96 protein-coding genes and 3 pseudogenes (1 of these 99 running past the window's edge) are annotated in these 115343 nt (G+C 72.3%); 43 read left to right on the top strand and 56 right to left on the bottom strand.

Annotated features, from left to right (window positions below; genetic code table 11):
- Nucleotides 1–458, bottom strand: partial view of a UDP-galactopyranose mutase gene (gene glf / locus ACA514_RS32780; protein ID WP_375045147.1) — the start only. 712 nt of this gene lie to the left of the window's left edge; 458 of the gene's 1170 nt are visible here — the first part of the coding sequence; the start codon lies at nt 456–458; its stop codon lies beyond the left edge, outside the window.
- A 134-nt stretch (nt 459–592) separates the two neighbouring features.
- Between glf and ACA514_RS32775 the strand changes: the two genes are divergently transcribed.
- The 4 genes from ACA514_RS32775 to ACA514_RS32760 are packed head-to-tail and all read left to right on the top strand — an operon-like array spanning nt 593 to nt 5715.
- Nucleotides 593–1891, top strand: a complete 1299-nt coding sequence (locus ACA514_RS32775; RefSeq protein WP_375045146.1) for a hypothetical protein — start codon at nt 593–595, stop codon at nt 1889–1891.
- 2 nt (nt 1892–1893) lie between these two features.
- Nucleotides 1894–3090, top strand: a complete 1197-nt coding sequence (locus tag ACA514_RS32770) for a hypothetical protein (RefSeq protein WP_375045145.1) — start codon at nt 1894–1896, stop codon at nt 3088–3090.
- A complete protein-coding gene (locus tag ACA514_RS32765; protein ID WP_375045144.1) occupies nt 3087–4058 on the top strand; it encodes a glycosyltransferase in 972 nt (323 codons plus the stop codon). The genes ACA514_RS32770 and ACA514_RS32765 overlap by 4 nt, the downstream gene beginning before the upstream one ends.
- On the top strand, nt 4036–5715 hold the full coding sequence (locus ACA514_RS32760) for a glycosyltransferase family 39 protein (RefSeq protein WP_375045143.1): 1680 nt from the start codon (nt 4036–4038) through the stop codon (nt 5713–5715). The genes ACA514_RS32765 and ACA514_RS32760 overlap by 23 nt, the downstream gene beginning before the upstream one ends.
- Here ACA514_RS32760 and ACA514_RS32755 read toward each other — a convergent pair.
- Nucleotides 5712–7133 carry a family 43 glycosylhydrolase gene (locus tag ACA514_RS32755; RefSeq protein WP_375045142.1) on the bottom strand — a complete coding sequence of 474 codons (1422 nt, stop codon included), beginning with the start codon at nt 7131–7133 and terminating at the stop codon, nt 5712–5714. The two genes, ACA514_RS32760 and ACA514_RS32755, sit on opposite strands and share 4 nt — an antisense overlap.
- A 244-nt stretch (nt 7134–7377) precedes the next feature.
- Between ACA514_RS32755 and ACA514_RS32750 the strand changes: the two genes are divergently transcribed.
- The 3 genes from ACA514_RS32750 to ACA514_RS32740 all read left to right on the top strand — a co-directional run bounded on the left by ACA514_RS32750 (nt 7378) and on the right by ACA514_RS32740 (nt 13619).
- A complete protein-coding gene (locus ACA514_RS32750) occupies nt 7378–8931 on the top strand; it encodes a sulfatase (RefSeq protein ID WP_375045141.1) in 1554 nt (517 codons plus the stop codon).
- 55 nt (nt 8932–8986) lie between these two features.
- Nucleotides 8987–10114 carry an alpha/beta hydrolase gene (locus tag ACA514_RS32745; protein WP_375045140.1) on the top strand — a complete coding sequence of 376 codons (1128 nt, stop codon included), beginning with the start codon at nt 8987–8989 and terminating at the stop codon, nt 10112–10114.
- A gap of 112 nt (nt 10115–10226) precedes the next feature.
- The gene (locus ACA514_RS32740) at nt 10227–13619 is read left to right on the top strand and encodes a hypothetical protein (protein ID WP_375045139.1); all 3393 of its coding nucleotides are present in this window, start codon (nt 10227–10229) and stop codon (nt 13617–13619) included.
- Between the two features lie 58 nt (nt 13620–13677).
- On the opposite strand, the gene ACA514_RS32735 is transcribed toward ACA514_RS32740, so the two are convergent.
- Both ACA514_RS32735 and ACA514_RS32730 read right to left on the bottom strand, forming a co-directional pair.
- Entirely contained in the window at nt 13678–14772 is a 1095-nt protein-coding gene (locus tag ACA514_RS32735; RefSeq protein ID WP_375045138.1) for a glycosyltransferase, read from the bottom strand.
- A 282-nt stretch (nt 14773–15054) separates the two neighbouring features.
- Complete coding sequence (locus ACA514_RS32730) at nt 15055–16488, bottom strand: LCP family protein (protein WP_375045137.1); 1434 nt, start codon at nt 16486–16488, stop codon at nt 15055–15057.
- A gap of 138 nt (nt 16489–16626) precedes the next feature.
- Here ACA514_RS32730 and ACA514_RS32725 point away from each other — a divergent pair, with 138 nt between their 5' ends.
- From ACA514_RS32725 to ACA514_RS32710, 4 genes are all read left to right on the top strand, one after another.
- Complete coding sequence (locus ACA514_RS32725; protein WP_375045136.1) at nt 16627–17571, top strand: DUF6177 family protein; 945 nt, start codon at nt 16627–16629, stop codon at nt 17569–17571.
- Between the two features lie 117 nt (nt 17572–17688).
- The gene (locus ACA514_RS32720; protein WP_375045135.1) at nt 17689–18411 is read left to right on the top strand and encodes a VC0807 family protein; all 723 of its coding nucleotides are present in this window, start codon (nt 17689–17691) and stop codon (nt 18409–18411) included.
- A gap of 44 nt (nt 18412–18455) precedes the next feature.
- Nucleotides 18456–19454, top strand: a complete 999-nt coding sequence (locus ACA514_RS32715; RefSeq protein WP_375045134.1) for a hypothetical protein — start codon at nt 18456–18458, stop codon at nt 19452–19454.
- A gap of 33 nt (nt 19455–19487) precedes the next feature.
- On the top strand, nt 19488–20915 hold the full coding sequence (locus tag ACA514_RS32710) for a DUF1266 domain-containing protein (protein WP_375045133.1): 1428 nt from the start codon (nt 19488–19490) through the stop codon (nt 20913–20915).
- A 46-nt stretch (nt 20916–20961) separates the two neighbouring features.
- Here the strand turns inward: ACA514_RS32710 and ACA514_RS32705 are convergent, their stop codons facing one another.
- The gene (locus ACA514_RS32705) at nt 20962–21441 is read right to left on the bottom strand and encodes a hypothetical protein (protein ID WP_375045132.1); all 480 of its coding nucleotides are present in this window, start codon (nt 21439–21441) and stop codon (nt 20962–20964) included.
- Complete coding sequence (locus tag ACA514_RS32700) at nt 21438–23168, bottom strand: CpaE family protein (RefSeq protein WP_375045131.1); 1731 nt, start codon at nt 23166–23168, stop codon at nt 21438–21440. The genes ACA514_RS32705 and ACA514_RS32700 overlap by 4 nt, the downstream gene beginning before the upstream one ends.
- Before the next feature lie 311 nt (nt 23169–23479).
- Between ACA514_RS32700 and ACA514_RS32695 the strand changes: the two genes are divergently transcribed.
- The 10 genes from ACA514_RS32695 (at nt 23480) to ACA514_RS32650 (ending at nt 41538) form a co-directional block, all read left to right on the top strand.
- Entirely contained in the window at nt 23480–24247 is a 768-nt protein-coding gene (locus tag ACA514_RS32695; RefSeq protein ID WP_375045130.1) for a hypothetical protein, read from the top strand.
- A gap of 235 nt (nt 24248–24482) precedes the next feature.
- Nucleotides 24483–24890 (top strand): YbaB/EbfC family nucleoid-associated protein, encoded by a 408-nt coding sequence (locus tag ACA514_RS32690; RefSeq protein ID WP_375045129.1) that lies wholly within the window; start codon nt 24483–24485, stop codon nt 24888–24890.
- Nucleotides 24887–25189 (top strand): WXG100 family type VII secretion target, encoded by a 303-nt coding sequence (locus ACA514_RS32685; RefSeq protein WP_375045128.1) that lies wholly within the window; start codon nt 24887–24889, stop codon nt 25187–25189. Before ACA514_RS32690 ends, ACA514_RS32685 begins: the two co-directional genes overlap by 4 nt.
- A gap of 8 nt (nt 25190–25197) precedes the next feature.
- Nucleotides 25198–36147 carry an ADP-ribosyltransferase gene (locus ACA514_RS32680; protein ID WP_375045127.1) on the top strand — a complete coding sequence of 3650 codons (10950 nt, stop codon included), beginning with the start codon at nt 25198–25200 and terminating at the stop codon, nt 36145–36147.
- Between the two features lie 21 nt (nt 36148–36168).
- Nucleotides 36169–36945: a hypothetical protein gene (locus tag ACA514_RS32675; protein ID WP_375045126.1), complete on the top strand. Its 777-nt coding sequence runs from the start codon at nt 36169–36171 to the stop codon at nt 36943–36945.
- A 61-nt stretch (nt 36946–37006) separates the two neighbouring features.
- Nucleotides 37007–38491 carry a glycohydrolase toxin TNT-related protein gene (locus tag ACA514_RS32670; protein ID WP_375045125.1) on the top strand — a complete coding sequence of 495 codons (1485 nt, stop codon included), beginning with the start codon at nt 37007–37009 and terminating at the stop codon, nt 38489–38491.
- A 28-nt stretch (nt 38492–38519) separates the two neighbouring features.
- On the top strand, nt 38520–39011 hold the full coding sequence (locus ACA514_RS32665; protein ID WP_375045124.1) for a hypothetical protein: 492 nt from the start codon (nt 38520–38522) through the stop codon (nt 39009–39011).
- A gap of 31 nt (nt 39012–39042) precedes the next feature.
- Nucleotides 39043–39852, top strand: coding sequence for a hypothetical protein (locus tag ACA514_RS32660; protein WP_375045123.1), 810 nt, complete (start codon nt 39043–39045; stop codon nt 39850–39852).
- A 7-nt stretch (nt 39853–39859) separates the two neighbouring features.
- Entirely contained in the window at nt 39860–41104 is a 1245-nt protein-coding gene (locus ACA514_RS32655) for a hypothetical protein (RefSeq protein ID WP_375045122.1), read from the top strand.
- Between the two features lie 20 nt (nt 41105–41124).
- Nucleotides 41125–41538 (top strand): hypothetical protein, encoded by a 414-nt coding sequence (locus tag ACA514_RS32650; RefSeq protein ID WP_375045121.1) that lies wholly within the window; start codon nt 41125–41127, stop codon nt 41536–41538.
- A 4-nt stretch (nt 41539–41542) separates the two neighbouring features.
- On the opposite strand, the gene ACA514_RS32645 is transcribed toward ACA514_RS32650, so the two are convergent.
- Both ACA514_RS32645 and ACA514_RS32640 read right to left on the bottom strand, forming a co-directional pair.
- Nucleotides 41543–42091 carry a hypothetical protein gene (locus ACA514_RS32645; RefSeq protein ID WP_375045194.1) on the bottom strand — a complete coding sequence of 183 codons (549 nt, stop codon included), beginning with the start codon at nt 42089–42091 and terminating at the stop codon, nt 41543–41545.
- 72 nt (nt 42092–42163) lie between these two features.
- Nucleotides 42164–42271: pseudogene (locus ACA514_RS32640) on the bottom strand (DUF2510 domain-containing protein); the annotation flags it as partial.
- A 307-nt stretch (nt 42272–42578) separates the two neighbouring features.
- Here ACA514_RS32640 and ACA514_RS32635 point away from each other — a divergent pair.
- The 5 genes from ACA514_RS32635 (at nt 42579) to ACA514_RS32615 (ending at nt 45051) form a co-directional block, all read left to right on the top strand.
- Nucleotides 42579–43139, top strand: a complete 561-nt coding sequence (locus tag ACA514_RS32635) for a YbaB/EbfC family nucleoid-associated protein (protein WP_375045120.1) — start codon at nt 42579–42581, stop codon at nt 43137–43139.
- 19 nt (nt 43140–43158) lie between these two features.
- Entirely contained in the window at nt 43159–43461 is a 303-nt protein-coding gene (locus ACA514_RS32630) for a hypothetical protein (RefSeq protein ID WP_375045119.1), read from the top strand.
- Nucleotides 43462–43464: 3 nt separating this feature from the next.
- Complete coding sequence (locus ACA514_RS32625; protein ID WP_375045118.1) at nt 43465–43773, top strand: hypothetical protein; 309 nt, start codon at nt 43465–43467, stop codon at nt 43771–43773.
- 16 nt (nt 43774–43789) lie between these two features.
- Entirely contained in the window at nt 43790–44488 is a 699-nt protein-coding gene (locus ACA514_RS32620) for a WXG100 family type VII secretion target (protein ID WP_375045117.1), read from the top strand.
- Between the two features lie 290 nt (nt 44489–44778).
- Nucleotides 44779–45051 carry a hypothetical protein gene (locus ACA514_RS32615; protein WP_375045116.1) on the top strand — a complete coding sequence of 91 codons (273 nt, stop codon included), beginning with the start codon at nt 44779–44781 and terminating at the stop codon, nt 45049–45051.
- Nucleotides 45052–45057: 6 nt separating this feature from the next.
- Here the strand turns inward: ACA514_RS32615 and ACA514_RS32610 are convergent.
- Nucleotides 45058–45423, bottom strand: a pseudogene (locus ACA514_RS32610) (transposase family protein); the annotation flags it as partial.
- A 185-nt stretch (nt 45424–45608) separates the two neighbouring features.
- Here ACA514_RS32610 and ACA514_RS32605 point away from each other — a divergent pair.
- Nucleotides 45609–46184 (top strand): GNAT family N-acetyltransferase, encoded by a 576-nt coding sequence (locus tag ACA514_RS32605; RefSeq protein WP_375045115.1) that lies wholly within the window; start codon nt 45609–45611, stop codon nt 46182–46184.
- Nucleotides 46185–46494: 310 nt separating this feature from the next.
- On the opposite strand, the gene ACA514_RS32600 is transcribed toward ACA514_RS32605, so the two are convergent.
- The gene (locus ACA514_RS32600; protein WP_375045114.1) at nt 46495–47478 is read right to left on the bottom strand and encodes an alpha/beta fold hydrolase; all 984 of its coding nucleotides are present in this window, start codon (nt 47476–47478) and stop codon (nt 46495–46497) included.
- A 219-nt stretch (nt 47479–47697) separates the two neighbouring features.
- On the opposite strand from ACA514_RS32600, the pseudogene ACA514_RS32595 reads away from it, so the two are divergent.
- Nucleotides 47698–47906 (top strand): annotated as a pseudogene (locus tag ACA514_RS32595) (dihydroxy-acid dehydratase); the annotation flags it as partial.
- Nucleotides 47907–48588: 682 nt separating this feature from the next.
- Here ACA514_RS32595 and ACA514_RS32590 read toward each other — a convergent pair.
- From ACA514_RS32590 to ACA514_RS32575, 4 genes are all read right to left on the bottom strand, one after another.
- A complete protein-coding gene (locus tag ACA514_RS32590) occupies nt 48589–49143 on the bottom strand; it encodes a hypothetical protein (RefSeq protein WP_375045113.1) in 555 nt (184 codons plus the stop codon).
- Between the two features lie 3 nt (nt 49144–49146).
- Nucleotides 49147–51192 (bottom strand): hypothetical protein, encoded by a 2046-nt coding sequence (locus tag ACA514_RS32585; RefSeq protein WP_375045112.1) that lies wholly within the window; start codon nt 51190–51192, stop codon nt 49147–49149.
- A 6-nt stretch (nt 51193–51198) separates the two neighbouring features.
- On the bottom strand, nt 51199–51519 hold the full coding sequence (locus tag ACA514_RS32580) for a hypothetical protein (protein ID WP_375045111.1): 321 nt from the start codon (nt 51517–51519) through the stop codon (nt 51199–51201).
- A gap of 873 nt (nt 51520–52392) precedes the next feature.
- Nucleotides 52393–53658 carry a PQQ-binding-like beta-propeller repeat protein gene (locus ACA514_RS32575; protein ID WP_375045110.1) on the bottom strand — a complete coding sequence of 422 codons (1266 nt, stop codon included), beginning with the start codon at nt 53656–53658 and terminating at the stop codon, nt 52393–52395.
- A gap of 653 nt (nt 53659–54311) precedes the next feature.
- On the opposite strand from ACA514_RS32575, the gene ACA514_RS32570 reads away from it, so the two are divergent.
- Complete coding sequence (locus ACA514_RS32570) at nt 54312–54863, top strand: hypothetical protein (protein WP_375045109.1); 552 nt, start codon at nt 54312–54314, stop codon at nt 54861–54863.
- Between the two features lie 135 nt (nt 54864–54998).
- Here the strand turns inward: ACA514_RS32570 and ACA514_RS32565 are convergent, their stop codons facing one another.
- From ACA514_RS32565 to eccD, 7 genes are all read right to left on the bottom strand, one after another.
- Nucleotides 54999–56402, bottom strand: coding sequence for a S8 family serine peptidase (locus ACA514_RS32565; RefSeq protein WP_375045108.1), 1404 nt, complete (start codon nt 56400–56402; stop codon nt 54999–55001).
- An 81-nt stretch (nt 56403–56483) separates the two neighbouring features.
- The gene (locus tag ACA514_RS32560; protein WP_375045107.1) at nt 56484–57674 is read right to left on the bottom strand and encodes a hypothetical protein; all 1191 of its coding nucleotides are present in this window, start codon (nt 57672–57674) and stop codon (nt 56484–56486) included.
- A 26-nt stretch (nt 57675–57700) separates the two neighbouring features.
- Entirely contained in the window at nt 57701–58282 is a 582-nt protein-coding gene (locus ACA514_RS32555) for a hypothetical protein (RefSeq protein ID WP_375045106.1), read from the bottom strand.
- A gap of 97 nt (nt 58283–58379) precedes the next feature.
- Nucleotides 58380–58673 carry a WXG100 family type VII secretion target gene (locus ACA514_RS32550; protein ID WP_375045105.1) on the bottom strand — a complete coding sequence of 98 codons (294 nt, stop codon included), beginning with the start codon at nt 58671–58673 and terminating at the stop codon, nt 58380–58382.
- A gap of 46 nt (nt 58674–58719) precedes the next feature.
- The gene (locus tag ACA514_RS32545; RefSeq protein WP_375045104.1) at nt 58720–59040 is read right to left on the bottom strand and encodes a WXG100 family type VII secretion target; all 321 of its coding nucleotides are present in this window, start codon (nt 59038–59040) and stop codon (nt 58720–58722) included.
- 217 nt (nt 59041–59257) lie between these two features.
- Complete coding sequence (gene eccB, locus ACA514_RS32540) at nt 59258–60706, bottom strand: type VII secretion protein EccB (RefSeq protein WP_375045103.1); 1449 nt, start codon at nt 60704–60706, stop codon at nt 59258–59260.
- Between the two features lie 7 nt (nt 60707–60713).
- Nucleotides 60714–62114, bottom strand: coding sequence for a type VII secretion integral membrane protein EccD (gene eccD, locus ACA514_RS32535; protein ID WP_375045102.1), 1401 nt, complete (start codon nt 62112–62114; stop codon nt 60714–60716).
- Between the two features lie 86 nt (nt 62115–62200).
- Here eccD and ACA514_RS32530 point away from each other — a divergent pair, with 86 nt between their 5' ends.
- Together ACA514_RS32530 and eccCa are read left to right on the top strand one after the other, a co-directional pair.
- Complete coding sequence (locus tag ACA514_RS32530) at nt 62201–63556, top strand: RNA-guided endonuclease InsQ/TnpB family protein (RefSeq protein WP_375045192.1); 1356 nt, start codon at nt 62201–62203, stop codon at nt 63554–63556.
- Between the two features lie 111 nt (nt 63557–63667).
- Nucleotides 63668–67648: a type VII secretion protein EccCa gene (gene eccCa, locus ACA514_RS32525; protein WP_375045101.1), complete on the top strand. Its 3981-nt coding sequence runs from the start codon at nt 63668–63670 to the stop codon at nt 67646–67648.
- 3 nt (nt 67649–67651) lie between these two features.
- Here the strand turns inward: eccCa and ACA514_RS32520 are convergent, their stop codons facing one another.
- On the bottom strand, nt 67652–68101 hold the full coding sequence (locus tag ACA514_RS32520) for a MerR family transcriptional regulator (protein ID WP_375045100.1): 450 nt from the start codon (nt 68099–68101) through the stop codon (nt 67652–67654).
- A gap of 28 nt (nt 68102–68129) precedes the next feature.
- On the opposite strand from ACA514_RS32520, the gene ACA514_RS32515 reads away from it, so the two are divergent.
- A complete protein-coding gene (locus ACA514_RS32515) occupies nt 68130–68849 on the top strand; it encodes a methyltransferase domain-containing protein (protein WP_375045099.1) in 720 nt (239 codons plus the stop codon).
- Between the two features lie 66 nt (nt 68850–68915).
- Here ACA514_RS32515 and ACA514_RS32510 read toward each other — a convergent pair whose 3' ends face one another.
- A complete protein-coding gene (locus ACA514_RS32510; RefSeq protein ID WP_375045098.1) occupies nt 68916–70445 on the bottom strand; it encodes an MFS transporter in 1530 nt (509 codons plus the stop codon).
- A 209-nt stretch (nt 70446–70654) separates the two neighbouring features.
- Between ACA514_RS32510 and sigJ the strand changes: the two genes are divergently transcribed.
- On the top strand, nt 70655–71590 hold the full coding sequence (gene sigJ / locus ACA514_RS32505) for an RNA polymerase sigma factor SigJ (RefSeq protein ID WP_375045097.1): 936 nt from the start codon (nt 70655–70657) through the stop codon (nt 71588–71590).
- A gap of 534 nt (nt 71591–72124) precedes the next feature.
- On the opposite strand, the gene ACA514_RS32500 is transcribed toward sigJ, so the two are convergent.
- From ACA514_RS32500 to ACA514_RS32470, 7 genes are all read right to left on the bottom strand, one after another.
- A complete protein-coding gene (locus ACA514_RS32500; protein WP_375045096.1) occupies nt 72125–73402 on the bottom strand; it encodes a DUF222 domain-containing protein in 1278 nt (425 codons plus the stop codon).
- Between the two features lie 651 nt (nt 73403–74053).
- The gene (locus ACA514_RS32495) at nt 74054–75352 is read right to left on the bottom strand and encodes a S8 family serine peptidase (protein WP_375045095.1); all 1299 of its coding nucleotides are present in this window, start codon (nt 75350–75352) and stop codon (nt 74054–74056) included.
- 54 nt (nt 75353–75406) lie between these two features.
- Nucleotides 75407–76291, bottom strand: a complete 885-nt coding sequence (locus ACA514_RS32490) for a hypothetical protein (protein WP_375045094.1) — start codon at nt 76289–76291, stop codon at nt 75407–75409.
- Between the two features lie 91 nt (nt 76292–76382).
- Nucleotides 76383–77372 (bottom strand): WXG100 family type VII secretion target, encoded by a 990-nt coding sequence (locus tag ACA514_RS32485; protein ID WP_375045093.1) that lies wholly within the window; start codon nt 77370–77372, stop codon nt 76383–76385.
- Entirely contained in the window at nt 77369–77683 is a 315-nt protein-coding gene (locus ACA514_RS32480; protein ID WP_375045092.1) for a type VII secretion target, read from the bottom strand. Before ACA514_RS32480 ends, ACA514_RS32485 begins: the two co-directional genes overlap by 4 nt.
- Nucleotides 77684–77730: 47 nt before the next feature.
- Complete coding sequence (locus ACA514_RS32475; RefSeq protein ID WP_375045091.1) at nt 77731–78132, bottom strand: YbaB/EbfC family nucleoid-associated protein; 402 nt, start codon at nt 78130–78132, stop codon at nt 77731–77733.
- A 108-nt stretch (nt 78133–78240) separates the two neighbouring features.
- On the bottom strand, nt 78241–78945 hold the full coding sequence (locus ACA514_RS32470) for a hypothetical protein (protein WP_375045090.1): 705 nt from the start codon (nt 78943–78945) through the stop codon (nt 78241–78243).
- Nucleotides 78946–78989: 44 nt separating this feature from the next.
- On the opposite strand from ACA514_RS32470, the gene ACA514_RS32465 reads away from it, so the two are divergent.
- From ACA514_RS32465 to ACA514_RS32455, 3 genes are read left to right on the top strand one after another with little or no spacing between them, the layout of a single operon-like run.
- A complete protein-coding gene (locus tag ACA514_RS32465; protein ID WP_375045089.1) occupies nt 78990–79757 on the top strand; it encodes a hypothetical protein in 768 nt (255 codons plus the stop codon).
- A complete protein-coding gene (locus tag ACA514_RS32460) occupies nt 79754–80353 on the top strand; it encodes a hypothetical protein (protein WP_375045088.1) in 600 nt (199 codons plus the stop codon). Before ACA514_RS32465 ends, ACA514_RS32460 begins: the two co-directional genes overlap by 4 nt.
- Nucleotides 80350–80964: a hypothetical protein gene (locus ACA514_RS32455; RefSeq protein WP_375045087.1), complete on the top strand. Its 615-nt coding sequence runs from the start codon at nt 80350–80352 to the stop codon at nt 80962–80964. The genes ACA514_RS32460 and ACA514_RS32455 overlap by 4 nt, the downstream gene beginning before the upstream one ends.
- Here the strand turns inward: ACA514_RS32455 and ACA514_RS32450 are convergent.
- The 10 genes from ACA514_RS32450 to ACA514_RS32405 all read right to left on the bottom strand — a co-directional run bounded on the left by ACA514_RS32450 (nt 80852) and on the right by ACA514_RS32405 (nt 87196).
- Complete coding sequence (locus ACA514_RS32450) at nt 80852–82153, bottom strand: hypothetical protein (RefSeq protein WP_375045086.1); 1302 nt, start codon at nt 82151–82153, stop codon at nt 80852–80854. The two genes, ACA514_RS32455 and ACA514_RS32450, sit on opposite strands and share 113 nt — an antisense overlap.
- 102 nt (nt 82154–82255) lie before the next feature.
- The gene (locus ACA514_RS32445) at nt 82256–82564 is read right to left on the bottom strand and encodes a DUF1416 domain-containing protein (RefSeq protein WP_375045085.1); all 309 of its coding nucleotides are present in this window, start codon (nt 82562–82564) and stop codon (nt 82256–82258) included.
- A gap of 64 nt (nt 82565–82628) precedes the next feature.
- Nucleotides 82629–83468 carry a sulfurtransferase gene (locus tag ACA514_RS32440; RefSeq protein ID WP_375045084.1) on the bottom strand — a complete coding sequence of 280 codons (840 nt, stop codon included), beginning with the start codon at nt 83466–83468 and terminating at the stop codon, nt 82629–82631.
- Complete coding sequence (locus ACA514_RS32435; RefSeq protein ID WP_375045083.1) at nt 83465–83902, bottom strand: DUF4395 domain-containing protein; 438 nt, start codon at nt 83900–83902, stop codon at nt 83465–83467. Before ACA514_RS32435 ends, ACA514_RS32440 begins: the two co-directional genes overlap by 4 nt.
- A gap of 81 nt (nt 83903–83983) precedes the next feature.
- Nucleotides 83984–84049, bottom strand: coding sequence for an Ms5788A family Cys-rich leader peptide (locus ACA514_RS32430; RefSeq protein WP_353070578.1), 66 nt, complete (start codon nt 84047–84049; stop codon nt 83984–83986).
- Between the two features lie 186 nt (nt 84050–84235).
- Nucleotides 84236–84673, bottom strand: coding sequence for a thioredoxin family protein (locus ACA514_RS32425; RefSeq protein WP_375045082.1), 438 nt, complete (start codon nt 84671–84673; stop codon nt 84236–84238).
- A 69-nt stretch (nt 84674–84742) separates the two neighbouring features.
- Nucleotides 84743–85549, bottom strand: coding sequence for an anti-sigma factor family protein (locus ACA514_RS32420; RefSeq protein ID WP_375045081.1), 807 nt, complete (start codon nt 85547–85549; stop codon nt 84743–84745).
- The gene (locus ACA514_RS32415; protein WP_375045080.1) at nt 85546–86061 is read right to left on the bottom strand and encodes a sigma-70 family RNA polymerase sigma factor; all 516 of its coding nucleotides are present in this window, start codon (nt 86059–86061) and stop codon (nt 85546–85548) included. The genes ACA514_RS32420 and ACA514_RS32415 overlap by 4 nt, the downstream gene beginning before the upstream one ends.
- Before the next feature lie 46 nt (nt 86062–86107).
- The gene (locus ACA514_RS32410; protein WP_375045079.1) at nt 86108–86815 is read right to left on the bottom strand and encodes a DUF2993 domain-containing protein; all 708 of its coding nucleotides are present in this window, start codon (nt 86813–86815) and stop codon (nt 86108–86110) included.
- A 120-nt stretch (nt 86816–86935) separates the two neighbouring features.
- Nucleotides 86936–87196 carry a MoaD/ThiS family protein gene (locus ACA514_RS32405; RefSeq protein ID WP_375045078.1) on the bottom strand — a complete coding sequence of 87 codons (261 nt, stop codon included), beginning with the start codon at nt 87194–87196 and terminating at the stop codon, nt 86936–86938.
- Between the two features lie 216 nt (nt 87197–87412).
- Between ACA514_RS32405 and ACA514_RS32400 the strand changes: the two genes are divergently transcribed.
- Nucleotides 87413–88129, top strand: a complete 717-nt coding sequence (locus tag ACA514_RS32400; protein WP_375045077.1) for a winged-helix domain-containing protein — start codon at nt 87413–87415, stop codon at nt 88127–88129.
- 173 nt (nt 88130–88302) lie between these two features.
- On the opposite strand, the gene ACA514_RS32395 is transcribed toward ACA514_RS32400, so the two are convergent.
- From ACA514_RS32395 to mshD, 8 genes are all read right to left on the bottom strand, one after another.
- Entirely contained in the window at nt 88303–89973 is a 1671-nt protein-coding gene (locus ACA514_RS32395; RefSeq protein ID WP_375045076.1) for a phospholipase C, read from the bottom strand.
- Nucleotides 89974–90015: 42 nt separating this feature from the next.
- On the bottom strand, nt 90016–91230 hold the full coding sequence (gene efeB / locus ACA514_RS32390) for an iron uptake transporter deferrochelatase/peroxidase subunit (protein WP_375045075.1): 1215 nt from the start codon (nt 91228–91230) through the stop codon (nt 90016–90018).
- Nucleotides 91227–92390 (bottom strand): EfeM/EfeO family lipoprotein, encoded by a 1164-nt coding sequence (locus ACA514_RS32385; protein ID WP_375045074.1) that lies wholly within the window; start codon nt 92388–92390, stop codon nt 91227–91229. The genes efeB and ACA514_RS32385 overlap by 4 nt, the downstream gene beginning before the upstream one ends.
- A 9-nt stretch (nt 92391–92399) precedes the next feature.
- Nucleotides 92400–93176 carry a phosphate ABC transporter ATP-binding protein PstB gene (gene pstB / locus ACA514_RS32380; protein ID WP_375045073.1) on the bottom strand — a complete coding sequence of 259 codons (777 nt, stop codon included), beginning with the start codon at nt 93174–93176 and terminating at the stop codon, nt 92400–92402.
- Nucleotides 93177–93198: 22 nt separating this feature from the next.
- A complete protein-coding gene (gene pstA / locus ACA514_RS32375; RefSeq protein ID WP_375045072.1) occupies nt 93199–94098 on the bottom strand; it encodes a phosphate ABC transporter permease PstA in 900 nt (299 codons plus the stop codon).
- Nucleotides 94095–95012, bottom strand: coding sequence for a phosphate ABC transporter permease subunit PstC (pstC, locus tag ACA514_RS32370; protein ID WP_375045191.1), 918 nt, complete (start codon nt 95010–95012; stop codon nt 94095–94097). The genes pstA and pstC overlap by 4 nt, the downstream gene beginning before the upstream one ends.
- 170 nt (nt 95013–95182) lie before the next feature.
- A complete protein-coding gene (gene pstS / locus ACA514_RS32365; RefSeq protein ID WP_375045071.1) occupies nt 95183–96295 on the bottom strand; it encodes a phosphate ABC transporter substrate-binding protein PstS in 1113 nt (370 codons plus the stop codon).
- Between the two features lie 300 nt (nt 96296–96595).
- A complete protein-coding gene (gene mshD, locus ACA514_RS32360) occupies nt 96596–97444 on the bottom strand; it encodes a mycothiol synthase (RefSeq protein ID WP_375045070.1) in 849 nt (282 codons plus the stop codon).
- Between the two features lie 97 nt (nt 97445–97541).
- Here mshD and ACA514_RS32355 point away from each other — a divergent pair, with 97 nt between their 5' ends.
- Nucleotides 97542–99221: a bifunctional metallophosphatase/5'-nucleotidase gene (locus ACA514_RS32355; RefSeq protein WP_375045069.1), complete on the top strand. Its 1680-nt coding sequence runs from the start codon at nt 97542–97544 to the stop codon at nt 99219–99221.
- A gap of 228 nt (nt 99222–99449) precedes the next feature.
- Here the strand turns inward: ACA514_RS32355 and ACA514_RS32350 are convergent, their stop codons facing one another.
- Both ACA514_RS32350 and ACA514_RS32345 read right to left on the bottom strand, forming a co-directional pair.
- Nucleotides 99450–100472, bottom strand: coding sequence for an anion permease (locus tag ACA514_RS32350; RefSeq protein ID WP_375045190.1), 1023 nt, complete (start codon nt 100470–100472; stop codon nt 99450–99452).
- A 134-nt stretch (nt 100473–100606) separates the two neighbouring features.
- Entirely contained in the window at nt 100607–101224 is a 618-nt protein-coding gene (locus ACA514_RS32345) for a DUF47 domain-containing protein (protein WP_151539314.1), read from the bottom strand.
- Nucleotides 101225–101441: 217 nt separating this feature from the next.
- Between ACA514_RS32345 and ACA514_RS32340 the strand changes: the two genes are divergently transcribed.
- Nucleotides 101442–101645, top strand: coding sequence for a heavy-metal-associated domain-containing protein (locus ACA514_RS32340; protein WP_375045068.1), 204 nt, complete (start codon nt 101442–101444; stop codon nt 101643–101645).
- A 132-nt stretch (nt 101646–101777) separates the two neighbouring features.
- Here the strand turns inward: ACA514_RS32340 and ACA514_RS32335 are convergent, their stop codons facing one another.
- The 3 genes from ACA514_RS32335 to ACA514_RS32325 form a co-directional block, all read right to left on the bottom strand.
- On the bottom strand, nt 101778–101963 hold the full coding sequence (locus tag ACA514_RS32335) for a hypothetical protein (RefSeq protein WP_375045067.1): 186 nt from the start codon (nt 101961–101963) through the stop codon (nt 101778–101780).
- 190 nt (nt 101964–102153) lie between these two features.
- Nucleotides 102154–106338, bottom strand: a complete 4185-nt coding sequence (locus tag ACA514_RS32330) for a hypothetical protein (protein ID WP_375045066.1) — start codon at nt 106336–106338, stop codon at nt 102154–102156.
- Nucleotides 106339–106480: 142 nt separating this feature from the next.
- Nucleotides 106481–107002, bottom strand: a complete 522-nt coding sequence (locus ACA514_RS32325) for a gamma carbonic anhydrase family protein (RefSeq protein WP_375045065.1) — start codon at nt 107000–107002, stop codon at nt 106481–106483.
- 265 nt (nt 107003–107267) lie between these two features.
- Between ACA514_RS32325 and ACA514_RS32320 the strand changes: the two genes are divergently transcribed.
- Nucleotides 107268–108272 carry a DivIVA domain-containing protein gene (locus ACA514_RS32320; protein WP_375045064.1) on the top strand — a complete coding sequence of 335 codons (1005 nt, stop codon included), beginning with the start codon at nt 107268–107270 and terminating at the stop codon, nt 108270–108272.
- Between the two features lie 126 nt (nt 108273–108398).
- Nucleotides 108399–108932: a peptide deformylase gene (gene def, locus ACA514_RS32315; protein ID WP_375045063.1), complete on the top strand. Its 534-nt coding sequence runs from the start codon at nt 108399–108401 to the stop codon at nt 108930–108932.
- 110 nt (nt 108933–109042) lie between these two features.
- On the opposite strand, the gene ACA514_RS32310 is transcribed toward def, so the two are convergent.
- The 3 genes from ACA514_RS32310 to ACA514_RS32300 form a co-directional block, all read right to left on the bottom strand.
- On the bottom strand, nt 109043–110755 hold the full coding sequence (locus ACA514_RS32310; RefSeq protein ID WP_375045062.1) for an ATP-binding protein: 1713 nt from the start codon (nt 110753–110755) through the stop codon (nt 109043–109045).
- A complete protein-coding gene (locus ACA514_RS32305; protein WP_375045189.1) occupies nt 110755–111486 on the bottom strand; it encodes a response regulator transcription factor in 732 nt (243 codons plus the stop codon). Before ACA514_RS32305 ends, ACA514_RS32310 begins: the two co-directional genes overlap by 1 nt.
- A gap of 95 nt (nt 111487–111581) precedes the next feature.
- Nucleotides 111582–112265, bottom strand: a complete 684-nt coding sequence (locus ACA514_RS32300) for a TetR/AcrR family transcriptional regulator (RefSeq protein WP_375045061.1) — start codon at nt 112263–112265, stop codon at nt 111582–111584.
- Between the two features lie 89 nt (nt 112266–112354).
- Here ACA514_RS32300 and ACA514_RS32295 point away from each other — a divergent pair, with 89 nt between their 5' ends.
- Together ACA514_RS32295 and ACA514_RS32290 are read left to right on the top strand one after the other, a co-directional pair.
- The gene (locus ACA514_RS32295) at nt 112355–113809 is read left to right on the top strand and encodes an MFS transporter (protein WP_375045060.1); all 1455 of its coding nucleotides are present in this window, start codon (nt 112355–112357) and stop codon (nt 113807–113809) included.
- A 216-nt stretch (nt 113810–114025) separates the two neighbouring features.
- A complete protein-coding gene (locus tag ACA514_RS32290; RefSeq protein ID WP_375045059.1) occupies nt 114026–115186 on the top strand; it encodes a S1C family serine protease in 1161 nt (386 codons plus the stop codon).
- Nucleotides 115187–115343: the final 157 nt, after the last annotated feature.

Here is a 115343-nt window from a genome sequence, read left to right as displayed (position 1 = left end):
CCGCGGATGAACGCCTCGTACAGCGGCCGGCCGATCAGCGAGATCGCCTTCTCCTCCAGGTTGGACGGCGCCGTCACCTCGGCGGCCTGCCCGGCGATCAGCGCCCGCGCCTCGTCGGGGGTGAAGGCGCGGCCGAAGTACTCGCAGATGGTGCCGAGGTTGATCGGCAGCGGGTAGACCCGCCCCTTGAAGGTCGAGTAGACCCGGTGCCGGTAGCCGGTGAAGGAGGTGAACCGGTTGACGTACTCCCACACCCGCCTGTTGGAGGTGTGGAAGAGGTGCGCGCCGTACCGGTGGACCTCGATGCCCGTCTCCGGCTCGTCCTCGCTGTAGGCGTTGCCCCCGATGTGGCCGCGGCGGTCGAGCACCAGGACGCGCAGGCCGAGGTCGGCCGCGCACCGTTCGGCGACGGTCAGTCCGAAGAACCCGGAACCGGCCACCACGAGATCTATGTTCACTGGACGGCGTCCATCCCCGTGTGGGAGAGCGGAAGACCCAGCTGCGCAGAAAGGCATCAGCCGGGCCAATGGTACGGAATGGGGCTAAGATACCCGGCGTTCGGTCGGCACTGAGGCAGGAACCAAGGAACGCGGTGGCATCCCCCACTCCCGAGAGCGCGGCGCAGAGCCCGCGCCCCGCGGTCTTCCTGCACGTGGGAGCGGCCAAGAGCGGGACGACGTACCTGCAGAACGTGCTGTGGCACAACCGCGACCGGCTGCGCAGGCACGGGTTCAGCTACCCCGGCGAGGACCCCGCCGCCCACGTCAGGGCGGCCTTCGACCTCCGCCGGACCTTCTTCCGCGACGCCTCCGACCCCTCGACGCGCGGCGCCTGGCACGAACTGGTCGCCGCGGCGCGCGACTGGCCGGGGACCACGATCATCTCGCAGGAGCTGTTCGCCCCCGCCCGGGTCCGCTACGTGCGGGAGGCCATGGCCGACCTCGCGTTCGCCGACGTCCACGTCGTCTTCACCGTGCGCGATCTCGGCCGGCAGATACCGGCGCACTGGCAGGAGGACGTCAAGAACCGGTTCACCACGTCGTTCGACGACTTCGTGGCCGCGCTGCGGCGCGCGGACTGGCGCAGCTTCGAGACCGCCCGGCTGTTCTGGGGGCTCCAGGACCCCGTCGCGGTGCTCGCCCGCTGGGGCGTGGAACTGCCCCCCGAGCGGGTCCACCTCGTCACGCTCCCCCCGCCCGGCGCCCCCCGCGACCTGCTGTGGCAGCGCTTCTGCACGGCCGTCGGCCTGTCCCCCTGGCGGTACGACCTGTCCGGCTCGTTCTCCAACCCCTCGCTCGGCCTGGCCGAGACGCTGTTCCTGCGGGACCTCAACGAGTCCCTCGACGAGCGCGTGGGATGGCACGTCTACAACGACCAGGTCAAGCTGTTCCTCGCGCAGCAGGTGCTGACCGCCAGGCGCTCCCCCACCAAGATCGCCCTGTCCGCCGACGACCTGATGTGGGCGACCGACCGCGCCATCGAGAGCGTCGAGGAACTGCGCGCGGCCGGCTACCACGTGGTGGGCGACCTCTACGACCTGGTCCCCACCGCCTCCTCCGGAAAGCGCGGCGCCCGCCCGTCCACCGGGCCGTCCGGGGCGGAGATGGCCGACGTCGGCACCGACGCGGTCACCGCGCTCCTGCAGCGCCTCCTGGAACTGGAGCAGAAGGGCGCGCAGGTGGACGGCTCGGGGGTGCGGGTCGCCGAGCGGATCGACCTGCTGCGCGCGGAGACCGCGGAGCTGTCCGAGCACACCGCCGCACTGGTCCGGCACGCGGCGCCGCTCTCCGCACGGGCCGCCGAACGCTACCCTGCCGTGCGCCAACTGCGCGGCGCCTACCGCCGGATCCAGCGGGGCGGCCGATCCGACGTCGAGACGAACACGGGGTGACCATGGGCGGGGACCGACCCGGCAAGACCGTCTACCTGCACGTCGGAGCGCCGACCGCCGGCACGGCGTTCCTCCACGACGCGCTGTGGGCCAACCGCCGGCGCCTCGGCGACGCCGGCGTCTGCTACCCCATCGCGGGCCCGATGGAGCACTTCGGCGCGGTCATGGACCTGCGCGAGATGAGCTGGGGCGGGCACCGCGACCCGGCCTGGGACGGCGCCTGGGACCGCATGGCGGAGCGCGTCCACGACTGGGACGGGCACACCGCGGTCTTCTCCCAGGGCCTGCTCGGCGGCGCGACCGAGCACCAGGCCAAGCGGGCCGTGGCGGCGCTCGAACCGGCCGAGGTGCACGTCGTGTTCGCCACCCGCGACCTGGGCTGGCAGCTGATCTTCGACTGGCAGGAGCAGATCAGGCACACGCACACGATCACCTTCGAACGGTTCGTCGACGACCTGGTCACCCTCGGCCCGGGGGCCCCGGAACCGTACGGGGAGATGTTCTGGGGGCTGCACGACGCCGTCCGGGTCCTGCGGACCTGGGAGTCGGTGGTGCCCAGGGAGCGCGTCCACGTCCTCACCCTGCCGCCGCCCGGGGAGCGCCCCGGCCTGCTGTGGGACCGCTTCAGCGCGCTGACCGGCATCGACGCCGGCAGCTGCGACGTCGGCGGGATCGCCGAGGAGGAGCCGCTGTCGGTGATCGAGGCGGAACTGCTCCGCCGGCTCAACGAGAAGATCGCCCCGGCGCTGGGCGGCGACTACGAGCGGCTCGTCCGGGACCACCTCATCGGGTACGGGCTCACCGAGGCGACCGACGACACCGGCCGCACCCGCATGGGACTGCCCGCACGGCACGCCGCCTGGGCCGCCGAGCGGACCCGCGAACTCGCCGGGTCGCTGCGCGCCTCCGGCTACCGGGTGGCCGGCGACCTGGACGAGCTGACCACCTCCCGGCACCCGGAGCAGGTCCTGCTGCCCGGCGACGTGCCCGACGAGCTGGTGGCGGCGGCGTCCGTCGGCGTCGCCGCCGCGCTGCTCCGGGAACTGGCCAGGGCGAACGAGCGCATCGGGCTCGCCCACCTGCAGGGCGAGCTCGCCGACGTCCGGGAGAACCTGGACCGCCTGGTGCAGGCGGCGGCCGCGGCGCCGCCCGCGCTGCAGCGGGCCGCCCGCCGCGCCACCGGCCGGCGCGGCCTGTGACCGGGAGTACGGCGGAAGGTACCGCCGCGTCCGTCACCGCCGTGGTCGTCACCTACAACCGGCGCGCCCTGCTGGAGGAGGCGCTGGCGGCGCTCGCCGCCCAGTCCCGTCCGCCGGACCGCGTCGTCGTCGTGGACAACGCCTCCTCGGACGGCACCGCGGAGATCGTGGCACGCGGCTTCCCGGACACCGACCTGCTGGTCCTGCCGCGCAACATCGGCGGAGCGGGCGGTTTCGGCGCGGGCATGGCGCACGCGCTGGAGGCCGGAACCGATCTGCTCTGGCTGCTGGACGACGACACCGTCCCCGAGCCGGCCGCGCTCGGCGAACTCCTCGCCGCCCGCGGCCGGGCGACGGGCCCGGACGGGCCGCCGGCCCTCGTGGCCAGCCGCGTCGTGTGGACCGACGGCCGCGACCACCCGATGAACACCCCGCGCGCCAAGCCCCGCACCCCGCCCGCGGAGCGGGAGATCGCGCGGGCGGCCGGCTGCGTCCCGGTCCGCTCCGCGTCCTTCGTCTCCGTCCTGGTGGACGCGGCGTCGGTGCGGGAGCGGGGGCTGCCCGTCGCCGACTACTTCCTGTGGAACGACGACTTCGAGTTCACCACCCGGCTGCTGCGCGGCCGCCGCGGCGTGCTGTGCCCGCGCAGCGTCGTCGTCCACAAGACCAAGGAGTTCGGCGGGGCGGACGCCGACCCGGGCGACCGCTTCTTCTACGAGGTGCGCAACAAGATCTGGCTGTTCAGCGGCAGCCCGGGGCTCGCACCGCCGGAACGCGTGCTGTACGCGGGGTCCACGCTCCGGCGCTGGACCCGGACCTTCGCCGGGTCCGGCGACCGGACCGTGCTGCGCCGCGCCATGCTGCGCGGCCTGCGCGACGGCCTGCTCACCCGTCCGAAGCCGACCGCCGACCTGCTGCGCGAGGTCGGAGTGGAGGTCCCATCCGATGACGAGCCTCGCCCTCGATAGCCCCGCGCGCGACGAGGCGGCGCGCCCCGAGCGGCGGCTCGCCCGGTGGGCGGTGCCGCTCGTCCCGGCGGCCGCCGCGCTCGCCCTCAGCCTGGTCTACATCGGCCGGCCCTCGTTCTGGCTGGACGAGGCGGCCACGCTCAGCGCGACGAGCCGCCCGGTCGGGCAGATGCTGCGCCTGTTCCACAACCTCGACCTCGTGCACGCCTTCTACTACCTGGCCATGAAGGTGTGGGTCGCGGTCTTCGGCGCCGGTGAGACGTCGCTGCGCCTGCCGAGCGCGCTGGCGACCGCGGTGGCGGCCGGGGGCGTCGCGCTGATCGGGCGGCGCTGCTCCGGGCCGATGGCCGGGCTGCTGGCCGGACTGGTGTACGCGGGATCCGTCCCCGTCGCGTCCTTCGCGCATGAGGCCCGCTCGTACGCGATGGTGACCGCGGTCGCCGTGCTGGCCACCTACCTGCTCGTCCGGGGCGTCCACCCGCGGGAGCGGCATCCGTGGCGCTGGTTCGCCGGGTACGGCCTCGCGATCCTGCTGCTCGGCCTCCTGCACCTCGACGGCGTCCTGCTGCTGCCGGCGCACGGTGCGACGCTCCTGCTGGCGCGCTCCAAGGCCCGCCGGTCGTGGTTGCGCTGGACGGTCTGCGGCGGCCTGGCCGGCGTCCTCCTCCTCCCGCTCGCGCTGGTCGCGCACACCCAGGCCGAGCAGGTCGCGTGGCTGCCCCGGCCGTCGTGGACGCTCGTCTGGCAGCTGGTGAAGTTCATGGTCGGCGGCCGGGACCTGCTCTGGCCGACCCTGGTGCCGGTGCTCGCCGGCGCCTTCGTCGGCCTCCGGACGCGCGGCGCGGACGCCGCGGAGGGCCCGGACGGCGCCGAAGGCCGGGACGGTGCCCGGCGCGGCACCGACGGGTCCGGCGTCCCGCTCACCGTCCTCACGCTGCCCTGGCTGGTCGTGCCGTCGGTCCTGCTGCTCCTCGCGTCGCTGGTGGCCGACCCCATGTTCATGTTCCGCTACGTCCTGTTCTCCGTGCCCGCCCTGTCACTGCTCATGGGCGCCGGGCTGGCCGCGCTCGCCGCCATCGGACGCCCGTGGGTGGGCGGCGCGCTACTCGCGGCCGCGGTCGCGGTGCTGACCGTCCCGTCCGTGCAGCCGCAGACAGCCCTGAGGCGGCACGACGCGAAGCTCGACGACGTGCGCACCGCAGCGGAGGTCGTGCGCCGCCATGCGCACCAGGGAGACCCGATCGTCTACCTCAACGGCGTCGTCCGCTGGGACGCGGGCGCCTATCCGGACGCCTTCGGCCGCCTGCGCGACATCGGGATGGCCGAGGACCCGGTGCGCGCGGGCAACTTCTCCGGCATCGACAAGGCCCCCTGGCAGTTGCGCGGCCCGCTCGTCCAGTCCGACCGGGTGTGGTTGATGCACACCAGGGCCAGCACCACGCACCCCGGACCGCTGGTGGTCCGGCGGCTGAAGATGATCGAGGCCACCGGCCCCTGGCGGATCGCGGGCAACTGGAGGTTCAAGGGCGGGCGGCTGGTCCTCTACGTGCGGACCGGTCCGTACCGGGCCCCGTCGAAGGCGCACCCGAAGGGGTCGCCCGCCACGCCGCAGCGGGCCCTGCCGAAACCGCGCCGCACCACCCCGGCGAAGCCCTAGCGGACCTCGAGGTAGTCGACCTGGCCCTGCCCGTCGACCCGCATCAGGCTGAGCGTGTTCCAGCCCGCGTTCAGCGGCGCCTCCACCGTGGCGGAGGCCCAGTCCGCGTCCCTGGTCCCGCGCAGCGTGAACGTCGCGCCCGCGAGGCCGTTCGCCGACAGCTCCAGATGGGAGTCCTCGCCGGACCGGTTGGCGTATCCGATCCGCACCGGGTAGCGCCCGCCGGCGGGCGCGAACACCGAGACGTCGAGGCGGCAGCCGCCGCGGTCGAACGGGCCGACGGCCGAGCCGCCCGACGCCTCCGGCCGCCGCAGCGCGGAGACGCAGCCGTTCAGCCGCCCCCGCTCGGCCTCGTACCGGACGGGCACTCCCCGCAGGACCGGCCGGGAACCGTCCCAGCCGAGCGCGGCCACGTACATGCCGCGGTCCACCGTCGACCCTCCGTGGTGCTTCAGGATCCCGTGGAACACCAGATGGTCGCCGGTCTCGTCGCTGAGGACGTCCGCGCTGCCCGGCCCCTCGACCGCCCCCCGGTACGCGCCGGTGGACTGCAGCGGCCACGGCGACTTCTGGTACGGGCCCCGGAGGGACGCCGCGACCGCGTAGCGGGTCTGGTAGTCGGACTTGAAGTACCAGCCGGCCGAGTAGAGCAGCACGTACTTGCCGCCGCGGCGCACCAGGTCGGGCGCCTCCACCAGCACGGGCTCGCTCTTGTCATGGCCGAGGAGGCGCGCGGCCGGCCCGTTCGCCCGCAGCCCGTCCGCGGTGAGCGGAACGAGGTAGATCGCCGCCGTCTTCCTGGCGTCGCTCTTGTAGAGCAGGTACCGCGTCCCGTCCGTCTCGATGTAGGAGGACGGGTCGATGGCGCCGCCGAGGTCGAGCGGGCACACCAGCGGCGGGCCGTCGACCGGGACGAACGGCCCGGCCGGCGAGATCGAGGTCGCGACGCCGATGCACTGGACGTCGCGGTCCCGGCGGGCGGCGGAGAAGTAGAGGACGTACATGCCCGACCCCTGCCGCGGAGGCACGACCTCGGGGGCCCAGGTCCGTCCCTCCTCCGCCCAGGACGGGAGCCGCGCGAGGCCGTCGCCGGGCGAGCGGGTCCACGGGCCGGCCGGCGAGGGCGCGGTCGCCACCGGCATCGTCGCGTCGCCGTTGTTGGTGCCGTAGGCGTAGTACCGGTCCGCCGCCTTGATCACCGTCGGGTCGGCGAACCATCCGTCGAGCACCGGCTCGACGGGCGAGTAGCCGGGCGGGGTGATCGGCGTCTGGGTGCCGGCGGGGGCGGGCGGCGGTGTCGACGCGCGCGGCGGCGGGGCGGACGAGCGGGTGGCTCCCGCTCCGGGCTGCGGCCCCGTCGCGCCCGGCAGGCATGAGGCGGCCATCACCACGACCAGCGCCACGACGGCGCTGATCATGGTTCCGCCCACCAGCGGCGCCGACAGCCCGCGCTCTCGCAGAACCCCGCCCTCCCTCGCCCGTCCTCCGCATGATGCCAACAAGGCGCATCGAACCGCGAACTGGCGCCAAGTGCACGAATCGCCACAGGGCTGGTTACCCTTGCAGGCCGGACCTCTGATCATCTATCGCGCGGCGCGGTGCCGTGGCACGGGCATCGCGACCGGGCGCGAGGCGCCCGCGCACCAGGAGGAAGGGCGGACAGTGACCCGACAACGGCGGCTCCGCCCGCGTGTGCGACCGGGCCGGGCGCGGCCGCGGGGACGCGCGGCGGCCGTCCTGCTGTGCCTCCTCGCCGTGCTCGTGGCGAGCGGTTGCAGCGATCGGGCCGCGCCCGGCGCCGTCAAGGGCAAGCGAACGGCCACGCCGGCCGCGGCGAAGAAGCCGAACATCATCTTCGTGCTCACCGACGACCTGTCGTGGAACCTCGTCGCGCACATGCCGCAGGTGCAGAAGATGCAGCGGGACGGCCTCACGTTCGACGGGTTCTACATGGCGGACTCGCTCTGCTGCACGTCCCGGGCGACCATCCTCACCGGGCGCTACCCGCACAACACCAAGGTCCGCACCAACTTCCCGCCCCTCGGCGGCTACCAGGTCTTCAAGCAGAACGGCGGGGAGCAGAACGCGTTCGGCCCCGCGCTGCAGAAGGCCGGGTACCGCACCGCGTTCCTCGGCAAGTACATGAACGGCTACCAGCCCGACGACAAGCAGGGCGGGGCTCAGCCGTACGTGCCGCCCGGGTGGAGCGAGTGGTACGTCGCCGGCAACGGCTACCCCGAGTACGGCTACAACCTGAACGAGAACGGCAGCCTCGTCTCCTACGGCCACCGGCCGCAGGACTACCTGACCGACGTCCTGGCGAACAAGGGCACCGACTTCGTGCGGCGGGCGGGCGGCTCCTCCCAGCCGTTCTTCATGGAGATCTCGACGTTCGCGCCGCACGGCCCGTTCGTCCCCGCGCCCCGGTACGCCAAGAGCTTCCCCCACCTCAAGGCGCCGCGGTCGCCGTCGTTCAACGAGAAGGACATCGGCGACAAGCCGTCCTGGCTGCGCAAGCACCCCAAGCTCGGCAAGGGCGCGATCGCCCGGATCGACGAGGGGTTCCGCGACCGGGTCCGGATGGTCCAGTCGGTGGACGACCTGCTCGGCCGGATCCGCGGCGAGCTGGCGACGCTCGGCATCGATCGCGACACCTACGTGGTCTTCGGCTCGGACAACGGGTTCCACATGGGCGAGCACCGGCTGGCCGGCGGCAAGATGACGGCTTTCGACGTCGACATCCACGTCCCGTACGTCGTCACCGGGCCGGGGGTCGGCGCGGGCCGCCGCGTCGGCGAGTTCGCGCAGAACACCGACCTCGCGCCGACGTTCCTCGACCTGGCGGGGCTGCCCGCCCCGGCCGGCACCGACGGCCGGTCGCTGGTCCCGTTCCTGCGCGGCGAGAAGCCGTCCGGCTGGCGGCAGGCGGCGCTGGTCGAGCACGTCAAACCCGCGCCCTCGGCGGACGACCCGGACCGGCAGGACTCCGCGCCCGGAGCGCCGACGACCTACAACGCGATCCGCACCGGCGACGCGCTCTACGTCGAGTACGCCGACGGCGAGCACGAGTACTACGACCTGAAGCACGATCCCCATGAGCTGCGCAACATCGCCGCGCAGTTGCCCGAGCAGCGGCAGCGGGAGCTGTCGAACCAGCTGTACGCGTTCGTGCACTGCTCCGGGCAGGGGTGCGCCGCCGCGGGGCAGACGGGGTGAGCGGAGCCGTCCGATCCACCGGGAAGTACGGCCCGACGAGGGGGGAGCACGTTCCATGCAGCTGACCAGCACGGCCTTCGTCGTCCTCGTCTGCCTGCTCGCCGTGGCGGCGCTGGCGGGGACGCTGTGGGCGCTGCCGAGGATCGGCGGCCGCGGGTTCGGCGCGCAGGCCGCCCGGGGCGGGCTGCTGGCCGGCTGCCAGCTGTTCATCACGCTCGCCCTCGTCACGGGGATGAACGCCTACTTCGTCTTCTACGCGAGTTGGAGCGACCTGTTCGGCCGGCTGGACGGGCCGGTCGCCGTGCAGAGCGGACTCAAGGCCGGCGGGGGCGCGTGGGCCGGCGGGCCGCTGCCGCGCACCGTCTCGCCGCTGTCGGTGAAGCAGGGCCTGCACGACCCGGCGCGCGACGGGCAGCTGGAGCAGACGACGATCCACGGCGCGCGCACGGGTCTGCAGGTGCAGGCCTTCGTGTACCTGCCGCCGCAGTACTTCCAGCCGCAGTTCAAGGACCGCAGGTTCCCGGTGGCGCTCGTCCTCGCCGGGTACCCGGGCGACCCGCGCGGCATCATCGAGCGGCAGGCGATGGTGAAGCTCGCCGCGAAGGACATGCGCGACGGAACGATCCAGCCGACGGTCTACGTCATCACCCGGACGATGGTCGCCCCGCCCCGCGACACCGAGTGCACCGACGTGCCGGGCGGGCCGCAGTCACTGGCGTTCTTCGCCCAGGACGTGCCGAAGGCGCTGAGCGCGACCTACCGGCTGGCGGCCGACGAGCGCGGCTGGGGCGTGATCGGCCAGTCGACCGGCGGCTACTGCGCCGTGAAACTGGCGATGATGCACTCGGACCGGTTCGTCGCGGGCGCCTCGCTCGGCGGCTACCTGCACGCGATCAAGGACGCGACCACCGGCGAGCTGTACGGCGGCAGCGCGGCCGTCCGCAACGACAACGACCTGTTGTGGCGGGCCCGGTACCTGCCGTCCCCGCCCGCCTCCGTCCTGCTGGCCGCCAGCAAGGTCGAGAAGGGGTACCGGCAGGCGCAGCAGTTCATCAAGCTGGCGAAGCCGCCGCTGCGGGTGGACACCCTGTTCCCCTCCGACGGCGGCCACAACTTCGGCACCTTCACCCGGCTGACGCCCGAGATCATGAGGTGGATGAACGGGCGGCTGACGGCCGGATGACGGCGGCCGGGGTCCGCAACACGGACCCTCGGCGCGAATGCGCCATTATCATCGCTCACGACGATCGGACACGCGGGCGACGTGTACGGGACCTGAGGCTGGGAGTGCGGGCGTGACTTCGACCGGAAAGCAGGATGGCGACCACGGTCCCGGTGAGGGCGGGGTCGAGCGTCCCGAAGCCGGGCGGCCCGGGCAGGCGCCTCCGCCTCCCCAGTGGCTGAACGAGCCCGGCGGGACCGGGCCGTCCGGTGCCGCGCCGCTGCTGCCGGATCCGGCCGAGCAGCCGCCGCCGTTCGGCGAGCCGCTGCCGGAGCCGCCGGACGACGAGTCCGACCGGACGATCAGCGACATCGACATCAGCGGCACCATGCGCACGCAGGTGTTCTCGCCGGGTGGCCAGGGCGGGCAGGCCGGCCAGGGCGGTCAGGGCACCGGTGCGGGCGGCGAGTCCGCGCGTCCGGCGCTGCCCCCGTTCCCCGGCGCGCCCGGCGCCGAGCCTCCCGGCGGCGCGTTGGGCGACCGGACCATCCTGGACGCCTCCGACTGGCTCGGGGGCGCCGGCGACGATGACGACGCGGACGTCACCCGCGTCGAGCGCCCCGCCGCCCACAGGCCCCAGGCACCGGCGCAGCCGCCCGTCCAGCCGCCCGCGCAGCCGCCCGCGCCGCAGCAGCAGCCCGCGCCGCAGCCCCCGGCGCCGTCCCCGCAGCCGCCCGCGCCGTTCCCCTTCGCCCAGGACATCCCCGGCACGCCACCGGGGCCGGCACCCGAACCGTTCCCCTTCGCCCAGGACATCCCGGGCACGCCGCCGGCGCCCGCGCCCGAGCCGTTCCCGTGGGCGCAGGAGATCCCCGGCAGCCCGCAGGCCGCGCTGCCGCCGACGCCGCAGGCCCCCGCCCAGCCCGCGCCGCCGCAGCCGGGCATGCAGCCTTCCGCGCCCGAGCCGTTCCCCTGGGCGCAGGAGATCCCGGGCGTGCCGTCGCCCGCACCGCCCGCGCCCGAACCGTTCCCGTACGCGCAGGAGATCCCGGACGGCCCGCCCGCGCCGGCCGCCCCGGAACCCTTCCCCTACGCGCAGGACATCCCGGGCGTGCCGTCGCCCGCGCTCCCCCAGCAGCCGAACGGCGTGCAGCCCATCGCGCCCCCGCCGGTGATCGACGAGCCGTGGCGCACGACCGCGCCGGGCGGCAAGCGCGACCGGACCCGCAGGAGCCTCAAGAAGCCGCTGCTCATCGGCGTCGCCGCGGTCGCCGCGGCGGCGCTGGTCGGCGGCGGCGTCGTGCTCGTGCCACGGCTGGTCGGCGGGAGCGACGACACGGACGCCGGCGACGGCGGCGCCAGGCTGGCGGGCGCGCTCTTCCCGGTGAACCACTCGACCCAGACCGACGGCCGCGACCAGCAGATCACCGGTGTCGCGGCCGTCGGGTCGACCGTCGTCGCGGTCGGCGGCGAGTCCGAGCCGGCGAGCGCGCGCGGCCTCTTCCTGGTCTCCGCCGACGGCGGACGCACGTTCAAGCCCGCCGCGCTCAAGGGCGCCGGCGGCGCGGTGCCCGCGCCGGGCGACGTGCCCGCCGCGGTCGGCGGCTCGTCGCACGGCTGGGTCGCCGTCGGCACCCGGGCCGACGGCGGCGCCGTCTGGACGAGCAGCGACGGGCGCACCTGGACCAGGCAGCCCGACCCCGTCGGGGACGTGTTCGGGCGGAACAGCCGCGTGCAGCGCATCGTCGGCACCGACTCCGGTTTCCTGGCCATAGGCGAGCGGAGCCAGAAGGGCGACTTCAGCGACGCGGTCCCGGTCGTCTGGCTGTCGGGTGACGGGCGCCGCTGGGAGGCCCGCTCGGGCGACCAGATCGGGCTCGACGTCGAGAACGCGAAGTTCTCGCCGGTCGAGGCGGCCGCCGGCGGCAAGGTGATCCTGCTCGAGGCGCTCATCACCCCCAAGGGCGGCAAGCAGGGCCCCTACCGCAAGGTCTGGCGTTCCGAGGACGACGGCCGGACGTGGGCGGTCTCGGAGGTGCCGGTGCCGAAGGGCAGCCGCGGCCTGGTGATCGGCGGCGGCCCGGCCGGCTTCGTCGCGGTGCGCGAGGTCAAGGCGTCCGGCGCGCCGGCCGGCCAGGCGTTCGTCTCCAAGGACGGCGGCACCTGGACCAAGGCCGGCACGCTGACCACGAGCGGCTACCGGCGGACCAGCCAGCTGCTGGTCGACGAGCGGGGCTACGCGGCCGTCGTCGTCCGCGGCCACGACGTGCTGGTGTCGCGGAGCGCGGACGGGCGGAGCTGGCAGGACGCGGGGACCTCGGAGACCAAGGCCGGGCGCAGGCTCACGGCGGCGGCGCTGGCCGGCGAGCAGACGGTGGTCGTCGGCAGCGAGCCCGGCGGCGGCGACGCCGACCCGCTGCTGAGCGTCTGGGACGCGCGCGGCACCGCGATCCCCGTCGATCTGACGAAGGTGCCCGGCGCCCTCCGGCCCGACCACACGGTGCAGGACGTCCGGGCGGCCGGCGGCCTCACCGTCGCCGTGGGCAGCGCGTCCGGCGACGCCGACGTCTGGACGTCCAAGGACGGCGCCTCCTGGCGGGAGGCGCAGGGGCTCGGGGCGGCGTTCACCCGGCCCGGACCGCAGCGTCTCACCGACGTGACCGACGGGAAGGCCGGCTGGCTGGCGGTCGGCTACGACCAGGCGTCGCCGCGCCGCCCGCTCGTCGTCACCTCGGCGGACGGGGCGGCCTGGCGGGCCGCCGACGCCGCCGCCCCGTTCGCCGCGAACAGGAACGGGGTGCCGGTCACGGCCGCCGCCGCGAGCGGCCCGGCCGGGTACGTGATCGTCGGCACGGAGGGCCCGTCGGCGGCGACCTGGTTCTCCGCGGACCTGAAGAACTGGGAGCGCGGCAAGAGCGCCGCCCCGAACGCCCTGGAAGGCCGGGCGGGGGCCGGCCACTGGATGCTGGACGTCGCCGCCGGATCCTCCGGCTACATCGCGGTCGGGGGCGGCCGCGGCGGCAGCGGCAACCATCCGAACGTGTGGACCTCGCCGGACGGCAAGCAGTGGACGCTGCAGGAGCTCCCGCTCCCCGGCGGCGTGCAGGAGGGGCACTTCACCCACGTGGCGGTCAAGGGCACCACGGTCGTCGCCACCGGGATCGCGGCGACCGGGAAGGGGCTGGGCTGGCTCGGTTACGTGTCGGCCGACTCGGGCCGGACCTGGCGGCCGCTGGCCGCGCCCGGCGGCGGGACGAACCTCACGGTGACGGCCCTCACGGCCACGCCGAAGGGCTTCGCCGCCACCGGGACGACCGGGGAGCCGGGCGCGACGGACGTGGTGTCGTGGACGTCGGCGGACGGCTCGTCGTGGAAGGCGGCGACCCCGTCCGGCGAGGGGCTCTCGGGCGAGGGCGACCAGCGGATCACCGGGCTGGGCGTGGCCGGGAACTCCCTGCTCGGCGTCGGTGACACCGTCGCCCAGAGCGGTGAGCAGCCCGTCCTGTGGAGCCGTCCCGTCCCGTAGGGGGCCGGGGCCCGCGCGGGCCCCGGTCTCGGCGTGCTCCCCGCCGGGGCGGCGCCGGTCAGCCTTCCCTCGGGTCGGCGGTCGTCGGGTCCTGCGCGCCGTAGGCGGGCCAGATGTCGTACCCCGTCTGGACGTCGTCGTCGGGACGGGCGTGCTTCGGCCGGTACGCCGGCCGGTCGGGGACCGTCATCGTCGGGTCGGGGCCGGACGCGACCGGGTCGCGGAGGGCCGCCGGCGCGTCGGGGACGGCCATGGTGGGCAGCCGGGCCGCGGCGTTCGCGGCGGCCGCCTGGGCGGCCTCGGCCGCCTTCGCCGCGTTGCGGCGGGCGCCGTACGGGGCGACGAGCATCCGGTAGAACGGGCGCCGGATCGGGGTGGGCACGAGGCGGTAGCCGCCCCGGACGATGACGTTGCGCAGGTACTGGCGCCGCGAGATGAAGCCCTCCGCGAGCATCTCGCGCTGCAGCCGCAGTTCCGACCGGAGCAGCTCGCGGCCGCCGCGGCGATGGTAGGCGCCGTCGCCGACGCGGTAGTAGACGAGGGGTTCGGCGACGTTCACCAGGCGGGCGCCGGCGGCGATCATCCGGACGAACAGCCAGTAGTCCTCCATCAGCGGCAGGTCGCCGTAGCCGCCGGCGGCGATGACGGCGCTGCGCCGGTAGACGACCGTCGGATGGTTGAACGGGTCGTGCAGCCGCGAGTAGCGGACGATGTCGCCGGGGTCGCTTGGCGGGATGCGGCGGCCGACGACGTCGCCGGTGTCGCGGCCGAACTCCAGCAGCCCCGCCCCGACCAGTTCCGCGCCCTGCCGCACCAGCGGGACCTGCAGCTCGAAGCGGTGCGGCATCGCGATGTCGTCGGCGTCCATCCGCGCGACGATGTCGTGCCGGGCGGCCTGCAGTCCCGCGTCCAGGGCCGGGCCGAGGCCCCGGTTGACCTCCAGGTGGACGAACGTCACCTCGACCGGGCTGGTCGCCGCGAGCTCCTTCAGCGCCACGGCGATCTCCGGCGGGACCGGGCCGTCCTGGACCAGCACCACCTGGTCGGGGCGGAGCGTCTGGTCGTCGACCGCGCTGCGGAAGGCGTCCCGGACGTACTCTTCCCGGTCACCGCCGTAGACGGTCATCAGAAGGGTGAAGGGTTCGGGCTGCATCGGTCCGTTTCCGGGTGGGGCCGTGGCGGCCGTCGGAGCGCGAGCCGCGGCGGGGGCGTGGCCCGGGAGCGGCTCCTCGGGGGTGCTGGGGTCGGGCGGGGCGGGTCGGTCTCAGGAGCGGTGACGGGGACGGGGGCGGGGCGCTGATCGGAAACGTCGCCCTTCATGTGACGCTTTAGTGTGGTTGATGGTTGCGCGCCGCCAAGATACCGGTGTGGTGGGACTGATGACGATGGAACGTGCCCGGCCCGGCCCTGGTGAGCCTGCTGCGGGGTGTCCGGTTCAGGCCTGGGCGCATACGTCGCGGTCGGCGCGGATCTCGCCGGCCACCTTCGGCACCGCCGCGCCGCCGCCGCTCAGCTTCGCGCCGTCCTTGCCGATGACCAGATAGACGTAGCCGGCCTTCGCTTTGGACCAGGCGGCCGACGGGTGGCCGGGGACCGCCAGCGCCGTCCGCGCGGCCTGCCTCTCCGCGCCCCTGCCGTAGAGGATCTTGGTCTTGGACGCCGACTTGACGGTGCCGACCTTGACGACCTTGAAGCCGCGCTCGGCGAGGGCGTCGGCGGTGCGCTGGGCGAGCCCGTGCTCGCCGGTGCCGTTGAAGACGCCGATCCTGACCTGGGCGGGCGGGACGGGCTGCACCTTCTGCTGTGCGGGCACCGGGGCCGGGGCGGGCTCGGGCGGGGTGTTGTCCTCGCGGACGGCCTGGAAGAGCGGCTCGGCGAGCTGCTGGTTGAACTGGACCCGGTTCTTGTCCTTCGGGTAGGCCATCGTCGGGACCGTGACGAACCGGACCTTGCCCGCGCTCATCCCGCGCAGGCCGCTCGCGAGCTTCTGCATCACCGACAGCGTCAGCTCGTCGTCGGCGTGGATCGACTTGGTGACGGCGGACAGGAAGTTGTAGGTCCGGCCCGGGTCGGTCAGCATCCCCTTGTCGGTGGCCTTCTTGACGACCGAGGCCATGAACGCCTGCTGCCGCTTGATCCGGTCGAGGTCGGAGCCGTCGCCCAGCACGTAGCGGGTGCGCACGTAGCCGAGCGCCTGGTCGCCGTGCACGGTCTGCTTGCCCGCCTTGAGGTGCAGTTCGGCCTTCGGGTCGTTGACGGGCTTGTCGACGCAGATGTCCACGCCGCCGAGGGCGTCCACGACCTGCTTGAAGCCGGAGAAGTCGACCTCGACGAAGTGGTCGATGTGGATCTTGGTGACCGCCTCGATGGTGCGCCAGGTGCAGGACGGGCCGGCGTTGGAGAACGCCGAGTTCAGCATGCCGAGGTAGGCGGGGATGGTGGTGCCGTTCTTGCGCTTGCAGCTCGGGACGTTGACCATCGAGTCGCGCGGGAAGCTGATGCCGATCGCGCCGGCGCCGCCGGGCGAGATGTGCAGCAGGATCGTGGTGTCGGAGCGCTCGCCCTGCTCGGTGCCGTACTGGGCGTTGGCGCCCTGCCGGCTGTCGGAGCCCATCATCAGGATGTTGATGGAGTCGTTGAGCTTGGCGGGCCGGTCCTTGCCGAGCTTGTCCCTGACGTTCTCGCGGTGGATCTGGCCGTCCAGCCGCCGCCAGAACCCGTACGCGGTGAGGCTGCCGCCGACCAGGACCACCGACATCGCGATCGAGACCCAGCCGAGCACGCGCCAGAGGCGCCCCCGCGGCGCCGGCGGTTCCGGCGGCGATGGGGCGCTGTAGTACACCGGCGCGGGTGGGGCGGCTCGCTGCATCCGTAACATTTCAGCACAGATTGGACAGCGGTCACCCCTGTCACGGGAAACTCGGCCGGTAGCGGCGGGCCAAGGGGCCGCGCGGCCCCCGCGGACCCGCTCTGGGCCCCGCGGCGAGGTGGCTAGACTCCGGTGAAGATGAGCATCGTAGACGCGCTGACCGACCAGGCCATGGTCGTGCTGCAGGACCGGCCGGTCGTCGCGCTGAGCGCCTGGCTGAACCGGGCCCTCGGCGAATGCGCCGCCACCGGCCGCACCCTGCAGCTGGTCACGCCGCTCGCCACCCGGCTGTCCCTGCCGCTGCGCAGCGCCGCGTCCGGCGCCGAGCTGCAGTGGATCGTCCACAACGACGACGGCTACTACGAGGGCCTGACCGGGCGCCCGATGAAGTGGGGCGGCGCCGCGTTCGTGCCGGTCCCGGAGGCCCGCGACTACGCGGCCGGGTTCACCACCCGCCCCGCCGCCCCGATCGGCTCGCAGCTCACCCTCGTCTACCGGATCCGGCACGGCGCCGACGGGCACCTCGGCGGTCCCGTCGAGCGGCTGCTGCAGCTGACCACCGGCAAGCTGCCCGCCGGGCTCGGCCCCGCCGAGCCGCTGGAGCACCCGTGGCGTCCCGACCGGCTCACCGAGTACGCCCGGGCCCGCTCCACCGCCCGGCTGCTCGTCGTCGGCGACGGCCCGCGCCCCGCGCACGCGATCTGCGACTTCACCGCGACCCAGGGCGGCGGCGTCGCCGAGGTCAGCACCGTCACCGTCGGCTACGGCCCGGAGGACCCGCCGCCGCTGCAGCACCTCGGGTCGCTGGTCGGCGCGCTCGCCGCCGACCAGCCCGTCGCGTCGCTGTTCGTGCAGCTCACCCCCGGCCGCGCCGACCTCACCACCGAGCCGCGCTGGACGGGCGCGCCCGCCCCCGTCGCGCTGGCCGTCGCGGGCGCCGTCGGCGGGCCGAACGGGATCCCCGGCCAGCAGGTCGGGCCGCCGCGCCAGCCGCTGACCATGTTCCCGCTGGGCGACGGCCGCTCCCAGGACGGCTGGCAGCGGCACAGCCTGCTGATGCAGCACCTCCAGTCGGCGTCGTAGCGTCCCGCCCGCCGCGGTGACATTTGTCCCGCCGAGCCGTGGACGGACGGATCTGCCGGGCCCGTCCGGTTCTCGCGAAGCTGGGACCACCGCAAGCGAGACGCCACGGAGGGCCCGATGAAGATCCAGCAGACGCACGCCGGCGAGCAGGCGCAGGCCGCCAGGGCGCTGGCGCCGCTCGCCGTGGACGTGGCCGTCCCGCTCGCCGTCTACTACCTCGCCCACCAGGGCTTCGGTCTGGACCTGGTGGCGTCGCTGGCGCTGAGCAGCGTGGTCCCGGCCGTGCGGACCGTGGGCGGCGCCGTCCGGAACCGGACGGTCAACGGGCTCGCCGGGCTGATGCTGGCGGTGAACGCGGCGGGCATCGCGCTCGGCTTCGTCGCCGGCGACCCGCGCCTGATGATCGCCAAGGACTCCGGGATCAGCAGCGTGATCGGGCTGTCGATCCTGGTGTCGGCGTTCGGGGCGAAGCCGCTGATGAGCGCGGGGCTGAAGCCGTTCCTCACCAGGGGCGACGCCGCCCGCGAGGCGGCGTGGGACCGGCTGCGCGCGGGCTCGGCGCGGTTCTGCGGGCTGGAGCGCCGCTTCAGCGCGCTGTGGGGCTGCGCGCTGCTCGCCGAGTGCGCCGCGCGGATCGTCGGCGCCTACACCGTCCCCGTCGAGACGATGGCCTGGCTCGGGACCGTCATGCTCGTCGCCGCCATCGGCATCGGCGCCGTGGTGGGCGGCGGCGCGTCCGAGCCGATGAAGGAGATGGTGGACGCCGAGGCGCGCGCGCCGCAGGAGCGCGAGACCGCGGCCCCGGCGGCCCCGGCGGCCCCGGCGGCCATCGCGGCCTGAGCGCCGGCGAAGACGAACCGAGCACCCGCAGAGAAGGCAAGGACATGCGCGCACGAGGCATCAACTACGACACCGGCTTCTTCCCCGGCGGCCGCGACAGCCGGCCCGGATTCGACCGGGCGGACGTCCGGCGCGACATGCGCGCCATCGCCGCCGACCTGCACTGCAACGCCGTCCGGATCAGCGGGGGCGACCCGGACCGGCTGAGCGCCGCCGCGGAGGAGGCGGCCGCCGCCGGGCTGGAGGTGTGGTTCGCGCCGTTCCCGTGCGAACTGGACACCGGCGAGATGGCGGCGCTGTTCGCCGAGTGCGCCGCGCGGGCCGAGCGCGTCCGGCGCGGCGGCGCGGAGGTCGTGCTGGTGATGGGCTGCGAGGTCAGCCTGTTCGCGAAGGGCTTCGTTCCCGGAGACGACGTGTACGCCCGGATCCAGGCGGTCATGTCCGGCGACCCGGAGGTGTACGCCGCGATGGGCGACGTCCCCGGCCGCGTCAACGCGTTCTTCGCCGACGCGGTCGCGGCCGCCCGGGAACGGTTCGGCGGCCGGATCACCTACGCGGCCGGCCCGTGGGAGGACCTCGACTGGGGACCGTTCGACCTCGTGTCCGTGGACGCCTACCGCGACGCCGGGAACGCGGCGCGCTACCGCGAGGAACTGCGCGGCCACTTCCGGCACGGCAAACCCGTCACGGTCACCGAGTTCGGCTGCTGCACCTACCGGGGCGCCGCCGACCGGGGCGGCACCGGATGGATGATCGTCGACCGGGGCGCCGAGCCGCCGCGGCTGACCGGCGACTACGTCCGCGACGAGCAGGAACAGGTCCGCTACCTGCGCGAACTGCTGGAGGTGTTCGAGGCCGAGGGCGTCGACGGCGCCTTCTGGTTCACCTACGCCGGCTTCGGGCTCCCGCACGACCCGGCCGACCCGGCCCGCGACCTCGACATGGCCTCCTACGGCGTCGTCGCGATGGCCCCGGACGGAACGCGGTGGCCCAAAGCGGCCTTCCACGCCCTCGCCGCCGCATACGCCGCACACAGCCGATGATCTACCCGTAACGGATGAGGTACGGTCCCCTTCATGGGAGCGGACGGCCAGCTCGGCGCGCTTGAGCGGGCCGTCGAGGGGACCCTCGCCGAGGGCGCCCTGGAGTTCGACGACGACGAGGCCGTGCTGCGGATCGAGGGCTCCCTCGTCCTGACCACCGGCTGGTTCCTGTCCTGCGCCGCCGCCGGCGTCGTCCTGCTGCTGTTCGGCGCCGTGCTGTCGCTGACCGGGCTGCGGGACGCCGCGACGTGGGCGCTCGCCCCCGGCGCCGTGATGGTCGCGCTCGTCCTGGCCTTCCTGCTGGCGCTGCGGTTCACCCCGCTGCCCGCGCTCTGGCCCGAGCTGGAGCTGCGCTTCACCGAGCAGGCGATGGTGCACCGGCGGACCCGCGTCCCCTTCGGCGACCTGCGCCCCGAGCACCTGGTGTGGAAGAACGGCCGGTTCTTCCGCCGGCTGTACGTCCGGCACCCGTCGCTGCGCAAGCAGCTCGCCGGGTTCTTCGAGAGCGAGGAGCGGCAGGCCGAGGAGTTCCAGCGCCGGCTCTGGGAGCTGATCTCCGCGCCGGACCTGCCCGGCGTCCTCACCCACGGCAGCGACCTCACCCCGGTGCAGCGCTGGATCATCGGCGCGGGCGCCCCGTACGGCGCGATCAACGGGTTCCGGCTGGACCGGCTCGGCGCCGCGCCCGGCGAGTCCGCGGCGGCGGCCGACCGGCGCACCGCGCAGGAGCTGCTGCGCGAACCGTGGGGCGCCTACGACCTGGAGCAGCTCCTCGCCGCGGTGAACTGGCTCGTCCAGGAAGGGCACCGCGCCGACTTCACCATGGACGCCGGGATCGCCGCCCGCCCGCGCGAGCTGCAGGAACGCTACGCCGCGCTGCTGCGCGAGGTGGACGGGCTCATCGCCGCCGACCGGCTGGAGCCGCCGTTCGTCGAGCGGCTGATCGAGCTGGTCCGCGTCCGGTACGGGGACGAGGGCGCCGCGTACGCCAAGCTCGTCCCGCCGCTGCTGCGCGACGAGCCGGGCGCGGACGCCAGCGAGGAGGGCGGCGAGCTGGCCCAGTTCCTGCACCGGCTGTTCAACGACCGCGACCACGCCGGCGAGGAGCTGCACCGGCTGGAGGTCCTCGCCGACCCGGGCCTGCGCGACAACGTCGGCCGGTTCCTGATCTGGGACTACGCGCGCGCGTTGATGCTGTACCGGTGGGGCCACATGGTGGGCTGGCTCACCGAGGAGTACTGCTGGGAGCGGATGCTGCCGCTCGCCCTGGACATCCAGCGCCGCTACACGTCCTGGCACGACATGGCCACCTGCTACCTGCAGGGCCGGCTGCTGTGGTCGGGCGGCGGCGGACGGGCGCAGGCGGAGTACGACCGGCTCGTCGAGCACCTGGCCGGGGAGCGGCGCAGCCCGTGGAACCTCGTGCCGTGGGACCTCGACCTGACCCGCGACTGGCCCTGACCCGCGGCTTCCCGCAGCGGCCGGTCAGCCGCCGGTCAGCCGCCGGTCAGCCGCCGATGACCCCGCCCTGGTAGGCGGCGCCGTCCGGCGCGTTCCGCGGGTCGCCGGGCACCTCGGCCGCCGCGCCGCCGTCCTCGCCGGACGCCCGCCAGCTCCGCGCCGGGGCGTCGCTCTCCCCGTCCGGGTACACCGTGCCGCCGAGCCAGTGCACCAGCGAGTCGGCGAACTTGCGGGCGACGCGCGGCGCGTCCGGCAGGTCGCTGACCGCGCGGATGTCCACCCACCAGACCGGCGCGACGACCCGGGCGGCGAACTCGGCGCCGAGCAGCCGGCCGATCTCGCCCTGCACCGACACCTGCACCGCGTCCTCGATCGCGACCAGCAGCCGGCCCTCGGCGTCGTACAGCAGGGTCGGCTCCGGCTCGCCGCCGCGCAGCTCCAGCGGCTCGCCCATCGCGATCATGCCGTCGGCGACCGCGTGCACGTCCGGGCGGCGGCGCACCAGCGCGACCAGGTCGCTGCTCATCGGGCAGCCCCCGCGCCGAGCGAGCGGGCGAACACCTCGTGCACCACCTGGATCCCCGCCATCCGCGCGGCGGCCGACACCCGGCCGAGGTCCAGCGAGCTGCCCGTCGCCAGATGCCGGTCGTAGGGCACCGCGACCACCGGCAGCCCCCACGCGGTGAGCATCTGGTGGGCGCGCTGCAGGTCGGCGCCGACCTGCGGGGCGTGCGACACCATCGCGATCACGGTGCGGCGCAGCACGTCCTGCTGGTCGTTGGCGACGAACCACTCCAGCGCGCCGCGCGCGCTCAGCGCCCCGTCGACGGTGCCCGGCGTCACCAGCACGAGGCCGTGCGAGCCCGCGATCACCCCGCGGTTGACCTCGGTGAGGATGCCCGCGCCGCAGTCGACGACCGTCGCCGCGACGTACCGGCTCACCGCGCTCAGCGCCGTCTCGAACGTCTCCAGCGTGAACTCGCCGGCGATCCGGCCGCCGCGCGTGGACGACAGCACCCACAGGCCGTCGGGGGTGCGGGTGAGGAACCGCGCCGCCTCCTCGAACGACTGCGGCTGCTGCCCGGCGAGGTCGAACAGCGACAGCTGCGAGCGGACGCCGAGCCGCAGCGGCAGCGAGCCCAGCTCGGCGTCGGCGTCGGCGGCCAGCACCCGGTCGGCGCGGTGCCGGGCCAGCTCGGTCGCGATCAGCGCGGCCATCGTCGTCTTGCCCGCGCCGCCGCGCACGCTCGCCACCGCGATCTGCCGGGAGCTCGGCACGGACCGCTGCATCATCTCGGTGAACGCGGCCAGCAGCCGGGCCTCGCGCGCACCGCCGCCGACCGCCTTCAGCACGCCGCGCCCGACCCGGCGGGCCAGCGCGTCGCCGTGCTGGTTCCTGCGGACCAGGTCGGTGGGCGGGATCTGCTGGCCGCCCGCGGGGCCGGGCGCGGCGGGCTGACCGGGCAGGCCCGGGTGGACGGGCGCACCGGGCTGGCCGGCCGCGGCCTGCTGCGCCGCGGCGGCCGACGGGTCGGGCCAGGCGGCCTGCTGCCCGGTCTGCTGCCCCTGCTGCTGCGCCGCCTGGTCACCGGCCGCCGGGATCGCGCCGAGGACCGGGTTGACCGCGGCCTCCCAGTCGAAGTCGGAGTGCACGAGCGGGTCGGCCTGCTGCTGCGGCTCGGCGGGGACGTCCGCCGCCTGCTGGGCCGCCAGCTGGGCGGCCTGTTGCGCCGCGGCCTGTTGCGCCGCCGCCTGCTGCTGGGCGGCCTGCTCCTGAAGGGCCTGCTCCTGAAGGGCCTGCTGCTGCGCCGCGTTCTGGGCCGCCTGCAGGGCCGCTTGCTGCGCCGCCTGTTGAGCCACTGCCTGCTGCTGGGCGATCTGCGGGTACGGGACCGGCTCGGGCGCCGGCGGTTCGGGGAGCAGCGGCGCCGGTTCGTCCTGGACGTCCTGCGACGCCTGCGCGACCTGCGGGAACGGCGGAGCCTCGGGGACGGGGGCCGGTGCCTCCGGTGTCGGCTGCGCGGCGGGCCGCTGCACCGGCCGCTCGGCCGGCGCGGTCGCGGCCTGGGCCGCCTGCGCCGCCTGCGGCGGGACGGACGCGGCGGGGGCCCGTTCCTGGGCAGGCTGGGGCGGCGCGTCGGCGCCCCACGACCCCTGTGCGGGGCCGGACGGCGTCGCGTCGAGGACCTGGAGCCCCCGCCGGGAAACGCCGATCTCGCGCAGTACCGCCTGTTGCCAGCTGGAGTCGGACACCTGCCTCCCCTCTCCCCGCCAAGCCTACGAGACACCCGTCGCCCCACGCACCGCCGCGGGCCCGGGGGCGGCGCCCGGACGGGTGCGGGGGCGCCGTGCACACCGGTCTCACCGGCACAGACGACCTCAGACCGGCGATCTGCCCTGAAATCACCATTACCTGCCCGCTACTCTTGCCGGACCTCAATCGGCACCCCGCCACGTACCATCCGCCCGGAGCGAGCATGAACCCCCCTGAATGGCCCGGCCAGCCCCCCGGCGGGTCCGGATTCCCCCCGGCCCCGCCCGGCCCGCCGATGCCCGGACCCCCGATGCCGGGTCCCCCGATGCCCGGCCCGCCGATGCCCGGTCCGCCCGGCGCCCCGATGGGCTTCCCGCCCCCGCCGCGGCGCAGCGGCGGCGGCGGCCCGCTCGTGCCGCTGCTGATCATCGGTGTGGTCGCGGTGCTCGCGGTCGTCGGCGTCGGCGCGTTCTTCCTGCTCAGCGGCGACGACAACGACGACCCGCCGATTGCCGTGCGGACGCCGGCCTACCCGACCCCGTCCTTCCGGACGTCCACCGCGCCGTCACCGCGGACGTCCATCGGCGGCGGCACCGGCGACCCGGCGAGCGTCCTGTCCCGGACGATCCGGACGGCGAAGGGCAACACCTTCACCCAGGCGGGCACCCGGAACGAGTCGTGCGCCACCCGCGCCAACGCCAAGCTGCTGGCCGCGCTGCGCACGCACCCGTGCATCGGGCTCATGCACTCGGCGGTCTACGCCAACCCGGGCCGGACCATCATCACGTCCGTGTCGATCATGACGCTGGCCAGCGACTCCGCGGCCGCCAGCGTGCGGGGCGTCACCGACCGGAGCGGCTGGCCGAAGCTGCTCACCCCGTCGGACGCCAGCGGGCTCCCGCAGCCGCGGGCGAACCCGGCGTACTGGACGCGCACCTGGTCGCAGGGCCGCAACGTGATCTACGCGCAGTCGTACTGGAAGAACGGCGGCCCGACCGGCGGGCGCACCGGCCAGGTCTTCGCGACCGCCGGCGAGCTCGGCGTCGAGGTCACCAACACGCTGCTGTTCTCCAACTGATGGAACGGCCGGGCTGATGGACCGTTCCCGCGCGGGAGCCGGACGGGCGGGAGGGCGGCGGACGGCAGGCCGCCCGTCCCGCCCCCGCGCGGTAACGCCTCCCCGGCCGACCGCGATCACCAGGGAACGGGTTGCGACATGAGCGAGGAAATCACCATAATGATCCCTCTCTGTGTGTCTGTGATCGTGCGCGGTCGCGGGCTCGTTCAGCTCCCGACGAACAGAGGGGTCCCCCGTGCGCGCTGAATGGCAGGCGCATATCGACGAACTCCTGCAGACCTACCAGGAGAAGCGCCGGCAGATCCAGGAGATGCAGTCCCGGCTCGAGACCGTCGAGGCGTCGGCCGAGGCCGCCGACGGCATGGTCCGCGTCAAGGTCGACCGGCAGGGCCGGCTGACCTCGCTGGAGTTCGACCCCCGGGTCTCCCGCAAGCTCGGCAGCGAGGAGCTCGCCGGCGCCGTCATGGAGGCGTCGAAGAAGGCGCAGGCGGACGTCGCCGACCAGTTGCGCGAGGCGATGCAGGGCCTCGCCCCCGAGGGCGGGTCCGGTCAGGGCGGCGGGTTCGACATCGCCAAGCTGCTGCCCGAACGGCCGGACGACATCGAGGCCGTCCGGCAGCGCCTCGGGATCCAGCCGCAATGACGTTCGACGGCTACGAGGTCGACACCGAGGCCCTCAAACGCGCCGGCGGCGGCTTCGACACCAACGCCAACACGCTGCAGCAGATCCTCACCACCCTCAACTCGGCGCTGCAGGCGGAGGGCAAGTGCTGGGGCGCCGACGAGACCGGCCAGAAGTTCGAAGAGGGCTACGCCGAGCCCAGCAAGAGCGTCCTTGAGGCCTTCCCCAAGCTCAAGACGGGGCTGAACGGCATCAAGAAGGGCGTCGACGAGATGGCCAAGGAATACAAGAAGGCCGAAGACGCCTCGAGGCTGAAGTGAGCTGATCCGTGGGTCTGGAAATCCCCGCCGAGGTCCAGTGGCTGTCGTGGATCGTCGGCTCCGACTGGCCCGAGGGCGACGAGACCGCGATGCGGCGCTGCGCGGACGCCTGGCGCCAGGCCGCCACCTCCATCAACGAGCTCGTCGGCGACGTCACCGGCACCGTGAACAACGTCCGCGGCACCCTGGACGCCGAGGCGGCCGAGAAGTTCCAGAAGAACCTCGACCAGTGGACGACGACCGACCCGCGGCTGCTCCCCAGCATGGCCGAGGCCTGCGGCAAGCTCGCCGACGTGCTCGACAACGGCGCGCTGGACATCGAGTACGCCAAGTACATGTTCATCGCGCTGCTGATCGTCACGGCGATCGAGATCGCGATGCTGATCGCGGCGGCGTTCGAGACGTTCGGCGCGTCCACCGCGGGAATCCCGGTGGCGGAGGCCGCCGCCCAGACCTCCTCTCGGCTGATCTTCAAAGAGCTGATGGAGAAGCTGACCGAGAAGCTCGGCGAGAAGCTGCTCGGCTCCATCCTCAAGGGCGCCGCGTTCGGGGCGCTGCAGGGCGGCGGGCTCGACCTGCTCGTCCAGGGCGTCCAGATCGCCGAGGGCAACCGCAAGGGCGTCGACTGGGGCAAGACCGCCGGCGCCACCTTCGACGGCGCGATCGGCGGCGCCATCTCCGGCGGCATCGCGCACGGCGCCGGCAAGATCCCCGGGGTCGGGGACGCCGCCGCCACCCCGCTCGGCAACATGTTCAAGGGCGCGGCGCGCGAGGGCGTGTCCGAGGCCATCAGCGGCGTGGCCGGCACGGTCGCCACGTCGGCGATCCACGGCGACCCGCTGACCTGGGACGCCGTCGCCAAGGGCGCCACGTCCGGCGCCTTCGGCGGCGCGGTCGGCGGCGGGAAGAGCGGCCTGCACGACTTCGACGTCCCGACGCCGGGCGTCGATCCCGCCACGAACGTGACCCCGCCGACGACGACGCACGCGCCCTCGGTCGGCGACGGCGGCGGCTCCGGCGGTTCCGACGGCGGCGGCTCCGGCGGTTCGTCGGGCGGCGGCTCGGACGGCGGCTCCGGCGGAGGCTCGGGCGGCGGCGGTGGTGGCACGCATGCGACCGGCGGCGGAGGCGGCGGCTCCTACGGAGGCGGCTCCGGCGGCGGTGGAGGATCCCACGGAGGCGGCTCGGGCGGCGGCGGTTCCGACGGCGGCGGAGGCGGCGGTGGGAACCGCATCTCCACCCTGCTCGGCGACACCGGCGGTGGTGGAGGCGGCGGTGGCTCGAACCACGGCGCCACCCTCGCATCGGCGGCCCCGGAAGGCGGCGGCGGAGGCGGCGGCTCGTCCTCCACGGGCGGCGGCTCGTCCAGCGGCGGCGGCCTCGGCTCCAACCCCGCGGCCTACGGCGGCGGAGCCCCCTCCGGCGCGGACGGCGGCGCCCCGGCTCCGTCCTCGTCGAGCGGCGCCCCGAGCGGCGCCGTCCCCATGGGCGGCGGCACGGCCCCCGGCGGCGCGCCCGCAGCAGGCGGCGGCGCCCCCGCGGCCGCAGCCCCGACCGGCGGCTCCGGCCCCGCGGGCACCGGCGGCTCGACCGGCTCAGGCAGCGGCACCGGCGGCTCGGGCAGTTCGACCGGCTCGGGCAGCGGCACCGGCAGCTCCGGCGGCGCCCCGGGCGCTCGCCCCGGCGCGGGCGGCGCCACCCCCGGCGGCACGCCGCCCCCCTCGGCGGGCGGCAGCCCGTCCACCGGGCCCGGCTCGTCCGGCGGCGGTCCCGGCCGTGTCCGCGAGGGCGAGCACGCCCCCTCCCCCGGCGGCAGCACCGACCCCACGTCCCGCCCCGAAACGCCTACCTCGCCCGGCGGCGACGAGCACACCCCAGCACCGACCAGCAGCGGCGACCCGGCGCCCCGCACCGAAACGCCCACCTCGCCCGGTGACGGCACCACACCCGGCGGCGACGAGCACACCGCAACGCCGACCAGCAGCGGCGATCCGGCCGCCCACACCGAAACGCCGCTGCACGAAGGCGGCACGCCGCCCGCCACAGGCGAGCACGCACCGACGCCCGGCGGCGAACAAACACCGTCCACGGGCGGGCACGACACCGCGCCAACCCGCGACCACAACACGCCTCCCGCGAGCGAGAGCCCCGTACCGTCCGCCGGCGGCGAGCACACCCCGGCAACAGGCGGCGAGAGCACACCTCCGGCAGGTCGCACCGACGCGCCCTCCACAAACGGCGATGGCACATCCCCGGCGGGCCGGACGGACGCGCCCGCCAACAGCGAGGGCACCACGCCCACGGGTGACTCCGGCACGCCGCCCGCCGGCAGCACCGCGCCGTCCAACGGCAGCGGCACCGATTCCGGAGGCGGCGGTGGTTCTGCCCCGGCGGACGAGGCCTCCACGCCGTCCGGTGGCGGCTCGACGCCCGAGGGCATCGAATCTCCGGCTCCGGAAGGCGGCGCGGAATCGCCGACCAGCACGGCCGGTACGCCCGGCGGCGACCGCACGACCGCCGACCTGCCCGACGCCATGGCGGAACCCGGCCACGACGGGTCGGACGCGACCCACGGCGGCCAGCCGGGCCTCATCGCAGGCGTGCCCATGCCGATGGGCGGGATGGGCTCGATGGGCGGCGGCGCCGTCCCGCGCGGCGGAGCGTCCGCCGGCCCGGGCCGGTCCGGTGACCCGAGGGTCCGGACGACGTCGCCGGGATCCCGTCCGGCGGAGCCGGAGGGCAGGGCCTCACGGCCGTCCACGCCGACCGGCCCCACCGGCATCGAGAACGGCGTGCCGCCCGCGTCGTTCGGCGACGGCGGAGCCCCGCCGCACGAGAACGGCCCGCAACCGACCCCGTCCACCGGCACGGAGACCACCCCGCCGCCCGCGGCGGAGCCCGGCCGGGGGACGCCCGGCGACGAGGGCGGACGGCCGGAGACGACGCGCCCGCTCACCGACGGCGACACCCCCGCCGACCCCGGCGCGCGGCCGATCGAGAACGTCGACGACCAGGGCGTCGTCCGTTCCGAAGCCCCGTCCACAGGTGAGGACCGTCCGGAAGGCGCGGCGGAGACCGGCACGCCCCGCACCCCGGAGGAGTCCGACCCCGGGCACGCGGGCGAGCACGAGCAGTCCGGCGACCGCGACGGCGAGACCGATGCCTCGTCGGGCCACGACCAGCCCCCGGGCGACGACGGCCCGGGCGACCACGGCCACGGCTCGGACGACGAACCCCAGAACCCGCAGGACCCCGGCGACCCGTCCCAGGACGAGCCCGCCCGCGCGCCCACGGCCGAAGAGCGGATGGACGCCGCCTACGACCGCGTGTCCGAGGGCGCCCGCACCTTCCCGGACAACGACGCCGCCTCCCGCTACGGCGCCGAGGTCTGGAACGGCTACGCCGACGACCTGCCGGAGTCCCAGCGGCAGGCGCTCCACCACTACACCGACGAGCCGCCCGCGCCCCACCCCACCTACCAGGAGATGAACGGGCAGCTCCGGTCGGGCGGACCGATCGATCCCGAGGTCCAGCGGCACCTCGACGAGATCGACCAGGCGCTCGCCGGCAACCCGATCCCCGAGGACGTCATGATCAGCCGGGGCACCGACCTCGGCCACCTCGACATGGACGCCCCGGACATGATCGGCCAGTCGTTCGGCGACCCCGGCTACCTGTCCACCTCCCTCGGCGGACCGGCCGGCGCGTTCGCCGGCAAGGACGCCGTCCTCCACATGCGGGTCCCCGCGGGGACGCCCGCCCTCTGGGTCGAGAACGTCTCGGCGTTCGGCGGTGGCGAGCGCGAGCTCCTCCTCGGCCGCGGCATGACCTTCCACGTCGACGACGTCATCTTCCACGACGGCCAGTGGCAGATCTACGGCAGCTTCCTGCCGCCCGACGGGACCCCCACGCCCGGCGACGCCCCGTCGTCCTCCCCGGACGGCCCCGGCACCACGCCGACGGGCACCCCGTCACCGTCCGACGGCCCCGCGTCCCCGTCTGCCGGGACCCCGTCGCCGTTCGACCCGCCCTCGTCGCCTTCCGAGGGCAATCCGTCGCCGTTCGACGGACCCAACTCCCCGTCGGACGCGACGCCGCCCCCCACCGAAAGCAGCCCGTCCCCCTTCGATGGGCCCTCCTCCCCGACCGACGGCACCCCGCCGCCCTCCGACGCGACACCCTCGCCGTTCGACCCCGCCCCGACGCCGAGCGAGAACGGCACGCCCTCCCCCACCGAGAGCACCCCGTCACCATTCGACGAACCCAACTCCCCCACCGACGGCACCCCGCCGCCCTCCGACACAACACCCTCCCCCTTCGACCCCGCACCCACACCGGGCGAGAACGGCACGCCCTCCCCCACCGAGAGCACCCCGTCACCGTCTGAGGGGACGTCGCCGAACCGCGGCGGCGATGGCGACCCGACCGCCGAGACGCGGTCCCGTTATGGCTGGTACGCCGATGACCGGCCTTCCACGCCGCAACCGCACGAAGCACCGTCGGGTGCGGAGCGCACGCCGTCCACAGGAAACCCGGGCGAACCCCACGAGGCCGCGCCCCGCACGCCGACCGAGGGCGGAGAGCGGACGAGCCACGAGCAGCCGCGCACTCCCGGCGAGGAGCCGCACCGGACGCCCGAGGACGGACGCGCCACAGAGGGCGAGCCAGGCCCCGCCCACGAGCGGCCGCGCACTCCCGGCGACGAGCAGCAGCATCACGAGACGCCTGAGGACCGGCCGCGCACGCCGGGCGAGGAAGGCCAGGAGCCCCACCGCCAGGAACAGGAGCCCGGCCGCCGGGAACAGGAGCCCGGCCAGGGTCACGACCGGCCCGACGAGGCCGAGCCGGCGAGGCCGCACGAGGACGCTCCGGAGAACCTGCCGCCGCACCTGCACGACACGTGGCACAGCAGCGAGGAGACCCCGGCCGGACGGTCCTTCTACGGCTCCGACGACCCCGCGCTGCGGGACGCCGCCCGCCGGGTGGAGCCGCACCCCGGCCGGTTCGCGATCAGCGGGCACGGCGAGCCCGACGGCCTGGTGGTCAACGGCCGGCGGCTGCCAGCCGACGAGGTCGCGGACCTGATCCGCAACGACCCGAACTGGAACGGCCGCGAGCTCCTGCTGCTCTCCGACCACACCGGTTCGGGCGATTTCGCGGCGCGGCTCGCGCAGGATCTCGGCGTCCGGGTCGTCGCCCCCACCGGACGCGTGGACATCGCGCCCGACGGGCAGCCGAGGGCCGACGCCTGGACGGTGCACGACCCCGCTTCCGCACCCGCCGTCCCGGGCGTCCCCCACGTCGACCCGGGCCAGTTCCCGGCCGGGCATGGCGCGGCGCCGGTCCACGACCCGCTGCCCGGGCACGTGGACCCGGACGGGATCCGCCGCTTCGACACCAACGAGGACGGCGAGGCCTACGGCGAGAACCACCTCGGCGACGTCTACGACGGGTTGCCGCCGCATCTGCAGAACGCGATGCAGTGGTATACCCAGCAGTCCTTCCCGAACCCGTTCCTCCGGCCGGGCGCGGACATCCAGGGACATCTCAACCACCTCTACAACGAGCACGCCAATCTGTGGCAGCTGTCGCAGATGAACGGCGGCATGGTCCCGTCCGCCGCCGACCTCCACCGCATCTGGACGCGCCCGGACCTCACCGTCCAGCAGCGCAACCTCATCCACCACGTGCTCAGCGCGCCGGTCCCCGACAGCCGCATCCAGCACATGGTGGACTCCACGAAGCAGCGGATGTTCCTCACCGACTACTTCGGCGGGGAACCGACCGCGGAGGCGTTCCACAACCGGATCGCCGAGCTGGACCAGGCGCTCCACCAGACGCTCCCGGAGCCCCTCCAGACGATCCGCGGCCTGCACGACCTGTCGTTCATGACCGCCCAGGACGGCGGCGCTCTCGGCAACCGGGACCCGAGGCTGCTGGTCGGGATGACGCAGACCGAGCCGGCCTACATGTCGACCTCGCTCGGACGCGACCCGGCCGTGGTCGACAACAACCCGTTCGAGTACCGGATCCACCTGGACCTGCCGGAGGGCTCGCACGGCCTCTGGATGGGGCGCGACAGCCGCTTCCCGGACCAGCGCGAGCTCATCCTTCCGCGCGGCACCCAGTACCGGATCGACAGCGTCGTGCACACCGGCTTCGACGACAAGGGCCGGGCCACCTACGACATCCACGCGACGGCGATCCCGCCCGCCCCGCCGGCCGGCGGGCCGGCACCCGGCACTCCGGGTTCGCCCTCGGGGTCTGGCCCCGCCCCCGGCGGATTCGGCCCGACGCCTCACACAGGCGGCCCAACCCCCTACGGCGCCGGCCCGGCGCCCCACGCGGGCGGCCCAACGCCGCACACAAGCGGGCCAACCCCCTACGCGGCCGGCCCCGCCCCATACGGCGCCGGCCAGACGCCGCACGCAGGCGGCCCCACACCACACACCGCCGGACCAACGCCACACACAGCCGGGCCGACTCCCTACGGGGCCGGGCCCCACGCAGGTGGGCCCGCCCCTTACGGCACCAGCCCGACGCCCCACGCAGGCGGCCCCACACCACACACAGCCGGGCCGACCCCCTACGGAGCCGGGCCCCACGCAGGTGGGCCCGGCCCATACGGCACCAACCCGACGCCCCACACGGGCGGCCCCACACCGCACACCGCCGGGCCAGCCCCGCACACAGGCGGGCCGACCCCCTACGGGGCCGGACCCAACCCGGGTGGGCCTGCCCCATACGGCACCAACCCGACGCCGCACACCAGCGGTCCAGCGCCGCACACCAGCGGGCCCGCGCCATATGCCGGTGGGCCGGCACCGCACACAGGTGGTCCCACACCGCATTCCGGCGGACCGACGCCCCACACGGGCGGACCTACACCCCACGCCAGCGGTCCAGCGCCCCACACTGCCGGGCCCGCGACGCACACAGCCGGAACGACCCCCTACGGCGCTGGTCCCCACCCGGGTGCGCCTGCCCCATACGGCACCAACCCGACGCCGCACGCCGGCGCAGGCCCGGCGCCGCACACTGCCGGGCCAGCGCCGTACGCCGGTGGGCCGACCCCCTATGGGGCCGGGCCTCCTGCGGGTGGGTCTGTCCCGCATGGCGCTAGCCCGACGTCGTCCGCAGGTGGAGCGCCTCCTCGTGGCAGCGGCCCGGTGCCGCATAACGCGGGGCCTGCGCCGTACGCCCCCGGCTCGGCGCCGCATCCGGGTTCGCCTGGTCATGGCTCAGGGGCGGCGCCTCGGGACGGTGTCGGCGCGCCCGCCGCGGGGCGGGAACGTCCGGTCGATCACTCCCAGGCGGACGTGCCGGGAAGCGAGGGGCACGGAGAGCAGCACGAGCCGACGCCGCACGACGGCGTCCCGGCCGACCTGCCGGAGCATCTGCACGACCTGTACCGGCTCAGCGAGCCGACGCCGGGCGGCATGTCGCTGTACGGCGCGGACGACGCGCCGATGCGGGCGCTCGCCCAGCGGGTCCCGGCGGACGCGAACCGGTTCATCGTGGACGCGCACGGGGGCCCGGACGGCATCGTCGTCAACGGCCGGCACCTCAGCGTGGACGACGCGGCGGCGCTGATCCGCAGCCATCCGGACTGGAACGGCCGCGAGGTCATGCTGCTGTCGTGCCGGACGGGCGAGGGCGACTTCGCCGCGCAGCTCGCCGAGCGGCTCGGCGTCCGGGTGACGGCCCCGACCGGGCTGGCCTGGTCGGACAACAACGGCAACGTCTATGCCGCGAGCGGGCACACCGGTCCGGACGGGCGGCTGCACCCGGCGGACCCGCCGGACGGATCGTGGAGCACCCACGGCCCGGACGGCCGGACGACGCCGGCGAGCGGTGACGGGTTCGCGCCGGGGCATCCGCGTCCCGAGGGCGGCGACGCCGGGGAGCCGCGGGACGGCGGGGCGGCCAGGAGCGCGGCTCCGCATCGGCAGGCCGACTGGGATCCGCCGCGGCGGCCCGGGCGCGGGTCCGTCGACGTGGAGCCGGGCGAGCACATCGCGGGCCGGCAGGGTCTGGACCCGAACACCCGGTACGAGGTGCACGAGACGCGGGACGACGGCTCGAGGGTGCTGCGCAGCATCGCCTACACCGACGGTGCCGGGCGCGTCACGCATGTCACCAATCCGGACGCGGAGGGCGTGGGCGGCCCGTCCGTCCATCCGAACGACAACATCGACCTCACGCAGCCGGCGCCGGGGGTGGTGCATCAGGTCGACATGGGGGCCGGGGAGCCCCACGTGTTCCGCGGCGGCGAGGACGGCCTGTCTCCCGCGGCGGCGGCGTTCGACCCGCCCACGCACATCCCGGGGACGGACCCGCCGGAGCCGCTGCACCAGGCGGTGGTGAACGACTACAACGTGTTCGAGCGGGGCGCGTTCAGCCTGACGCCGCCGGAGAACCTGTCGCCGCACACGCGGTACGAGGTCCGCAACGGCGACGAGTTGCACGGCGTCTTCTACACCAACGGCGAGGGCCGGATCGAGTGGGTCCGGACCTGGCACGGGGCGAACGGCGTCTACAACCCGGAGCTGGGGACGCACCACACGCAGAACGCGGAGGACGCGCAGCGGACCCCGCAGGAGCGGCTCGCCAACAGGCTGCCCCGGCCGAACACGAACTACATGGTCGAGCCGCGGGACCGGTTCGCCGCGACGGATCCGAGCGAGCTGGACCCGAACCGGTCCGTCCGCAGCGGTGATTTCCGGGACGTGGACGACGTCGAGCCGGGCACATTCCTCTACCACACCGACGAGAACGGGCAGACGGACGCCGCCACCGGCAAGCCGGAGTACGACGGCGCGGCGCACGACCGCTACAACGAGGTGCAGCGGCGCGTCGGGCACGAGGGCGGGCGCGAGTACCCGAACGGCCGGTTCGACGGCGGGCACATCTTCGGTCACCAGGGCCACGGGCCCGGGGAGCGCATCAACTACTTCCCGCAGTGGCGTACCGAGAACCAGGGCCACAACAACAACGGCACGACGCGTCCCACGAGCTGGTACGGCCTGGAGAACAAGCTCAAGGCGCTGCATACCGATCGCGGGAACGGCATTTCGGTCGACCGGTTCGAGTTCTTCGCGGAGCCGAACCTGCCCGGGAGGACGCCGCAGGTGGTCCATGCCCGGTGGGTCGAGACCACGGACGGCACTCCGCCGGTGAGCAGGGTCCAGTACCGGAGTTTCCACAACCTGGAGCCGGGCCAGCGCGGGACGCCGCCGCAGGTGCCGCCCTCGTCGCCGGGCGGCACGCCACCTCACACCGGAACGGCGCCCTCCGCCGGAACGCCGCCGCACAACGGGGGTTCGCCGCCTCCGGTCCAGCTGTCGGCGGCGCCGAACTCGACGGGTTCCCTGACGCCCCCGGACGGCGCCGGAGCCTCCGCGCGGTACGCGGACGCCGAACCCCACACGGAGCCCCACACGGATCCCGGCGAGAACGCCCGTCCGGAGCACGATGAGGGACGTCCCGCGCCGGTCGACGTACCGGAGGGCCTGCCGGAGCATCTGCACGGCGCCTACCGGGACAGCGAGTCCACCCCGGCGGGCCGTTCGCTCTACGGCCCGGACGATCACGCCATGCGGGATCTGGCGAGGCGCGTCCCGGCCGACCCCGACCGGTTCCTCCTGGACGGCCACGGCGGCCCGGACGGGATGCGGATCGGGGGGCGCCATCTCGGCGTCGACGACGTCGCCGACCTGATCCGCAACGACCCGAACTGGAACGGCCGCGAGGTCGTGCTGCTGTCGTGCCGGACGGGCGAGGGCGACTTCGCCGCGCAACTCGCCGAGCGGCTCGGTGTGCCGGTCACGGCGCCCACCGGGCTGGCCTGGTCGGACAGCAACGGCAACGTCTACTCCTCGTCCGGTCATCCGGGCCCGGACGGGCGGCTGCAGCCGGCGGTCCCGCCGGACGGCGGCTGGAACACCCATCACCCCGGCGGGACGAGCGAGCCGGCTGGCCATGACGGGCGCCCGCCCGGCCATGACGACCACCGTCCGCCGGGCGAGCACGCCGCCGCCCGCGGCGACGGCGACGATCCGCCCCGGCCAGGGGAGGGATCACCCCGCCAGGCGGACGATCTCCCAGGCGAGGTCGACGAGAACGGGGTCCGGCACTTCCCGAGCAACTCCGCCGGTGAGGCGTACGGGGAGACGCGCCTCGGGCACGTCTTCTCCTCCCTCCCGCCGGAGCAGCAGCGCGCGCTGGTGGAGTACACGCACCATTCCTGGCCGTACAACGGCCTGCTCCGCCCCGACGGAACCCTGGACATGGCCGAGGTGCGTCAGCAGCTCGACGCGTGGCACGCCCACGTGTACGAGGACGGCTGGGCCCTGTTCGAGATCACCGACGGCCGGCCGCCGACGTTGGACGACCTGTACGACGCCATCGGCCGCCCCGACCTGACGCCCCACCAGGAGCGGCTGATCGGCGACATCATCGACGCCCAGGACCCTGACCGGGCCCTGGAGTCGCTGCTGCGAGCCGGAGCCGGCGACCGCGGCACGATCGCCGCGTCGTTCGACGGCTGGCCCACCCCGGAGGACCTCGCGGCGCGCGTCGAACTCCTCGACGCGGCGCTGGCCCAGCCGCTGCCCGACTCGATCGAGGTGCTGCGCGGGCTTCAGGACGTGGAGTTCATGCCGGGGTTCGACCCGCACGACCCGGATTCCCTCAGCGATTTGCGCTGGACCGAACCCGCCTACACTTCCACCGCGCTCGGCGGCATGCCACCGGACATCGACGGAATGCGCCCGAACATCGTGCTGCATTTGGAGGTGCCGGCCGGTACCCACGGAGTCTGGATGGGAAAGAAAAGCGCTTACGAGGATCAGCGGGAACTGATCCTCGCACGCCACCTCACCTATGAGGTCAACGACGCCGAGCAGCGGGGAGCCAGGCTCCACCTGTACGCCCGAGTCCTTCCTCCAGGCTCCTGACATGCGGATACGATGCACAACATGACCGATCACCGCGGGTATCAGGGCTCTTATCGCCGGGAGTCCTCCGGGCCCGTGCGCTACTACCCGATCGTCGCGCGAGGGGAGACGGTCGGGTACCTGTGGGCGGCGGCGGCCGATAACGCGGCCAGTTGCATGCGCCGGCTGGCGTTGAAGGAAGAGAGCTGGCGCGCCTATCGGGTGTGGAACGACCGGCTGAAGGACGCCTGGGCTCAGGACCTCACTCCGTTGCAGGCGCTGCGGAAATGGGTGGGCGAACCGGAGGGCGACGACTACGGCCGCCTCGACGACGGCGCCGGTGAACTGGAGGCCCCCAGCCTGGACGCGCTGGGAGAGCTCGCCAACCCCGGCCATGTCGACGCGATAGAGGAGCGGATCCGGCGCGACCCGCGCGCCACCAGCCGGTGGCGAGGAGGCCCGCCGCCTCCCGTCCCGGTCGGTTCGCCTCGCCCCACCTACCCGAAGACCACGGACGCCCCGGTGCGCTACCTCCCCGTCACCAGGAACGGGGTCGTCCTTGGGTACCTGTGGGCGTCGGTGGCCAATGACGCGGCGGCGTATGTCTTCCGACGCGCCATCGGGGACGACGGCTTCAACTCCGCCATGCCGTGGATCAAGGCACTGCGCGCCGCGTTCGAGTACGGGATGACGCCGCTCGAGGCGCTTCACCATGCGATCGGCACGCCGGAGGACGAACGCTCGGGCGGCATCCCCGCGGGCACGGTGCCGAGCACGGCGGAGAGCCTGTCCGCGCTGCTGGAGATCGCCCAGAACTGAACGAGGGGCGGGCGGCGACCGGCCCGCCCACCGCGCGAGACCCCAGGGTGACCGAGGAGACATGGCGGAACCGAACCGAGACCGGCTGCTGAACGACATCGCGACGCTGATCGCGCATGTCATGCCGGGCGGCTGGGAGCTCGCCTCGCTCACCTACCTCGCCGTGGGCGAGTCGTTCGAATGGATCGCGCTCGGCGGCGGGCTCGTCCGGCCGCGCCGCGTCGGGGCCCACTCCCCCGCCAGGGCCGGGGAGCTGATCGCGACCGAGGAGAAGCTCCCGGGTTCCGGGGTGTACGAGCTGCTGCGCCGGCTGCGCGCCGAGGCGTACGAGGAGGGGCGCGGCACCTGGATGAGGCTCTGCCTGGACGTGACGCCCCCCATCGACGGGCGGCCCTTCCTGACGGCCGAGCACGACTGGCCCGACCAGGGGGACTGGTGGGAGTCGAGCGTCCCCTGGCGGGACGAGGTCCCGGCGCGGGCCTGGGCCGAGGAGCTGCGGATGTTCCCCCGCCCGGACTCGCTCGTCCCCGACTGGATGCGGGCGCCGCTGGCGCTGCACGCGGCGGCGGAGTCGTTCGAGCCCGGCATGGCGCGCGGCGAGGACGAGCTGACGGCCCTGCTGCGGCCCGCCGGCCTGGAGGACCTCTTCCCGCGCGCGCGGGAGGTTCTGGACGGTCTCGCGCCGGGCGCGTCCGGCCGCTTCCTGGCGGGACGGCTGGGCGACGGCTGCTGGTCGGTCGTCCGCAGCGGCCCCGCCTGGCTCGCCGTCCGGCAGGAGGCGGGACGCCTCGTGGAGGTCGCGCCGTTCGCCGAGCCGCGGCCGGCGGTGACGTGGGCGATGGGCGGGGTGCTGGCCGACGCGGGGCTGGAGGTCGACGCCGACGTCCTGCGGAAGGCCCGGATCATCCGCAGGCAGACTCCTCCCGGCGGGACCGAGGACGTCTGGCTGCTCGACCAGGACCACCGGCACCGCATCAGGCGTGGGCAGCCGCGGCCGCGCGCCGAGGCGGCCGGGCGGCGCGCGTACGTGGCGCTCGGCGAGATCCACCACCGTCCCGACGAGCACTTCGTCTGCCGTCCGGGGCCGCCGCCCGAACGCGGCGACTTCATGAGCACCCAGGAGATCTTCAGCCGGCTCGCGGGGACGTCCGGGCTGCCGCTGCCGCCGCCTCCCCCGCAGGAGCCGGCGGAGGACCCCTACGGCCCGACCGTCACGCTGCCCGCCGGCACCGAACTGGACGCCTACGGGGACCCCGAGCGGCCGTTCCTGTTCACGATCGGCACGCCGTTCGAGGTCCGCGGCCTGACCGGGTCCGCCGCCGGCCTCCCCTACCACGTGTACCGCCTGGTGGAACCGCTCGACGTCGCCCCCGGCCTGTTCACCGACGTGCGCGCCTACCCCGCCGGCGCGCCCCCCGAGGACCTCCCGCCCCGCCAGGGCCGCGGCTTCTACACCTACGAGACCGTCGCCGCCCTCCTGCGCTCCGGACGGCTGATCGAGATCGGCGGACCCGGCGGCGAACCGATCCCGCCCGCCGGGCAATAGACTCCCCGAGCTAGGAGGAACCCGTCCGATGACCCAGCCCCCTGCCGACCAGCCGTACCCGCGGCAGTCGCCGCAGCCCTACGACCAGCAGGAGTACACCCGGCTGGTCCAGCGCGCCGGCCAGATCCTGGTGCAGGTCGTCCCGCCCGAGTGGCGGCGCGTCGACCTGCAGGTCCGGATGCTCGCCGGCGCCACCGACCTGGCGTTGACCGTGATCATGCGGGACGGCTCGTCCCCGGCGATCGACCCGCCCCGCGACCTGCAGCACATCGCCGCGCGGCTGCGGTCGATCATGTACCGGCCGGACACCGGCACGTGGTTCGGGATGCGGTACATGCTGGACCCGCCCGGCGCGTACTGGATCAGTTTCAACGACAAGTTCGACCCGATGTGGGAGCCGCCCGTCCCGGACGAGCTGTTCGCCCAGGACCTCGCCGTGTTCCCGCGCGCGGACGAGCACGTCCCCGGCTGGCTCCGCGACCGGATCACCCGGCGCGCCGGCGCCGGGCAGAGCGGCTGAGCGGCGCCGGGGCAACGGAGGGAATGAGTAGATGGTGAGCGAGAACCGGCCGCTCGACCCGGCCGAGCAGAACCGGATGCTGGAGGAGATCACCCTCCTGCTGACGCACACCCTCCCGGCGGGCTGGGAGCAGGCGGTCGCGCAGTACCAGCAGCTCGGGACGCACGCGGAGACCCGGATGACGGCCAAGCCCGTCGGCAGGCCGTTCCCGGAGGTGGTCGACGCCCCCGCCGCGCTCGGCGAGCTGTTCGGCCGGCTGCGCGCCGGGATGTACCAGCCGGGGACGGGCACCTGGTTCACCGCGGTGTTCACGCTCGACTTCCCGTTCTCCTACGGGATCCGCTACGACTACCAGGGCGAGCCCGACTTCCGCGGCGCCCCAGTGCCGGAGTCCGCCTACGAGGAGGAGCGCCGCCTCTTCCCGCGCGACGGCGAGCACACCCCGCCCTGGCTGGCGCCCGCGCAGGGACTGCGGGTCGCGAAGCCGTTCGACGCGCTCGCGGCGGACGGCGCCCCGGTCGTCCAGCGCCCCGACGTGCCCGCCGACCAGCGGGAGCCGCTCGTCCGCTACCTGGAGCAGTCCCCCATCGTGCTGGCCGCCCGCAGCTTCGACAGCGACCTGTTCGACCCGCAGCGGGCCGCCAAGGTGCCGCTGACGTTCCACACCGACGGCGCCTGGGTGTGGCCCGGCGCGGTCGGCTACTACCTGCGCGCGCACGGCGTCGCGCCGGAGCCGGCGCTGGTCGAGCACATCCGGTCGCGCGGCTTCCGGATCCCGGAGGTCGCCGAGCAGGCCCGCAACGAAGCCGTCGCCGCCGTGACCGGCGCGTCCCGATCCTGAGGTCGTCATGAGCTTCCCGCCTCCCCCACCCGGCGCTCCCGGCCCCGGCGCCCCCGGCGCCCCCGGCGGGCCGGGCCTGCCGCCCATCGCCGGGCTGGACGAAGCGCTGAACCGCAGCTACCCGGCCTTCACCAGGAAGCCGGTGGTGTACCTGCCGGTCGTGCTCGCCGGCGAGACCGTCGGGTACCTGTGGGCCGCCGTCACCGACCGGGCCGCGGGCTTCATCCGCCGCAACGAGGCGCTGGAGCGGGCGTGGGAGACCCCGATGGTCTGGCAGGCCCGCCTGGACGAGGCGCACCGGCAGGGCCTGCCCGCCCGCGAAGCGATCCGCCGCTGGATCGGCGCCCCGCAGGACCCGAAGGGCGGCGGAATCCCCGCCGGGTCCCGTGAGGAGCGGGCCGCCTCGCTCACCGACCTGCAGGTCCTGGCCAACCCGGGCCTTCCGCCCGAGCCCGGACCGCTCGTCCAGGACGGCGAGTACCCCGACGGCACCCCCGCCGACCGGTCGAAGGGCTTCGGGCCGCTCAGCTTCACGCTCCCGCCGACCTACCCCGACGCCGCCGCCGGACCCGTCCGGTACCTGCCCGTCACCCGCGGCGACGTCGTCCTCGGCTACCTGTGGGCGGCGGTCGGCGGCAACGCCGCCTCCTACCTCGGGCGCGACGACGCCGGCATCGCCGGCACCAACGCCGGCGGGCCGCTGATCGTCCGGCTCCGCGACGCCTACGCCGCCGGAGTGCCCGCGCTGCAGGCCGTCCGCGACTGCAAGGGCATCGAAGGCGGCCCGTCCGCGGACGCCCCCGAAGAGGAGGCCGCGAGCCTGGACGACCTGCGGCGGCTCGCCTCCCGCCACACCCAGTCCCTGCGCCTCGTCTTCCCCGACCTCGACCACAGCGACCTCACCGCGGACCCGGCGCCGCCCGTCCCCGCGCAGGAGCGGGACGCGATCCTCCGGTACCTGGAGCAGGCCCCGGTCGTCTACGACAGCGGCAACAAGACCGCCGACATGCTCGTCCCGGCCCGGCCCAGCACCGTTCCCGTCGCCTACCACACCGACGGCACCTTCGTCTGGGCCGCCGGAGTAGCCTTCTACCTGCGCGTCCACGACCTCCCGCCGGCGGCGGACCTGGTCGGGCACATGCGCGGCAACGGCTTCCGCGTCCCCGAGGTCGGCGCGGCCGCCCTGGCCGACGCGAACCGCACGCTCGAATGGAACGCGATCCTCAAGCCGCCCCCGCCGCCGGTGGCGTGACGGGAACAGGAGACCACAGCATGGGCATCGACGACCGCGACGTCAGGCGGACCACGGAGAACCTCGACCTCCGGCGGGTCGGTTCCGCGCCCGCGAACTACCCGTCCCGGACCGACCGGCCCGTCGGCTACCTGGCGGTCGGCGCCGGCGACACCGTCCTCGGCTACCTGTGGGCCGCCGACGGGGAGGACGCCGCCGGGTTCGTCCGCCGTCCCGCCGCCGGCGACGACGGCGCCAACGAGGCCGTCGCCTGGACGAAGGAGCTGCGCGCCGCCAAGGCCCGCGACGTCCCCGCGGCCCGGCTGCTGGACGAGTTCGCCGCCGCCGACCTCCCCGTCGCGGACGGCGCCTGGCACCCGGGCAAGGTGATCCCCGGCTCGCGGGCCGAGGCGCCGAGCCTCACCGCGCTGAAGGAGCTGGCCGCCCGGGACTGAACCGTCAGCGCTTCAGCACATCGAAGATCTGCGGAAGCAGCATCACGTTCTGGTTCTGCTGCGGGATCCGCAGAATCGGCTTGCGGGCGCCCCGCACCCGGACGAAGTAGCTCCCCTTCTCGAAGGTGACGCCCTCGATGCCGTCCCAGCCGTGCGAGACGCTCCCGCCGGCGAACCCGTTCCGGTCGATCCGCACCTTGCCGACGTCGACCGTCTGCCCCGCCTCGATCGCGGCGAGGAACTCCCGCAGCAACCGCGGCTCCACATAAGCCTTCGACAGGTCGACGAGGAACTGCCAGTCCGGAGGCGTGCTCGACCGCACCCCGCTGTCCTTGAACACCACGGCGGGCGCCTGGTTGACGGGAAAGAACCCCATCTCGAAGTGGTACTGGCTCGACGTGTGCACATGCATGTTCAGCGGCACCCGCATCTCGTTCCGCACCACCGAATATCCGACGAACTCGGCCTTGGCCAGCTCGATGGTCGTCCCGTCGAACGAGATCACGTTCTGGTCGGCGTACAACTCGACCCCATACCGCTCCTTGTGCAGCACCGGCCCCCCACCGCCGCCGCCCGGCCGCGGCTGCCCCGCCCCCTGCTGAGGAGCCGCCGCCGCGGGCTGCTGCGCGGGCGCCGCGTTGACGTGCTCCGTCCACCTCGCCCCGTCCCACCAGCGAAGCCCGCCCCCACCATAGGGATCCGCATACCACCCGGCCTGAGTCAAACTCCCCACCTCCAACCGAAACCAACAGCCCGCCCAGACGATATCCGCTCCCCCACCACCCCCGCCGAGGCCCTAACCGGACCACCCCACCCCAGACGATCATTTCCGGACGCTGACGTCCCCGACCTCAAACACCCGACGTCGAACAAGTCACCTGACTCAGAACACCAGATTGGTCATGACGGCATCTTGCTGCTGCCCGGCTTCATTACTATGATCCCTCCCACGGACACTCACGTGACCTCTTGAGCGCCACCTCGCAACGCACACCCCGCATAGCGACACTCCTCATCGCTCCGACTACGGGAAGTTGTGCATGACGATGGGCTCCCCCGACGACAACCGGTCAATTGACAGCATCCTCAACAGAAGCACACCATTCGCCCCCACGAACGCAGACGAGATTCGCTCCAGAATCGAATCACCCCAGCCGCCGGCGCCAGAGCCCGAAGAACCACGGCAAGGCCGCCAGGAAACCGCTGCCGAGCAAGTTCCCGCCAACACCGGGCCCCCGAAACAAGACGGACCGCCGCCGGCGAGTACCCCTGTGGATTTCTCCGACACTGGGAAACTGATCAGCGAGGACCGCAGGATCGAGGCCCTTTCCACAGCCGCCACCCTCGCACGCGTCCGCGCCGAGCAGGCCGATCAACTGCTTCAAGAGCGGCGGAGCCGAATATTCTCCGCAGCGTCCCGGGACGGCGATGTTACGGCGTCCGTGGACGGAACCGGACGGCTCCTCGCACTCGACATCGACGACGGCCTGCTGCGCGGGCCCCATTCGCGGACGACCGGTCGGCGGATCACCGAGGCCGTTACGGCCGCCACGGCGGAGAGCATCAGGCAGTCCTCCGCACCCGACTGGTCGTCCTTCTAAGCCGGAGAGCGGGGCCACGATGTGGGCCGAATACCTTCAGGCCGAGATCGATTCGGTCGCGAATTTCGTACACCAGGCCGAAAGCGAGTTCCGTGACAGTGTCGAGGAGGCCAGCCGACGCCCTCCTCAGCACTTCGAACAGGAGATCGAGGGAGGTCTCGGGACCGTCCGGGTCAACGGCTTCGGATTCCTCGTGGACGTGACGCTGACGTCACAGAACCTTCATAGCTACCGCGGAAAGGTCCTTGCGGAGCGCATCGTACGAGCCGTGTCCGCGGCCGCGGAAACCGCGGCCCGCGCGCAGCAGAACGCAGCGAGGTGACCAATGTCCGAACTCCTTGTCGCAACCGCCGCATTGCGCCGGGCCTCGAAGTCGCTCACCCAGGCCGCGGCGGACTGGGCCGCGGCCGGCAGCGACCTGAACGGGGCGAAGCTCGGAGCGGATGATCTGGGCTATCTGGGGAGGGTCGCCAACATTCCCAGCAAGTACAACGCCGTCGTCGACGGCGTGTGGCAGCAGCTCGACAGCGGCCGCAACGTGCTCGCCCTGTCGGCGGTGAACCTTCGCATGACGGCGAACGAATACGACCACGCCGAGGACAAGAACCTCACGCTGATGCCGAAGCACGGCTGATGGGACGAGGAAGGCCATGACGACGATCCAGGAGGCCGTGCCCTTCCCGGAGGGCGCCGCGGCCACAGTGCGCAAGTGGGCCGACTTCTTCTTCTACCAGCCGGCGATCGACACCCTCGACCTCGTCAAGGACATGATCGGCCATCCGGACAATGTGCAGAGGGCCGTGAGCGCATGGGAGGCCTCGGCCAAGCACATGCAGGATTCGTCGCGCTCCGTCGCGACGGCTCGCGGGGACGTCGACACGTACTGGACCGGGGGCGCCGCGATGGGGTTCGCGGACTACGTCACCGAGGTGGACAAGAAGGTCACGGCCAACGTGACCGCCCTGCAGACGGCGGCGAAGGAGACGGCGACGCTCTACAGCACCCTTATCAACATGTACAAGAGCTGCGTCAACTACATCCTCGACTGCGCCAAGGCTCTCAGCAACTTCATCGGCGGCGCTCTCGGCGACTGGAAGACCTACCTCGGCGGATTGGCCGAGGCCACCGGCGTGGGCGCACCGGCCGGCTTCGCATTGCAGGCCTCGCATTTCACCGGCCTCCTGTCGAGCATGGTGGACAACGTCAAGAACGTCATCGACAACGCCATGGACGCCCACAGCGATCAGATCAAGGCTCTGAACAACGTCAGCGCCACCGTCGTGGCCATAGCACCGCCCGGCAACTCATCAGTAGGACTCAAGGACCCCAAAGCCTGGACACGCCGGTGATCGCACACGGGCCACCGCGCCACTACACCGCCGTGCTATGCACAATGCTGCTCACGGTCTCCGCCTGTTCCGCCGGCGGGAGCCCGAGCGAACCCACCCCCGGCAGCATCAGGATGCCCACGGTGGACCCCCCAGGACAGCAGTTCTCCATGCCCTCCGCCTGCATGCTGGCCACCGCCCATAGCAAGTCACTCCTGCTGGGCCGAAGACTCCAGGTACGGTCCCAGGAGTCAGGTGACAAGCACACCTATTGCCTGGCTTCCACAGCCCTTCACGGCGACGACAGATCCATGGCGACCGTGACGGTCAGCGCGTGGCCCACCGCCTCAGTCGCGTCACATTCAATTGCTTCTATCATCAGGTCCGGCAAGTGCAAGGAGATCACCGCCATCGCCGATTCCGCCTGCATGACAGTGGCCGCCGGACTGGTGAACGTGGACGTCGCCCGAGGAAACATCGATGTCATCACGACCTTCCGACTGATCGGCCTGGCACGAAACAACTCCAAAATCCCCGAATACGCGCAACAATACGCAGAAACGATTTCCCGAAGCATTCATTGACCCTTTTCACCGGTCTGAAAAGATGACGATCAGGCACTGAGCCTTTTTCAGCGTGACGTGGTCTCGCGGAGTTGCAGGGTGGACGGCTTTGGCGAGGCGGCCGGCGCGGTGGGGGCAGCAGCGCAGTTTCCACAGGATGCGCCATGACTCGAGCTGGGCGTTCGCTCGTTCTCCGGGCGCGCGGAGCTTGGCGTGTGCACGGTTGGCGTCCTTTTGCGGTTCGGGCTTGTGGCGCCCTTTGGAGGGCGTGAGGATATGCGCGCCGGCGCCCTGGTACGCCTTGTCGGCCAGCACGAGAAGTCCGGTGGCGGCCAACACCCGAATGAGACCTCAGATGCGGGCCGCGGCCAGGTCGTGGACCGAGCCGTGCAGCGCCGGGCCCTTGCTGCCGATCTTCTTGCGGTGCCGGCGGACGACGCCGGTGCCGGGTTCCGGGAGCCCTGGTCGCTTCGGTGTCCTGTCAGTTCCTTTAGGGCGATCGCCGCGTCGTTGAAGAGGACGTCGCCCGCAGTAATCCGTTTTGTGTGTCATCACGGCTCTCTGCCAGCATGAAACCCATGCGCCACCCTCTTGACACGCTGGACTGGCCGATCTCCACCCACCGACTGCTGTTGCGCCGCGCCACCCCCGACGACCTGGACGCGACCTGGGCCTTCCGGCAGTTGCCGGAGATTCACGAATGGGTTGGGGCCGCCACGACGACATACGACGGCTACCGCGAGCGTTTTCTCCGCGAGGAGCGGCTCGCAGACCTGCTCATCGTCGAACTGGACGGCCGGGTGATCGGCGATCTGACGCTGCAGGTCCAGGACGCTTGGGCCCAGGAGGAGGTCGCCGACCAGGCGAAAAACGTCCAAGGAGAGCTCGGGTGGACGTTGGATCCCTCCTACGGCGGCAAGGGCTACGCCACCGAAGCGGTACGTGCCCTCATCGACGTCGCCTTCGGGAGTCTTGGCCTGCGCCGCCTGCACGCGGAGTGTTTCTATGACAACGAACCTTCGTGGCGGCTGATGGAGCGGGTTGGGATGCGCCGCGAACAGCACACGGTGAAAGACTCTCTCCACCGCACCAGGGGATGGCTCGACGGTCTCTCATACGCGCTCCTGGCCGAGGAATGGCCCGCTCCCGAGTGATGGACCGCCCCGCTGTCCGATCTCAGCAGAGTTGGCACAGCCTCATCGACCCGACGCACTGCGGGCCGTGCGGCATTGCCCGGCCCTTGCTGCCGATCTTCTTGCGGTGCCAGCGGACGACGCCGGTGGCGCAGCCATACAGACCGCGACCATCACGTGATCAGCAGTCCCCACACCACCGCCGAAAAAGACTCAATGATCGCAATGCTGACCTTTAGCCGGTGAGGTGAAGAAGCTCCTGTAGACGGCTTGATCACCACATCTCGATGCCCGAACTCGGGATCGCGTTCGGGGCGTCGACCTGGATGCGTCACTCGAGGTCGGTGAGGAAGGCGAGCATGGCGGCGTTGACCTCGTCCGCTGCCTCCATCTGCACGAAATGCCCCGCGCCTTCGAGGACGTGAACGCCGCGCAGGCCGGGCACGAGGCCCTCCATCGCGGTCAGGGAACCGGCGCCCATGATCTCGTGAACAGGGTCGCGGTCGCCCACCACGAACAGCGTCGGGACGTTGACGGGCTCGTCCGGCCGGTTCTGCTTCTCCCGCCAGACGTGGTCGTTGGCGCGGTACCAGTTGAGACCACCGGTGAATCCCGTCCGGCTGAACTCGCCCACGTAAATGGCGAGTTCCGCCTCCGACATCCACGGCCACGGCAGCGGCGGCGCCTCGGGCAGGACATCGAGGTAGCCATTGCCTTCGCTGGGATGCCGCCACGTATCGAGGTACCGGTAGCCGCCGCTGAGCGCCCAGAACACATTTTTCAGAAAGCGTCCGGGCTCCCTGGCGAGTTCCTCGTCGGCCGTCCCGGGCTGCTGGAAGTAGTGCATGTGAGTGAAATGGCGCGTGGCCAACCGGGCGTAGAGCTCGCCCGGCGGACGGCTCGACACGAGGACGCGCGGCACGCTGAACTGGATGAGCGCCTTCACCCGCCCGGGCGCCCACTGCGGCAAGTCCCAAGTGAGGGACGCCCCGAAATCGTGCCCCGCGAAGACGGCCTCATCGATGTCCAGCGCGTCCAGCAGGCCCACCATGTCGGCCACGGTGTGCCGCCGGTCGTAGTCGCCCGGCGCGGCGGGACGGTCGCTCCGCCCGTACCCGCGCATGTCCGGCGCGATCGCCCGGTACCCGGCTGCGGCGAGCGCGGGAACCTGGTTCCGCCAGCTGTACCAGAGCCCCGGAAAGCCATGGCACATCACCACGGGCAGCCCCTCGCCCTGCTCGACCACGTGAAGGCTGACGTCCCCCACGTCCACCATGCGGTGGGTAACGCCTCGCCTGCCCGGCCCTGAACTCATGGACGGATTCTCACAACCCGCCCACCTTCAACACCAGCCCTCCCACTCACCGAGACCCCGCCACCGCCCGATGAGATTCCGCGCACCCTGGCCTGGACGACATCCGTCCGTACGACCTGATTGCCTACGTCCACAGCGCCGTCTTGCGCGCCGCCGCGAACGTGCGGTGCGGCGGACGATTGACGGAGCCCTCATGCGACACCAAGTCGGCGAGCAGGTCCGCCCCTCGCCGTCCTCCAGGACCGGGGCCACCGCGTCGCGCTTGTCACGGACGGCCGCACGTCGGGGGCGTCGGGCCGGTGCCCGCCGCGATCCACGTGTCGCCGGAGGCGGCGGCCGGCGGGTCGCTGGCCCGGGTCCGGGACGGCGACGCCGTCCGGCTCGACCCCGACCGCGGTGCCCTGGAGATCCTCGTCCCGGACGAGGAGTTCGCGGCCCTCCCCCTGGACGGCGAGACCGACATCGCCGTCATCGAGCCGTCCCCGGACACACCGCCGCCCGGCGACCCCAGGCTGCTGGAGGAGGCGCTCGACCTGATCGTCCCGGTGGGGCACCTCCTGTCCGGGCGGGGCGTCGTCCGGTTGGAGGACGCCGCGTCCGAGGCGTGGATCAGCGTCCACCCCGACGCATGCGGTCACACCGGCAGTCATGGCCTACTGCGCCGCCGCCGGTTCCACGCCACGGATCGCGCACGCCGCCACGTCCTGGCCGCTGGTCGCGAACGGCCTCGGCCTGTCCCGGGTGCCGCGCCTCGCGGACGGGTTCGCCGACCAGCCGGTGATCCGGGTGCCGCTGACCGGCGCCGCCGTCCCGACGCGGCGCGTGCTGACCCGCGTCCGCCGGGGCAGCCGGGGGAACCCGCTGATCGAGCGCGGGCTGCGCGCGCATCCGCAATGCCGTCGCCCGACCGCTACGTCCCCCTCCTGCAGACGGTCAGGGCGACAAGGGAGGGGCCGATGAGAGCAGCGCCGACTCCCATTTCATAGGCGACAACCTCTCACCAAAGACTTTTATGTCACCCCAGATGCCATCGTCGGTACCGCCGATCACTCCGCCTGCAGCAACTTTGGCGGCCATTCCATGCGACAGCCCGCCCACAGAGCCGATCAACTACGGACGATATTTTCGCATTACATCATGTGCGAGTCGCCGAAAATCCGCTTCATGAAGTTCCGGGCAGGTCGAGGGGCACACTTTGACGGAGTCGACCGGCACATAATTGATCCAGACAATGACGTTGTCATAGCGAAGCGCAATGTGCATGTACCAGTAGGTGCCGTAATACCACTCCCATATTTCGTCGACCTTGCCGATCTTCGCCGGCGGGGTTCGGACGAAGGCCTGGGGAGTTCTGTATTCGGTGACAGCGCGAGCGGCCCGCCGGCTCCCACCGAGGTCCCCCCTGCCCGAAAATCTCTGAACTTTGACCATCAGGTCTTCATGGCCGCGCGTCCAAGAGCAGATAGCGGTGTCCTCGCCGATTTTCTGACCCTTCCTGGCCGGATCGGACACCAGGAGTTGAGCATCCCTGAAGGGGACGAGGGAGCACGGGTCCGCCAGTCTTCGCGACCGATTCACCAGCCACCACGCCGCGGCGGCGGCTACTAAAATGACGCCAACGATGACGATGACACCCGTTCGCCGGCGAATGATCCCGTGCCGCACTCATCACCCTCCGGAGCCCTGGATCGTCACACCGCCCGCGTGATCTCGCGCCTGAGAGAATTCGAGTTGCGCCCGCTCGTTCAAATGAGCCATATCGCCATCACCATATTTGGCGGCTTCGCGTGCAAGGAAGTTGACATAGTCCTCGGTCCGGCCCGTATTCATCGCCGATTGCGCCGATGCAGCCTCTGAAGTGTTGTGTTGCGCCGACTTGAACGCCTCATTGACCCCGCCCGAGAGGAGTTCTCCCACACCTGGGACCGGAATTCGACCAGCGACGTTCCCGACCACGAGGTTCGTGACCTTTTGATACCGGCCCAGTGCTTGGTTGTACTGTGCGTCCGATTTGCTGGCGTCGGCACGGATCGCTTCGTTCTCCCCGTGATCCAGCGTCCCGAGGACCCGGGCGGCGGCATCGAGGTCACCGGCCGGATGATGCCCGTGCATCAGTTGGTGCGCGTGCAATTGTTCTGCGGTATAGACGACGGCGTAGTCATTGGGATCCTTGGCCAGGTCGGCGAGAACACGGCGATAGTTGTCGGTGTTACCGTCGAGGTTCTGGCCGAGGAATTTGCCATGCACGTCGTTGATGTCGTTGGCGATGACATTCGAAACGTGGCCGCGCAGGCCGTCCGGAATGTGACCGTTGAGCCCGCCGTAGTCAGTCGGTTTCCCGATGGTCTCGATCGTGTGGCGGGCGATCTCGGCGGAAGCCGGATCCGTACCGGCGTCGGCGGTCGCGGACTCGAGTGCGCCGCCGAACATGCCCATCGCCGGCGGCTGGTAGTTCTTGGGCACCGCCGGTTCGCTGAAGTCGAGGGGCCACCGGCGCTGGGTGAGGAAGTAGTCGATCTTGCCATGGTCGGAGAAGAACTGCCTGGACGCGTCAGGGTTGTCGGCCATGGCACGCATGAGGCCGTACATTGGATCGTTGCCCGCGCCACTGCCGTCGCTGATGTTGAGATGCAGGCGACCGTTCAACCCGGTTGGGCTGTTCTCCTGCCAGATTCCAGGATGGCTCTTTTCGAAGTCGTACAAGTCCCCACCGACGTCCTTGAGGAAGGATGTCGAATAGTGACCGCTGCGCATGAGGTTTCCCAGGATCTGGTAACCGTAGGGTTGGTAGTTGCGCAGGCCGATGTCCATTTTCTGCTTGCCGGCGGCTTCGAGCTGCTTCACCCATGCATCCGGAACGTGCTGATGGTTGGCGGGGTCTGTTCCGGCCGCCAGCGCCGTACCCATCTGGCGCTGGAGGTCGCCCAGCAGCGCCGTGCGTCCCTTGTCGCCGCCGTACGGATCCATCGTCGAGAGGACCCCGCCGAATCGGAGCGTCCCCTGGGGACCGAGATCGTTGAGGAACGCTGTGGCGAACAGGGGGTTGCCCGAGTTCTGCTTGAGCAGGTCGTCAAGTTCTTTCAGCTCGGCCTCACTCAAGATCGGAGCCTTCTTCGCCAACTCCGCCGCCCGCTTGGCCTGGGCGGCCAACTTGGCGTCATTCGCCGCCTGGGTATCGGCGTCCGGCATGGCGACCCCCCACCTGCGCAGCTGCTGAGCCGTCGCCTGGTCCGCCTTGGTGGCGCGGTCGACCGCATCCTTGATCAGCTTCGCGATGTTGTCGACAACGCCCTGCATCTGCTTTTGGCGCTGCGCCGCGAGGTCGGACTGGCCGGCCGGCACAGGGATCTTCGGAGCGGTGACCTTGGAGCCGTCGCTGGAGACCGCCACGTTGCTGCGACGGGCGGCATCGAGGGCACTGTGCAACTCCCGTTGGGCGCTGGTGATCTCCTCCGAAAGAGCGCGCAGGACTCCGGCCACCTGACGCATCTCGTCGACGGCGTCCGTCGTGGCCTGCTCGACGTTTCCGCAATGTGCGGCCGCGGCTTGTGCCGCCGGGCCAGCCCACACGTCGGGGCGCTGCATCGGCCGGAAGACCTGGGAGGTCAGGTGTCCGGCCTCGTCATCGAGTTTCGCCGCGCAGTGAGTCCACGACTTGGCCGTCTCGCTGAAGAGTTCCGGCTTGGCCCTGAGCAGCTGGTCAAAGCTCACCATGTCGCTTCACTGCCCCCCGATCTGCCGGACGTGGTGAATGACCCGCTGCTCCGCCTCGTGATAGTGCTGAACGGAGGTGTGCAACCTGCTGCCCACATCGGTCGCCTGGCCGCCCAGCTTGCCGATGTTGCCGGTCCATGCAGTTGCGCATTGCGACAACGCCGAGCCCGACTCCCAACCGGCATGGCCGGTGGCCGCGTCTCGCGACGGCCCTTCGATCACCTTCGGCAATTCGGCGATGCGCTTGCCGATCGAATCGGCCTTGCGTGCGATACCGGTCAGTTCACCGCGATGGACCCGGAACTCAATCCCGTCGGCGGTCACCATGGGGGTAGTCATGCGTGTTCCTCTGCGGTTCTAGAGCGGAGACGATCACGCCGCCGGCCCACGATTCCACTTGGTTCCGCCTCGCACCACGACGGCTCTCCGCCGACGGCGAGGCTTCAGCTCGGCCCACCGCACGTCCGCCTCCAGCGGAAGGAAGACGGCGCCACCAGGGTCCGGCGGAATCTTTCCGCGCCTGGCAAGACAAGTCAAGGCTTAGTCAATAAGGGAACCATGCCGTGCCCGCTACCTCCGCCTTTGCCGGTCAGGGAGGTCTCCGACCATAACCACCGAGATGCCCGTCCCGGGCAGCACAGCGACACGGCCGGGCCATGCCGCCCAGGCCGTCAGCCCTCGCTGCTCATTCCGGCAGTGGGTCCACGACTGCGATCTTGAGTCATCGACAAGACCTGCGGGTTGCCCGTCGCATCCGCACTGGAGAGAAGATGAGGTCGCCCAGGACGTCCTAACCAGGGTCAATTGGCGTTGGCAGGTGTGGTGGTGAAGGTGAGGCCCGTGGTGGTGAGGCAACTGTTGATCACGCCGGGGTTGAGGTCGGAGGCGTGAGCAGGTCAGTAGAACGCCGTCAGCCAGTCGGCGTGGGCGTCGATGAACGCGCGCATGGCCGCGGAGTGGTGGACGTTCAGGTTGTCCCAGATCAGCACGGTTTCCCCGGGTAACCGCTGGTGGCCGGCATGCAGCATGCTCTTGTACTCGGCCCGGGTGAAGCTGGCGCGTTCGCCCTTGCGGCGGCGGTAATAGTGCAGCCGGTAGATCAGCCGGGGCCGGCGCCCGAGCCGGCAGCAGACCGTCCCGGTGACCGAGACCGCCCGCCGTGGTCGCCGCCGTCCACCCTCACCTGCGACCGGTGCTCATTTAGTTGCCGATCGAGGTAATTGTTACCTGTCCTCTCTCTGAGAGATCACCTGATGTGGCGATAAATAGGGATCCGTTTCCTGCGGCGATCCAGAAGGCTTTGGCCTTCAGTGGCGGTCGCACTCCAGTCGGCGACGCTTGATCGGTCGCCGCCACTTTGATGGATCCGTCCTGTTGGATTCCGTATGCTCGGATGCCATCGAATGTTGCCTTTCGTACCTTCTCCGAAAGGTTCACGATCGAGGCGCGGGCTCCACTGGTGCCCATGACGGCGAAGTAATGCTTCCCATGCCTCAGGAACGGAATTATCATCCTGCCGCCAGCCGTTGCCAGTGGGGAAAGCGGTCCCCAGAAGTCATAGGCCTCGGCCTCGTCCAGGACTGTCCTGACTTGACCTGATGGGCTTTGGGCGATCAGCCTGTGCGAGTCCTTTGCAGTTCCCTGCTCGAATATCCCGTAGCCGTCATCGTTGATGCCGACGAACCTGTCACCCGCGGACGATAGAGGAGAGTCGTCCGGCGTCACCGTGCCATGGCGCCACGCGGCCCGACCCGATGCGGCGTCCACCGAGACGACGGCGTTTCTCGTGCCGCATGTGACCGGAATGGCGAGCCAGTTCTTGCTGACGTATCGCTTCGTTTCGACGCTGCCGGGTTGAGTCAACCGGGATGCGTCGGGGGTGCAGCCGTAGAGCTGCTGCCGACCGATACCCCACCTGATGCGCCCGGTCTGGCTGTCGACGCCGCGAATGGTGCGGTCGTCGGACGAGACCACGGGAACTGTCGCCGACGTAGCCAACGCTTGAAGCTCATCGGAATACGGGATCAACGCGCCGGGTGGTGATGGTGATCCCCAGGAGACCTGACCGGTCGGCGCTTTGATGCTGAGCCAGCGTCCACCGCGGGTCGCGACGACCACCTGCTGACCGCTGACCGCGAACGCCGCGACTCCCGAGCGGTCAAAGGTGATGCTGCGCCACAGGGTCGCGCCCGTCCGGGCGTTGAGAGCCTCAAGCCCCTGGGGCGACGCGGTAACCAGGGCTCCTCCCACCAGGGCCAGGTCTCTGATGCCGCCTGTCACTTGAACGGGGGCGAGCCTCCTCGTCCACGCGGCGTTCCAATGTCCCGGCGTGGGGCCTGCGGTGGTGATCGGAGGGACGGACGTGGGCGCAGCGGGCGAACCAGACCGCAAATGCGTGGAGACGCAGCTCGAAACGAACATGCACGCGAGGGCCAGCACCGCTGCTTTACCGGTTCGTACTGTCATGAGCGCCTCTCTGCGGACGACTCTTATCCCGCCACTGGCGGTGAGAGGCGCTGCGTCCATCCCCAACGCTCCAGGATGGTTATGCGTGTTCCTCTGTGGGGCCACAGCGGAGATGCGGCGGAATCTTCCGTGTAGGGCAGGACGAGTCAAGCGGTAGTCAGGAAGTTCGCCGGCCGCCGTCCGGGCCGAGGGGCCGGGCAAGCTCGCCTTCACTTCCGGGACGTCCAGGGCCGGCTTCGCTTCGGTGTTAATCTCACGGCGTATCTAGTGGGCCGGTCGTACGTGGTTTGGGGGCTCGAGGGTTGGCTGAGGGTTCGCGGCCGGAGTTCGTGGCTCCCGACCAGCAGTTGGACGGCTCGTACCGGGACGCGGTCGAGCCCGGTGCCACGGGCACGGACGAGGCGGGGCCGGAGTTCGCCCCGCCAGAGCCGCCTGCAGAGCGCTCAGAAGGGCTCTCAGAGCCTCCGGAGGCGTCGCGGCGGCCCGCTCTCGGGTGGACGAGGAAGAAGCGGGTCGCGATTGCAGGGGCGGCCGCAGCGGCTCTCGTGGTCGCGGGCGGCGTCGCTTGGGGCGTCTCGGGCTCGGCTGACGAGACCCCGCCGAAACTTCACTTCGCAGCGCTGCCGGAGGCTTGTCAGTCGCCGTCCGCTGGTGTGCTGTCCAAGTACCTGCCAGCGGCGGGGAAGCCGACGCCGGACACCGGTGGTCTTGCCGGCGACCAGCAGTATGTGGCGTGCGAATGGCGCGAGCCGCTCACCGCCGAGAAGGGCAAGACGCTCGTCGCGCGGCATCTGCGCGTTGCCACGCGGCTGTTCGTCGGCACGTCCGGGCTCACCGACGCCGAGTCCGATTACCGGTCGGCCTGGCGGACGTCCTCGCAGGGAACGATCACCGACAGCATCGGATCCACCCACAACGAGGCCCCGCAACTGGTGCGCGGACTCGGCAACGAAGCATTCCTGCATCACCGCGTGACGACGACCGCGGTCGGACGCAGCGGCACCTCCAGAATGGTCGTCCGCACGGAGAACGCCGTCATCACCGTGGACTTTGATGGCGCGACCTACCCCCTCGCCCATGACGGAGTCGCGGTCCAGAGCAAGGGCGTTCCGCTGGACGAATCCGTCACCCGCATAGCGGCCGACGCGATCGCCCGCGACGTCGCCGCGGCCCTGACCTCCTGCAAGACCTGCCTACGCCACTGATCCAAGGCCGGCTGAACCGACAGATCATGCCGGGATACAGGCTTCCGTGTCGCGTGGACGAGCTCTACGCCGCCCCTGAGGTGACGAAAGGGGCGGACGGAGGCCAGGCCCCCGTCCGCCTGCTGACGGGCGCGATCAGTCCGATGGCGGTGCCAGGTTCCGGTTGGGCTGTCCTTGCGGTGCGGGCGGTCCCGGATTCGGGTACGGCCCGTCTTGTGGCGGCTGCCCCTGGTAGGGTCGGCCAGGCTGCGGGGGCAGCGGCTGGCCGCCGGTGTGGCCTCCGAAGGACGGGGGCGTGCCCGGCTGTCCCATCGGCTGTGGCCCGTTCGGGAAGGGGCCCGACGCGTACGGCTGCCCGCCGGCACCGCTGGGCTTCCGGCGGCGGAGCACGATGATGAGCCCGACACCGACCACCACGACGACCACGACGATGACGCCGGCGATGAGCGGCGTGTTCGAGCCGCCGGAGTCACCGCTGTCGCTCTTCGTAGCGGGTGCGCCCTGATTGCCGCCGCCGGTGGAACCCTTGACCTCGGCCTTGTCGAGCCGCTCGTAGACCGGATTCTTCGCGTTCTGCGGAACGTTGTTCTTCAACGCCCGCGTAATGCTGATGACGCCGTAGCCGAGTTGGTCGTCCTTGCCCGGCTTCCCGAAGTCCTTCGCCGTGTTGGTGAGAAGTTGGACAGTGCGTCGCGCCGTCATCTGCGGGTACTTGCTACGGATGAGCGCAACCGCCCCAGACGTCAGAGCGGTCGCCTGGCTCGTCCCCTCGCCGTTGTTATAGACGTGCCCTGTCTTGCCCATACCGCCGACACCGGCGCCCGGTGCGGCGACCGTGACGTAGTCCTGCCGTTGGGTGTGCTCCCATGGGTTGCCCTGGTGGTCGACGGCACCGACCGCGAGCACGCCCGGACAGGAGCCGGGAATCTCCACATCGTTGTTGTAGTCGCCCGAGTTACCGGAAGCCGCGACGACCACGACGTTCTTCTTCTCGGCGTACTTGAGCGCCTCGACCATCTTGGGCGGGCAGTGGTTCGGATAGACCGCGGACGATGCTCCCTGCGAGAAATTGATCACCTTGGCGCCATGGTCCGCCGCGTAGCGGATCACGGCGGAGGTGGCGTCCGGGGAGAGACCCGGTTCGTGCATCGGGAGGATCTTCGCTTCGGGGGCGATGCCGTAGAACCCGGTATGCGTGCCTCGAGAGGCGATGAGACTGGCCATGGCGGTGCCATGGCCCTCTTCGGGGTCCTGGTCCTGCGTTGCGTCACTGGCCGTGGGTTGCCCGGACGCGTTGAAGGCCTTGCCCGGCACGACGGCGTCCTTCAGGTCGGGCAGCGAGCTGTTGACGCCCGTGTCGACCACCGCGACGGTCACGCCGGCGCCCTTGCTCTGCGGCCACACGTCCGTCCTGATCCCCCAGGAGTCGAACCACCACTCCTTCTGCTCGACAGGTCCCGCATGGGCCGCGGTCACCGGCCCGAGAGCCAGGCCCATCGCGGCCGCCGTCGCCGCCGCCGCTTGGATCAGCCGTCGCATTGTCCTATCCCATCCAGATGCGGAAAGGGCGGACGGAGGTCAAGGCCCCCGTCCGCCCAGATCATGTCAGTGCCGCGGCGATCAACCGATCACCGGAGGTGCGGTGTCATCGTCGGCTCCCCAGACGTCCTCGTCCTCGGACAGCCAGGTGGTGCGCTCGCGCTCCTCTTCTTCGCCGCCGCCGTGGCCGCCGTGGCCCATGGGCATGCCGCCCATACGCCCCGCGCCCGCGCCCTTTCCGGCGGCACCGGCGCCACCCGCGAGGCCGCCGCCGGCCGCTCCGATCCCGCCCGGGGTCGCGCCGAAGCCGCCTAGGCCGCCGCCCGCACCGGCGCCACCGCCGAGGCCGCCGGGGTCGGCACCGAAGCCGCCACCGCCACCGCCGCCGAGGCCGGTGGGCATGCCGCCACCGCCACCGCCGCCACCGGGGAAGCCCGACAGGTCGCTGCCAAGGCCGCCGCTTCCGTCCAGTCCGGTGCCGCCGCCGCTGCCGATGCCTCCTAGGCCGCCGGGGTCGCTGCCGAAGCCACCGCTGCCACCGGCGCCGGCGCCGGGCAGGTGCGGTCCTCCGTCACCGACCGGAGCGAACGGGCTGGAACCGCCGGAGCCACCGCTGCCGGCGCCGAACTTGCCGAGGCCGCCCGGGTCGCTGCCGAAGCCGGCGCCACCGCCGCCGGAGCCACCACCGGGAAGGCCGCCACCGCCGCCGCCGAAGCCGCCACCGCCGCCCGAGCCCGGACCTCCGGGGCCGGTCGGCTTGTCACTCAGCCCGCCATGGTCCTCGGGAAGGTCCTTGGTGATCTGCGCCGGGTGGGCGTTGAACGCCTCGCCGGTCCGGTTCAGGAACCGCTGCATCAGTTCCCGGCCGTGCTTGTCGTCGCCGCCGGTGTGGATGAGGCCGTCACTGGCGTCCTGGCCGGCCTGCTTGTACCAGTCGAGGATCTGCGTGCCGTACCACTTGTAGGTACTGGCGTTCGTGTGGCTGTTGTTCGACAGCTTGATGGCGGTCGAGTGCACCTGCTGGAGCTGCTGGACGGCCTTCTTGGCCTCGTCGCCCTTCCAGTGCTTGACGAGCGTCTCTGCGAACCCGCGCAACGCGGTGCTCATCTCCGCGAGGGCGTCCGCCGCGTCGGAGTAGGCAGTGCCGGCGTCCTTGACCGGCGCCGAGTTGATGCTCGACAACTTCTTCTTGACGTCGTCGAGGCTCATCCCGTCGGCAGTCGGCTTGGACCACGACTGAGAGCCGCGGATGACGTAGTACTCCTGTCCCATGGCTGTACCTCCCTCCGTTGGACGGTCTACTTGAAGTTGGCGTTGCCGCCGGGCTTGACGCTGTTGACCTGCTGCTGGGTCTTGCCGTGGGCGGCCTCGTAGCCGTCCGCGGTCGCCTTCAGCTTCTCGATCACACCGTTGTAGGCCTCGGTGATGTTCTTGATGTAGGTGCCGAAGCCGTCGCGGGACTGGTTGGCGAGGTCGACGAAGCTCTCGCTGCCCGGGACGCCGCCGAGGTGCCCGGTGGTGATGGCGATCTGCTGGACCTTGCCGAGGCGCTGCTGCCAGCCGGTGAACTGGCTGTGCATCTTGCTGGCCAGGTCCCGCAGCTCCTGCGGGTCGACCTCGTATCCGTCGTCGGCCTCGACGCCCCACTTCTCGTCGTCGGGCTGGGAACCGCGCGGGACGGCGTTGGAGGGGTCCGTCGGGCTCTTGGCGGGGACGCCGTACTGGTAGTAGAGCTGCCGCTGCTCGTACTCAGGAAGGTTGTCCCACTCCTGCTGGGTCAACCCGTGCTGGGTTTGGACCTGGCTGTACTCGCCGGCGCCGGTCGTGTAGGTGTAGTCGACCTTCGCGAGCGCCTCAGGCGGCAGGTTGTACTTGCTCATAGCTCATCCTCCTGGCGAATGGCCTCCGGACCCCCCTGGCACGCCTACGCCGTGCGGCCCGGCGGGGGCGGCACGACGTAGGCGGTCCAGCGGTCGTTCAGCCCCAGATGCCCTGGTTGCGGCGCTCCGCGGCGCTGTAGTTGCTGTGCGCCTCGCCGATGACGACGCCGAGCTGGTTGAGGACCTGGCCCATGTGGGCGGCGGCGGCGTCCCACGTGCGCTTGGCCTCCCAGTAGGCGCCCTGGGCGCTGCCCTCCCACTGCGAGAGGTGCTGCTCCAGGCTCTTCTCCAGGTCGTGGAGCTCGTCGGTCAGGGCGCGGTAGGCCAGCGAGAAGTCGGCCTGCGCCTGCTGCATGGTGCCGAAGTTTGCCTTGGTGTAGCTGTCGCTCACGTCACGAGTCCTTCGCGTTCAGGGGTCGACGGGGGTGGGAGGACGATCAGGTGCTGCCGTTGAGCAGCTGGTTGATCTTGTTGACCGCCTCGGTCTGCTCCTGCTCGGTCGACTCGTAGGTGATCTTCGTGTGGGTGAGCTTCTCGTGCATGCCGTCCAGCGCGGTGCGGACCTTGTTCATCTCGGTCTGGAACTCGTTGAAGACCCGGTCGAACGACACCGAGGCGTTGCCGGCCCAGCCGGCCATCAGCGACGACTTGTGGCCCTCGAGCTGGCTCTGCAGGCCCTTGACGATGTTCGCGGAGTCCTCGATCCGCGTCGCCGCCTGCTGCATTGCGTTTCTGTCGACTGCGGACTGTCCACCCACAGTGTCACCTCCGTTTGCGAGTCTGTGGCGCCGCGCTCCAGGAGCCGAGGGGCTCTGGCGCGCGGCCTGCCCGGGGAGCACTCCTGAGGCACGAAATGTCAGCGATCATAGGTCGTATGTCCCGCCTATGTCGACGTGAATGATGATCTAGCGGTTCATGGCGGGATGGGAGTATTGGTGTGATCTACGTCACATCGTATTACGGACATTCCCTTCGTCAGCCATGGACGGTCGGAATCGGCTTTCGGGCCTGGGTCGGGTCCAGTGCGGGGCCCTGCGGGATCAGGTGCACCACGCTGGACGGCACCGGCGCGGCCTTCTTGGCGTCGTAGCCGAGCTTCTTCGCCACGTCCGCCGACGGCAGCGCGAACCGGATGCCCTGGTCGTTGACGAGCGACAGCGACCCCGAGCCCTCGCCGGCGGAGGTGGACGCGTCGCCGCCGCCCGGCACCAGGCTCATCAGCGCCGCGCCGCCCGGCGGCAGCACCATCTGGTCCACGGTGCCCGCCCCGCCGGCCGACCCCGACCCGAGCACCCCCGCGGACGGGGCGGGCAGCGATCCGCCGACGGTCAGGTGCGAGGTGGACGACCCGACCGGGAAGACCGAGCACAGCGGGGTGGACGGGTCCCACTTGGCGAACTTCGGCAGCGTCGGCGGCAGGTTCTGGTCGAGCAGCCGGGTGCCGGAGGTGATCCGCTGCGCGGACGACACGTCGGTGTCGACCGGCCGCGCGCTCGCGCCCGGGTAGGCCTGGCTCTCGTTGGGGTCCAGCAGCAGCAACTGTGCCTGCGTCGCGTTGATCTGCGACAGCCCGTCCTGGAGCATCACGTACCAGAGGGTCTGCCCGCCCGCGCCGGTCTGCGCCCGGAACACCTGGCCGACCCGGGCCTGCCCGCCGCCGGGGCCGGGGACCGTCTGGCCGCGCCCGGGGACGTTCGGGGCGCCGAACGCGCCGGCCGACGGGATGGCGTTCAGCCACGTCGGGGGCACCTTCGCCGCGTCGGGGCCGTTCGTCAGCACCGGCACCTGGTTCAGCGGCAGGGACAGCGGCATCCGGTGGTCCTTCCAGATCACCCACGGGCTGCCGCTGGACTGCACCACCAGCGCCTCGCCGTCGCCGAGCCCGCGCCCGCCCACGTTCCGGCCGGCGGCCAGCGCGGTCAGCTCCTGCGGCACGCCGTTGGCGGCCTGCGTCTCGCGCACGCACACCGACCACGGGCCGCGGATGAGCTGGCCGCTGTCGGGCAGCGAGTCCGGCGCGCCCTGGATGCCGATCATCGCGCCGCGCTCGAACCCGTCCAGCGACTTGCGGGACACGCTGCGGCGGGTGACCTTGTCGGAGTTCAGCGCCAGCATCGCCGAGGCGTAGTTGGCGACCGGGAACATCTTCTTGGTGTTGGCGTCGTAGATGTACTTGGTGCCGGTCTCCTTCTCGATGATGAGGACGCCCGCCTCGTCGAGCCCCTTCGCGCCGCCCGGCGACAGCACCCCCCAGATGCCGAAGACCGCGATGACGAGCAGGCCGACCATCACGCCGCCGAACGCGGCCGCCGACAGCCGCCGCATCGGCGACTCGGCGACGTCGGGCTCGCCCTGCAGCAGCGCGAGCCCGACGCGCTGCGTCATCAGGCGGTGCGCCTGGTAGAGATCCCGCCGGCTCTGCATCAGCGCCTCACCCGGCCAGCCCGCGGACGCGGGAGTAGATGTCCAGCACCGCGAGCGCCAGCGGGATCAGGGAGATCATCACGAGGATGTCGAGGATGTCGCCCCAGCGTCCCCAGAACGGCGTCGGCTTGTGCGTCGGCAGCCACAGCGTCACGCCGACGACGATGCCGACGATCACCAGCAGCGGGACGAGCGCGGCGGCCAGCGCGACGACCTGGTCGCCGTGCAGCGCGACCCCGATCACCGTCAGCACCAGCCCGAACAGCCCGACGACCAGCATCCAGGCGCGCTGGGACACGCCGCGGAAGACGCGGGCGCGCAGCAGCAGCGACACCGACATCACCGCGCTCGTCGCGGGCCCGGCCCAGCCGCCGGAGTTGAACAGGAACAGCATCGCGCCGGCCGCGACGAGCGCGATCGAGGCGATGAGGCCGGTGGAGAAGCGGTCCGCGGCGGCCGTGCGGGCGAGGACCATCCGGCCGTCGACCGTCTCGGTGTCGCGGCGCAGCTCCTCCGCGCTGGACGGGACGGGCGGCAGCGGCACCCGCGCCAGCTTGAACGACAGCGACGGGACCGCCGCGATGAACATCATCACCACGACCGCGGCGACCGCGGCGATCCCGGCGGCGGGCAGGTCGTCGAAGGCGAACCCGACGCCGGAGCCGACCGCGCCGACGAACCCGGCGAACGCCACGCCGAGGAACACCGGCAGCCCGTCCGCGATGCCGAACGCGGCGATGATCGCGGCGAGCGCGGCGACCCCGAACCCGGCGAGCAGGTGGGGCGCGCCGAGGTCGAACAGCTCAAGGCCCTTGCGGGCGGGCGCCAGCGCCCCGGCGAGGAAGGCGTACGGCAGCGCGGCGTACCCGAGGACGACGCCTGCGCCGGAGTCGGCGACGGCGCGCGACAGCACCATGGCGACGACGAGCGTCAGCAGCGCGATGAGGCCGGACGCGGCCGCCGGAATGATCCACGGCGGCCCGGACAGCGCGATGACGACGGCGCCGACGACCAGCGCGACCCCGGCCGCGCCGAGCCCGAACGAGCGGGTCGTGGTGGGGCGCCAGCGGTCCGACCGCTCCCGGATGCCGGTGGCGATGACGTCGGCGACGTCGTCGAACGACATCTCCGGCAGCTGCGCCATCCGCGGCCGGAAGTACAGGATCTCCCCGTCCCGCACGCCGAGCGCGCTCATCGTCTGCGCCGGGTCGAAGGGGTTGCCGTCCAGCCGCTGCAGCACCCAGCCGGAGTGCGCGAGACCGGCATCGGCCATGTTCTCTCCGGCGGCCCGCAGCAGGGTCGGGAGCATGTGCGCGAGCGGCACGTCGGCGGGCAGGGACACGTCGATGCGCCGCCGCGGCGCGACGATGGTGACCCTGCACAGTTCGGTTGTGGCGGGGGAATTCACGGGGCGCCCACAGCGTGAAGGCCCCGCCTGTTAAGCCGGGGACGGGACGCGGCCGGGTATAGCACAGCACTCTCCGGGTTTTGTCGGTGACGGTCGGTAGGTTTACCGGCATGTCCCGCTACCGTCTCCAGCCAACGCCCGCCCAGGAGCATGCGTTGCTGAAGCACTGCAGACATGCCCGGTTCGTCTGGAACCTGGCTTGCGAGCAGCACGCCTGCCGGCGGTCGGGCCGCGGACCCGCGCCGGGGTTCGCCGAGCAGTGCCGCCAGCTCACCCAGGCGCGTGCGGAGTTCGCCTGGCTGCGGGCCGGGTCGGTAACGGTGCAGCAGCAGGCCCTCAAGGACTTCACCCAAGCGATGGGCAACTTCTTCGCCGGAACGCATCGCCGACCGACCTGGCGCAAGGCCGGACGACACGAGGGATTCCGGATCGTGGCGGTCAAACCCGATGCGGTGCGGCGGGTGTCGCGGCGGGTGGGGCAGGTGAAGGTCCCGAAGGTGGGGTGGGTGCGGTTCCGCTGGTCCCGGCCCGTCCCCAACGGAGTCAGGTCCTACCGCATCACCCAGGACCGAGCCGGACGCTGGCATGTCGCCTTCGCTGCCATCCCCGACCCCGTTCCAGCGCCGGGAACCGGCGAGGCGGTAGGGGTTGACCGTGGCGTGGCCGTCAGCGCCGCGCTGTCGACCGGTGACCTGCTGCGAGTCCCCGGCCTGCGGGACGGCGAGCGGGACCGGCTGGGGCGGCTGCTGCGCAAGCTCTCTCGCGCTCGGCGCGGTTCCCGGCGGCGGGCAAGGATCAAGGCCGCCATCGCCCGGCTGAAAGCCCGCGAGAGCGACCGGCGCAAGGACTGGGTGGAGAAGACTTCCACTGAGCTGGCACGCCGGTTCGACGTGATCGGCGTCGAAGACCTCAACATCACGGGTATGACCCGGTCGGCACACGGCACGATCGAAGCGCCGGGCCGCAACGCCGGGCGGAAGGCCGAGCTGAACCGGAGAATCCTCGCCGCCGGATGGGGAGCTCTGGTGGCCCGGCTGGAGCACAAGGCGCCCGGACGCGTCGTCAAGATCAATCCGCGGTACACGTCGCAGACCTGCAACGCCTGCAAGCATGTCGCCAGGGAGAGCCGCAAGAGCCAAGCCCTCTTCCTGTGCGTCGCCTGCGGGCACGGTGTCAACGCTGATGTGAACGCGGCCCGCAACATACGTGATACGGCCGCAGGGCATGCGGTTGCTGCACGGGGAGGCCGGCCGTTGGGCGGGCCCGCGAACCGTGAACCCCAACACGACCACCTCCTCACGAGTACCGGTTGCCGTTGGAATCCTCCTACGTTCACCGAGGGAGGGGATGTCAAGGGAGCTCCCGTCCTTCAGGTCCCAGGTCGGTCGGATCGGGATCCACCGCCGCGGGGCCTAAGGATCGACGCGCAGCTTAGGATGTGACGTCCGATTACGCTAAATCAACACCAAACTCCACCAACCTGCGGGTCGGTCGTGCTCCCGTCGTATCGCGGCCGCCCCCGGGACGAGTGGGCCCGCGAAGGGAACGCCCAGGTGAGCACGATCCTCGTCAAGCGCAAGGAGCGCCGGAAACCGCCCCCTGCCCCGAAGGGCGAGCTGCTCCTTGAGTCGCCCCCGGAGATCCCGGAGATGCAGAGCGGCGGCATGCAGGCGGTGCTCACCTACCTGCCGATGGCCGTCATGCCGGTGATGATGGGCCTGATGATGGTCGGCGGCGGCACCAAGTCGCCGATGATGATGATCAGCAGCGGCGGCATGGCGCTGGCCATGGGCGGCATGATGATCGGGCAGCTGGGCCGCGGCTCCGGCGAGCGCAAGTTCAAGCTGAACGGCGCGCGCCGCGACTACTTCCGCTACCTGAGCCAGGTGCGGCGCCGGGTGCGGCGCGCCGCCGACCAGCAGCGCGAGTCGCTGGAGTGGAACAGCCCCGAGCCCGACTCGCTGTGGTCGCTGGTGATGAGCGCGCGGATCTGGGAGCGCCGCCCCGCCGACGCCGACTTCGGCAATGTGCGGATCGGCGCCGGCCCGCAGAAGCTCGCCGTCCAGCTGATCCCGCCGGAGACCAAGCCCATCGAGGACCTGGAGCCGATGACGGCGGGCGCGCTGCGCCGGTTCGTGCGCGCGCACTCCACCGTCCCGAACCTGCCGGTCGCGGTGTCGCTGCCGTCGTTCTCGCGGATCCTGCCGATGGGCGACATCGACGCCGTCCGCGGCATGGTCCGCTCGATGATCGCGCAGCTGACGGCGTTCCACTCCCCCGACGACATGCGGGTCAGCGTGTGCGCGTCCGCCGAGGCGATGCCGCACTGGGACTGGATCAAGTGGCTGCCGCACTCGATGCACCCGACGGTGACGGACGCCGCCGGGCCCGTCCGGCTGATGGCGGGCAGCCTGTCGGAGCTGGAGCGGATGTTCGGCACCGAGGTGAAGGACCGCGCCCGGTTCACCCCCGGCCTGTCGCAGAACGACCTGCCCTACCACGTCGTCATCGTGGACGGCGGCGCCGTCACCCCCGACTCGCAGATCGGCTCGGACGGCATCGAGGGCGTCTGCGTGATCGACCTCACCGGGCACGTCGCGCCGACCGCCGACAACACGATGCTGCGGCTGCGGGTCGCCGCCGACAAGATGGCGATGCTGCGCCGCGACCGCACCGGCAAGGACGTCGCCAGCTCCCTCGGCCGGCCCGACCAGTACAGCTACGTCCAGGCGGACGGCCTCGCGCGGCAGCTCGCGCCGCTGCGGGCCAGCGCCGCCACCGGCCCGGAGATGGACGCGCTGTCGGCCGCGACGACGCTGACGACGCTGCTGGGCGTCCCCGACCCGGCCCGGATCGACGCGCGGCAGGCGTGGCAGCCGCGCGCGCCGCGCAACCGGCTGCGCGTCCCGATCGGCCTGGACGCCGACGGCCGCCCCATCGAGCTCGACATCAAGGAGGCCGCGCAGGGCGGGTACGGCCCGCACGGCCTGTGCATCGGCGCGACCGGTTCCGGCAAGTCGGAGCTGCTGCGCACGCTCGTCCTCGGCCTGGCGATGACGCACTCGTCGGAGGTGCTGAACTTCGTCCTCGTCGACTTCAAGGGCGGCGCGACGTTCCTCGGCATGGACGGCCTCCAGCACGTCTCCGCCATCATCACCAACCTGGAGGACGAGCTCCCCCTCGTCGACCGCATGTACGACGCGCTGCACGGCGAGATGGTGCGGCGCCAGGAGTGGCTGCGGCAGGCCGGCAACTACGCCTCGTTGCGCGACTACGAGAAGGCCCGCGAGCAGGGCGCGCCGCTCAAGCCGATGCCGACGCTGTTCGTGGTGCTGGACGAGTTCTCCGAGCTGCTGTCCGCCAAGCCCGACTTCGCCGAGCTGTTCGTCATGATCGGACGGCTCGGCCGGTCCCTCGGCGTGCACCTGCTGCTGGCCTCGCAGCGCCTGGAGGAGGGCAAGCTGCGCGGCCTCGACACGCACCTGTCGTACCGGATCGGCCTCCGCACGTTCTCGGCGATGGAGTCGCGGGTCGTCCTCGGCGTCCCCGACGCCTACGAGCTGCCGCAGGCGCCCGGCAACGGCTACCTGAAGATCGGCACCGAGACGATGACGCGGTTCCGCGCCGCGTACGTGTCGGGGGCGTACCGGCCGGAGGAGGACGCCGGCGGGAGCCAGGGGCAGCAGGGGCCGCGGCAGCTCGCGCAGATCGTCCCGTTCACGCCCGCCTACGTGCAGCCGCGGATGCAGGAGCAGCCGCAGGACCAGCAGCGGGCCAAGGAGGACGACGGCCCGCAGATCAGCCTGTTCGACCTCGTCGTCAAGCAGCTCGCCGGGCACGGCCCGCCCCCGCACCAGATCTGGCTGCCGCCGCTGGAGGACTCCTCCACCCTCGACCAGGTCCTGCCGAACCTGCAGCAGACCCCCGACTTCGGCTTCACCACCGCCGGGTGGGACGGCCGCGGGCAGCTGCACGCGTTCGCCGGCATCGTCGACAAGCCGTTCGACCAGCGCCGCGACCCCATGTGGCTGGACCTGTCCGGCGCCGCCGGGCACGTCGGCGTGGCGGGCAACCCGCAGGCCGGCAAGTCGACGCTGCTGCGGACCCTCATCACCTCCCTCGCGCTGATGCACACCCCGCAGGAGGTGCAGTTCTACTGCCTGGACTTCGGCGGCGGCGCGCTCGCCCCGCTCGCCGACCTCCCGCACGTCGGCGGCGTCGCGAGCCGCCTCGACCCCGACCGCGTCCGCCGCACCGTCGCGGAGGTGTCGGGGCTGCTGGAGTCGCGGGAGCGGTTCTTCACCGAGCGCGGCATCGACTCGATCGGCACCTACCGGCGGCTGCGCGCCTCCGGGCAGATCCCCGGCGACGGCTTCGGCGACGTGTTCCTCGTCGTCGACAACTGGCTGACCGTCCGGCAGGAGTTCGAGGCGGTCGAGGCGACCATCACCGACCTCGCCGCCCGCGGCCTCGGCTACGGCATCCACATCGTCGCCGCGACCAACAAGTGGTCGGAGTTCCGGCTCACCATCCGCGATCTGTTCGGCACCAAGCTCGAACTCAAGCTCGGCGATCCCTACGAGTCGGAGATGGACCGCAAGCTCGCCGCGAACGTCCCCGAGGGCCGTCCCGGCCGCGGCATCACCCGCGAGGGCCTGCACTTCCTCGGCGCGCTGCCCCGCGTCGACGGCCGCCCGTCCTCCCAGGACCTCTCCGACGGCGTCAAGCACCTGGTGGAGACGGTCCGGGCCGGCTGGCAGGGCCGTCCCGGCGCGCCGCAGGTCCGGATGCTGCCGGACGTGCTGCCGCTGACGTCGCTGCCGCAGGTGGCCGAGACCGGCAAGCGGATCCCGATCGGCATCGACGAGGACACGCTGTCGCCCGTCCTGCTCGACTTCGAGAACGACCCGCACTTCGTCGTCCTCGGCGACAACGAGTGCGGCAAGTCGAACCTGCTGCGCGTCATCGTCGACTCCATCAAGGCGCGCTACACCACCGACGAGGCCCGCATCATCATGCTCGACTACCGCCGCGCCCTGCTCGACTGGGCCGAGAGCGAGCACGTCATCGGGTTCGCGGCGTCCTCGACGGCCGCGGCCGGGCTGATGAAGGACGTCAACGGCGCCCTGGTCAACCGGCTCCCGCCGTCCGATCTGACGCCCGAGCAGCTGCGGAACCGGTCCTGGTGGAGCGGGTCGGAGCTGTTCCTCATCGTGGACGACTACGACCTGGTCGCCACCCCGTCCGGCAACCCGCTCGCGCAGCTCGCCGAGCTGCTGCCGCAGGCCCGCGACATCGGCATGCACCTGATCCTGTCGCGGACCATGGGCGGCGCGGGCCGCGCCATGTTCGACCCGGTCATGCAGCGGCTGAAGGACATGGCGAGCCCGGCGCTGATCATGTCCGGGAACAAGGACGAGGGCAACCTGTTCGACGTCCGCCCGGGGCCCCTGCCCGTCGGCCGGGGCACCCATTCCGACCGCCGCGCCGGCAAGCGCCTCATCCAGACCGCCTTCCACGACGGCGGTCAGTAGCGGTCACGCGTGGCGAGCCCCGGGCCCTCGGCCGGCCCGGGGCTCTTCCATGTGCTCGGCGTCCATGTGCCGGGTGATCGCCGCCTGGAAGTGGCGGCACTCGGCGATGTCGTCGTGATCGCAGGTCAGGGCGCATTCGATGACGTCGAGCGCCGCGCGGGCGGCGGCGATCCGGGCGGCGAGGTCGTCGCGCCGGCGGCGCAGGATCTCCTGCCGCCGCCCGGCGTCCGAGGTCGCCAGCATCCCGCGGATGTCCTCCAGCCCGAGACCGGCCTCCTTCGCCCGGAGGATGACCGCGATCCGGTAGAGGTCCGCGCGCCGGTACCGGCGGCGGTCCCCGGCGGCCCGCTCCGGGTGCAGCAGCCCGGCCGACTCCCAGTGCCGCAGCACATGCGTCGCGAGCCCGAAGCGCCCGGCGACCTCCCCGATGCCCATCGTGGCGCTTGACTTCATGTCGACATTAAGTCGCAGCATGGCCGGCATGTCCACGGATCTGATCGCCAGGCTCGACGCCGCCGACGCCGCCCCGGGCGCGGCCCGGCTGCGCGCCCGCACCTACGACCTGCTCCGCGCCGCGCCCGGCGCGCCCGGCGCGCTCGTCGCCGACATCGGCTGCGGCGCCGGACGGGCCGTCGCCGAACTCACCGCCCGGGGCGTCCGGGCGGTGGGGCTCGACCTCGACGAACGCATGATCGCGGTGGCCCGCACCCGGCTGCCGGACGCCGACCTCCGCGTCGCCGACGCCCGCGCCCTGCCCTTCCGCGCCGGCGAACTCGCGGGCTACCGCGCCGACAAGGTCCTGCACAACCTGGCCGACCCCGGGCCCGCGCTGTCGGAGGCACGCCGCGTCCTCGCCCCGGGCGGACGCATCGTGCTGTGCGGCCAGGACTGGGACACCCTCGTCCTCGACTCCTCGCTCCCGGACCTGACCCGCGCCCTCGTCCACGCCCGCGCCGACCAGATCCCGTCCCCGCGAGCCGCCCGCCAGTACCGCAACCTCCTCCTGAACGCCGGCTTCCACGACGTGGACGTCGAGATCCACACGGCCGTGTTCACCGACGGCGCGATCCTCCCCATGCTCGCCGCCCTCGCCGAGACCCGCCTCGCCGACGACTGGCTAGCCGACCAGCGCGAACGCGCCCGGACCGGGCGCCTGTTCGCGGCCATCCCCTTCTTCGTGGCCTCCGCCACCAACCCCTGACACGTGGAGTTGCGGCGCGTCGTCGTCATGGCTTGGACCGCTCATAACGACGACGCGCCGCAATGTTCAACCCGAGTGGGCCAGGCTGGACGGCTCCGGGGACGGCGTGTCCTCCGGCCGGGTCAGCGGGCCGGAGCGCAGCAGCGCGCCGCAGATGACCGCGCCGGTCGCGAAGATGCCGGCACACCACCAGAACACCGTGGTGTAGCTGTGGATCGCCGCGAGCTGGAGCAGCTGCGGCGTCGGCCGTCCGTGCGCATGGTCGGCCAGGTAGCCGGTGGTGGCGCTGGCCGCGATGGTGTTGAGCAGCGCGGTGCCGAGCGAGCCGCCGAGCTGCTGCCCGGTGTTGATGCTCGCCGAGGCCACCCCCGCGTCCTGCGGCGCGACGCCGAAGGTCCCGGTGGCCGCCGCCATGCCGAAGATGAGTCCCATGCCGGCGCCGACCACCATGAGCGGTGCGAGCAGCGCGGACGCGTAGCCCGAATGAGCGTCGATCCGCGTCAGCCAGACCATGGCCGCCGCGTTGAGCAGCATCCCGGCGATGACCATCGGCTTGGGGCCGAACCGCGGCATCAGCCTGGTGTTGCCGAGGTTGGCCATGGCGCCGCTGAGCACCACCATCGGCAGCATGGCGAAGCCCGACCGGACCGCCGAGTACCCCAACGACACCTGCATGTAGTAGACGAGGAACAGGAACACGCCGAACGTCCCGGCCCCGCTGACCAGGATGGTGAGGTAGGCGCCGGCACGGTTGCGGTCGAGCACGACGCGGGGCGGCAGCAGAGGGTGCGCGGCGCGCGACTGCCAGGCGGCGAAGACGACCAGCAACGCGACACCGGCCGCGAGGAAGCCCCACGTCAAGGGCGCGCCCCAGTCGTGCGACGCGGCGTTGGAGAAGCCGTAGACCACGCAGAACATCCCGGCGGACACCGCCGCCACACCCGGGACGTCCAGCCGTCCGCCCCGCGTCCTGTCCTGCCTGCCCACCAGCAGCACGCCCCCGACGATCGCGACCGCGGCGAACACCAGGTTCACGTACATGCACCACCGCCATGACAGGTAGGACGTCAGCGCGCCGCCGAGCAGCAGCCCGAGCCCACCGCCCGCGGCCGCGACCATGCCGTAGACGCCGAACGCCTTGGCCCGCTCCTTCGGGTCCTTGAACGTCGTGGCCAGCAGCGACAGGGCGGACGGCGCCAGCAGGGCTCCGAAGGCCCCCTGGCAGGCGCGCGCCGTCACCAGCATCGAGAAGTCGACCGAGGCGCCGCCCACGGCGGAGGCGCCCGCGAAGCCGACGAGGCCGGTGAGGAAGGTCGTCTTGCGGCCGATCAGGTCGGCCAGCCGCCCGCAGAACAGCAGCAGGCTGCCGAACGACAGCGCGTACGCCGTCACGACCCACTGCCGGTCCGCGGTCGAGAAGTCCAGCGCGCGCTGCGCCGACGGCAGCGCGAGGTTCATCACGGTCAGGTCGAGGACGACCATGAGCTGGGCGGCGGCGATGACGGCGAGGATCAGCCACCGCCTCGGGTCCCTGGCCACCGTCCCGGCCGCCTCGGAGCCCGGCCCTGCCGCCGGGACTGCACTGCGTGTCGCCACGATCATCTCCTTGCCATCTGGATTCAGGAGCGCGCCGGGCGGTCACTACGCTGGCGGTGACGTCGCCGGGCTCCCTGCCTGCGGGGTCGGTCTCAGCAGTCCGACGACACGGCCCGCCGGAATGTCAGGCGGCGCGGCGACCTGACGTTTCGGTGCGGCATCTCGTCGGACTGATGAGGGCACAGCCGACCCAGGGAGCCTCCGGAACCATGACCGACCACCCGGTGCCAGCACACGACCGGCCCGACGCGGGCCTGAGCGCGGTCATCAGCGAGCGGCGCCAGCTGATCAACCTCGCCTACCGGCTCCTCGGCTCCCTGGCCGACGCCGAGGACGTCGTCCAGGAGAGCTACGCCCGCTGGTACGCCATGTCGCGGCAGCAGCAGGACGCCATCGCCTCCCCCGGCGCCTGGCTGTCGAAGGTCGCCAGCCGCATCTGCCTCGACCTGCTCGGCTCGGCGCGCGCGCGGCGAGAGCGCTACGTGGGCGAATGGATCCCCGAACCCGTGCCCGAACCCACGCAATGGATCAGCGGACGGCCCGGCGCCGCCACAGCCGACCCCGCCGACCGCGTCACCCTCGACGAGTCGGTCAGCATGGCCTTCCTCGTCGTCCTCGAATCGATGACCCCGGCCGAACGCGTCGCGCTCATCCTGCACGACGTGTTCCGCTACCCCTTCGCCGAGATCGCCGACATCACCGGCCGCACCCCGGCGGCCTGCCGGGAGCTGGCCTCCTCGGCCCGCCGCCGCCTCCGCGCAGGCCGTCCGCCCGCGACCCCCGCGGCCCACCAGGCCGGCATCGTCCGGAGCTTCAAACAGGCGCTGGAGACCTGCGACGTCGACGCTCTCGTCGGCCTCCTCGACCCGGACGCCACCCTCACCGCCGACGGCGGCGGCCAGGTCAGGACCACGCTTCGCCCGATCGAAGGCGGCGAGCAGATCGCGCGCGCCTACGCCGAGATCGCCCGCCGGAACCCCGACCTGGTCCTGCTGGAGCGCACCGTCAACGGCCAGCCCGGCCTGGTGGCCCAGCAGGACGGCGTCACCGTGTCGGTGTACGCGTTCGAGATCGCCGACGACCGGATCAAGCACGTCTGGGCCATCCGCAACCCCGACAAACTCCGCCCATGGATGCAGCACTGACGCCACGGCAGGGCACTGAGCCCACGGCGGTAGTCACAAGAGCGCGGTGCCGCAGGCAAACGGGCGCGGGGCACACGGACGCAGGGCACACGGACGCGGGACCGGGGGTCCCGGGAGTCGGGGGTCGCGGGGTCGCAGGGCACCCGGGGCAGGTCCCAGGCCTCGGGCTCTTTAGCGAGCGGAGGGATCGGGGCGCACCGTGAGCGGACGGAGCCGGGTGCACCGTGAGACAAGGGGCGTTCGGCGAGGGGTGGGCGGGGTGTTGGCGGAGGGGTCGGCCGTGCGGTGGGGTGGCGCTGCGTACGGGGCCGCGCTTAGGGGCAGGCTCCGCCTGCCCCGCCTGGTCGCGCCACCCCACCGCCCCCGAACCAGCGGACGAAGAGACGGCCGGGCGGAACGCCGAGCGGCTGACCAGGCAACGGTGGGGCTGCGAGTGCGGCCGCCCGGCGGACTGCCGGGGTGATGTGGGCATGCCGGTTCGCCCGAGATCCGAGATGGATTCGGGCGAACCGGTGGCGTGGGGGTGGGGTGGGTTTATGCGGCCCAGTTGGCGGTGGTGTCGGGTGGGCCGATCGTGCCCGGTGGCCCGCTACCCGTTCGGGATCTTGATCGGGCGCCCGGCGGTGGCAGCAACCGGTACACATATCGCCCGTCGAGGTCTTTGCTGATCCCGATCTGCTGGGGGCTGGTGTGTTTAAAGCGGTTGTGCCATCCACAGGTCAGTGCGAGCTGGTCGATGTCGGTGGGGCTGTTTCCCAGGGCCCAGCCGTTGACGTGGTCGACCTCGCACAACGTCCCAGGGATCTCGCACTCCCGCACCGCGCAGGTGGAGTAGAGGGTCTCCAGCACCCGCCGCTGAGCGGCGCTGGCGAACCGCTCCCGGTAACCGAGGTACAGGGGCGTGTGCCCCCGCCCGAGCAGGAGGGGTGAGACTCCGGCCGATAGGGCGATGCGGCGGGCCTGGGCGGCGGGGATCGGTGTCCCGTCGGTGAGACGAGCCGGAGCATTGCCGCCGGTCAAGGTGTCCAGGTCGCAGATGACGGTGACCTTGGTGGCCTTGTGCCCACCCGACAGCACACTCGACAGTGCGGCAGCGGTGCGCTCCCCGACATCGCGGGTGTCCTCAGGCCCGGCCGGCTTGACCAACGGAGCGAGGGTGCCGTCCCAGATGGCGGCGTCTTCGGCGTTCAGCCAGCCTTTGATGTAGCGGCCGCCGTCCAGGGAACCGGTACTAGTGATCCACGATTTGGCGTAGCCGCGCTTGGCGTCCTCGCCGGGTGCGGTGTCGGTGCCGTCGCGTTCGGCGATGACGTCGCAGATGCGGCGGCCGAACACTCCCACCTTCGCCGCCGAGAAACCTTGGTCGACGAAGCTCAGCAGGGTGGTCTCGGCTTCGGCGCAGTCGGTGTCCTCCAAGCGGGCCACACTCTGCGCGACCGTGGCCGCGTACCCGTAGGACAGTTCCCCGCAGGCGAGGCGTTCGGCGACTTTCGGGAGGCGGTGCCGCTGGCGGGCGAGGATGAGGCGTTCGGTGGTGCGGTTCTCCCGCATCCCCAACCGCGACCGCAACCACGCCCGAGTGGAGGGGTATCCCCAGCGTTTCTGCTCGCCGGTGGCATCGACTCGGCGGATGAAACCGGCCAGTGCGCTTTCCTGCATATCGCAGGCAGCGGCCAAAGTCTCAGTGAGTTCCAGACACGCCGCCGCCGACTCGGGAGCTTCTCGCTGGGCGAGTTCAGCAGCGATCGCCGAGACCGCGTCCACCAATTGCATGGTGGACGCGCCCTCCAGGTCGACCGTCACTGATTGCATAGGTAAAGCATACCCTACGTGGCCGACAAAAGTCGGCTCGACGGACCCTTAATTCGACCTTCCAGAAAAAGGTATGGCCAGGTATACCTTCGGGATACCGATCACCCTCTATCGGGTCCAGGGAATGCCACTTTATGGGGATTTGCGAGCACGCGTACGGAAGGGGGTGGTGGGGTGGCGCGACCGGGCGGGGCAGGCGGAGCCTGCCCGTTTGCGCTGCCTCAGGGGCCGCAGAGGCTCGAAAGTCAAGGGTGGACGAAGTCCATCGCGAAGCGACGCCGAAGGCGCCCTTGACTTTTGAGAAGCGGCCCCGTACGCAGCGCCACCCCACCACCCGAACACCCTTCACTCCGATACTGGGAGCCCTCTCACTCCAATATCAGATTCTCCTCGGCGCCCCAGAACACGAACCACCCGCTCCAACTTTGGTAACCGGTTCCAACATAAAGCCCCGATCCACCGAAACCCCAGACGCCAGCCACTCAAACACGCAAGCACATGAGTAACTCAGCACCCCAGAGCGGCGCCCAATCAACGACTCCGCCCATCGAACAGACCCTGCCCGTGGCCCTGCCAGCCGCCCTGCCGGCACGCAAGCACCAAGCCAAGCCCTCGCAATGCGCCGTCCCAGCGCAAAGCCCGGGGCGGCGGTCAGTCGCGGTCGTCTCCGGTGGGGAGGGCGGTGACGCGGCCGGGCTTCCAGCCTCGGCGGCGGCCCATCGGGATGACGGCGCCGCCGAAGGCGACGATCAGGGTGAGGCCGAGGGCGCCGCCCGCCACGGCGAGGCCGATGTTGCGGGTGCGGTGGTCGACGGGTTCGGCGGCGGCGATGGGGACGGGGTTGCTCAGGGGCCGGGACGCGGAGGTCTCGCCGGGCTTGGCGGTCGGGTCCACGATGGCGGACACGGCCTGCAGCGGGCTGATCATGCCGTAGCCGCTGCCCTGCCCGTTGCCGCCCTCGGCGGTGATCAGGATCCGGTTGATGACCTGCTGGTAGTTCAGCTTGGGGTAGCGGGACCGGACGAGCGCCGCGACGCCCGCGGCGTAGGGGGCGCTGAAGCTGGTGCCCTGCTGGCCGCCGATGTAGCCGTTGCCGACGGTGGAGATGATGTCCTGGCCGGGCGCGGAGACGTCGATGCGCGTCTTGTGGTTGGAGAAGTCGGAGATCGTGCCGTTCTCGTCCACCGCCGCGACGGACAGGACGCCCGGGTAGTTGGCCGGGTAGCCGGCGGTCTCCTTGCCGCGCTCGTCCTTGTCGACGTTGCCGGCGGCCGCGACGATCAGCACGTCGTGCTTCCTCGCCACCTGGACGGCCTGGCGCAGCAGCGTGGTGTCGGGCGCGCGCGCCGACACATTGATGACGTTCGCGCCGTGCTCGGCGGCCCACATGATGGCCTTCGGCAGCAGGGTGTTGTCCTCGGTGCTCTCACCGGTCGTGAACTTGGCGTCGATCAGCCTGGCCTGCGGCGCGACGCCGACGAACGGGACGTTGCGGCGGCGCAGGTCGGAGGCGGCGATGATGCCGGCGACCTCGGTGCCGTGCCCGTAGCAGTCGGTGGGGGTGGTGCCCGTGGCGTCGAAGCTGCCACTGATCTTGCCCTTGAGCTGGGGGTGGGCGGCCTCGATGCCGCTGTCGACGACGGCGACGGTCACGCCGGCGCCGCGGGTGATCGACCACGCCTGCACGAAGTCCAGCCGGCGCTGCGCCCACGGCTCCTGGGTGATCGCCGAGGCGGGCTGGCCGCTCGGCTTGTTGCACTGCGTGCCGGGCGAGCCCTGCTGCTTCTGCGGCTGTCTCGGCTTCTCGGTCTTCTTCTGCGTCGGCTTCGTAGTGGGCGACGGCGCGACGTGCGGACGGCCGCCGGGCGCCGCGGACGCGGCCGGGGCGAACGCCAATACCGAGGTCAGGGCCAGGCAGGTGGCGCCGGCCACGAGTCCCGCTCCGCGCATACCTCATCTCTCCTGAAACCGTGCGAACGCCATGACTCTAGACGATCCCCGCCGTTATCCGGACTCCTCGTCCTTGCGCGGTGGTTCGACGCGGTCGTCGTCCCAGGTCCAGCCGAGCGTCCGGGCGGCGCCGGCGAGGGCGTCCCGGGTGCGGCCGCTGATCTGGACCGGGTGGTCGGCCATGCCGGTGTCGTGCTGGACGATCACGTCGGGACCGCCGAACAGGGCGGTGTCGGCGCCGAGTTCCCGCCAGTTCTGGAAGCCCATCGGCCGGTAGGCCGCCTCGATGCGGTCCCGCGGCGGCGGGCCGTCCGCGAAGTCCTCGTCGACGAGCTGGACCGACCACCCGAAATGGGACGGCAGCCGGACGGCGGCGAGCAGCACGAAGAACTCGGAGATCGACCGGGCCTGCAGCGCCCACTCGTCCTCGTCGACGCTGACCAGGACACGCGGGTCGTCCTGGCCGGCCTCGCAGGCGAGGTAGCCCCATTCGTTGCAGTACTCGTATTCGGCTTTGAAGACGCAGAGCCGCAGGTCGCCGCCGGGTTCGACGTACGGGTTCACCGACTCCAGGCCGCCGGCGACGCCGTAGCCGGACGGGTCGGGCCGCAGCGTCGGCGGGTACTCGGGGTTCGTCCAGTACAGCCGCGGCGAGTGCGTGAAGGAGTTGAACGGCAGGTCCCACCATTCGTCCAGGGCCGCGGGGATGGGCAGCGCGAGGTCGACGCTCTCGAAGGGGTCCTCCTCCTCGCCGGTCCATCCCTCCTTGAGCGCGCGCACGTAGGCGCGGTGCTCGCTCTCCGACCATTTCGGCCACGGGACGGCTCCGGCGGGCACCTGGTAGCCCCACTCGTCCTGGAACCGCCGCAGCAGGTCCCAGCGCGGACGCGGCGGCGCCAGCCGGTCCGCGAAGCGCCCATAGTCGATGATCTCCGTCACGGTGGCAGCGTAGCGGCGAACCGGTGCACCACGGACCGGGTCCGCGACGCAGACGCAGCCCCATACGCCAACGCAGACGCAGACGCCCCCGTCAGGAGGTGTAGTGGCCGTCGTCCATGCCGTCGCCGAAGTCGCGGGCCGACTTGACGGCCTCCGCGCCGGTGCGGGCCCACAGGCTGCCCGCCACGTTGGCGGTCTGGCCGACGAACGAGCCGTCCATGGCCTCGGTGTAGCGGCGGTAGGCGGACGGGGTGAACATGACCTCCGCCACGTTCGAGCCATTGATCTTCGGGTCGGCCCAGCGGTTGATCTGGTCGCTGCGCCGGCCGAGCGCGGCGGCGGCGTCGGCGACGCGGGTGCTGGTGGTGCTGAAGCGGTCCACGAACCGCCGGATGACCTGCAGCAGCCGGGCGAGCCGCTTGCCGAGCCGGGCGAACAGCGCGATGGCGTCGCCGACGACGCTGGCGATGAAGAAGCCGAGCGAGCCGCCGAAGGTGAACACCGAGGTCGCCAGGGCCAGCAGCGCCTTGGAGACGACCTTGCCGACCCATTCGGAGATCGCCGCGAACACGAACGCGCGCTCGACCGCGACGACCTGCCCGGCGATGGCGATGCCCTGGGAGGTGTGCTGCGCGGTCTGGGCGACGGCGTTCAGCGCGCCGACGTACTCCTTGGCCGTGTTGCGGTAGGCGGCGGACGCCTCGCCGCCCCACGCGGCGACGTCGCCGATGGCGTCGGAGTAGTCGTTCGCGGCGCCCATCAGCTCGGTCGCGACGTTGGACCAGGTCTTCGACAGCGCCTGGATCTGCTTGGGGTCGCCGGTCAGCACCTCCAGCGGCTCGCGCAGGAACGCGATGTGCTCCAGCAGCCAGCCGACGCCGGCGCTCAGGATCGCGCCGAGCGGGTCGAGCGCGATGCCGAGGGCGTCCAGGCCGACGGCGAGGCCGTCGACGGCGAGGGTCTCCCAGTTCTTGCCGTCGCCGATGTCGGCGACGAGGCCGTCGATGCTGTCGGCGAGGCCGGCGCCCTCGAACCGCTTCTGCCCCTCGGGCTGCGCGATCAGGTCGTTGGGAGTGGTCATCGGGCCTGCTTCGTGAGCGCCTCGATGGCCTTCTCGACGGCCTCGTAGTTCTGCTTGGTGCTGCGCAGCCCGGTGGCCATCGAGCGGCCGAGTTCGGCGGCCTTCTTCACCATGTCGTCGGAGTCGCCGAACAGGCCGGCGAGCGTCGGCACGATGACCGGTGAGCAGAGCGCCCCGTACATCTGCCAGCCGCCGAGCGCGGACCGGGCGGCGGCCTGGTCCGCCTTGTCGACGCGTCCGGCGACGTGGTCGACCTTGCCCGCGTGCGTGTCGAGCGCGGACCTCTCTACTTCGAAACCGTTCTCGCCCATGGGGCTCCTTCGGGTGCGGGGCGGTCGCCGGGGTCGCCGGCGGGGGGTCACCAGCGCCGGGGGTCCTGCTCGTCGTCCTCGTCGGCGGGGGGCAGCGCGGCGCGCAGGAAGTCCATGGCCTCGGAGTCGTCGCCGACGACCTGCGACATGATCTCGACGGTGCGGGCGGCGCCGCGCCCGCACGCCTTCCGGTAGGTCTCCATGATCGACGCGGTGAGCCGGGCGCCGCTCATCCGGTCGGCGTGCGGGGACAGCCGCAGGTCCAGCAGCACGCCGCTGGGGTTCACGGTCACGGTGACCGCGTTGTCGCGGCTGGTCAGCGTCGTGGTGTTGGCGGCCAGTTCCTGTTGGGCGCGGTCCGCGCGCTCCTTCATGTCCGCGGCCCACTGCTGCTGGTCGCGCAGCCACTTCTCGGGGTCGGCGATGGCGGGCGGCAGGTTCGGGTCCATGCACTTCTCTTCCGGACGGGTGACCGGATCCGGACATTACAACAAAGATTCACCGTGCCGCCACGAAATGATCTTTATTCGGCCAGGGGCTGGCGGTACGGCGCCGGGTCAATCGCCGGAACGGTCCAGCCGCGCCGACCGCTCCAGCGACTCCAGCCGCGCCCGGTCGTCGAGCCATTCGTGCGGCGAACGGCCGACCCCCAATTCGACGAGCGGGACGCCCGGCGCCAGCTCGCGCAGGGCCCGCTCCAGCGCCCGCCGGTTCAGCCACCAGTCCCGCTGGCGGACGTAGGCGCTGACCGCGTGGTCGCGTGGGAAACCGTCGCCGGCCAGGCGTTCGGCCATGTGGCCGAGGGTCTCGCGGTCGGCGTCGGTCAGGCCGGGGCGTGCGCGGGCGGCGGCGAGCCGCTGCTCGAACTCGGCGACGCCGCCCGGCGCACCGTCCCGCAGGCTGACGCCGAGGTGGCGTATCGGCGCCCGGCGGACGACCCGGGGAACGTCGAACCGGACGATCGCGGCCACGTCCGACCACGGGAAGAAGCGCGGCGGCGTGCCGGGCCCCGCACCGATCCGGACGCCGTCCGGCTCGACGGCGAACGCCGTCCACCGGCTGCGCACCATGCGGCGCAGGCGCGCGACCCCGCTGCCGACCAGCCACAGGACGAGCACGACCCAGAACGCGATGCCGAGCACGGCCTGCCAGGCCCGCATCTCCGCCGTGAACATCCCCGCCGCCACGAGCGGAGCGGCGGCCACGCCGACGACGATCATCAGGACGGGCAGCACCGGGACGAACCGAACTCTGTACGGCATCCGGTGAGCTTAGAGGCACCGCGCGCCGTACTAGCATTCGGCGGGTGCAGTCCACCGCGCCGGTCCCTCCGCCCCCGGGGGAGCCGTTCGGCGAAGGCGGGAACCGCGCGTCCGCGAGGCGCCGGCTGGTCCCCGTCATCGTCGTGTGCGCCGCCGCCGCGCTCGCGGCCGTGACGTGGGCGGCGGGCGGGTTCGAGGAGGCGCCGAGGCAGCCCGTCGAGAAGCCCGGCAAGGCGCTGGACGCCGGCCTGTTCACCGTGACCGTGCACGACGCGCGGATCGGCCTTGTGAAGGGCCCGTTCGACTCGGCCTCGAAGCGGTACCTGATCGTCCGGATGCGGGTCGTCAACAACGGCAAGGAGACCGCGTCGCTCGGCGACGGCGGGCTGGCGGACGGGCTCGCCGCGCGCACCAAGGCCGGCAAGTGGGTCGAACCCGACGACGTCGAGGGCGTCGCGGGGGGCGCGAAGACGATCACGACGCAGCCGGGCCTGCCCGTCGAGGCGTCGGCGATGTGGAAGATGGGCCCGGCGGACGCGCCCACCCGGTTCACCGTCGGTCTGCGCAAGTGGGAGTACAGGACCGGGTTCACCGACGTCAGCTACAACTGGCTGGTCGACCGCACGAGCGACGCGCTCGTCGCCAGGATGACGCTTCCGATCCCCGTGCCCGCGCCGGTTGCGAGCCCCGCGCCGTCCCCGACGCGCGCACTGTCCCCGAGCAGGACGGCGCGGCCGACGCGCGGCGCGTCGCGTCCGCCCGCGCAGCGCACCCGTCCCGCGGGGCCCCGGCCGACCGCGAGCCACCGGTGAACGGGCGGGCGCTGCTGGTGCGGGGCGGGACCGCCGCCGTCGGGACGGCCCTGCTCGCCGCCGCGATGTGGGTGCACACGATGCGCCCGCAAGTGGACGCCAAGGAGATGGACCCGATCCGCAACGGCGGAAAGGTCGGACAGGTCGTCTCCAACCGGATGTTCAGCGTCCGCGTCGACGGGGTGAAGGCGGCGCGGTCGCTGGCGTCCGGGCTGAGCTTCGGCAACCAGCCGGCGATCGGCACCGACGGCATCTACCTCGCGGTGCGGATACGGGTGCAGAGCCGGCGCGAGCCGCTCCGGCTCGGGACGGCGACGCTGGAGACGCCCGGCGGCTACCGCTACCGCTACGACCCGCGGACCGGCCCGTCGAGCGACGTCCCGGACATGCAGCCGATGATCTGGGCGCCGGGGACGCTGCTGTTCGAGCTGCCGAAGAAGCGCCTGCAAGGGGCCCACCTCGTCGTCGGCACGGGCGGGCTGCTCCCCCAGCTGTCCGCCGCCGCCGACATCGACCTCGGGATCGGGAGTTCCGACGCCGAGGCGCTGATCCGCGGCGCCGCCGACCGCTACGACCCGGAGGCCGCGACACCATGACGACCGCCGGTCCCGCGTTCGGCGACGCCTACGACGACCCGCAGCGCACCAACCCCGACCTGCCCCGCGTCACCCGCGCGCCGCGGCTGCGCCCCCGCGACCGGCGCATCGTCCAGGCGCTGGCGCTGACCGCCCTGCTGCCCGCGTTCCTCGTCCTGAAGTGGACGGACGAGACCGACGGCATGCAGAAGAACCTGAAGCCGCCCGAGAAGGTGACGACCGTCCCGAACGGCGCGACCGGCACGCTGGTGGGCGCCCAGTGGAAGGCGGTCGGCCGGCAGGCCCGCGCGCCGCTCGCGTTCGGGACGAAGCCGAAGGACGACACCGTCACCGAACTGCAGGTCGTGCTCGCCGTCCGGCCGGACGACGCGGCCGCCGCGAAGACGATCGGGTCCTACGGCTTCGTCTACACCTTCACCGACGGCGGCGGCCGCAGCTGGTCGGCGAACGGCCTCGCCGCCGGGACGCCGCGGCCGGGCGCCGTGACGCGGCTCACCGTCAGGGGGACGGTGCCCCGAACCGAGGCTGCGGCGCTGGCGCTGCGGGTGCAGGCCCCGAAGACGTCACAGAAACCCGGGAAGCCACTGCCTTCGCTGCGTTTCGCGCCGTGACCCGCGCCATCACCAGGTTGAACGCCGCCGCGAGCAGGCAGATCCGCAGGATCTCGAAGACCAGCCCGGTCCCGTAGTCGACCATCGGCAGCCGCGGTATCCACCACGTCACCTCGTGCGGGCCGAGCAGTTCGTACACCCACCGGCGGGACGCGTCCTCGCCGACGTCCAGCGCGGAGAACAGCAGGCAGAACACCGCGAACGGGAGCATGCCGGACCGGCGGACGAGCCGCAGCCCGTACCAGGCGGGCAGCCACATCTCGCGGAACCCGCGGGTCAGCACCTCCCGGACGCTGCCCTGGCGCTCGATCCCGCCGGCCGCCGCGAGCCGCCGCGCCGCCCGGCCGCGGCCGAGCACGACCCGCTCGTCGCCGGCGTCCAGGCCGAGGATCACCCCGGCGATGACCAGCCAGATCAGCGCGCCGAGCACCGCGTCCTTGAACGGCGCCCACAGGCCCAGGACGGGGCCGGCGGCGCCGTCGAACCACTGCCAGGCCTGCCGCGCGGCGAGCCAGTCGGTCGCGTCGCCGCGCAGGTGGTCGATCGTGAAGATGCCGAACAGCGTGAAGTTGATCTCCAGGAAGGCCATCAGCGCGCCCGCCGAGCGGCCGAGCCGCTCCTCCAGCAGCCACTCCACCGCCGTCTTGACCACGAAGAACCCGACCGTGATGCCGACCGCGAGGACGAGGTGCTTCTCCAGCGAGATCAGCATCCCCATGCCCTTGAGCTGCCCCTCGAAGCCGCCCTCCGCGAAGCCGCGGCTCGACGCCATGTCGGCGAACTCGCGGGCGTCGTCGGTCTGCATCCCCCACGCCAGGTAGAAGATGACGAACGGGAGCGACGCCCGCGCCATCGCGCCGACCACCGACTCCTCGTTGCCGACCGCCCACGGCGTCAGGTCGCCGTCCGCCTCGCGCGCGTGCACCACGTCCAGGCCCTCGCGGACGCAGTGCACCATCAGCACGGCGGTGGCCAGCGTGATCACGACCAGCAGGCCGACGGTGACCATCGGCGCGACCGCCGCCGCCGTGCCCTTCATCGCGCCGAGCCGGTACCCGCCGTACAGCACGCCGTACCGCAGCAGCCGCCCCGCGGTGAACCACAGGGTCAGCGGCAGCACGAACCGCCCCGCGAGCTTGAGCGCGGCCCACGGCAGCAGCAGCGGCGACCGCGCGGACAGTACCGACATCGCGCCGATGCTACTCCGCGGACCCCGGCCTCCCCACCACCGGGAAAACGGCGAACCCCGCCGCCCCGGACGGACCGGGACGGCGGGGTTCGGCGGTTGCGATCAGATGGCCACCTCGAGCGCGGCGACCTCGCCGGTCTTGGCGGTGACCGCGTTGTCGACGCTCACCCCGCCCGCGGCCAGGACGCGCACGGTCCAGTCGCCGTCGGCGGCGAAGAAGCGGAACACGCCCTCGTCGCCGGTGACGACCTCCGCGGTGAACTCGCCGGTCGAGTCGAGCAGGCGCGCGTACGCGCTCGACACGGGGGCGCCGTCACGGGTGACGGTGCCCTGGATGACGGCCTCGTTGTTCAGGTCGACGGTCGCGGGAAGGTGCGCCGTCTGCTCCGGCGCTGCGCAGCCCTGGGTCATTGCTCCTCCATCTCCGTGCACACGGAAGGATTCGTTCCGCCGGCGGCGGTGGGGTCTTCGGGTGTTACTTGGGCTCGCCGAGCTCGATCGGCACGCCGACCAGCGAGCCGTACTCGGTCCACGAGCCGTCGTAGTTCTTCACGTTCGGCAGGCCGAGCAGCTCGCGCAGCGCGAACCAGGTGTGCGACGAGCGCTCGCCGATCCGGCAGTAGGCGATCGTGTCCTTGTTCAGGTCGACGCCGGCCTCGGTGTACAGCTCCCGGAGCTCCTCGTCGGACTTGAACGTGCCGTCGTCGTTGGCCGCCTTCGACCACGGGATGCTGCGCGCGGTCGGCACGTGGCCGGCCCGCTGCGACTGCTCCTGCGGCAGGTGCGCCGGGGCGAGCAGCTTGCCGCTGAACTCGTCCGGGGACCGGACGTCGATCAGGTTCTTGGCGCCGATCGCGTCCACGACCTCGTCGCGGAAGGCGCGGATCGTCAGGTCCTGCTCCTGCGCCTTGTAGTCGGTGCGCGGCCGGGACGGGACGTCCTCGACCAGCTCGCGGGAGTCCAGCTCCCACTTCTTGCGGCCGCCGTCGAGCAGCTTGACCTTGTCGTGCCCGTACAGCTTGAAGTACCAGTAGGCGTAGGCGGCGAACCAGTTGTTGTTACCGCCGTAGAGGATCACCAGGTCGTCGTTGGCGATGCCCTTGGAGGACAGCAGCTGCTCGAAACCGGTCTTGTCCACGAAGTCGCGGCGGACCGGGTCCTGCAGCTCGGTCTTCCAGTCGATCTTCACGGCGCCACGGATGTGGCCCTTGTCGTAGGCGGACACGTCCTCGTCCACCTCGACCAGGACCAGGCCGGGGTCGTCCAGGTGGGCCTCGACCCAATCGGTGTCCACCAGGACGTCGGAGCGGCTCATGCGGGAACCTCCCTGTCGGAGCGAATCTTCGCGGTGATACGTCGGAAGAGCGGATATATCTCGCAGCCGAGGCAGAACCCGAACGCCGCGTTCAGGAACGCCGCCGCCAGCGCGAGGGCGGTGGCACCGATGCCGAGCCAGGTGATCCCCGTCCCGTATCCGACCGTCCCCGCCAGGGCGAAGACGAGCCCGACGCCCTGCGCGAAGCGGGGCGGGGCCTCGTCCTCGGTGTCCCGGGGAGGGGCGAGCCGGGGGCGGATCAGCGCTTTGAACACCAGCCCGTACGGGGCGTACCGGAGGCCGAGGAACGCGCCGATGGCGAACACGACGGCCTGGGCGGCGAGCAGTGCCCAGCTTCCGGTGACCAGGACCACCACGAGAACGACCGTCGTGACCGAAGCGCCGAAGCGCGGCCCACGCGGATCAACCTGCATCGGGATGCTCCAGGGCGGAGAGGAAGCGTGCGTACGAGCGTGGAAATCGGAAGAGCTCGGGGCGCGGAAGGGCTCGATGCCTCAGGCCGGGCGACAGAGCGAGGCGGCCACGCGGCAGAAGTCGACCGCGCGGCGCTTCGTGAGCATCTGCTCTGTCCAGTAACGCACGACCACGATGTTAAGCCGACAATCCACGCGCTGTCACATCCGTCTCGCCTTGCGAGACAGTGACATGTGTCTTATCGCAGGTCATCCGGGTACGGCTCACTGGTTGATCTGCCGCTCCCGGGGTCTTGACAGCGTCCAGCGGCGCCCGGCCGCGGCGGTGCCCGGTCACGGGATCGCGACGCCGAGGGCGGCGATCACGTCGGCCTTGCGGGGCGCTCCGGCGGCGCGCCGGACGACCCGTCCGGCCCCGTCCAGGATGAGGACCGTCGGCGTCCGCACGACGTTCAGCCTGCGCACGAGCTCCAGGTGCGCCTCGGCGTCCAGCTCCACGTGCGCGACGCCGTCCACCATCCCGGCGACCTCGCCAAGGACGCGGCGCGTCGCGCGGCAGGGCGCGCAGAACGCGCTGGAGAACTGGACGAGCGTGGCCTTCGCACCGAGTTCGGCGCCCAGCTCGTCGGGTCGGAGGGTGTCGCCCACCTGGTCGTCGCCGTCCTTCCCCGCGCCCGCGGCCGCAGCCGCGCGTGCCGGCGCCGCGCGCAGCACTCCGTCGCGGCGGCGGCGGACGAGTCCGAACACCGTCGCCGCCGCCAGCACCGCCACGGCAACCCATACTCCGGTCATCGTCGACGACAACCCGCCGGAGCCCGCGTTTCTTCCACGGACGCGAGCCTATGTGGGGATGGTGAGCAGCGGCGTCCCGTCCAGGCCGACGATCTCGAACGAGTACAGCTGGCCGCGCGGGAACATCGTCGAGCCGTGGTAGTCGCCGTAGCCGGTGTCGTACGGCACGTACCAGCTGCCGATGGGGTCCCGCCGCCCGTCGCGGGCGACCACCATCATCCGGCAGTGCTCCCCCTTCGGCACGCCCGACAGGTACAGCTCCACCTTGGTGCCCCACTCCTCGCGCTGGAGCCAGACGATCCCCTTGATCTTGGTGTCGGGGTTGGTGGCGGCGATCCGCTCGCCGCGGCCCGTCGGCTGCACCGTCTGCTCCGGCTCGGGCTCTTCCGATTCCGACGGAGCGGGCGACGGAGAGCCCGACGTCGCGGGCGGCGACGCGGTGCGGCCGTCGTCCCGGGAGGAGAACATCAGGCCGCCGAACAGCGCCCCCACGACGAGCAGCAGGCACGCGGCGGCGGCGAGCGGGGCCCAGCGCCCGATCGAGCGCGGGCCCCGCACGCCGGCCCCCCGCCCCAGCGGGCCGAGCCATCCCCTCCGTCGTTCGGCCGCGCGGGCCAGCAGCTCGTCCAGCAGTTCGGGACCGGGCCCCTCCATCTCCTCCCGCCGGACCACCTGCTCCAGCTGGGACTCCGCGACCCGGCCGAGCAGCGCGGGCAGCCCGGCCAGTCCGACCAGCTCGTCCCGGCACGCCGGGCAGTTCTCCAGATGCGCCTCGACCTGGCCGCGCTCGGCCGGATCGATCGCGCCGACCACGTACACGCCGAGCGCGGTGCGCACGTCCGCGCATTCGTTCATGGCGCCAACCCCCGCTCCTCCAATGCGAGTTTGAGCGCCCGCAGCGCATAAAAGGTGCGGGACTTCACGGTGCCGGCCGGGATGCCCAGCGACTTCGCGGCCTCCGCGACCGACCGGCCGCGGTAGTAGGTCTCCACCAGCACGGCCCGGTGCGGCGGGGTCAGCTCGGCGAGCGCCTCGGCGACCGTCCAGGACTCCAGCGCCCGGTCGATGTCGTCCGACCCCGGCACGGTCGCCAGCACGGACTCGTCGATGCCGGTCTCCGGAGGCCGCGCCCGCTTCGCCCGGTGCGCGTCCACGACGAGGTTCCGCGCGACGGTGAACAGCCACGGCCGGACCGGACGGCCCGCCAGCGCGTCCGGATGCTTCCAGGCACGGAGCAGCGTCTCCTGCACGACGTCCTCGGCCTGGAGCCGGTCGCCTCCGGTCAGCCGCAGGACGTAGCCCAGCAGTGGACCGCCGTGCTCGCTGTACAGGGAGCGCAGCAGCCCTTCGTCCGCGGTGAGACCCACACCACTGTCACGTATCCGCGACCGCCCCGGTTCAGGGTGTTCGCGGCTATTTCTGCTGCTGCTGGAGATCGTTGAGGTTGACGTTGTGGGCGGTCGCCCCGACCCGCAGCCCCTCGGGGGTCGGCTGGATCTCGCTGATCTGCGACCCGACGGGCAGGTCCCGCACCGGGACGATCCAGGTGAGCTGCTTGCGGACCAGCGTCAGCGGCAGCTGCGCGGCCCCGTCGGTGCCCACCGACTCCGGCGTGATCGCGATCCCCTTGGAGGTCGGCTTCACCGACACCACCGCGCTGCCGTTCACCGGGAAGCCGAGGACGCTGCCGGTCAGGTCGACGGCGAGGTCGTCGCCCTTCGGCGCGATGCTCTTGACCTCCTTGGGCGCCTCCTTCTTGATCACGTCGTAGGGGACGATCGCGGAGGCGGTCGCGGTGTCGGCCGTCATGTTCGTGGTGTCGCCGTTGATCACGTCCGACAGCGGCGCGTTCAGCCCGCGCATGTCCACCTTGACGCCGGAGACGGTGACGCCCTGCTCGGTCCAGTCGCCGATGTCCACGGTGATGTGGTGGTACTCGCCGCCGGCCACCTGCGTCAGGAACGGGATGCCGTGGATCGTGACGGCCGGCTTCTGCGGCAGGTTGTACTGCGCCGCGACCTGCTGCCCGATCCGGTCCTGGGCGATCCGGACTCCGACCCGGTCGGCGACGACCAGACCCACGGCGACCACGATCAGCAACGCCAGCAGTGCTTTGCGCATCTCTCTCCCTCAGCGGCGGCACGCGCGCGATGACGGCGCCGCCACACCTTATTGCCCAGAACGCCCGAGTCGAGTCGCACTGCGGAATGAGATCGACGCGCGCCGCGTCACACCGCGAGATCAGCCGCCGGCGAAGGGCGGCAGCACCTCCACCACGCCGCCTTCGGGGAGCGGCACCGACCCGTGCGGGCGGCCGCCCACCGGGTTCCCGTCGATCAGGAACGAGCTGCGCCCGACGACCCGCGCGAACTCCGCGCCGCGCCCGTCCAGCGCCAGCGCCGCCTCGATCGCCTCCGCCAGCGTGCCGGCGTCGTAAGGCTCCTCATGCGTCCCCGCCGCCGACTTCGCGGCGGCCCAGTAACGCATCGTCCCTCTGGCCACGCTCCCACGATCTCATGCCCGCGCCGCAGGTGGCCATTGCCCGCCGGGACGGCTCGGATATGCTCATGACGAGGGATCCGGGCGACGAGGCCATGGAGTTCATCCGCAAGGCACCTGCATGGCCGCCTCGTCTTCGAGCCGTCGGCCATGGCCGGGGGCCTTGGAGGATGGGCCGCCTGGGTCCTAACGTCTTTTTTGGGACGAGGAGGCGGGCACTTGAGCAGTCTGCTCTTGCTGACCAACGCGCTGGAGCCGTCCGACGAGGTCCTGCCCGCGCTCGGGCTGCTGCTGCACTCGGTGCGGGTCGCGCCGGCCGAGGCGTCCGCGCTGATCGACGCGCCGCCCGCCGACGTCGTGCTGGTGGACGCGCGGCGCGACCTGGTCCAGGCCAAGAGCCTGTGCCGGCTGCTGCGCACCACCGGACTGGACTGCCCGCTGCTCGGCATCGTGACCGAGGGCGGCCTCGCCGCGCTCAGCTCCGAGTGGGGGCTGGACGACCTGCTGCTGCAGAGCGCCGGGCCCGCCGAGGTCGAGGCGCGGCTGCGGCTCGCGGTCGGCCGGGCCGCCGCGGTCGCGGGCGCCGACGAGGTGCCGGGCGAGATCCGCAGCGGCGAGCTGACCATCGACGAGGCCACCTACACCGCCCGCCTGCGCGGCCGGGTCCTGGACCTCACCTTCAAGGAGTTCGAGCTGCTGAAGTACCTCGCGCAGCACCCGGGCCGGGTCTTCACCCGCGCCCAGCTGCTGCAGGAGGTGTGGGGCTACGACTACTTCGGCGGCACCCGGACGGTCGACGTCCACGTCCGGCGGCTGCGCGCCAAGCTCGGCGCCGAGTACGAGTCGCTGATCGGCACCGTCCGCAACGTCGGCTACCGCTTCGTCCCCGACCACCGCCCCGGCGAAACCGAGGAAAGAACCCCCGCGAAAGCGTAGTCGCCCAGGGGGACGACCCCCTGGAACCCCCGTCACGGTTGACAGGCCGTTTCCCGCTCCGCTGGAGCTCCGCGCGAAACAGCCTGTCAACCGGCGGGCAGGCCCGCTGCGCTCGCTGCACTCGCTCCGCGTGCCTGCCCGTGTGTGTCGGTCGAGGTTCGAACCTGCTGGCGTCAGCTCTTGCTGACGACGGCGCCGGTGTCGGGGTCGAGGATCACCTGCTTCGCCTTGGGGTGGCGGAAGTCGAACATGCCCTCGATGCTGCCGGCGCGGCCGTCGAAGGAGGCGTCGCCGAGGCGGCCGGTGCCCCAGTTGTCCTCGATGAAGCGCAGCACCGACGCCTGCTCGACCGCGTGGTGGTCGACGTGGTTGACCTTCGCGTACGGCGAGACGACGAGCATCGGGAGGCGCTGGCTCGGGCCGCAGCGGTCCTGGTAGCCGCCCGCCGCCCTGACCTTCGTGCACAGGGGCTGGTCCTGGGCGGGGTCGGCGGAGCCGTTGGTGACGCGCGGCGCGGCGTGGTCGTACCAGCCGTCGGAGTCGTCATAGGCGAGGACGACGGCGGTGGACTTCCACTCCGGCGACTTCTGCAGCTTGTTGATGGTGCCGGTGACGAACCTCTGCTCGTCGATCGGGTCGGAGTAGCCGGCGTGGCCGTCCTGGTAGGAGGGCGCCTTGAGGAAGCTGACGGCCGGCAGGTTGCGGGCGTTGAGCGCGGCGTCGAAGTCCGTCAGGTCGTACTGGTGGTTGGCCTGGTCGGTGCGGCCGATGGCCTGGACGGACGAGGGCGGCAGGTGCTTCTCGTTCGCCGTCGACCTGTAGTACTGGAACGGCTCGTGGTGCGGGCTGTAGTCGACGACCTGGTTCTTGCCGATGTTGGCGTGGGCGGCGCCGCAGACGGCGTAGCCGTCGGCCTGGCCGGTGGGCCGGAAGCCGCCCTGGAACCAGCCCCAGGTGACCTTCCCGGCGTTGAGGAGGTCGCCGATGTTCTTGCCGGTCATGACGGCGAGGGCGTTGGTCGAGGTGTGGTTGTTGTCGGAGCAGTCGTCGAACGCCGGGTCCGGGTCGTTGATCATCGTGCCGATGCCGTCGGCGTCCGGGGATTGCACGGTGTAGGCGTCGGAGACCTTCTCGTGGGTCTTGGGGGCGACCGCGTACACGCCGTGGGTCTGCCCGGAGATGAGGTTGATGGCGCCTGGGGTGGACGGTCCGAACGTCCCGTCCCACGAGTTGTCGCTCATGGCGTAGTGCTGGGCGTAGTTCCACATGCCGGTGACGGTGTTGCCGTCGAAGTAGTCCATGACGAGGCCCGGCTCGCCGAAAAGGATCGGCTGGCCGGTGCACTTGTCCTTGCCGGTGAACTCGACGAACTTGTCCATCCTGCCGCCGTTGACGGCCTTCTGCTCGGCGCCGTAGTTGTGGTCCTGGTCGCAGGTGAGGGCCTGGGACGGGGACAGCCGCTTCGGGTCGTACTGGTTCGGGTTGTGCTTCAGGAGCTTCTTGGTGAGGCCGTCGACCTTCGGGGTGTGCTTGGCGGGGTGGAACGGCGTCCCGTCGGTGTTGGCGGCGTGCGGGTAGGTGCCGAAGTAGTGGTCGAAGGAGATGTTCTCCCCGTAGATGACCACGACGTGCTGGATCGGTGTGCGCGCGGACGCGCCGGGCCCGTGGCCGGTGGCGCCCTGCTGGGACGTGAGGCCCGCCGGCGCGCCGGACGCCCCGCAGGCGGCGGCGAGGCCGGCGAGGCCCGCCGTGACCGCCGCGGCGGCGATCAGGACCGGCCGGCGGCGGGCGCCGCGGCGGCCCCCGGTCCCGGCCCGGCCTTGTGGACCTGGTGTCTCCCGCATGTCTCCTCCTCTGGTGAGGGGCCCTGCAGGCGCGCCGCGCGCCTACTGGAGCAACCCCCGGCCGAGATGATCTACCCGATTCCGGGCGCCCGGAAGAACGAAGAAGTAACCGCCGCCGAACGGTGATATGTAGTCGGTGAGCGGTTCGTCCTCGAGGCGCTCCTGGACGGCCTCGAACTGGCGGTGCGGATCCTGCTGGAAGCAGGTGAAGACCAGGCCCATGTCGAGGTTGCCGGCGGCGTCGACGCCCCGGTCGTAGTTGCAGGCGCGGCGCAGGATGCGGCTGCTCTCGGTGTCCGGGACGCGGGGGTTGGCGCGGCGGATGTGGCTGGTCAGCGGGATGACCTTGCCGATGGGGTCGGCGGCGTAGCGGGGCTCGTCGGTCTCGTGGACGCCGTCGAGCGGCGCGCCGGTGTCGCGGCTGCGGCCGAACATCTGCTCCTGCTCGGGGAGCCCGACCCGGTCCCAGAACTCCACCAGCATCCGGATCAGCCGGGTGACCTGGTAGGTTCCACCGGCGGTCCAGGACGGCTCGTCCCCGCCCGCCCAGACCAGCCGGTTCATCGCGGCGGCGTCGGTGGCGTCGGGGTTGGCGATGCCGTCCTTGAAGCCCATCAGGTTGCGGGGCGTGCCGGACGGGCGGGGCCGGTTGGAGAACCCGTTCATCCGCCAGCGGATCTGCATGCCGCCGCGGGTGTGCCGGCAGATGTCGCGCAGCGCGTGCAGGACGGTGTCGTCGTCGGCCGCGGCGAGGGTGAGGGCGAGGTCGCCGTGGCACCAGGCGGGGTCGAGGTCGTCGCCGGGGAAGGTCCGCATCTTCGTGAGCCGCTTCGGGCGCCGGGACGCGAGGCCGAACCGGTCGTCGAACAGGGACGCGCCGACGCCCGCGGTGACGGTGAGGCCGCCGGCGGGGGCGTCCGGGCCGAGGATGCCGGAGTCGGGCGGCGGTGCGCTGATGCCCGGTTCGGCCGGGACGCCGCCGCCGGTCAGGGTGCGCGCCCGGTCCGTCAGCGTGCGCATGAGGTCGGTGAGTTCGGCCTTGCTCTCGGCGATCACGTCGAACGCGACGACGATCGTGCGGGCCTGCGGCTCCTCCAGGATCCCGGCTTGGTGGACGCCGTGGAAGGGGGCCGCCTTCGGTGCCGGCGTGGACCGTTCCCCCGGTTCCGCCGCGCCCGCGCCGCCGGTCGTGACCGCCCCGGCGACGCCGGCCGCGAGCGCGCCGCGCAGGAACGACCGGCGTCCCGGCCCCGTCACGACGTCCTCCTCACCGCTGCCACCGTCGCGACCGAGGCGAGCCGTTCGACCAGTTCGCCGACGGCGCCGTTGATGCGTTCGCGGTCGGTGGTGCCCAGCTCGTCCAGCGGGGTCCATTTCCCGTGCCGGTGCTGCGCGTCCAGCAGCTTCGCCGTGCGGTCGAGCCAGGTGTCGACGCCGGTCAGGTCCATCCGCGGCTTGAGCACCGGGCGCATCGGGTCGAGGACCGCGCGGGTGCCTTCGAGGTTCGCCGACGCGGTGGCCAGCTCTGTCCCGCTGCCCTGGTCGCCCTTGCCGGTCAGCTCGAACTGCACGGTGTTCTCCAGGATCTCGTGCGCCCGCAGCCCGAGGTCGGTCGGGTCGATCTGCTCGCGCGGGAAATCGTCGATCAGCGCGCGGACGTCCACGGAGAGCCGGTCCGCCGGCTTGCGCAGCGACGCCGCGGACTCCCCGTGCCACAGGCCGTGCTCCACTCGCCGGAACCCGGTGAAACCGGAGTCGTGGACGCCTCCCGGCAGCCCCGCCGGTCGCCCGTCGATCTTGTCGGCGAAGTCGCCGAACGTGCCGTACGCGGCGCCGAGCCGCTCGTAGGCCAGGTGCGCGGGAAGCCACTTCCGGCGCGCCGCGTCCAGGTCGCCCGACCGGACGGCGTCGCGCAGCTCGTCGGTGCGGTCCCGCAGGACGCCAAGGCCCTTGGTCACATACGCACGATAGGACCGCGACGCCGGGAACAGGTCGTTCTGGGCGACCGGGCGGATCGCCGGGCCGCCCGCCGGCCCGCGCACCGACACCTTCGGCCCCGTGACGGGACGCCCGCCCTCCGGGAAGCACCAGAACGCGTAGGTGCCGCCCCCGAGCGTCACCCGCATCGCCCGCGTCGTCCCCGGCCCGACCCCTTCCAGCTCGGCGTAGACCGCCCCGCTGGACGGGTCGATCAGGTCGACCTCGGTGGCGGCGCTGTCGGAGTTGTGGACCGTCAGCGTCTGCGTCCCCGGATGCGGATCGCGCCACCCCTGGCCGCAGTGCGCGCGGTCCGCCTGCACGGCGGCGGCCGCGCCATGATGATCGTCCCCCGAGCACGCCGCCAGGCACGCCGCGAGAACCGCGCACGCGCAGCCGATCGGCAGCCGGGCCCACGCGGACGGACGATCACGGGTCACCGCGGCAGGCTAGCCGAAGCGGCCGGTGATGTAATCCTCCGTGCCCTTCTGCTCGGGGTTCGTGAAGATCTTGCTGGTGTCGTCGATCTCGATGAGCCTGCCGGGCTTGCCGGTGCCGGCGATGTTGAAGAACGCGGTCCGGTCGCTGACGCGGGCGGCCTGCTGCATGTTGTGCGTGACGATGACGATCGTGTACTGGCTCTTCAGCTTGCCGATCAGGTCCTCGATCGCGAGCGTGGAGATCGGGTCGAGCGCCGAGCACGGCTCGTCCATCAGCAGCACCTGCGGCTGCACGGCGATCGCGCGGGCGATGCACAGCCGCTGCTGCTGACCGCCGGACAGGCCCGCGCCGGGCTTGCTCAGCCGGTCCTTGACCTCGTTCCACAGGTTGGCGCCGCGCAGCGACTCCTCGACGATCTCGTCCAGCCGCCGCTTGCCGCGCACCCCGTTCAGCTTCAGCCCGGCCGCGACGTTGTCGTAGATCGACATCGTCGGGAACGGGTTGGGCCGCTGGAAGACCATGCCGACGACGCGGCGCACCGCGACCGGGTCGACCGACGAGGCGTACAGGTCCTCGTCGTCCAGCATCACCTTGCCCTCGACGCGCGCCCCCGGGATGACCTCGTGCATCCGGTTGAGGGTGCGCAGGAACGTGGACTTGCCGCAGCCCGACGGGCCGATGAACGCCGTCACCGAGCGCGGCTCGACCGTCATCGAGATGTCCTCGATGGCGTGGATGCCGCCGTAGTAGGCGTGCAGCCCCGAGACTTCGATCCGCTTGGCCATGGTGGGTTCTTCTCCTATCGGGCTATCGGGAGGACGGCTTGCGCAGCCACGCGACCAGGCGCGCCGCCAGGTTGAGCAGCATGATGAGCACGATCAGCACCAGCGCGCCCGCCCAGGCGCGGTCCACCGCGTTGGCGTTGGGGTCGGTGGACTGGTCCCAGATGAAGGTGGGCAGCGAGCCCTGCGCCCCGCTGAACGGGTCGGTGTTGATCGCCTTCGTGATGAAGATCGTCAGCAGCAGGGGGGCGGTCTCGCCCATGACCCGCGCGACGGCGAGCATGACGCCGGACACGATCCCGGGCAGCGCCGTCGGCAGCACGACGAACATGATCGTGCGCCAGCGCGGCACGCCCAGCGCGTACGCGGCCTCCTTCAGGTCGCCGGGGACGAGCTTCAGCATCTCCTCGGTGGCCCGGACGACGGTCGGCAGCATCAGGATCGTCAGCGACAGCGCGCCCGCGAAGCCGGAGAAGTCCATGCCGAGCGCGAGCAGCCAGAACGCCAGCACGAACAGGCCCGACACGATCGACGGGATGCCGGTCATGACGTCGACGAAGAAGCTGATGGTGCGGCCGAGCCGCCCGTTGCGGGCGTACTCCACCAGGTAGATCGCGGTGAGCACGCCCAGCGGGACCGAGATCAGCGCGGTCAGCCCGACCTGCTCCAGCGTGCCGATGATGGCGTGGTAGGCGCCGCCGCCGGCGTCCTTGCTGGCCAGGCCGTTCATCGAGTGGGTGAGGAACACGCCGTCGAACCGCTTGGCGCCGTTGGAGACCACCGTCCACAGCACCGACACCAGCGGGATGACCGCCAGCGCGAACGCCGCGTACACGAACACCTTGGCGGCGCGGTCCTTGGCCTTGCGCCCCGCCGACACCGACGCGATCGTCGGCGACGAGTCCGTTCCGGAGAGGGAGGTCATGAGAACTCCTTGCGGCGGGCCACGACCGCGCGGGCGCCCACGTTGACGATCAGAGTGATGACGAACAGGACCAGGCCGGACGCGATGAGCGCGCTGCGTCCCGTCGGCCCGGACATGGCGAAGGTGTTGGCGATGTTCGCCGCGAACGTGTTGCCGCCGTCCTTGAGGATGTGCCAGTCGATCCCGGCGGTGGTGGACAGCACCATCGCGACCGCGATGGTCTCGCCGAGGGCGCGGCCGAGGCCGAGCATCGCCGCCGACACCATCCCGGACCGGCCGAACGGCAGCACCGCCATCCGGATCATCTCCCAGCGGGTCGCGCCGAGCGCCAGCGCCGCCTCCACGTGCGCGTGCGGGACCTGCACGAACACCTCGCGGGTGATCGCGGAGATGATCGGCAGGATCATGATGGCGAGCACGACGGAGGCGGTGAGGATCGTCCGGCCGCCGGTCTCGCCGCCGCCGAACAGCGGGATCCAGCCGAAGTAGGAGTTGAGGAACTCCGACACCCCGGTCATCTTCGTGACCAGGAAGTTCAGGCCCCACAGGCCGTAGACGATGCTGGGCACCGCGGCCAGGAGGTCGACGAGGAAGGCCATCGCGCCGGACAGCCGCCGCGGGGCGTAGTAGGTGATGAACAGCGCGATGCCGACCGCGACCGGCACCGAGATGACCAGCGCCAGGAACGAGGTCATCAGCGTGCCGAAGACGAGCTGCGCGATGCCGAACTTCGCGGGGGCCCCGTCCGGGTTCCACTCCTGCGAGGTGATGAAGTTCGCCTTGTCGTCCTGGAGTGCCGGGATCGCCTTCCAGACCAGGAAGACGGCGATCGCCGCCATGATCGCCAGGATCAGCAGGCCGGAGCCGCGGCTGAGCCCGGCGAAGATCCGGTCCCCGGCGCGGCCGGTGCTCATCGAGAGCGCGGGCCGGGGACGCTCCGCCGCCTTGGCCAGGGCGGCGGGGGTGTCGCTCGTCACGGTGTCTCCCTCCTCGCGGTCCGCGTCCGGACCGCTGAGACGTGCGGCGGCCCCGCCGCCGGGATCACCGGCGGCGGGGCTGTGGCTGGTGCCGGAGTCCTCGGCGGTCAGGACAGGCCCTTGACCGTCTCGCGCACCTTGGTGGCGATGTTGTCGGGCAGCGGGGCGTAGCCCTGCGCGGTCAGCGACTGCTGGCCCTCGGTGCTGGAGATGTAGGTCAGGAACGACTTGACGAACGCGGCCTGCTCGGCCGGAAGGCCCTTCTCGCAGGCGATCTCGTAGGTCACCAGGACCAGCGGGTAGGCGCCCGCGACCTTGGTGCCGTAGTCCAGCTTCAGGGCGAGGTCGTTGCCGGTGCCGACGATCTGCGCGCCCTGGACGGCCTTGGAGGCGCTCTCCGGGCTGATCTCGGTGTACTCGCCGGCGCCGTTCTGCAGCTTCGCCGTCTGCAGCTTGTTGTTGCTGGCGAACGACAGCTCGACGTAGGAGATCGAGCCCTCGGTCTGCTTCAGGGCGGTGGAGATGCCGTCGGAGCCCTTCAGGCCCTGGCCGCCGGGGGCGACCCACTTCTTGCCGGGCTCGAACGACCACACGTCCGGCGCGGTCGCCTTCAGGTACTTGGTGAAGTTGTCGCTGGTGCCGGAGTCGTCCGAGCGGTGCAGCGTCTTGATCTCGCTGGACGGCAGCTTGGCGCCGCCGTTCTCCTTGGCGATCGCCGGGTCGTTCCACTTGGTGATCTTGCCGGCGAAGACGCCCGCGAGGGTCTTCGGGGACAACTGCAGGCCGTCGACCCCGTTCAGCTTGTACACGATCGCGATCGGGCCCGGCACCATCGGCAGGTCGATGGCCTTGCCGGCCTTGCAGCGGGCGTCGGCGGGGCCGTGCTCCTCGGGCTTGAGCGCCGAGTCGGAGCCGGCGAAGGCGACCTGGCCGGAGGTGAACGCCTGGACGCCCGCGCCCGAGCCGCTCGGGTTGTAGTTGATGTTCGCGCCCGAGCACTTGGAGGTGTAGACCTTCGTCCACTCCTCGATCGCGTTCTTCTGCGCGCTGGAACCGGCGGCGTTGATCGCGCCCTTGGCGCAGTCGATGTTGGCGGCTGCCGGGCTGTTCGCACCCGTGGTGTTGCCGTCGTTGTTGTTGTCGCTGCCGCAGGCGGACAGGGCCAGCGCCCCAGCGACGACCACACCGCCGAGGGCGGCGAGCCGAGAACCGTTCTTCACCGGGAGGTCTCCTCTTGGATTCGTCGGGCGAGTCCCCCGACCGCCGCTTTGGCACGGTTTGACCAGGTGGCGGGGTCGCCGTCGAAAGCGACGGTAGGCAGGCGAGGTGACCGGACACCCCGATCCAGGTGAACGGAGAATGAACTGGGCCGGACCCGACTGCGAAGAATGTCCCGATTTGGCGTGGCCGCCGGGTTAACAGCGCAGCTCAGACGTACCAAAACCCCGTACGGACCTGGTCATCCCGGTTTGCGCGCAGGGGCACGGGGAAGCGGCCCAGACCGGCCGCGCGAGGGCGGCTTACTCGCCCTTGGCGCCGTACATGACGTCGACGGCGTACCGGGTGAAGCCGAGCGACTCGTAGAGCCGGACGGCGGCGGTGTTCGACTCGTCCACGTACAGCATGAACTGCCCGAGCCCGGAGTCGCGCAGGTGGTGCAGGCCGGCGAGGGTCAGGGCGCGGCCGAGGCCGAGGCCCTGCGCGCCCGGGTCGACGCCGACGACGTACACCTCGCCGACGCCGCCGGGATGCGTCTTCGTCCAGTGGAACCCGGCCAGTTCGCCACCGCGCTCGGCGAGGAAGAAGCCGGACGGGTCGAACCAGTCCTCGGCCTCGCGCTCGCGGACGTCCTCGATCGTCCAGGCGCCCTGCTCGGGGTGGTCCGCGAACGCGCGCCCGTTCACCCGCAGCCACGCCTCCTCGTCGTGTCCCGGCTCGAAGGCCCGCAGCCGGACCCCCTCGGCGATCACCGGCTCGGGCAGCGGCCCCGCGGCGGGACGGCGCAGCTGGAACAGCGCGCGCACACGGTCCATGCCCTCGGACGCGGCGAGCCCGGCGGCGGCGGGCAGATCGCCGTGCGCCCACACGCGCAGCGGGCCGCCGGCCTTCTCACGCAGCGCCCGCAGCAGCGCGCGCCCGTGCCCGCGCCGCCGGTACTCGGGGTGGACGACCAGCTCGCCGGCGGCGGGCTCCTCATCGGTCGCCGGATCGAGATGCGCGTACCCGGCGACCGCGTCGCCGTCGCGGACGACCACGCCCCCGCGTCCGGCGCGCAGCGCGAGCAGCGCGTGCTCCGACAGCGGCGCCACCCCGTCGACGGCGGCGGCCGCCTCGACCAGCGCGCCCACGTCCCCCCGCACCTCGTCCATGATCACAGCCTAACCGCCCGGCGCCCTGGTCAAGTTGTCACAAAACCGTCATCACTCCGCCGATCGCCGTATGCCGGGCCTCTCTAGCGTCCAGCGCATGATCCGACGACGCACCCTCCTGGCCTGTGCCGCCGCGGGGGTCACGGCCATGGGCCTGGCCGCGCAACCCGCGTCCGCGCACCCCAAGCCCCCCGCGTCCGTGCGCCTGCTCGCGCTGAACGACTTCCACGGCAACCTCGAGCCCCCGACCGGCAGCTCGGGCACCGCCATCGACGAGACCGGCGCCGCCGTCCCCGCGGGCGGCGCCGCCTACATCGCCGCCCACCTGAAGCAGCTGCGCAACCGCGACACGCTCACGGTCGGGCAGGGCGACCTCATCGGCGCGTCCCCGCTGATCTCGGCGGCCTTCCACGACGAGCCGTCCGTCCAGTTCATGAACGACATCGGGCTCACCGCCTCCGCCGTCGGCAACCACGAGTTCGACGAGGGCTACCAGGAGCTGCTGCGGATCCAGAACGGCGGCTGCCACCCCGTCGACGGCTGCTCCCCGGCCGGCAAGTGGAAGGGCGCGAAGTTCGACTACCTCGCGGCGAACGTGCTGCTGGAGAAGAAGAACAAGCCGCTCCTCGACCCCTGGACGATCCGCCGCGTCAACGGCGTCAAGGTCGGGTTCATCGGCGTCGTCACCAAGACCACCCCCACCATCGTCACCGCCGACGGCGTCAAGGGCCTGCGGTTCGACGACGAGGTCGAGGCCGCCGACAAGGCCGCCGCGGAGCTGAAGAAGCGCGGCGTGCACGCGATGGTGCTGCTCGTCCACGAGGGCGACAACGTCGGCGCCGGCGAGAAGCCCGACGACTGCGGCATCGTCCCCGGCGCCGGCACCCGCATCGCCCAGCAGGCCGACCCCGACATCGACGTCGTCCTCGCCGGCCACACCCACCAGCAGTACGTCTGCACGGTGAAGGGCCCGGACGGCCGGCCGCGGCTCTACTCGTCCGGCTCCTCGTTCGGCCGGATCATCACCCAGGTCGACTTCAAGGTCGACCAGCGGACCGACGACATCGTCCGCTCGTCGATGACGGCCGACAACCACGTCGTCACCCGCGACGTCACGCCGGACCCGGCGACCCAGAAGTTCGTGCAGACCTGGAAGGACCGGGTCAGCGTCATCGCCGACAAGCCCGTCGGCAAGATCACCGCGGACCTCACCCGCGCCCCGTCCGCCGCCGGCGAGACCGCGCTCGGCGACGTCATCGCCGACTCCCAGCTCGCCGCGATGAAGGACAAGGGCGCGCAGGTGGCGCTGATGAACCCCGGCGGCGTCCGGACCGACCTCAGCTACAAGGCGAGCGGCGCGGAGGGCGATGGCGTCGTCACCTACGGCGAGGCGTTCGCCGTCCAGCCGTTCAGCAACGTGCTCGGCGTGACCTCGCTGACCGGCGCGCAGCTCGACGCCCTGCTGGAGCAGCAGTGGACGTCCGCCGGCGAGAAGATCCTGCAGCCGTCGGCGAACCTGCACTTCACCATCGACCGCTCCAGGCCCGTCGGCGACCGCATCTCGAACATCACCGTCGACGGCACCGCCGTGGACCCGTCCGCCACCTACAAGGTCGCCGCCAACAACTTCCTGCTCGGCGGCGGCGACGGCTTCACGACCTTCACCCAGGGCAAGGACCAGGTCCTCGGCCCCATCGACCTGGACGGCTTCGTCGCCTACCTCACCGCCCAGGGCACGATCACACCCCCACCCCCGACCCGCATCGCCGGCCAGTAAGAACACCACGGCGGAAGGCCCGGCTGAGCAACGGAACGGAAGGCCCGGCTGGGGGACGGGACGGAAGGCCGGACCCCAGCCCCAGGCACGGGCAGGCCCGCGGAGCGAGTGCAGCGAGCGCAGCGGGCCTGCCCGACAGCCGACAGGCCGTTTCCCGCGGAGCTCCAGCGGAGCGTGAAACGGCCTGTCGGCCGCAACGGGGGTTCCAGGGGGCGCCCCCCGGGGAGATCACGCCCAGAAGTGCACGGCCCAGTACACGACGGCGGCGACGATCGCGGCGGCCGGCAGGGTGAGGACCCAGGCCGTCACGATGTTGCCCGCCATGCCCCAGCGGACGGCGGAGAGCCGCTTGGTGGCGCCCGCACCCATGATCGCCGAGGTGATCGTGTGGGTGGTGGAGATTGGAGCGTGCCAGAAGTACGCGGTGACGTACAGGACGATCGAGGCGGTCGATTCGGCCGCGAACCCCTTCGGCGGGTCCACCTCGATCACCTTGCGGCCCAGCGTCCGCATGATCCGCCAGCCGCCCGCGTAGGTGCCGAGCGACAGCGCCCCCGCGCACGACACGATCACCCACAGCGGCACCGAGTTCCCGTTCGAGTGCCCGGTGGTGACGAGCGCCAGCACGATGACGCCCATCGTCTTCTGCGCGTCCTGCAGTCCGTGGCCGAGGGCGAGGGACGCCGCCGACAGCGTCTGCGCGATGCGGAACCGGCGCACCACCCGGCTCGGCTGCGCCCGCCGGAAGATCCACAGGATCGCCACCATCACCAGGTAGGCGAGGGCGAAGCCGACGACCGGCGACACCACCATCGGCACGACGACCTTGTCGACCACGCTGTGCCAGTTCACGTAGGACGACGAGGCCAGCCCGGCGCCCACGACGCCGCCGATGAGCGCGTGCGAGGACGACGACGGCAGCCCGAAGTACCAGGTGATCAGGTTCCAGGTGATCGCGCCGAGCACGCCGGCGGCGATGACGGTGAGGCCGTGCAGCCCGCTCGGCGGGGTGATGACCTCGCTGATGGTCTTCGCGACCTCGACGCCGAGCAGCGCGCCCAGCATGTTCATCACCGCGGCCATGCCGAGCGCCACCCGCGGCGTCAGCGCCCGCGTGGACACCGCCGTCGCGATGGCGTTGGCGGCGTCGTGGAAGCCGTTGGTGTAGTCGAAGACCAGCGACACCACGATGACCAGGACGAGCACGGCCATCTGCGCGTCCGACCGCAGGCCGAGCGCGCCCGCGGCCATCACCAGGACGATCCCGGCGAGCAGCAGCAGCCACGCCCGCCCGCTGACCCGGCGCGTCGCCTGCTCGCCGATGGTCGGGGCGGCGTCCGCCGACGGGTCCCGGACGAGGGTCGAGCCCGGGTCCTCGCCTGCGCTCATGATTCCTTGACCGCGATGGTCTCGACCGTGTTCGCGACGTGCTCGAACGCGTCCGCGGCCTCTTCCAGGCAGTCGATGACCTGCTTGAGCTTCAGCACGTCCAGGGTGTCGTACTCGCCGCTGAACAGCTGCGCCAGCAGCTTGCGGTACACCTGGTCGCCCTGGTTCTCCAGCCGGTTGATCTCGATCCAGTACTCGCTGAGCTCCTTCATGGAGCGCAGCCGGGGCATGGCCTCCGCGGTGAGCTCCGCGGCACGCTCCAACACCTCCACCATGTGCACGATCCCCTTCGGGAACTCGTCGATCTTGTAGAGGACGACGAGGTCGGCGGCCTCCTCCATCTCGTCCATGACGTCGTCGATGGTGGAGGCGAGGCGGTAGATGTCCTCGCGATCGAACGGCGTGATGAACGTTTCGTTCAACCGGCGCATGATCGCGTGGGTGCATTCGTCGCCCGCGTGTTCGCAGGCGCGCATCTTCTCCGCGATCGCCGCCCGATCGGCGCCGTCGCTGATGAGCTCCACGAGCAGCCTGGCGCCGGTGACCAGGTTGTTCGCCGAGTCGGCGAACATGTCGTAGAAGCTGTCCTCACGCGGCGTGAGACGCAAGCGCACGTCGTTCTCCTGATGTGCCGGAACAGTCCGGAGAGGATCGTAGGCGCTACCGGCCGTAAAGAGAACCTTTGCCCCAGCTTCGGCCGGTGTCCCCCATCCTCCCACCTACAAGATTGCCCTAGATCACCAGGTACATACCCCTGCGGTTGCACCGATCCAGGCGGCTGCGCATAGGCTCGGGGCCGGAACACCGGCCGTACGGAGAGTGACGACGAGCGTGAGTGAGATTCGTTACAGCGTCCCGGCGATCAGCTGCGGGCACTGCGTGACCGCCATTGGCGGCGAGGTCCGGCAGGTGCCGGGCGTCAGCGAGGTGACGGTGGACGTCGACACCAAGCTCGTCACCGTCCGTGGGGACGGGCTGGACGACGCGGCGCTGCGCGCGGCGATCGACGAGGCGGGGTACGACGTCGCCGGCTGACCTGCGGGTTCCCGATGCCGGACGGCGGATTCCGGATACCGGACGGCCGGATAACGGACGGGCTCGCGGGGGCACCGCGGACGCGAACCGGGGACGTCCGAGCCGGACGTCCCCGGGCGGATCTGGCCTCCGCTAGTCCTGCGCGGTCAGCTCGCGACGACCGGCCTCGCCGGAACGCACCCCGAGCACCATGTCGATTTCCGCGATGGTCAGCGGCCGCTCCGCCGCCGCCACCGCACTGAGCATCTCGGCATAGAGTTCGATCTCGTCCAACGCGACGCGGTCGTGGACGCGCAGATCAAGGTTCTGCTGGCGCACCGCGCCCACCTCCGTTCGTCCCCACACCCGTCTCGAGGCTACGCGTCGAACCCCGGCGGGCACATGACCCAAGAGGGCCATTCGAGGGCCACCCACACTCGTGGTCTTCCCGGGTCAGGTGGGCATGATGCACCCGATCAGCGGGGAGGGGTCCCGGCCGACCGCTGTCAGGCGCCTCGACGGGCCGCTGTCAGGCGCCCCGGTGGAAGTCGCCGAGCATCTGCTCCAGCGGCGTCTCCGGCAGGTCGCGGGCGGTCAGCCGCGCCACCGTCGCCGCGTTGACGTCGGCGCCCGCCAGCCGCGCCGCCTGCCGCGCGATCGTCTGCTCGAACAGCGCCCGGACGGTGCGGGCGTAGGCGAACGACGGGTCCTGGCGCAGCCGCTCGAACCGGGTCAGCAGCTCGACCCGCAGCTCCTCGTCCAGCATGTACAGGTCCCGCTCGGCGTACTTCTGGAAGAGCCGGACCATCTCCCGGTCACTGATCCCGGCGAACTCCACGATCCGCCCGAACTCGGCACGGAACTCGGGGTTGCCCGCGAGGAAGCCCTCCATCTCCGCCGCCGGGCTGGAGCAGACCACCACGAACCGCCCGGCGCGCTCGCGCATCCGCCGCAGCAGCTCGATCACCACCGCCGGACTGCGGTCCAGCACGTAGGCCTCCTGGATCAGCAGCACGCCGCCGAGCGCCTGCTCGACCATGCCCGCGACGCGGCTCTCGGTGTCCGGCTGGTCGCGCCCCGCCAGATGCACCGGCCGGCACGCCACCACGTGCCCGGACTCCAGCAGCCCGAGCGCCGCGTAGACGCCGCCGACGAGCCCCGCCACCGTCGTCTTGCCAGTCCCCGGCGGCCCCACGAAGACCAGGTGGTGGCCCTCGCGGTCCGCGACCCCGTACCGGACCCGGTCCGCCGACCGCGCCGCCTCGTCCGCCAGCTCCCGGACGACCGCCTTGACGTCGTCCAGCCCGGTCAGCTCGTCCAGCCGGCGCAGGTAGCCATCGATGTCGCCGGGCGGCCGCAGCGCCGGCTCGATGCCCTCCGCGACGCCGTTCAGGTCGTCCGGGGTCAGCACGAGCCGGTCGTGGGACGCGCCCGCGCGCGCCATGTTCCGCCGGCTCGCCTGGTCCAGGTAGGCCTCCACCAGCCGCGCGTTCACGAGGTCACCGGGCCCGCGGAGCCGCTCCAGGTCCTCCTTGGCGGCCTCCAGCGCGGGCGCCCCGATGGTGACGCGCCGCTCGCCCGCCAGCAGGTGCAGCAGCGTCATGCGGTTGTCCAGGCCGCTGAAGTCGGGCATCCGGTACACGCGGAACGCCTGCACCAGCTTCGGGTGCTCGCGCAGCAGCCGCTTGTACGCGCGCGGCTCGCACGTCGCGATCAGCGGCGTCGTGTTCACCGGGTCGCGGCGCGCCCGCCGCACCGCGCCCGTCACCGCCACCGGATCCGGCGCGGCGGCGATCGCCACGTCCAGCCGCTCGAACAGGATCGCCGGGCCCGGCTGCCGGAGGATCCGCTCCATGGCCTCCATCGGCGCGTCCCGGACGTCGTCGGCGTCGTGCGCGCGGAGCGCCCCGTCGCCGATGCCCGCGTCCGCCAGCGTCAGCGCGATCAGCCGGGCCAGCCTGCGCTGCCCGGTGTGCGGCTCGCCGACCAGCAGGACGCCCGGGACGCCGGTCGGCGCCGCGCCCGGCCGCCCGTCCACCCGCGTCGCCTCGGCGCCCTCGCCCGCCGGTGCGTTCCACTCCTCGGCCTGCGCGCGCAGCTCGTCGAGCAGCCCGCCCGCGTCGTGCTCGCCGGACACGAACCCGATCCCGAACCGTTCGAGGGTCGGGCGCCGGCCGCGGTCCTGCGGCGGCGGGATCTCGTGGACGGGCCGCTCCGGCGCCGGCGTGTCGTCCAGGAAGTCGAAGTCGCCGATCATGGTCTCGGACATGACCCGGGTGCCGGGGCCGGGCGGCGGCGCCTGCGCGGGGCCGTCCTCGATGTCCTCCGGGCCCAAGATCCGCGTCCCGGGCGGCTGCGCGCCCCCTCGGGGCGGCTGCATGGCGGACACCTGCGGGGTGCCGTCCTCCACCCGCGTCGCATACCCGGCCCCGACCGCGGGCGGCCTGGGCGGCGCGCCCTCGTCCTCGGTGCGTGTCGCGTACGGATCGAACGCGGCAGGCTGTTCCGGCGCAGGCGGCCCCTGAGCGCCCTGCGGATTCTGAGCGCCCTGCGGATTCTGCGCGACCGGCGGGTTCTGCACGGCCGGCGGGTTCTGCGCGGCCGGCGGGACGTTCGCGCCAGGAGGCAGCCCCTGCACCGGTGGACCGGCGCCGGGCCGCTGATAGCCGAGCTGCGTGTACGGCGGCACCACCGGCCCGTCGTGCTCGTCTTCCTCGGGCGGCGAGAATCCACCGGGCTGCGGCGGCCCCGCCCCACGGTCGGGCGACGTGGCCTCCTGGTCCTGCGCCCCGAACCCCGGGGCCTGGCCGCCATAGGGCCCTGGCGTGGGCCCGGCGGCTTCCTGCCGCATCGCAGCCGCATCGCCCTGCACACCCGGAAGGGGCGCGGGCGGGGCGGCGCCGAAGCCCGGATAGGGAGGCTGCTGTCCGCCCCCGGAAGGCAACGGCGCCTGGCCGGCGTCCGCATACGGTGCGCCCTGGTCGGGCCGCTGGCCGTGCGCGGGGCCCGGGACGCCCGGTATCGGGGAAGCACGCTGGAAGCCGAGTTCGGTGTAGGGCGGCGCCACGTTGGCATCGCCCTCGTCGGCGGGCGGGGACCCTCCGATCACCGGATCCGGCGGCACGAACCCGCCGACCTGCTGCGGCCGTCCCGCCGGACCGGGCGCGTTCTCCCAGCCCGGCTGGGCCGGCGGCTGGACGAACGGCTGCGCCGGGCCCTGCGGCTCCGGCGGCCGGGGCGACGAGCCGGGCGCCACCCCCGGCTGGCTCTGCATGCCGACCTGCGGCGACGGCGGCGGGTTCGGCGGCGGCGTCTGCGTCGGCGCGGCGGCGGTCGCGCGGGCCCGGGTCCGTCCGATGATCCCCGCGATGATCGCGGTGGGCACGGGGAAGCCCCGGGGGCGCGCGGGCATCCCGCCGAGGCGGCACCACGCGAGGTCCAGCTCGTACATCGCGGCGAGGAGCGTCTCGGCGTCCTCCCCGGAGCAGGCCGACCCCAGCGGCTCCGGCAGCCGCAGGTCGGCCGGCCACAGCCGGCGCAGCGGATGCCCCTTCTGCTCCGTCACCGCCTGCACCGTGTACCGGATCTCCGGGTCCAGCCACGGGACGATCGAGTCCGCGACGTCCTTGCGGACCACGTCCAGGTCGGCGGCCAGCAGCGCCGCCGCCACCATCCGCGGCTCGGTGTGGGCCGGATCCGCCGGATCGCCCGCCGACCGCGCGAGAGCCTCGCTCAGCGTGTAGAAGGCGTGCCGGAAGTTGTCGCCCGGCGAGCTCTCGTTCCGCAGCGCCGGCACCAGATGCGGCGGGCACCTCGTCAGCCACTGCTGGACGATCGCCTGGTCGCCGTACGGAAGCGCGCCGTAGTCCACGGTGGGGTTGCTCAGCGTCGTGCCGAGGATGGCCAGCAGCGCGTCCGCGCGGATCTGGAACCGCACGTCGTCCCGCAGCGCGCTCGCGACGGCCCACATCGTCCGCAGGACGACCACCGCCGCGTCGACCCGGCTGGCCCGCAGCCGCTCGGAGTACAGCCCGACGAGCGTCTCCAGCGGAGGCGGGGTCATCCAGCGCGGACCGTCCACGTCCGGCAGCGGCCTGGCCCGGTACGGCTTCCACAGGTCGAGCATCTGCGCGTCCAGCCGGGCGTCGAACGCCGGCGCCGACGCGCACCACATCATCACGCCCCACGCGACCGCCACCGTGGACGGCATCTCCTGTGTGAACTGGGACCACCAGTGCGGGTAGTCCGGCGCGGGCAGCGCCGCCGCGGACTCCACGGTCGCCCGGACCTGCGCCGTCAGCTCGCTCGCGAACCCGTGCCCGACGAACGGCAGCGACGGCGGCGGATCGTAGGAGAAGTCGGGCCCGGCCGGGATCACGTGCGGCGGCAGCTGCGGGACCTGCATCCCGCCCTGCTGCGCGGGGCGCGCCGCCATCCGCACCGCGTGCGTCCGCGGCGGCGGGCACAGGTACCACTGCCCGTCCGACGGGTGCAGCCGGTACCACCGGGCCCACGCCCCGAACAGCCACCACGTCCCGTCCGGCAGCACGAGCATGCGCCCGGCGATGGCGTGATGGCGCTGCTGAGGAGGCGCCGACGGCCACCATTGGGCGGCCACCATCGCCCTCGTGTCGCGCTCGGCCTCCGCGAACGGATCCTGCCCCATCGGGGGGCTGGGCGGCGGAGCACTGCCATAGCCCGGTCCCCACACCACGTGGGTCATGGTAGTCAGACAGAACGCCCTCGAACTCCCCCCGGATCCACCCGCCCGCCATCCCCCCAGCTCAAACCCCCAACACCGAAGGCGGGCGGCGAGCGGGGCGGCGGGCGGCGGGGCGGGGCGGGGCGGGCCGGGGTCAGCGCCAGGTGGCCTGGCTGTGGCGTTGCGCTTTCTGCATGTAGACGTCGGGGGTGTGGGCGAGCACCAGGCGGTCGGCGTCGTTGAGTTCGCGCACGATCTTGCCCGGGGTGCCCGCGACCAGGACGCCCGGCGGGATCTGCTTGCCCGGCGGGACCAGTGCGCCGGCCGCGATGAGCGTGCCCGCGCCGATCCGGGCGCCGTTCAGCACGATCGCGCCGATGCCGATGAGCGACCCGGTCTCGACGTGCGCGCCGTGGACCATGGCCTTGTGGCCGAGGCTGACCCGGTCCTCCAGGACGGCGGGCAGGCCCGGGTCCGCGTGCAGGCAGCTCAGGTCCTGGATGTTGCACTCGTCGCCGACCACGATCTCCTCGTCCTCGCCGCGCAGCACCGAGCCGTACCAGACGCTGGACGCCCGTCCCAGCGTCACCCGTCCGACCACCACCGCGCCGGGCGCCACCCACGCCCCGGCGTGGATCTTCGGTTCGTCCTCGCCCAGCGACCCCACATAGCTCATGCGCCCGATGCTACGGGGACGGGCCGGATCCGGTCGGCGACACGAGGGCGCAGGTAGGGGCGTTTTTTCGTGAAATTGGATAGTTTGTCGCTCCTCGCCACCTGAAGAAACGACAGCGAGAAGGGCGTTCCGGTTGCGCGATCGGGGCGGATCACACGAGAGTCGATGCTGACGTTTCTGCTGCGGGCCCGCTGACCCGGCGGGTGAGGATTCGCAAACCGACCCTGACGGGGTGATACCCCCGCCAACGACCCCCCAAGGCATCATGAGCAACGAAGCCGAAATCCTGCCGAACCTCCTCCAAGACGAGTCCTTCGAGATCGTCATGCGCGGCTACAACCGCCGCCAGGTCGACGACTACATCGCCCGCGCCCAGCAAAAGCACCGCGAGCTCGAGGCCCGGCTCGCCCGTGCGCAGGACGACGCCGAGCGCGTCCGCCGGGAGATGGCCGAGGTCCGGGAGGCGCGCAAGCCCACCGGCGACGACCTGAGCGACCGGCTCCGCCAGATCATCAACCTGGCCGAGGACGAGGCGCAGGACAAGCTCGCCGAGGCCGAGGCCAAGGGCGCCGAGATCCGCAAGGACGCCGAGCAGGAGTCCAAGCGCATCGTCGACGACGCCCGCGCGCACGCCGACAAGAACCTCTCCCAGGCGCAGGAGAAGGCCGACCACATGCTCGCCGCCGCCAAGAAGGAGTCCGACAGCGTGCTGTCGGCCGCCAAGCAGGAGGCGGAGCAGACCGTGACCAGCGCCCGGCTGGAGGCCGAGCGCACCCTCACCGCGTCCGAGCGCCGCGCCAGCGTGATCAACGAGGGCGCCACCCAGCGGCTCACCTCGCTGACCAAGAACCACACGCAGGCGCTGCAGCGGCTCACCGAGATCAGCGAGACCCTGCACCGGCTGCTGACCGCCGAGAACGAGGCCGGCCCGCTGGAGAAGATGGTCGAGGACGCCGTCCGGCAGTCGCCGCCGCGCAAGCAGCCGGCCCCGGCGCAGCCCGCCCCGTCCGGCGGCCCGTCCGGCGCCTCCTCCACCGCACCGTCCGGCGCGACCGGCCCCAAGCCCGTCCCGGCGGCGGCCAAGCCCGCCCCCGCGCCGGCGCCGGCCATGAAGAAGCCCGAGCCGGACGCCCCGGCCGCCGCCCCCGCTCCGCCGGTCCCGCCGCAGGCCAAGGCCCCGCGGACGATCGAGGACACCGACGCCGGCCCGTCCGCCGGCCCCTCCCCCATCACCCCGCCGGCCCCCCGCGGGCCCGCCGACCCGAGCTGATCCCGAGCCCAGCAGCGACGTCACGGCTCTCCGCAGCGGTGCGCCCGGCCCCACGCCGGGCGCACCGCTGCGCGTCCGCGTCCGCAGGCCGGGGCCGGGCCGGGGCCGCCGCATAGGATCATCAGGGTGAGCAAGAGGACCACTACGCGCAACGGAACCGCCCGCCCGATCCGGCTCCTCGGGGACCCGGTGCTGCGCACCGAGTGCGATCCCGTGCGGACGTTCGACACGGCCCTGGAGAGGCTGGTCGACGACATGTTCGTCACGATGTACGAGCAGGACGGCGCGGGAGTGGCCGCCAACCAGGTCGGCTCCGGCCTGCGGGTCTTCGTGTACGACTGCGAGGACGACCGGGGGCGCAGGCACGTCGGCCACGTCGTCAACCCGGTTCTCGTGGCCGCCGACGGGGAGCTGGTGGTCGAGTCCGAGGGGTGCCTGTCGCTGCCCGGCATGCGCTTCGAGACGGCCCGCCACGCGCACGCGGTGGTCGAGGGCGTGGACGTGCGGAACAGGCCGGTCCGCGTGGAGGGCACCGGGTACTTCGCCCGATGCCTCCAGCACGAGTGCGGTCATCTCGACGGCGAGGTCTACATCGACGTCCTCTCCGGGGACGTGCGGCGCGAGGCCATGCGGGCGATCCGGGCTCTCCAGCGTCCGTGACCCGCGTCGGTGCCTTCCCCATGGGCTCCTCCTGTCCGAACCGATGAGGCCATGCTCCGGCACCCGGGCCGCAAGCAGAAGTAGAACGTCGTTCTGTGGATAACCCGCGCTCAGTCGGCGTCGAGCGGGAGCAGCACCCGGAAGGTGGCGCCCTCGCCCGGGGTGGAGTCGACCTCCACCAGGCCCTCGTGCGCGGCCACGAGGGCGGCGACGATGGCCAGGCCGAGGCCCGTGCCGGTACGTCCGTCCTCGCGCGAGCGGGACGGGTCGGCGCGGTAGAAGCGCTCGAAGACGCGTTCGGCCTGGTCGGGCGAGAGGCCGGGGCCCTGGTCGACGGCCTCCAGCGCGGCGGCGGGCGCGCCGCGCAGCGTCCCCGGGGACAGTCGGACCTCCACCGGCGTGCCCGGCGGCGTGTGCGCGACCGCGTTGGCGAGCAGGTTGCCGAGGACCTGCCGCAGGCGCGGCTCGTCCCCCAGCACCTGGTAGGCCAGGCCGCCCTCGACCGACAGCTCGATCGAGCGGTCCGGCGCGACGACCCGGGCCTCCTGGACGGAGTCGGCGGCGACGGCGAGCAGGTCGACCGGGCGCCGTTCGACGGGCCGCTGCCGGTCGAGCCGGGCCAGCAGGAGCAGGTCCTCCACGAGCAGGCCCATCCGGTTGGCGGTCTCCTCGATCCGGCCGATCATCCGGCCGATCTCCTCGGGGGTGCGGGCGGCGCCCTGCCGGTAGAACTCCGCGAAGCCGCGGATCGCGGTCAGCGGCGTGCGCAGCTCGTGGCTGGCGTCGGCGACGAAGCGCCGCATCCGCTCCTCGGACCGGCGGGCCGTCTCCTCCGAGCGCCGCGCGGCCGCCTCCGACTCGGCGCGGGCGCCGAACGCGGCCTCGATCTGCGCGAGCATCGCGTTCAGGGACCGGCCGAGCCGTCCCATCTCGGTGCGCGGATCGGCCTCCGGAACGCGCCGGGCCAGGTCGCCGGCCGCGATCGCGCCGGCGGTCTCCTCCACCTCGGCGAGCGGGCGCAGGCTGGCGCGCACCACCCACACCCCGAGGACGACCAGCACGGCGAGCACCAGCAGCCCGATGATCACGTCGATGGCGATGAGCCGATCCACGGTCCGCTGGACCTCGGCCAGGCTGACCGCGACGAGGACGGTGGCGCCGGTGCCGGAGATCGGCTCGGCGAGCACCCGCCACTGCGCGCTCGACCCGCCCGTCCCGGACACGGTGAACGGCCGGTCGATCCTGCCGCCGAGGCCGCCGGGCAGCCGCGGGGAGCCGCGCTCGCCCACCGCCGGGCTCTCCCGGAGCGGACGGCCGTTCGCGTCGCGGACCTGCGCGTACATCTCGCTGGGCACCCGGACGTTGAGCTGCAGGCCGCCCTGCTGGGTCACCTGGATCATGACGCGGCCGACCGAGGAGCGCAGCTGGTCGTCGGCGCGCCCGACGAGGTACTGGCGCAGCACCGAGGTGCCGGCCGCGCTCATCACGGTCATCCCGAGGGTGACCAGGACGAGCATCCCCGCGATCAGCTTCATCTGCAGCGGCGACCGCGACCACAGCCGGCGCGCCCACGACGGCCATCGCGAACGCCGCGGCTCTTCGGGCCCGTGGTGCGCGGAGTGCGCACCGGACATCATTCCCGCAGCGTACGCACCGGACGTGTCCCCGGGTTCGGGCATTGCGGGCGCCGCGCCGGCGCTTCGCGCGCCCGAGGCCACCGAGCGGTCGCCGTACGAGCCGGGCTCACCGGGCGTGCTGGACGCGGCGGGCTCGCCGGGCCTGCCGGACGCGGCGGGGACGGCGCCCGGGACGCGCGGTTCCATCAGGCCGGAGGTTCTCTCAGGACGTAGCCGACGCCGCGCAGGGTGTGGATGAGACGCGGTTCGGCGTTGTCGACCTTGCGGCGCAGCGCGGACACGTAGGACTCGACGATGCCCGCGTCGCCGCGGAAGTCGTAGTTCCACACGTGGTCGAGGATCTGCGCCTTGGACAGGACGCGGCCGGCGTTCGCCATGAAGTAGCGGAGCAGCTTGAACTCGGTCGGCGAGAGCTGGACGGCCTTGCCGCCGCGCCAGACCTCGTGGCTGTCCTCGTCGAGCTCGACGTCGGCGAACACCATCCGGGGCGGTGGTTCGGCGACGCCGCCGCGGTAGCGGCGCAGCACGGCGCGGATGCGCGCGATGACCTCCTCCAGGCTGAACGGCTTGGTGACGTAGTCGTCGCCGCCGATCGTCAGGCCCTTGATGCGGTCCTGCACCGCGTCCCGCGCGGTGAGGAACAGCACCGGGGTGTGGTCGCCGCCGGACCGCAGCCGCCGCGCGACGTCGAAGCCGTCGATGTCGGGCAGCATCACGTCGAGGACGATCAGGTCGGGACGGTGCCGGCGCGCGGACTGGACGGCGTCGGCGCCGTTGGTCGCGGTGAGCACCTCGAAGCCGGTGAAGCGCAGGCTGCCGGCCAGCAGCTCCAGGATGTTCGGCTCGTCCTCGACGACGAGCAGCGTCGCCTCGGATGTGCGCGCGCCCGCGCCCGCGTTCGCCGTCCGTTCAACCAATGACACGCTCTCCCTCCAGGGTCGCCTTCGACGTTCCCACCCGAACCTGAATGTCCCCTGAAGGTGAGCCGAGCATTCCCTCCACCCGGTGCGTCCTATCCGCCGGCGGCGGCCTCGGCCTCGATGGCGCGGATGAGCATGGCGAGTTCGGTCTCGAAGACCTCGGCGGTGGTGATGTCGCGGAGGTGGGGCGCGGCGGCGTTCAGCCGGGGCAGGCCCTCGCGGTCGCCGGCGCGCGCGCCGAGGCTGGCGTTGCGGTGCCGGTCGATGGGGTCGCCGTGCGCCTCGCGGTGCATCCGGCCGAGGACGAGGTCGATGAACACCAGGTAGTGGCGGGCCGCGGCGCGTTCCCCGAGGCCGGCGTCGGCGAGGATCTCCAGGATCGTCTCGACGAGCCGCAGCGCGCCCGGTCCGTGGTCGCCACGGGTGACGATGGCGTCGATGGTGCCGGGGTAGGCGCCGAGTTCGCGGCGCATTCCGGCGGCGACGCGGCGCAGCCGTTCGGGCCAGAGGCCGGTGCCGAGGTCGGGCGGGACGACGTCGTGCGCGGCGATCGCGTCCATGACCAGCGCGACGAGCTCGTCCTTGCCGGAGACGTGCCGGTAGAGCGCCATCCGGGAGACGCCGAGGTCGGCGGCGAGGGTGCGGATGGTGAGGGCGTCCAGGCCGTCCCGCCGGGTGATCTCCAGGGCGGCGGCGACGATCTGCGCGCGGCTGATGCTGCCCCAGGGGCGGCGCTCGCGGGCGGGCGGCCCCTCAGGCGGGTCGGACGCGGACATGCGGAAACCGTAGCCGACCATCTTGCGGACATCTGTCCGCAAGAATTAGCTTCGCCTTACCTAACTCCCGAGACGGAAGGGCGGACGAGATGCCCGAAGGGAAGGAAAGGACCCCGGCGGCGCTGACGGCGGCCCTGCTGATGGCCGCGTTCCCCGCGAGCCTCGCGCAGACGATCGTCATCGCCGCGCTGCCCGTGCTGCGGGACGAACTGGACGTCCCGGCCGCGCAGGTCACCTGGACGCTGACCGCGTTCATGCTGGCCGGGGCCGTCGTCACGCCGATCGCCGGACGGCTCGGCGACCTGTACGGGCACCGCCGGATCCTGGTGGCCTGCCTGCTGCTGTGCACCGCCGGGACGGCCGCCGCCGGCCTCGCCGCCGCCGCGCACTCGTTCGGCTGGCTGGTGGCGGGGCGCGCCCTGCAGGGCACGGGCTCCGGGGCGTTCCCGCTCGCGCTCGGGATCGCCCGGTCGGCCGTGCCCGCACGCCGCCTGAACGGCATGGTCGCGCTGGTCAGCGCGGTGTTCGGCATCGGCGGGTCGGTCGGGATGGTGATCGCCGGCCCGATCGTCGACGCCGCCGGGACGCCGTGGCTGTTCTGGGTGACGCTGATCCTCGCCGCCGCCGCGCTCGCGCTGTCGGTACGGCTGCCGGCCACCCGTCCGGGCGGGTCCGGACGGGTCGACCCGCTCGGGGCGGTGCTGCTGTCGGCGACGCTGGTCTGCCTGCTGCTGGCGATCAGCCAGGGCCGCGCGTGGGGCTGGGGTTCACCGCGCGTCACCGGGCTGTTCGCGGGGTCCGCCGCGGCCCTTGCCGTGTTCACCGCCGCCGAGCTGCGCGTCCGCGCGCCGCTGGTGGACCTGCGGGCGCTGCGCGGGCGCGGGCCGCTCACCACGAACCTGGCCACGCTGGTCGTCTGCGTGGCGATGTTCGGCTCGATCACGCTGGTGCCGCAGTTCGTCCAGGCGCCGCGGACGTCCGGCTACGGGTTCGGGCTGTCGGCGTCGGCCGCGGGGCTGCTCATGGTGCCGATGGCGGCGCTGATGCTGCTCGCGGGCCCGGCCGCGCCACGGATCGCCCGCCGAGCCGGGTCCCGCGTCCCCCTCCAGGCCGGGACGGTCTGCGCGGTCGCCGCGTTCGCGCTGCTGGCCTGGGCGCACGGGGCGCTGTGGGAGGTGTACCTCGCCTGCGCGGTCATCGGGGTCGGCTACGGGCTGGCGTTCGCGTCCATCGGGAACCTCGTCGTGGAGAACGCCGCGCCCGGACAGACGGGGGCCGCGACCGGCGTCAACACCATCGTGCGGACGGTCGGCGCCGCGATCGGCGCGCAGCTCGTCACCGCGATCCTCGCCGCGCGCACCGCGTCCGCCGGGGCGCCCGCGGCCGAATCCGGATACACGGCCGCCTTCGCGGTCCTCACCGTGACCGGGGCGATCGCGCTGGTCATCGCTGCCGCCATTCCCCGCCGGACAGGAGGGGCGCGCGATTCTCAAAGATCGGACGGTGCGGATTCAGGCAACGTTCAGGTACGTGCGCTTGAGTAGTCCGCACAGGGCGCGCCCCGGTCCGGACAGGGGCCGGATCCCGCGCCCTGGCCATTCCTCCGGGCCGCCGCGGCCGAGAGGGCGACACGCCGCACGCCCTCCCGGCCGCGGCTTTTTTTGACACCGGCTTTATCCAGCACACTTTCAGGTGGGGTCCAGGTGGGTTCCAGAACTCCGGCGCAGATTGATAGGTGACGGCAAGACGAGGGAGTTCACATGGACACCGGCAGGCCCGAGGAGCCACAGCAGCAGGCTTGGGATCGGCACGTCGCCGGATCCGGGCGGCGCGCACCCTACGAGCAGCAGGCACCGTACGAGCAGCAGGCACCGTACGAGCAGCAGGCGGCAAGCGAGCAGCACGCGGCACCGGAGCAGCACGCGGTGCCCGGACGTCCCCCGGGCCCCGAACGGCCGGACTTCGCCCCGCACGGGCAGTGGCAGGAGCAGGGAACCTGGCACGCCGCGCCGATGGCGGGCGGGGGCGCGGCCGGACCGCCGCACTGGGACGTCCCGTCGCCCGGGGCCGCCGAGCCGGCCCGCCGGGGCCGGATGTGGACGGCCCGGCAGAAGGCCGCGGCGCTGGTCGCGGGCGCGGCGCTGGCCGTCGGCGCGGGCGGCGCGGGAGCCGCGGTGGCGATGGCGTTCACCGGTCACGACACCGTCTACTCCAGCCCGGTCGCCGTCTCCGGCGCCTCCAGCAAGGCGAGCACGACCGCGCAGGTCGCCGCCGCCGTGCAGCCGAGCGTGGTGTCGATCAGCAGCCGGTCGCAGATGAGCGAGAGCGAGGGGTCCGGGGTGATCCTGCGCTCGGACGGGGTGATCCTCACCAACGCGCACGTCGTCTCCGGCGGCGGGCAGCTCTCGGTGAAGTTCAGCGACGGCAGGACGGCGAACGCGACGCTGCTCGGCTCCGACACCGCGAACGACATCGCGGTCATCAAGGCGCAGGGGGTGTCCGGGCTGAAGCCCGCGACGATCGGCGACAGCGGCAGGCTCGCGGTCGGCGACACCGTCCTCGCGGTCGGCAACCCGCTCGGCCTCAGCGGCTCGGTCACGTCCGGCATCGTCAGCGCGCTCGGCCGCCAGGTGCAGGAGGGCGACTCCGGCGGCGGGCAGCAGGAGCTGCCGCCCGGCCTGCAGGGGCAGGTGACCCAGCAGCAGGAGGCCGTCATCGAGAACGCGATCCAGACCGACGCGGCGATCAACCCGGGCAACTCCGGCGGCGCGCTGGTCAACAGCGCCGGGCAGGTGATCGGCGTCAACACCGCGATCGCGACCTCGGGCAGCAGCTCCGGCAACATCGGCGTCGGCTTCGCGATCCCGATCAACCAGGCGAAGCAGGCCGCCGACAAGATCATCGCGAGCGCGTCCGCGTAGAGACCCGCCGGGGAACGCCGTCCGGCCTTGCTCTGGGGGGAGCGGGACGGCCGGGCGGCGGGCCCCGGTGCGAGGGGCCGCACACCGGACCGGGCCGGGTACCGGGTGCGGCCCCGGCATGGGAGAGCGGCCGCGCGACCCGCGAGCGGGTCGCGCG

It is taken from the genome of Actinomadura sp. NTSP31 (genome assembly GCF_041951385.1).
GTDB classification, from domain to species: domain Bacteria; phylum Actinomycetota; class Actinomycetes; order Streptosporangiales; family Streptosporangiaceae; genus Spirillospora; species Spirillospora napierensis.
This window is presented reverse-complemented; position numbering and strand designations above follow the sequence as displayed.

Coding starts and splice junctions, on each gene's coding strand:
- ACA514_RS32770 (WP_375045145.1), top strand. CDS start 1,894: ATGGGCGGGGACCGACCCGGCAAGACCGTCTACCTGCACGTCGGAGCG.
- ACA514_RS32760 (WP_375045143.1), top strand. CDS start 4,036: ATGACGAGCCTCGCCCTCGATAGCCCCGCGCGCGACGAGGCGGCGCGC.
- ACA514_RS32755 (WP_375045142.1), bottom strand. CDS start 7,133: ATGATCAGCGCCGTCGTGGCGCTGGTCGTGGTGATGGCCGCCTCATGC.
- ACA514_RS32745 (WP_375045140.1), top strand. CDS start 8,987: ATGCAGCTGACCAGCACGGCCTTCGTCGTCCTCGTCTGCCTGCTCGCC.
- ACA514_RS32735 (WP_375045138.1), bottom strand. CDS start 14,772: ATGCAGCCCGAACCCTTCACCCTTCTGATGACCGTCTACGGCGGTGAC.
- ACA514_RS32730 (WP_375045137.1), bottom strand. CDS start 16,488: ATGCAGCGAGCCGCCCCACCCGCGCCGGTGTACTACAGCGCCCCATCG.
- ACA514_RS32725 (WP_375045136.1), top strand. CDS start 16,627: ATGAGCATCGTAGACGCGCTGACCGACCAGGCCATGGTCGTGCTGCAG.
- ACA514_RS32720 (WP_375045135.1), top strand. CDS start 17,689: ATGAAGATCCAGCAGACGCACGCCGGCGAGCAGGCGCAGGCCGCCAGG.
- ACA514_RS32715 (WP_375045134.1), top strand. CDS start 18,456: ATGCGCGCACGAGGCATCAACTACGACACCGGCTTCTTCCCCGGCGGC.
- ACA514_RS32710 (WP_375045133.1), top strand. CDS start 19,488: ATGGGAGCGGACGGCCAGCTCGGCGCGCTTGAGCGGGCCGTCGAGGGG.
- ACA514_RS32705 (WP_375045132.1), bottom strand. CDS start 21,441: ATGAGCAGCGACCTGGTCGCGCTGGTGCGCCGCCGCCCGGACGTGCAC.
- ACA514_RS32695 (WP_375045130.1), top strand. CDS start 23,480: ATGCCGGGTCCCCCGATGCCCGGCCCGCCGATGCCCGGTCCGCCCGGC.
- ACA514_RS32685 (WP_375045128.1), top strand. CDS start 24,887: ATGACGTTCGACGGCTACGAGGTCGACACCGAGGCCCTCAAACGCGCC.
- ACA514_RS32675 (WP_375045126.1), top strand. CDS start 36,169: ATGACCGATCACCGCGGGTATCAGGGCTCTTATCGCCGGGAGTCCTCC.
- ACA514_RS32670 (WP_375045125.1), top strand. CDS start 37,007: ATGGCGGAACCGAACCGAGACCGGCTGCTGAACGACATCGCGACGCTG.
- ACA514_RS32665 (WP_375045124.1), top strand. CDS start 38,520: ATGACCCAGCCCCCTGCCGACCAGCCGTACCCGCGGCAGTCGCCGCAG.
- ACA514_RS32660 (WP_375045123.1), top strand. CDS start 39,043: ATGGTGAGCGAGAACCGGCCGCTCGACCCGGCCGAGCAGAACCGGATG.
- ACA514_RS32655 (WP_375045122.1), top strand. CDS start 39,860: ATGAGCTTCCCGCCTCCCCCACCCGGCGCTCCCGGCCCCGGCGCCCCC.
- ACA514_RS32650 (WP_375045121.1), top strand. CDS start 41,125: ATGGGCATCGACGACCGCGACGTCAGGCGGACCACGGAGAACCTCGAC.
- ACA514_RS32635 (WP_375045120.1), top strand. CDS start 42,579: ATGACGATGGGCTCCCCCGACGACAACCGGTCAATTGACAGCATCCTC.
- ACA514_RS32630 (WP_375045119.1), top strand. CDS start 43,159: ATGTGGGCCGAATACCTTCAGGCCGAGATCGATTCGGTCGCGAATTTC.
- ACA514_RS32625 (WP_375045118.1), top strand. CDS start 43,465: ATGTCCGAACTCCTTGTCGCAACCGCCGCATTGCGCCGGGCCTCGAAG.
- ACA514_RS32620 (WP_375045117.1), top strand. CDS start 43,790: ATGACGACGATCCAGGAGGCCGTGCCCTTCCCGGAGGGCGCCGCGGCC.
- ACA514_RS32615 (WP_375045116.1), top strand. CDS start 44,779: ATGGCGACCGTGACGGTCAGCGCGTGGCCCACCGCCTCAGTCGCGTCA.
- ACA514_RS32605 (WP_375045115.1), top strand. CDS start 45,609: ATGCGCCACCCTCTTGACACGCTGGACTGGCCGATCTCCACCCACCGA.
- ACA514_RS32600 (WP_375045114.1), bottom strand. CDS start 47,478: ATGAGTTCAGGGCCGGGCAGGCGAGGCGTTACCCACCGCATGGTGGAC.
- ACA514_RS32585 (WP_375045112.1), bottom strand. CDS start 51,192: ATGGTGAGCTTTGACCAGCTGCTCAGGGCCAAGCCGGAACTCTTCAGC.
- ACA514_RS32580 (WP_375045111.1), bottom strand. CDS start 51,519: ATGGTGACCGCCGACGGGATTGAGTTCCGGGTCCATCGCGGTGAACTG.
- ACA514_RS32575 (WP_375045110.1), bottom strand. CDS start 53,658: ATGACAGTACGAACCGGTAAAGCAGCGGTGCTGGCCCTCGCGTGCATG.
- ACA514_RS32565 (WP_375045108.1), bottom strand. CDS start 56,402: ATGCGACGGCTGATCCAAGCGGCGGCGGCGACGGCGGCCGCGATGGGC.
- ACA514_RS32560 (WP_375045107.1), bottom strand. CDS start 57,674: ATGGGACAGGAGTACTACGTCATCCGCGGCTCTCAGTCGTGGTCCAAG.
- ACA514_RS32555 (WP_375045106.1), bottom strand. CDS start 58,282: ATGAGCAAGTACAACCTGCCGCCTGAGGCGCTCGCGAAGGTCGACTAC.
- eccB (WP_375045103.1), bottom strand. CDS start 60,706: ATGCAGAGCCGGCGGGATCTCTACCAGGCGCACCGCCTGATGACGCAG.
- ACA514_RS32520 (WP_375045100.1), bottom strand. CDS start 68,101: ATGAAGTCAAGCGCCACGATGGGCATCGGGGAGGTCGCCGGGCGCTTC.
- ACA514_RS32515 (WP_375045099.1), top strand. CDS start 68,130: ATGTCCACGGATCTGATCGCCAGGCTCGACGCCGCCGACGCCGCCCCG.
- sigJ (WP_375045097.1), top strand. CDS start 70,655: ATGACCGACCACCCGGTGCCAGCACACGACCGGCCCGACGCGGGCCTG.
- ACA514_RS32500 (WP_375045096.1), bottom strand. CDS start 73,402: ATGCAATCAGTGACGGTCGACCTGGAGGGCGCGTCCACCATGCAATTG.
- ACA514_RS32495 (WP_375045095.1), bottom strand. CDS start 75,352: ATGCGCGGAGCGGGACTCGTGGCCGGCGCCACCTGCCTGGCCCTGACC.
- ACA514_RS32485 (WP_375045093.1), bottom strand. CDS start 77,372: ATGACCACTCCCAACGACCTGATCGCGCAGCCCGAGGGGCAGAAGCGG.
- ACA514_RS32480 (WP_375045092.1), bottom strand. CDS start 77,683: ATGGGCGAGAACGGTTTCGAAGTAGAGAGGTCCGCGCTCGACACGCAC.
- ACA514_RS32475 (WP_375045091.1), bottom strand. CDS start 78,132: ATGGACCCGAACCTGCCGCCCGCCATCGCCGACCCCGAGAAGTGGCTG.
- ACA514_RS32470 (WP_375045090.1), bottom strand. CDS start 78,945: ATGCCGTACAGAGTTCGGTTCGTCCCGGTGCTGCCCGTCCTGATGATC.
- ACA514_RS32455 (WP_375045087.1), top strand. CDS start 80,350: ATGACGACCGCCGGTCCCGCGTTCGGCGACGCCTACGACGACCCGCAG.
- ACA514_RS32450 (WP_375045086.1), bottom strand. CDS start 82,153: ATGTCGGTACTGTCCGCGCGGTCGCCGCTGCTGCTGCCGTGGGCCGCG.
- ACA514_RS32445 (WP_375045085.1), bottom strand. CDS start 82,564: ATGACCCAGGGCTGCGCAGCGCCGGAGCAGACGGCGCACCTTCCCGCG.
- ACA514_RS32440 (WP_375045084.1), bottom strand. CDS start 83,468: ATGAGCCGCTCCGACGTCCTGGTGGACACCGATTGGGTCGAGGCCCAC.
- ACA514_RS32435 (WP_375045083.1), bottom strand. CDS start 83,902: ATGCAGGTTGATCCGCGTGGGCCGCGCTTCGGCGCTTCGGTCACGACG.
- ACA514_RS32420 (WP_375045081.1), bottom strand. CDS start 85,549: ATGAACGAATGCGCGGACGTGCGCACCGCGCTCGGCGTGTACGTGGTC.
- ACA514_RS32410 (WP_375045079.1), bottom strand. CDS start 86,815: ATGCGCAAAGCACTGCTGGCGTTGCTGATCGTGGTCGCCGTGGGTCTG.
- ACA514_RS32395 (WP_375045076.1), bottom strand. CDS start 89,973: ATGCGGGAGACACCAGGTCCACAAGGCCGGGCCGGGACCGGGGGCCGC.
- pstB (WP_375045073.1), bottom strand. CDS start 93,176: ATGGCCAAGCGGATCGAAGTCTCGGGGCTGCACGCCTACTACGGCGGC.
- pstA (WP_375045072.1), bottom strand. CDS start 94,098: ATGACCTCCCTCTCCGGAACGGACTCGTCGCCGACGATCGCGTCGGTG.
- pstC (WP_375045191.1), bottom strand. CDS start 95,012: ATGAGCACCGGCCGCGCCGGGGACCGGATCTTCGCCGGGCTCAGCCGC.
- mshD (WP_375045070.1), bottom strand. CDS start 97,444: ATGGACGAGGTGCGGGGGGACGTGGGCGCGCTGGTCGAGGCGGCCGCC.
- ACA514_RS32355 (WP_375045069.1), top strand. CDS start 97,542: ATGATCCGACGACGCACCCTCCTGGCCTGTGCCGCCGCGGGGGTCACG.
- ACA514_RS32350 (WP_375045190.1), bottom strand. CDS start 100,472: ATGGCCGCGGGCGCGCTCGGCCTGCGGTCGGACGCGCAGATGGCCGTG.
- ACA514_RS32325 (WP_375045065.1), bottom strand. CDS start 107,002: ATGAGCTATGTGGGGTCGCTGGGCGAGGACGAACCGAAGATCCACGCC.
- ACA514_RS32320 (WP_375045064.1), top strand. CDS start 107,268: ATGAGCAACGAAGCCGAAATCCTGCCGAACCTCCTCCAAGACGAGTCC.
- ACA514_RS32310 (WP_375045062.1), bottom strand. CDS start 110,755: ATGGAACCGCGCGTCCCGGGCGCCGTCCCCGCCGCGTCCGGCAGGCCC.
- ACA514_RS32300 (WP_375045061.1), bottom strand. CDS start 112,265: ATGTCCGCGTCCGACCCGCCTGAGGGGCCGCCCGCCCGCGAGCGCCGC.
- ACA514_RS32295 (WP_375045060.1), top strand. CDS start 112,355: ATGCCCGAAGGGAAGGAAAGGACCCCGGCGGCGCTGACGGCGGCCCTG.
- ACA514_RS32290 (WP_375045059.1), top strand. CDS start 114,026: ATGGACACCGGCAGGCCCGAGGAGCCACAGCAGCAGGCTTGGGATCGG.